Origin of the sequence: Aeromonas sp. MdU4 (genome assembly GCF_041929505.1) — a bacterium.
Lineage (GTDB): Bacteria > Pseudomonadota > Gammaproteobacteria > Enterobacterales > Aeromonadaceae > Aeromonas.
In genome coordinates this window covers 34,252-147,338 of the sequence record NZ_JBHFMW010000002.1, presented here as the reverse complement: position 1 = coordinate 147,338, position 113,087 = coordinate 34,252, and the positions used below count along the sequence as shown (strand labels likewise).

The window sequence follows — 113,087 nt, the reverse complement described above, 5'->3', positions numbered from 1 at the left end:
CACAGCTTAGCTCTCTCTCTCCCAAACTGATTTGGCATTTCTTCGAACAGATCTGCTCTATTCCCCACCCTTCCAAGCATGAAGCCAAGCTGAGCGCCTGGATCATCCAATGGGCCCAGAGCGAAGGGCTGGCCGTCAAGCAGGATAAAGTCGGCAACATCATTATCAAGAAGCCAGCTACTCCGGGGATGGAAAACCGCCAAGCCGTGGTACTGCAAGCCCACATCGACATGGTGCCGCAGGCCAACGCCGATACCAAACACGACTTCGCGACCGATCCCATCGATGCTTATGTAGATGGTGAATGGGTCACAGCCCGCGGCACGACCCTGGGTGCCGACAACGGCATCGGTATGGCTGGCTGCCTGGCGGTACTGGCTGACAAGACCATCAAACACGGCCCGCTGGAAGTGCTGCTGACCACCGACGAAGAGACCGGCATGACCGGCGCCTTCGGTCTGGAGCCGGGCTGGCTGGAAGGCGAGATCCTGCTCAATACCGACTCCGAAGAGGATGGCGAGGTCTACATGGGCTGCGCTGGCGGTGTGGATGCCAATATCCGCTTCCCGCTTGAGCTGGTTGATGCCAGCGAAGGTGAAGCTGTCGAGTTGACCGTCAAAGGGCTGCGTGGCGGCCACTCCGGTTGCGATATCCATTGCGGCCGTGGCAACGCCAACAAACTGCTGGTCCGCTTGCTCAAAGCAGCCGAGCCGCTGGGTATCCGTCTGGCCGAGATCCATGGCGGCACTCTGCGCAACGCCATCCCGCGCGAAGCCCGTGCTACCCTGCAGGTGCCCGCCGCCAGCCTGAACGAGTTCAAGGCACTGGTTGACCGCTACACCGGTATCTACCAGAGCGAGTTGGCTGCTACCGAGCCAAACCTGACTCTGCTGGTCAATAGCGCAGCCAAACTGGCCAAGCTGATGAGCGTCTCCCTGCAACAGCGCCTGCTGGATGCGCTGGTTGCCTGCCCGAACGGCGTAATGCGCATGAGCGATGCCATGCCCGGCGTGACCGAAACCTCCACTAACCTGGGGGTCATCAAGACTCTGGATGGCGAAGTGTACGTCCAGTGCCTGATCCGCTCGCTGATCGACTCCGGCCGCGAGAACATCGAACAGATGACCCGCGCCCTGTTCACCCTGGCGGGCGCTAGCTGCGAATTCACCGGAGCCTATCCGGGTTGGGCACCAAACGTGGACTCCCCGGTCATGGCACTGGTACGCAACAGCTACCAGGCCCTGTTCGGCACCATGCCCAACGTAATGGTGATCCACGCCGGTCTCGAGTGCGGTCTGTTCAAGAGCGCCTATCCGGAGTGGGACATGGTCTCCTTCGGCCCGACCATCCGCGGTGCCCACTCCCCTGACGAGAAGGTGCATATCCCGGCGGTCGAGCGCTTCTGGCAACTGCTGGTGCACGTGCTGGAAGCCATTCCGGCCAAATAACCCGGCCCGACGCCAAACGGCAAAGCAAAAGCCCCGCACTGCTGCGGGGCTTTTTATTGTCTGCTGTACAAATATGCGCTTAACGAATGCCACGAGCCTCGCGGATCCACTCCCAGGCTTGCTGGATCTCCTGGGTCTTCTCCTTGGCCATCTCCATCATCTCCGGCGGCAGCCCTTTGGCGGCCAGCTTGTCCGGGTGATGCTTGTTCATCTCCTTGCGGTAGGCACGCTTGATATCCTGATCGCTGTCGCTCTCGCTCACCCCCAGCAGCTGGTAGGCATTCTTGAGGCGATCTGCAGAAGGCACCTCCTGGCGGTACTGCTGACCACCGGCATGGCCCCCCTGATACTGGCCATGAGCCTGATTGAAGAAGTTCATCTGCGCCTCGGCCATCGCCAGAATACGGGCCAACTCGATGCGGCTGAAACCCAGCTCGTCGGCAATGGTATTGAGAATGACACGCTCGCCCTCCTCTACCCGGCCATCGGCAAAGGCAGCCTGCAACTGCACCTCGAGGAAGAAGCGCAGAATGTCGCGCTGCCCCAGACTGGCGCGGCGAAACTCGGCCAGGGTCTCGCGCAGCGGGAAGTCGGCCTCTTTACCGAGACGAAACGACTCCTGTGCCCGGGCACGCTGATCACCGACCAACCGCATCCGATCCATCAGGTTGGAGGCAACCCGGATCTCCTGCTCGGTCACCTGACCACTGGACTTGGCGATGTGGCCCATCACCGAGAAGGTGGCATGGAAAAAGACCGCTTGCTGCGCCTGACTCGGGCCACGACGAAACGCCCCCTGCAGCCCCATGCCACGGTCGAAACGGTGGCCGATCCAGAGGCCAATCAAGGCACCAATAATATTGCCGAGCAGAAAACCGAAGAAGGCGCCCAGCACCTTACCCCAAATACGCATGGTTCAAGACCTCTTGAAGTTAATGAGTGCGGGCCTGGAGCTGGTCATCCAGCTCGCGCAGTCGATCGACCGTGCCGATATCGCGCCACTCGCCAGCGAGCAGGCTGCCGCCCACCCGCCCTTGCGCCATCCAGTCACGCAGCAGCGGCGCCAGCTTGCGGGCACCACCGGCGAGACCGGCAAAGGCCGCCGGATCATATAGCCCGACCCCACTGAAGGTAAACGCTGGCGTATCCATGACTCGCCCGGCTTGCAGGGCAAAGTCCCCGGTTGGGTGCTGAGGTGGGTTGGGCACCAGCCATAAGTGGGCCAGATCGTCGCCAAGGGGCTGGCTGACCAGTGTGTGATAATCGAGATCGAGCCAGGTATCGCCGTTGATCACCAGAAAAGGTTCTACGCCCAGTAGTGGCAACGCCTGCACGATGCCGCCCGCGGTCTCCAGCGCACTCTCCTCGGCTGACCAGTGAATGGTCACACCAAACGCACTGCCATCACCCAGGGTATCGACCAGCTTGTGACCAAGCCAGGCGTGGTTTATCACTAGCTCGGTCACGCCAGCTGACTTCAACTTTTCGATATGGTGGACGATAAGGGGTTTGCCCCCCACCGCCAGCAGCGGTTTGGGCAGCAGGTCGGTGAGGGGGCGCATCCGCTCGCCACGGCCAGCGGCCAAGATCATCGCCTTCATGGTTTTACACCGGTATTAGCGATCCCCGGCAACACCACCTGCTCCAGCCACTGGCCAAAACGGGCCAGTACCGGATAGGCGCCACCGTGAGTGCGACAGACATCCACCACGTAGCCGAGGGTGCGAGGAATATCTTTGAGATAACCGGACTTGCCGTCGCGATGATAGAGCCGGGTGAAGATCCCGGCAGCTTTGAGGTGGCGCTGCATGCCGGTCAGGTCGGCATCACGACGGAAACTGGCATAATCGAGTTCACCAAGCAGACCCGCCTGTTGCAGGGTGGCAAAACCGTGGCGCATTCCTTCATCGATCACCTCGTCCGGCCAGCGCACATAGCAATCTTTCAATAGGGAGACCAGGTCATAGCTAAGGGGCCCGATGACCATGTCCTGAAAATCGATGATGGCGAGTGCGCTGGTATCAGGAGTGTCTCCGCCGCACACCATCAGGTTGCGACTGTGAAAATCCCGGTGCATGACTCCTTGTTGCTGGGCCAGATTGCAGGCAGTGAGGCAGGCAAAGGTCTCATCCAGCAACTGTTGCTCATCGTTGCTCAAGGTCAAGTTCAGATGGTGACCAAGCAGCCACTCGGGGAAGATGCTGTTTTCCCGCGCCATAAAGGCTGCATCGAAGGGTTCAAGCGCCAGTTCGACCGACCCCAGTCGGGGCAGCAGATCAATCGCTTTGCCATACCAGGCCAGCACATTCTGCTCATTCAGGCAGCTGATAAGCTGGATATCACCCAAGTCACTGACCGCCAGCAGACCCTGTTCATAATCCACAGCCTTCACCTCTGGCGCCAGCAGCTGACGCGCCAGCAAGGCGGCCGCGTTACGAACAAACTCATGATTTTTTTCGGTTTTAGGATTGGCATCCACCCACACCAGACCACCACCACGATAGTAGCGGCGGAAGCTGGCATCACCGGAAATGAGGGTAAGCGTGAGAGTGGCATCACCGGAAATCCGGCGTGCCCACTGCAATAGCAGGGAATCGCGATCGTGCATAATAAGTAGAAGACCAAGGTGGAAAGCAGCACTTGGCTGTTAGCCCTGGCCGCAATAATGCTTTATCATTGCTGGCTAACATAAAGCAATGACATGCAATGTCAACTCGATGAAACCTGTCGTAAAATGCATGCCTTGGATCAACCGTATCTATCACGGATTGCACGAGTCTTTCACATGACCAAATGGACACTGGGGTACCGCTATCCCATCGCCCTGACTATCAGCCTGGCCCCAGCACTCGCCCCAATGGTAGTGCAGGCAGCCCCGTTCGAAACGCCGCCAGCCACCGGCATTCTCGATAGTCTCTGCTATGACTATGTTCCCAAGATAGAGAAGCCTGCATCGGATCAGGAGGCCAACGCGCAGCCGGTCGAAGTTGATGCCGACCGCCTCGAGGCCAAGCAGGGTGGCACCGCCGTCTACGAAGGTGATGTCAAGGTGCGTCAGGGGGTTCGCAAGTTTGACTCCGACTATGCCCAGCTCGATCAGAAGAGTCGGGATGTCATCGCCATCGGCAACATCTATTACAACGATGGTCAGGTGACCGTCACCAGTGACAAGACCCTCAAATCCAACCTGGATACCAAGAACTCCGAACTGGAAGAGGGCAAGTATCAGGTGCATGGTTCACCGGTACGCGGCTTTGCCAAGCGTGTCGTGATGACCAACAACAACCAGAACATCACCATGGAGGGGGCTCAGTACACCACTTGCCCCCCAGGTCAGGAGGTGTGGACCCTCAAAGCGGGCAGCATCGACATCGACCAGAAAGAGGTGTTCGGTGAAGCGTGGAACGCCAGCCTCTGGCTCTACGACTATCCGGTGTTTTACTTCCCCTACATCAACTTCCCCATCAAGGATGAACGGAAGACCGGTCTGCTCTATCCGGGTTATACCCAAAGCTCCAGCAACGGCATGGATATCACCCAGCCCTTCTACTGGAACATTGCTCCGAACTACGATGCCACCATCACCTCCCGCTTTATGGACAAGCGCGGCCTGATGGAACAGGTGGAGTTCCGCTATATGCCGGACCCCGCCCACGCCGGTATTCTCTACGTTGAAAATCTGGCAGATGACAAGCAGTACAGTCCGAGCAACCCCAGTTTTGTCAACGCATCAACCGGTACCCCATACCTCTCGGATGGCCATCGCTATCTGATGAACGTCCGTCACGGCTCCGCCCTGATGGATGGCGCCTTGCAATTTGGGGTGGACTACACCCAGGTGCGCGACAAGGATTACAACTACTTCAACGACTTCAGCCCGGCGGTGGGCACCCAGGTCGACAGTCAGCTACAGCAATCCTTTACTGCGGGTTATTACCAACAGAGCTGGAACCTCACCTCCGAGGTGCGCCGCTACCAGATCCTGAACCCTTATGCGACCTTGCCACACGAGATGCTGCCGCGTCTCAACTACAACTATTACCAACAGGGCAAATGGTTCGATCTGGCCTGGAACAGCGAACTGACCAAGTTTGGCTATGACAGTGGCAGTGCCAGCAGTCAGCAAGCTGGTGAGCGCTATACCGCTACCAGACTCCATCTGGCGCCAACACTGACCGTACCTTTGGTGGATGCGCCGGGCTACTACCTGACCAGCCAGTACAAGCTGATGTTTACTTCCTATAACCAGGACGTTCCCAACCAACTAACCCAGGCGGATATCAATAACTTCGATCCGACAAGAAAACAGGGTGAAAATGGTAGCCAAAAAAATGTAGTTCTCAAGGACGGTACCATTACCCGAACCCTGCCGTCCTTCCGCCTTAAGGGGGGTGTCAACTTCGATCGTCCGATCGGCTGGTATGATGGCAAGGGCACCCAGACTCTGGAGCCGGAGTTCCAATATCTCTATGTCCCTTACCGGGATCAGGACGATATCGGGATCTACGACTCCACCACCACCCGTCAGGACTACTACAGCCTGTTCAGCGATAGCCGCTATGCTGGCCTCGACCGCATCAGCGATGCCAACCGCGTAACAGCTGGGCTCACCAGCCGGATCTATGACAATGTGGGTGACGAGCGGCTACGTTTGGCAATCGCCCAAGCATTTGAGATCACCTCACCCAAGGTACGCCTCTATCCAAACGAGCCTGAAAGCACCAACTCCCGCTCCCTGCTCTCTTTCGAAGGGGATGCGCGGATCACCGAGCAATGGTTTGCCCACGCAGGGACCCAATACGACACCGAAAAAAGTCAGTTCAGTGCGGCAAATGGCGCGGTGGAATACCGCAACGAGAAGTTTATCAGCCAGGTCAACTACCGCTTCATCAAGGATGGCAACAAGAGCTACTACAACAACGCCGAAGTGGCAGATCTGAGCCAGGCTGGCCTGGTGGTGATGGCGCCGATTGCTGACCAGTGGCAGATGTATGGTGGCTACTACCATGACATCCAGCAAAACGTCAACATTGACCGCAAAGTGGGGGTCAAATATGACTCCTGCTGTTGGAGCATCAACCTGAGTCTGGAGTGGCATAACCAACCAGACAACATTACTCAGAAGCCCACGTCAGAGAAATCGATTGGCCTTCAATTCGAGATGAAGGGACTTGGCAGTGTAGGTACCGGTGGCCGTAGCGTCACGCTGGATACCGAGCTGTTGCCCTATGTTCGCCCGTTTAATCTGAAAGGCCAGCAATGATGCTGGCCCAGCCTTGAGAGATGGATATGAAAAAGACCCTGATTGCCCTGCTGACCGCGGGAATGTTCGGTGCCATGAGCCAGGCAGCGCTGGCGGCTCCCGAGCTGATGGACAAGGTACTAGCCGTGGTCAACAAGGACGTGGTGCTCTCCAGTCAACAGGATGCACTGGTCAACAAGGTAAAACTCTCAGCCCAGGAGAGCGGCCAGTCCCTGCCCGATGACGCAACCCTGCGCAAACAGGCGCTGGATCGCCTGATCCAGGAGAGCCTGCAACTGCAGCTGGCGGAGCGCCAGGGACTGAAGATCAGCGATACCCAGCTGGAACAAGCTATTCAGGGCATCGCCGCCGACAACAAGATGACCCTGGATCAGCTGCGCGCCCAGCTGGCCCGTGAAGGGCTGACCTATGCCCAGTATCGGGAAGAGGTGCGCCGTGAAATCCTGATGAACGAGGTGCGCCGCAATCAGGTGCGCCGTCGCATCAACATCTCCGAGCAGGAGGTGAAGCAGGTGGTGGATATCCTGAAAAAACAGGGCCAGCAGCAGAACGAATACCACGTTGGCCACATCCAGATTGCCCTGCCGGATAACCCCACTGCCGCCCAGCAGGATGCAGCCAAGAGCAAGATTGATCGCATTCTGGCAGCCCTCAAGCAGGGTGCCGATTTCCGCAAGCTGGCCATTGCCGAGAGTAACGGCCCCAAGGCGCTGGAAGGTGGTGACTGGGGCTGGATGAGCCCGCAAGAGATGCCGACCCTGATGGCCGAAGCGGTACAGGGTGCCAAGAAGGGTGACATCATCGGCCCGCTGCGCTCAGGTGCAGGCCTGCACATCGTCAAGGTGTTCGACACCAAGGGGCAGCAGCAGGTGATGCTGACCGAGGTTAAAGCTCGCCACATCCTGATCAAGCCCTCCATCATCCTGAGCGAAGAGAAAGCCAAGGGGATGCTGGACGGCATTCTGCACGACATCAAGAGCGGCAAGGCCAACTTCGCCAGCATGGCGGAGAAGTACTCCGAAGATCCGGGCTCTGCGGTGCAGGGGGGCGAACTGGGCTGGTCTGATCCCAACGTCTATGTGCCGGAGTTCCGCGATATGGTCAACCGCCTGCAACCAGGCCAGATCAGCGCCCCGTTCCGTACCAGCCATGGCTGGCACATCGTGCAGGTGGAAGATCGCCGCAGCCAGGATGCCACCGACAAGGCTCAGGAGCAGCGCGCCTACCAGCTGATCTACAACCGCCGCTTCGTGGAAGAGTCCCAGGCGTGGCTGGATGAGCTGCGTGACGAGGCCTACATCCAGATCGAAGGCGCCAGCAGCTGATGAGCTGCCGTCGCCTTGCCGTTACCACGGGCGAACCGGCCGGGATCGGTCCGGATCTGGTGCTGCAGATTGCCCAGCAGGATTGGCCCCACCAGCTGGTGGTCATCGCCGATCCGGTGCTACTGCGCGAGCGGGCAGCACTGCTGGGGCTCAAGGTCGAGCTTGAGCACTATGATGCCACCGCCCCAGCCCATCCGCAGCGGGCGGGCACTCTGACCGTCTGTCCGATCACCCTCGGTGCCCCCGTGGTGCCGGGTGAGCTGAACGAAGGCAATGGCGCCTATGTGCTGGCGACCCTGCAGCGGGCCTGTGATGGCAACCTCAGCGGCGAATTTGCCGCCGTGGTGACCGGACCGGTGCACAAGGGGATCATCAACCAGGCCGGAGTCTCGTTCAGCGGCCACACCGAGTTCTTTGCCCAGCAATCCAACACCGCCGATGTGGTGATGCTGCTGGCAACCGAGGGGCTGCGGGTCGCACTGGCGACCACTCACATCCCCCTCGCCTACGTGGCGATGGCCATCACCGAGGATCGCCTCGGCAAGGTGATCAGGATCCTCAACGAGGATCTCGCCACCAAATTTGGCATCGCCAAACCCCGTATTTACGTCTGCGGCCTCAACCCCCATGCCGGGGAAGGTGGCCATCTTGGACGTGAAGAGATTGACGTGATCGAACCCGCTCTGGCCACGCTGCGCCAGGAGGGAATCGATCTGGTCGGCCCCTTGCCGGCCGACACCCTGTTCCAGGAGAAATACCTCAAGGATGCGGATGCGGTACTCGCCATGTACCACGACCAGGGGCTGCCTGTGCTCAAATACAAGGGCTTCGGCAGCTCGGTCAATATCACCCTGGGGCTTCCCTTCATCCGCACTTCGGTGGATCACGGCACTGCGCTGGATCTGGCAGGCAAAGGCCTGGCCGATTCGGGCAGCCTTGTCACCGCGATTAACCACGCCATCAAGATGGTAGAGAAAAAAAGATATGAGCAGTAAGGTGCAGAGCAATAAGGTGCACATGGGCCACACGGCCCGTAAGCGTTTCGGTCAGAACTTCTTGCACGACCGCTATGTGATCGACCAGATCGTCGCCGCCATCAACCCGCAGCCAGGTCAGAATCTGGTGGAGATCGGTCCGGGTCTGGCCGCGCTGACCGAACCGGTCGCCTCCCAGATGGACAAGATGACCGTGGTCGAGCTTGACCGGGACCTGGCTGCTCGCCTGCGTGAGCACCCAACCCTCAAGGACAAGCTGACCGTTATCGAAGCGGATGCCATGCGTTTTGACTTCGGCACCCTGATGGGTGAAGGCAAGCCGCCGCTGCGCATCTTCGGCAACCTGCCCTACAACATCTCCACGCCGCTCATCTTCCACCTGTGCGAATTTGCCGACCGGGTTGAAGACATGCACTTCATGCTACAAAAAGAAGTGGTATTGCGGATGTGTGCCGGCCCGGGCAGCAAGGCCTATGGTCGTCTGAGCGTCATGGTGCAGTACTACTGCCAGGTAGTGCCAGTGCTGGAAGTGGGACCGGGCGCCTTCAAACCGGCTCCGAAAGTGGACTCTGCCGTGGTGCGCCTGATCCCCCACAAGAACCCGACTCTGGTCGCGAAAGACATGCGCTGCCTGAGCCGCGTCTGTACCGAGGGCTTTGGCCAGCGTCGCAAGACCATCCGCAACAGCTTCTCCAACTTCATCACCGACGCCCAGCTGACCGAGCTTGGTATCGATGGCAACCTGCGCCCGGAGAACCTCTCCCTCGAGCAGTTCGTCATCATCGCCAACTGGCTGGCGGATCAGCAACAGGCCTGATCCTGTGGCTCACCCGCACATCGAGATCCGCCCATACCCCGTGTATGTGGCGGGCTCCAAAGACCCTTACCAGTTTCACTATCTGATCGAGATTGAGAATCTGGGGCCCGGCCCGGTGCAACTGCTGCACCGGCGCTGGCTCATCACCGATGCTAATGGCAAGATGCTGGAAGTAGCAGGCCCGGGCGTGGTCGGGGAGCAACCCGTCATTGCCGAAGGGGAGACCTACCGCTACCAGAGCGGCGTGCCGCTGGCGACCCCACTCGGGGTGATGGAAGGGAGCTATACCCTGCAAGATGGCTCTGGTCAGCAGTTCGAGGCGCCCATCGCCCCCTTCACGCTGGCCATCCCCAATATTATCAACTGAGGTTTCATGGCGAACTGTTTTGTCGGTGACATCCAGGGCTGTTACGACGACTTGCGCCGTCTGCTGGATCTTGCCGCGTTCGATCCCGACAAAGACGTGCTCTGGCTCTGCGGCGACCTGGTTGCCCGCGGCCCGGACTCGCTCAATACCCTGCGTTTCGTCAAGGAGTTGGGCAACCGTGCCGTTACCGTACTCGGCAACCACGACCTGCACCTGCTGGCGGTCGCCAATGGCGTCGCACCGCTCAAGAAGAAAGACAAGCTGCAGAGCCTGATGGATGCGCCGGATCGGGATGAACTGCTGGAGTGGCTGCGCCACCGCCCGCTGCTGGCCGAGCATCCGGAACTGCCCATCATGATGGTACATGCCGGTATCTCCCCCGCGTGGGATGCCCGCACCGCCCGCAACTGTGCCCGCGAGGTAGAGAGCCTGCTGCGCGGCGATCAGTACCAGTGGCTGCTGCACAACATGTATGGCGACCAGCCCGATGGCTGGCAGGATGATCTGGTCGGGATCGACCGCTACCGCTACATCATCAACACCTTCACCCGGATGCGCTTCTGCTACTTCGATGGCCGGCTCGACTTCAAATGCAAGAAGGGGCCCAAAGAGTCGACCCCGGGGCTGCGCCCCTGGTTCGAGCAGCGCGAGCACCATATGGATGATCCCATTCTGGTGTTCGGCCACTGGGCCGCCCTGATGGGCAACACTGGCAGGAACGACATCAAGGCGCTCGACACCGGCTGCGTCTGGGGCAACAGCCTCACCCTGTGGCGCTACGAGGATGATGCCCTGATCGCCACCCCCTGCCCGGTTCACGCCAGCTAGGGGCTGCGCTGCAATCAGGCGGTAGGTGCAGCGCTGATTGCCAAGACCCGCACCAATAACGCAGCCCGGCAACCTGCCGGGCTTGCTGTTTCTTATATTGATGATGGATAGCTACCACCAATTAAATACAAATTATTATTCGGACAATGAGACATTTTCAACATACCGAATACTAACTTAGGAAATATGACTGAATAGGATGCTTCACAGTTTCAACCTTCAGATATAATCAAGCAGTTTTGATAGGATAGTTAACCACACGAGTTGGCTTGTCGATAGTTAAAATATAAATTCAATGTACGCCCCCAAAGCACACCGCTAATTACGCCATTTAAAACACCAAAAATAATATTGAACCACAATGAAGACATTAACTCAGGCGCTATATTTAAAAAAACATTCAATGTGTACTTTATAATAAAAGTAATTATCACGAAAACGATAAGCCATGGTGTACCGGGCCAGATAATTAAATTAGTGCCCTCTTTACGCTTCAACTGAGGTTCACTGCTCGAGAGACACCAACCAGTCCCACAACCGAGCAGGAACCCCAGCGACATTACAGCCAAACCCCAGAATGAGAAAGCCAGTTCTTCAATAACCGTGATGCCACCCCACAAGAGAAAAAACAGTGGCATGATGAATAATCCGCTAAGATTCATCTCTCTATCACGTAATGCGTTTATCCCTATAATGATGAGAAAAGCAAACAAAATCCAGACCCATAGAGGAGTCTCTGCTACAATATTTAACAGCAGCATATCGCCATCCTTAACAGAATAATGTTATCTAACGACAATGGTTATATATAATTTCGTTTACGGCATGAAGCTCCTGCCAGCCAATACTATCTTGTAGCGCCTCATCTCAAAATAAAATCCCGCCACATTGTTGGAATACCCATATTCAGGGGGATTAGCTATGATGTGGTAATATAAATATGGGTAAAGGTATGATCGTATTGAGATTACAACTTTCGCCCCAGCCGCTTCTCGATCTGGCGCCGCTCCCACTCCGGGCCAAACAGCTTGAAGGGCTCGAATACTCTGATGGCATGAGAGGCCAGTGCCACTCCCCACCCCATGGCCGCCCACCAAGCCCAGATATACTCAGGACTGATTAAATAATTAATAATAAACAACCCGCCGATCACCAGCAGATAGCGGACTATGTGGTAGTAAAAGCCCTTGAGCGCCTCCACATAGCGCATGGCTGTCCGCTCCTCAGCCGATACCTGCACCGCATCCCGTTCCATAGCGTCATACCCTCTCATCTCGCGCACCTCTTGCTGTGTGCCATCCAGCTGCGCCACATCGAGTTCAAAAACGGCGGCCAGGGCCCTGAGAGATTCCAGTCCGGGTTGCTGCCCCTGTTCGATCCGCTGGATAGTGCGGACACTTAAACCAGTCAACGTTGCCAACTGATCCTGAGACCAACCCCGTTGCAATCTCAACTTCCTGACAATCATCTCGAACTCCTTGTGGTCATTGACGGGGCCAGCATAGAGCTTTCGCAGCGAAAGGTGACACGACAGATAGCCGACATTCATCTGACAGCCCTTTAAAATCAGATGGTTAAGTTTTAATCCTTGTCAGTCAGCAGGCCGTTCCCCCAGATATTGCACAAACCGTAGCAGATAACCATCGGGATCCTGCAGCAAAAATTCGCGCTGTCCGGCCAGCATCTCGCCCACCGGATACCAGACTTCGGCGGGCTGCCGATAGAGCTCAATGCAATTACGCTGCAATCGGTCGAGTAGCGGCTGGATATCGGTCAGCTCCATCTGCAGATTGATCCCCCGACCAAACGGTGGCTCCAGCGCCCCGACCTGCCAACCCGCCGGATGAACCTGTTCCAGCATCAGCTGGACCTGTTGCTGCTCCAGATAAGCAAACGGGGGGTCATCGCGCCGATAGCGGACTGAGAAGCCCAATAGGCCGGTATAGAACGCCAGAGAGCGAGCCAGATCGCTGACCGACAGCTCCGGCACCATGGGGTTCCAATCCACCTCATCCACCGTGATAGTGGCATCCGTCATGGCTACAGGCTCTGCATCAGCTCTGCGGCGATTTCGAAAGAGCGCAACCTGGCCTGATGGTCGACGATAGGTCCGTTGAACATCAGCTCATCGGCCCGGGTCTCCGCCAGCAGCGCCTTGAGACCGTGCCGAACCTGCTCCGGGTCGCCTACCAGAGAGCGGGCAAGCGTCTGCTCCATCGCCATCAGCTCACGGGGTGCCCACTCATCGCCAAGCTGGACGACCGGCGCGGGCAGCTTGCCCGCATCACCGCGATGCAGGCGCAAGAACTGTTGCTGCACGGTAGTGAACTGGAAACGGGCCTCTCGCTCAGTGTCGGCGGCGATCATATTGATGCAGACCACGGCATGGGGCTTGGGCCAGCGGGCAGAGGGGCGATACTGGCTACGGTAGATCTCCAGCGCCTGCAGCAACATGGCAGGGGCGAAATGGGAGGCAAAACCGAACGGTAAGCCCATCGCCGCCGCCAGTTGTGCGCTGTAGAGGCTGGAACCCAGCAGCCAGATAGGCAGATGCAGCCCCTGACCGGGCACCGCCTGCACGGCACCGATCTCGTCGCCAAAGTAGCTTATCAGCTCACGCACATCGGCCGGGAAATCGTCCCCCTCACCGCTGCGCATTCGCCGCAGCGCCCGCATGGTACGCTGATCAGTCCCGGGCGCCCGACCAAGGCCCAGATCGATGCGGTCAGGATAGAGGGAAGCTAGCGTGCCAAACTGCTCGGCGATGACCAACGGCGAGTGGTTCGGCAGCATGATACCGCCTGCGCCAATCCGCAAAGTGGTGGTGGCCTCGGCCAAATGACCGATCAGCACCGAGGTGGCGGCACTGGCAATGCCCGGCATGTTGTGATGTTCGGCCAGCCAGTAGCGCTGGTAACCCCAGCCCTCGGCATGGCGGGCAAGATCCCGCGAACGGCGAAACGACTCGGCAGGTACAGAACCTTCGGCAACCGGCACCAGATCGAGCACGGCATAGGGGATGACAGACATGAACACACTCCATTGCATCACAATTTGCTAACAGAAGTGGCACTCTATCATGAGATGTTCGAACGGAACACATTTGAGCTTGCTCACCAGCTATCACAGCTTGTGACTGATGAAACGCAGGCTGTGGCCGGACAACATGGCAGGAACAGATAGGATGATTATTCCATGAATGACAGGTAATACGTTTCCCCCATGCTATTTAACAGGCCGGGATCGCCATAAAAAAGCGGAGCCTATAGAGGCTCCGTTTTTCAGTCACGCGAGTCGGGATCAATCACGAACATAGATGACTTCAACGCCATCATCTTCATCATCGTCCCAATCGTCATCGTCAAGTCCGTCGTCGAAGGCCATAGAGGCAGCCAGAGCTTCCGCTTCAGCCTGTGCCAACTGGTTCTTGTGGTAATCGTCCCACTTGAACTCAACCTTCTCGATCGCCTCTTTGGCATCCTGTTCCAGCTGACGCGGCATGGTATCCAGCAGATCCAGAATGTCGTAGCAGACCTTCTTGGTACCTTCCTTGTTGATGGCGGTGATGGCGTAGACTGGCCCTTCATGATTGAGAGCAGCCTTGACGCGATCCATCACTTCCTGCGCTTCCTCTTCGAGGATCAGGTCCATCTTGTTGAAGACCAGCCAGCGCGGCTTGCCAGCCAACTCGGGGCTGTACTTCTCCAGCTCCCGCACGATGGTGACGGCGTTTTCAGCAGGATCTGAGCCATCAATCGGGCAGATATCAACCAGATGGAGCAGTACGCGGCAACGCTCGAGGTGCTTGAGGAAGCGAATGCCCAGACCTGCACCTTCAGCAGCCCCTTCGATCAGACCCGGAATATCGGCGATCACAAAGGAGCGAGAGTTCTCGCCACGCACCACACCGAGGTTAGGAACCAGGGTGGTGAAGGGGTAATCGGCCACTTTCGGGCGAGCAGCAGAGACGGCACGGATAAAGGTAGATTTGCCTGCGTTGGGCAGACCCAGCATACCGACATCAGCCAGCAACAGCAGTTCAAGCTTCAGAGTGCGAACTTCACCCGGCGTACCGTTGCTCTTCTGGCGTGGAGCCCGGTTGACGGAGCTCTTGAAGCGGGTGTTGCCCAGACCGTGGAAACCACCCTTGGCAACCATCAACTTCTGACCATGAGTGGTCAGGTCACCCAGCCGCTCACCGGTATCCTCATCGCTAGCGCGAGTCCCGACCGGAACGCGCAGGACCTTGTCCTTGCCACGATGGCCGGTGCAGTTGGCGCTGCGACCATTCTCGCCACGCTCAGCGGCATGGAAACGCTCAAAACGGTAATCGATCAGGGTATTCAGGTTCTCGTCGGCCAGCAGATAAACGTCACCGCCATCGCCACCGTCACCGCCATCCGGACCACCGTTGGGAACATACAACTCCCGGCGAAAACTGACACAACCGTTACCACCGTCACCGGCATCGACTCGAATCTGGACTTCATCAACAAACTTCATAGGTAACCGTCACCTTAATTCGAAAAACCGATACGCAATTATAGTGGTACAGACCCCTGCGGGCGATACGCATCTTGGTAATCCACACCCCTGTTGGAGCCCGGGACCTCTGCGTTCCGTTTTTTCGTCAGCTATTCAGAAAAACAAAAGCCCCGCCTGTTGGCGGGGCTTCGGATCCTTGCGGTCCGTAATTACTCAGCAACGATGCTAACGTACTTACGATTCAGCGGACCTTTAACTTCGAACAGGATCTTGCCAGTCGCGGTGGCGAACAGGGTGTGATCCTTGCCCAGACCAACGTTGTTGCCAGCGTGGAACTTGGTACCACGTTGACGAACGATGATGCTACCAGCCAGAACTGTTTCGCCGCCGAAACGCTTAACGCCCAGGCGTTTAGCTTCAGAATCGCGACCGTTACGGGATGAACCGCCAGCTTTTTTGTGTGCCATTTATCGGACTCCTCTAATTAAGCGCTGATGCCAGTGATTTTGACTTCAGTGAACCACTGACGGTGGCCCGCTTGCTTACGATGGTGCTTACGACGACGGAACTTGACGATAGTCACTTTCTCGCCACGGCCGTGAGCCACAACTTCAGCTACAACCTTGCCACCTTCAACGAAAGGAGCACCTACTTTAAAAGTGTCGCCTGCAGCAACCATCAGAACTTCGTTGAAGTCGATAGTAGCGCCAGTCTCAACGTTCAGCTTTTCCAGACGAACGATTTGACCTTCGGCCACACGGTGTTGTTTTCCGCCGCTTTGGAATACCGCGTACATTTGATTAACTCCGTAAAGGCATGTCTTTTGCTCAAGGCCAGACATGCGCAAAAACCTATAACAATGGGCGGGCATTCTACGCAAATCGATCTGCTCAGGCAAGGCCAATTTAGCAAAAAGTTTATTTTGTGCGCATATCTGCCGCCGTGGATAAACGCCTAACTGTAACCCATTGTGAAATCGTGTAGAATCCCCGCCATTACTAAAAATCGCAGTTATTGCTGCTGTCACGTTACGAGACTTATGGACCAACAGACTATCCGTGCGCTCTGTGCCGCCGACATGACGGCGGTCAATGAACTGATCCTGGCCCGACTCCAGTCCGACGTTAGTCTGATCAACCAGCTGGGCTTCTACATTGTCAGCGCTGGCGGAAAACGGATGCGCCCCATGCTGACCGTAATGGCAGCCCGTGCGCTGGGCTATGAGGGTGAGGATCACCTGAAACTGGCCGCCATCATCGAGTTTATCCACACCTCAACCCTGCTGCATGATGACGTGGTTGACGAATCCGACCTGCGCCGCGGTCGGGAAACAGCCAACGCCCTGTTTGGTAATGCCGCCAGCGTGCTGGTCGGTGACTACCTCTACAGCCGCTCCTTCCAGATGATGAGCGAACTTTCCAACCTGCGGGTGATGGAGATCCTCTCGGATGCCACCAACACCATCGCCGAAGGGGAAGTGCTGCAGTTGATGAACTGCAACGACCCGGATACCACCGAACAGAGCTACATGACGGTCATCTACTGCAAGACCGCCAAGCTGTTTGAAGCCGCGACCCGCCTCGCCGCCGTGCTGACCCATCAGCCCGACCCTATCGAGCAGGCGATGACCGACTACGGCAAGTATCTGGGTACCGCCTTCCAGATCATCGATGATGTGATGGACTACTGCTCCCAGAGCGAAGATATGGGCAAGAACGTTGGCGATGATCTGGCAGAAGGCAAGCCGACGCTACCACTGCTGCGCGCCATGGAAGTGGGTTCACCCGAAGAGCGTCAGCTGGTACGCGATGCCATCGAGCACCGCAACGGCATGGAACACCTCGACCAGATCCTGGCCATTCTCGACCGTACCGGTGCGCTGGAGTATTCCCGCATGCGGGCACGGGAAGAGGCTGACAAGGCCATTGCCGCCCTCGCCATCCTGCCGGACTCCCAGCACAAGCAGGCGCTGGAGACGCTGGCCCATATGGCCGTGCAGCGCAGTGCCTGAGTAAACAACGTTGATGAAAAAAGAGGCCTTCGGCCTCTTTTTTATTGTCCGTAGCTTGGTGGAAAGTATCTTTCATTCGCTCGACTCAGCGACTCAACATCCAGAGGATCACGCAGCCTGCGACCACCAGCGAGCCGCCGATACGACGCAACTGCTCCGCGGGCTGATCGCTCAGCAGCCGCAGCATCTGCTGCCACGCTTTGGGTACCAGCAATGGGCCGAGCCCCTCGAACAACAGCAACAACCCCAACCCCATCAGCATGGATGTCAACATCTCGCCCCCTTCAAAGAAAAACGCCCCCAATCGGTAGCAGGTTCAGACACGAAAACAAAAAGGGTCTGACAATGCAGACCCTTTGAATGTGACCTCGTGGCGATTACTGCTTGGAGCCGTGAGGAGACTTGAGGTAACGGAAGAACTCGCTGTCCGGTTTCAGCACCATCAGGTCATTGCCACCAGCGAAGCTCTTGCGATAGGCCTCCATACTACGCACAAAGCTGAAAAACTCGGGGTCTTTCTTGTAGCTTTCGGCGTAGATCTTGGCCGCTTCCGCATCACCTTCACCGCGCAACTGACGCGCATTACTCTCGGCATCAGCCAGCATGACGGTTACCTTGCGGTCGATGTCGGCACGCAGGATCTCGGCCTTCTCGCGACCCTGAGAACGATGCTCACGGGCTACCGCGGTACGTTCAGCACGCATCCGCTGGTAGATGGAGTTGGACACTTCCACCGGCAGGTTGATCTGCTTGATCCGCACATCCACCACCTTGATACCGAGCTCGGAGGAGCGAGCCATCTTTTTCAGGGCATCTTCCATCACGGTACTGCGCTCACCGGAAACAATGTCCTTGATGGTGCGGTTACCGATCTCGGAACGCAGACCGTTGTTGATCTTGCGCTTGAGCAGATCTTCAGCCTGCAGTTTGTTGCCACCACCAGTTGCCAGGTAGTACTTGGAGAAGTCCTCGATCTTCCACTTCACGTAGGAGTCGATGATAAGATCTTTCTTCTCGGAGGTGACAAAACGGTCGGCCTGGCTGTCGATGGTCTGGATGCGGGCATCCATCTTGCGAACCTGGTCGATGAGCGGCACCTTGAAGTGCAGACCCGGCTCATAGAGACGGGGCTCACCGGAGTCAATCCGCTTCACCTTGCCAAACTGCACCACAATCCCCTTCTGACCTTCATCAACGATAAAGACAGAGGAGAAGCAGACCATGGCAGCCACAGCGATTGCACCAATAGCTAGCTTTTTCATCTATCAGTTTCTCCCTGAGCTGAAGCGGTCACCGCTACGCAGCGGCATCGGGGTGGAGTTGGCACCTTCGTTGGAAACAGGGGCTGGCTCTACTGCCGGTTGAGTAACAGAACGCTCTGGTTGGGCCGGTGCAGACTTGCTGGACAGTTTGTCGAGCGGCAGATAGATCATGCTGTTGTTGCCAGCCGGCATGTCGACCACCACCTTGTTGGCCTGCTGATAGAGCTCTTCCATCGTTTCCAGGTAGATACGGTTACGAGTCAGCTCGGGCGCAGCCTGATACTGGGGCAACAGCTCGTTGAAACGAGCAACTTCACCCTTGGCTTTCAGCACGATCTGGGACTTGTAGCCTTCTGCTTCCTGCTCCAGACGCTTGACCGAACCACGCGCCTTCGGCTCCACTTCACGGGCGTAGGCTTCCGCCTCACGGATGAAGCGCTGCTCATCTTCCTGAGCAGAGATGGCATCATCGAAGGCATCTTTCACCTCTTCCGGCGGACGGGCCGGCAGGAAGTTGACGTCGACGATCTGCAGACCCATCTGGTAGGGCTCGATGATGCCATCGATAACCTGCCAGGTCTCCTGACGCACTTTCTCACGACCGGTAGTCAGCACGTCATCCATCCGGGTATGGCCCACAACGTAGCGCAGGGCGCTATCGGTGGCCTGACCCAGACTTTCGTCGGCATTGGTCACGCTGAACAGATACTGCTCGGGATTGACGACACGGTACTGCACGTCCATCTCGACCCGCACCACGTTCTCATCCTGAGTCAGCATGAAACCGGAAGCGGGCAGGGAGCGCACGGACTCGACGTCCACCGGGATCACCTGATCGATAAAAGTTGGTTTCCAGCGCAGGCCCGGCTCGACAATATGGGAAAACTTGCCAAAGCGCAGTACGGCACCACGCTCTGCTTCGCGAATGGTGTAGAAGCCGCTGACGACCCACACCACCACAGCCACAACCAGCGCGATGGAGATACCAAAGCGACCTACATCGCCACCCGATTTGCCACCGCCAAACAAGCCACCAAAACGGCGACTCACTTTGCGCAGCATTTCATCCAGATCAGGGGGTCCCTGATTCTTGCCGTTATTCCCCCAAGGGTCACGGTCTTTGCCGTTGTTACCAGGCTCATTCCAAGCCATCAGCGTCTCCATTAATACATGCGGATGGATATCATCTCTATCTGGCGATCAGTGCCGGATAAAGCGTTGTAAACTCTCACCTTCCTGTTTCACGAGGCGGTTCCAGTCGGCCACTTGCAAGCGGACTTCCAGCACGAAATCACCCTCCTCACTAAAACCTTCCTGCTCAATCCCTTTCAGCTGATAGAGCGCACTGCGCAATCTCGCGGCAGAAGGCGGCAACTGCAGGGTGTGATGCACCATGGAGCCAGCCAGCAATTCGGTCAGCGCCGTAAACAGATGCTCACAACCTTCACCGGTCTGGGCCGACAACCAGACGCGCAACGGGCGCCCCTCGTCATCTCGCTCCAGACCTGCCGGACGATCTGCCAACTTGTCGATCTTGTTGCAGATCATCAGCTGGGGCCGGTCGTCGGCTTCAATCTCGGCCAACACCTGCTGCACGGAGTCGATATTCTCCTGCATCTGCTCATCGGCACAGTCCACCACATGCAGCAAAAGATCCGCTTCACGGGTCTCCTGCAGGGTCGCCTTGAAGGCCGCGACCAGATCATGGGGCAAGTGTCGAATAAATCCAACTGTATCCGCCAAAATCACATCACCCACATCCCGGATCACCAATTTACGCAGGGTGGGATCCAGAGTTGCGAACAATTGGTCGGCAGCATACACGCTGGCAGCTGTAAGTTGGTTGAACAAAGTGGACTTTCCGGCGTTTGTGTAACCAACCAGCGACACCGTCGGCACTTCGTTGCGATTGCGGGCCCGACGTCCCTGCTCCCGCTGTTTGGCCACCTTGTCGAGCCTGCGCAAAATCGCCTTGATGCGCTCGCGCAACAGACGTCGGTCGGTTTCCAGCTGGGTTTCACCCGGACCACGCAAACCGATCCCGCCCTTTTGACGCTCAAGGTGGGTCCAGCCTCGCACTAGGCGAGTGGAAAGATGGCGCAACTGGGCCAGTTCGACCTGCAGTTTACCTTCGTGAGTACGGGCGCGCTGAGCGAAGATATCGAGGATCAGGCCGGTTCTATCAACCACCCGGCACTGGAACAGACGCTCCAGGTTGCGTTCCTGGGCTGGGGTCAGGGCATGGTTGAAGATAACGACGTCGGCATCCAGCATCTGGACTTGGGACGCGATCTCTTCAGCCTTGCCACTGCCGACAAAAAATTTGGCACTGGGAGCGCTGCGGCTGGTAGTAACGACCCCCAGCGCATTGACGCCTGCAGAGCTCACCAACATCTTGAGCTCTTCCAGATCCTCCCGCTCACCCTCATCACTGAAGTTGACATGCACCAGAACGGCCTGTTCGCCAGCTTCATAACGGTCAAACAAGCGCTTGCTCCTTAACAGGAATCATGATGAATCTGAGTTGGCGAGACGACTCGCCCCGGGATATCACGCCTCGGCATCACCCTGTTCATCAGCCGCACCACCCGGGGTGGGCTGGTGATGGTTGACGGCTCGGGCCGGTACGACGGTAGAGATGGCATGCTTGTAAACCATCTGGCTCACGGTGTTTTTCAACAGGATCACAAACTGGTCAAAAGACTCGATCTGACCTTGCAGTTTGATGCCGTTCACCAAATAGATAGAAACAGGAATCCGCTCACGGCGCAGCGCATTCAAAAACGGGTCTTGGAGAGATTGCCCCTTAGCCATTTTTCTTTTCCTTATAGTTTGTTGTTTTTAAAACACCGGATATCAATATAACAACCTGATTATACAGGGAGTGTCAAGCCGCACCAGCGCGAGCAAGCACGCGGGCGAGGTTGTCAGACTCACCGGATTCCAGCCAGGTCACATCAGCCCAACCGCGCAACCAGGTCATCTGTCGTTTTGCCAATTGGCGGGTGGCAACAATGCCACGATAACGCATCTCATCATACTCCACTTCACCGCACAGGTAGTCCCACATTTGGCGATAACCTACACAGCGAATGGAGGGGAGATCCGGGTGCAGATCGCCGCGCGCCATCAACGCGCGGACCTCCTGTTCAAAACCACCTTGCAGCATCTTGTCAAAGCGCAATTCGATGCGCCGGTGTAGCACGGCGCGATCGCTCGGGGCAATGGCAAACTGCTGCACCCGATAGGGCAGCCCCTCCCCCTGCACTTGGGTCAGCTCGGTGAGGGTCTTACCGCTGATGCGATAGACCTCCAGCGCCCGAGAGAGCCGCTGCGGGTCATTGGGGTGGATCCGCGCCCCGGCCACCGGGTCGATGCGCACCAACTCGTCGTGCAACGCCTGCCAGCCAAGACGAGCAGCTTCCTCTTCTATTCCGGCCCTAATTGCAGGGTCGGCGGAGGGCAGCGGAGACAATCCCTCCAGCAGCGCCTTGAAATAGAGCATGGTGCCGCCCACCAGCAGCGGAATGCGGCCGCGGTCGGCAATCTCTTTCATCTCCCGCAGGGCATCCTTGCAAAAATCGGCCGCCGAATAGCTCATGGCGGGATCGAGGATGTCGATCAGGCGATGGGGCGCCAGCGCCAACTCGTCAGCGGTTGGCTTGGCCGTTCCAATATCCATGCCGCGATAGATGAGCGCCGAATCGACGCTGATGATGTCGCAGGGCAGCGCCTGGCACAGTTCAATGGCGAGATCCGTCTTGCCGGAGGCCGTCGGCCCCATCAAAAAAATTGCAGTCGGCAAGTCAGCCACGTTTACACTCCTTCAGCACAGTCACTCTGTGCAAACTCTTCCAACACGGTCGCCAGCGAGAGCGGGCGCACCATGCGAATGTCTGCCAGTTGGTCATTGAAATCGGCTACAAGTTCCGTCAGCAGACGACTGGCAGTTGAAAAATCGTATATTTTTTCGCGGCTTATCCCCTGATCTACCAACCATTGGCATAATACTTCAGCCTGCTGGCCAGCATCACTGTCAGATCCGCCCTCGATAATTTGCAGTAATTCGGGTAACAGACGTACCAGATCGGTCTGACGCAGCAGAGCAGGCACCCGCGTCAGGATCATGGTGTCGCGCCCCCCGCTTTTCAACTCCAGCCCGATCCGTTTCAGCAAACGCTCCTGCTCGGTCACCAGCGCGATCAAATTCTTCGGCAATTTGAAGGAGACCGGCAGCAACAGTGGTTGAGCTGCCAGCCCCTGGCCCCAGGCATCCAGCAGCCAGCTGCGCAGCAGCACTCGCTCAGCCCGCACCAGCGAAAGCAGCGCCAGCTGATTATCCCGCTCGATCAACAGATAGGCCTGTTCCACCAGCGTCAGAGCGCGGCATCCCCCCTGTTTGGGCTGCGGCACGGTGGCGGCAGGATGCGCGGGCGCAATCGCAGCTGCCGTTGCGATGGGCAACGTAGTGAGCAACGCCCCCATGCCGCGCATCGCCTCGCGGCTTGGCTGCTCGGGCGGCTGGTAGTTGCTGGTACGAGCAGCTCCCCCTTCCCGCACCTGCGCGGGCGCCCGATAGCTGTGCTCAGCGCCATACCACTCGGTACGCGGTGCCTGACCGGGATATTCAATTTGCGGGCTGACCGGCAATTCGACCAGGGTGTCGGCCAACGGCTCTTCCTGATGAGCGGCGTTGACTCCTTCACGGCGCAGTGCGGTAAACAGCGCCTGAAAGATGAAATCGTGGATCAACCGCGCCTGATGGAAGCGCACCTCGTGCTTGGCCGGGTGGACGTTGACATCCACCTGACGGGGATCCAGCTCGATATAGAGCACATAGGCGGCGAAGCGATCAGGAGGCAGCAGCTCGTCATAGGCTTGGCGGATGGCGTGGTTGATCAGCTTGTCGCGCATCATCCGGCCGTTGACATAGGTATATTGCAGGTCGTTTTGCGGTCTGGCGCCCTCGGGCATTGCCAGCCAGCCCCACAGCCGAACATCGCTGTGCTCGCTTTCCACCGCCAGCGCATGGTGCATGAAGGGGGTGCCGCAGACGGCGGCGAGGCGGCGCTCCTGTTCCGGCACCGTATTGGCAGCCTTGTACTGGCGCACCACCTTGCCGTTGTGGCGCAAGATCAGGGTGGCGTCGAAGCGAGAGAGCGCGATGCGGCGCACCAGCTCGTCGATATGGGCAAACTCGGTCTTTTCGCTGCGCATGAACTTGCGCCGCGCCGGTGTATTGAAGAAGAGATCCACCACCTCCACTGTAGTGCCCACCGGATGGGCCGCTGGCTTGATGGTGACGCTCATCTCGCGTCCTTCAGCCTGGGCTTGCCAGGCTTCCGACTGCTCTGCGGTGCGGGAGGTGAAGGTGAGACGGGATACCGAGCTGATGGAGGCGAGCGCCTCACCACGAAAACCGAGGCTGTTGATCCCTTCCAGATCGTCCAGTGTGGCAACCTTGGAGGTGGCGTGACGCGACAGCGCCAACACCAGCTCGTCTTTGGCAACACCACAACCGTTGTCGCGGATGCGGATCAGCTTGGCGCCCCCCTTGTCAATGTCGATCTCGACCCGGTCGGCCCCCGCATCCAGGCTGTTTTCCACCAGCTCTTTCACCACAGAAGAGGGCCGCTCCACCACCTCTCCGGCGGCAATCTGGTTGGCCAGAATGGGTGGCAAAATACGGATCGGCATCATTTACTCCTGAATTTCTATCTTGTGGATAGAGAGCCGCTCCACCACCTCTCCACCAACCGGAATCTGGTTGGCCAAGATCGGAGGTAAAATACGGATCGGCATCACTTGCTCCTGAATTTCAATCTTGCAGACGGTATTCGCTAACACAGGGAGCGGCATCGCCAGCTCCCGTGCGTTAGTTTTGGGGAATATAGAGCACCTGCCCTATCTGAATTTCCCGCGATTTAAGCTTGTTGATCTCCGCTAATCGCGCCTGACTCACCCCATATTTTTCTGCCAGGCGAGAGAGACTCTCACCCCGCTGGACTACATGGCGGCTCATCTGTGATTTGTCATCACTGCGTGCCGGGGCGGCACTGCTTTGCCCCTGCTGAGGAATGTAGATGGTCTGGCCAATCTGAATATCACGGCTGCGCAACTGGTTGATCTCGACCAACGTGGCCTGAGTCACGCCATGTTTCTCGGCCAGGCGGGAGAGGCTTTCACCCCGTTGGACCACATGGCGGAGCATCCGCGATTTGTCATAGTCGCCTACGCTACTGACCGGTGCACCAGACTCCTGCGCCGCTGCCGAGTAGGGCTTGATCACGCCAGCGCCGGAGGCGCTGCCAATACTGCTGACTGGCGCCCCACTGTCACGCACGGTGGCAGGCATCTTGTTGGTCACTACGGGCTGCGACTGCACCGGCTTGGGTTGAGTCACCGGCTGCTGCGCCACCTGAGCGGGTCTGCTGACGGCGGCAGGCTTGCTCGCCTGCCCCTTGCCGGTCAACATGGCCCCCTTGGTCGGGTGGGCACGGTAGTAGTTGCGGATCCCCTCGAAAATGGCGCGCGCCAGCTGATCCTGATAGCTGGCGGTGGCCAGCAGCTTCTCTTCCGCATGGTTGGAGATAAAACCGGTCTCCACCAGCACGGAGGGAATATCCGGCGCTTTCAACACCGCCAGACTGGCGTGCTCCGGCGCCTTCTTGTGCAGTCGGGCAACCTTGCCCATGGAGCGCAGGATCTGGCGGCTGACGTCGTAGCCCTCAGCACGGGACTTGTCCATCGAGAGGTCGAGGAAGGTCTGCGCCAGATAGGGGTTGGGATCGGATTCGGCCAATACCTTGCCGACCCCACCCAGCAACTCGCCCTGCTTCTCTTGTTTCTCCAGCCAGCTACCCATCTCGCGGTTGGCACGGTTGGTCGACAAGACCCAGACCGAGGCACCACGGGGGGTAGAGTTGTGGAAACTGTCCGCATGCACCGATACCAGCAGATCCGCCTTGGCCTTGCGGGCAATCTCGGAGCGCTTGTTGAGATCGACAAAGTAATCGCCACGACGGGTCAGTACGGCGCGCATCCCCGGCTCGCGATCGATCAGCGCCGCCAGTTTCTGGGAAACCGCCATGGTCACCCGTTTCTCATAGGTGCGGCGCGGTCCGATGGAGCCCGGATCTTCACCGCCATGGCCCGGGTCGATGGCAATCACCACCCCATTGCCCTTGCCACCCACCGGCGTAGCCTGCACGGCAGCGGCTGAACGTTTCTCTTCATAGGGAAGGTCGATGACCAGACGGTGACCATATGGCCCGGCTGGCGCCAGCGGAAAGACCACCGGCTTGATGGCAGAGCTGAGATCGAGCACCAGGCGCAAACCGCCGTTCTCCAGCGGAGTGCTCTGGCGGATCTTGCGCACCAGTTCGCTGTTGTTCTCAACCCGAGCCAAATTGGCACTGTTACTCGCCCCTTTCAGGTCGATCACCAGCCGATCCGGGCCACTCAGGGTGAAATAGTTGAAGTTGGGAGCACTGCTCATGTCGAGCACTACCCGGGTATTATCCGGTGATGGCCAGATTCGTACACTCTTGAGCTGATTGGCCCAAGAGGGTAATGCCATCAAAGAGAGAGCAATAACAAGGATCAAGCGCACGTAGATGACAACCGTTCCAGAATGGCTTCGCCAATAGCAGTGCGGGCCTCTATCAGAACCTCGCGCTGCTCGCCTACATAACTGAGGGTAATTTCAAGGTCGGGAGCCGGTAACCAGCCCTCTCCTTTCTCCGACCACTCCACCAGACAGAGCGTATTGGCGGCAAAATAGTCGCGAATTCCCATGAACTCCAGCTCTTCAGGATCAGCCAGGCGATAGAGATCGAAATGGTAGACCTGCCAGTCAGCCAGCTCATAAGGTTCTACCAGAGTGTAGGTCGGGCTTTTTACCTTGCCCTGATGGCCAAGGCCCTGTACCCAGCCACGGGTCAGGGTGGTTTTACCGGCGCCAAGGGTGCCATGCAAAAACACCGTGGTCGCCTGCTGGCAAGCCTGTGCCAGACGGCCACCCAGTGCCACTGTTGCTGCCTCGTCCGGCAGTGTCATCATCAACTGTTTTGCCATGTTCTTCTTGTTAACTTGTTATGGTGTCGGGATTAACCAGTCTGCGGATCAGGGGCAGCAAGTCTGACGCCAGCATGCCCCGCTCTCCGTCAGCAGCAGCCAGATCGGCCGCCTCGCCGTGGATCACGGCGCCCAGCCAGGTTGCCATGGTAGCAGACAAGCCCTGGGCCAAAAGGGCGGCGATTATACCAGATAACAGATCGCCCATGCCGCCACTTGCCATGCCGGGATTGCCTTCACAACAGAGAGCAACTCGCTCACCGTCATAAATCAGCGTCCCCGCCCCTTTTAATAGCACAACGCCGCCATAACGCTGCTGCAACGCCTGCACAGCGGCAAACCGGTCAGCCTCAATATCGGCAATGGTACATCCCAGCAGCCGCGCCGCTTCGCCGGGATGGGGAGTGAGCACCCAATTATCCTGATGGCGGGGAGATTGCGCCAGCCAATTCAATCCATCGGCGTCCAAAACCAGCGGCAACCGATCGGTGAGATAACGGGCGATTTGCCCTCTCCCCCACTCATCCTGACCGAGCCCGGGGCCAATCACTCGCACCGAGGCCCATCCCTCATCATCTGCGGTGGTGAGGCTCATCAATTCGGGTTGATAGAGACTGGCGGGCGGGAGCTCCGGATGCTGGCACACCCGCACCAGTCCGGCTCCGGCTCGCAGGCTGGCGCGAGCCGCCAGCACGATGGCTCCCTGCATGCCGCGATTGCCCCCTACCAGCAGCACCTTGCCATGCCCACCTTTATTTGAAGAGCGCTGACGCGGGCTCAACCACTCGCACAAAAGCGGATAATCGATGCGCCAGGCAGCAGGCAGAATCGCTCTATCTGGCATCACGCCAAGGGGATCACAATCGAGCTGACCGATACAGTCGACCCCGTCACCGGTGAGCATCCCCTGTTTGATACCGATAAAGGTGAGAGTGCGGGTGGCTCGCACCACCGCCCCCATCGCACGGCCCGTATCGCCGTTAAGGCCAGAGGGGAGATCCACGGCGAGTACGGGAGCCGCCAAGCCATTGATTGTTGCGACGATCTTTGTCAGTAACAGCGATAGATGCGTACTGACGCCGGTACCAAGCAGGGCATCAACGACCAGATCGGGCGCAGGCTGTTGCGCCCCATCGAACTGCTCTGCCAGCCAGACCCGGCCACCGGCCGACAGCCACTCATCGGCGGCCAGCCTGGCGTCACCCTTCAGCTGTTCTGGCGCCCTGGCGGCGATCACCACCACATCAATACCGATCTGACGAGCAAGACGAGCGAGCACATAGCCATCGCCGCCGTTATTGCCGGGACCAACGAAGATCCACCAACAGCGACTCTCGGGCCAATGCAGGGTGGCATAAGTGCGTAGCGCTGCACCCGCTCGCGCCATCAAGGCATAGAGGGGTTGTCCCTCGCGCTCGGCCCAGCTACGCTCCAATGCGCGGATCTGTTCAGTCTGCCACAGCCCCTGTGGTAAACTGCCCCCCTCTTTTGTGCCCAACACGCCCCTGATGACCTCAACCATGACGGCTCCCGCCTCTTATCAACCGACCCATACTCGCGAATCCCGGACAGGCCAGGACGCATGAGCACACCTGACCTCCACCAGCTGGTCCACGATATCAAGCTCTGGGCAAGCGAGCTAGGATTTGACCAGATTGGCATCACCGATCCGGATCTTGCGGCCGAGGAGCCGAGATTGCAGGCCTGGCTGGATGCGGGCTATCACGGCAGCATGGATTACATGGCACGCCACGGCATGATGCGCGCCAGAGCCCACGAACTGTTGCCGGGCACCCTGCGGGTCATATCGGTGCGGATGAACTACCTCCCCTTTGAAGCGGGCTTCGCCGCCACCCTGCGCGATCCGACCCTTGGCTATATCAGCCGCTACGCCCTCGGCCGCGACTACCACAAGGTACTGCGCAATCGCCTCAAACAGCTGGGGGAACGGATCGAAGCGCGCTGCACCACCCTGTTGCAAGACTCCGCCGACACAACGGGGGAGTGGCGCCCCTTTGTCGATTCAGCTCCGGTGCTGGAGCGGCCATTGGCTGCCAAAGCGGGGCTCGGCTGGGTCGGCAAACACTCCCTGCTGCTCAATGAATCGGCGGGATCCTTCTTCTTTTTGGGAGAGCTACTGGTGAGCCTGCCGCTCCCCATCGATGTGCCGGTGGAAAAAGAGCAGTGCGGCAAGTGTGTCGCCTGCATCAACATCTGCCCGACTGGCGCCATTGTCGCCCCCTATGTAGTGGATGGCCGTCGCTGCATCTCCTATCTCACCATCGAGAACGACGGCCCCATCCCCGAAGAGTTCAGAGCGCTAATGGGCAATAGGATCTACGGCTGCGACGACTGCCAGCTTATCTGCCCCTGGAATCGCTATGCCGATGCCAGCCCGGAGCCTGACTTCAGTCCCCGCCCCGGCCTGCACCGCCCGCCGCTCCTTGAGCTGTGGCGTTGGAGCGAGGCCGAGTTTCTCAAACAGACCGAGGGGAGCCCCATTCGCCGCATCGGCTATCAACGCTGGCGCCGCAATCTGGCGGTCGCCCTTGGTAATGGCCCGGCAACGCCCGAAGTCATCGAAGCCCTGCAACTGGGGATGGCCATGGCTGAGCCCATGGTGGCCGAACATATCGAATGGGCGCTGGCAAGCCTTGCCCGGCGTCAGGATGAAACGAACAAGAAAACCCGTCTGCTGATCCGTTGCATCGAAAAAGGTCTGCCGGATCACGCCTAAGTGATCTGCCCCTTGCCGGATTGCAGCAGTTTTTTCATGCTCTGCCGACCCACAAAGATCAGCACACCATGTTGATAAACAATGGTCGGCATACAAAAGGACATCACAGATGCAAATGTTGGGAGTGGATATTGGAGGCTCAGGGATCAAGGGCTGCCTGATCGATACCGAAACAGGTGAGCTGATTGGCGAGCGCCATCGCATTGCCACACCACAACCGGCCACCCCGGCTGCCATCGCCCATACCCTCAAGGCACTGGTGGAACACTTCGACTGGAAAGGGCCGGTAGGTTGCGGCTTCCCGGCCACTATTCACAACGGCATTGCCAAGAGTGCCGCCAATATCGACAAGAGCTGGATTGAGACCGATGCCGAGCACCTGTTTGCCGATGTCACCGGCAAACCCTGCTATGTGCTGAACGATGCCGACGCGGCAGGCTTGGCCGAGATGCGCTTTGGTGCTGGCAAGGATCGCAAAGGGGTCGTCATCCTCATTACGGTCGGCACCGGCATCGGCACCGCCATTTTCGTCAACGGCCACCTGCTGCCCAACACCGAGCTGGGGCACCTGATGCTGGAAGGGATGGTGGCCGAACACTACTGTTCCGATGCGGTGCGCAAGCGCGAGGATCTCTCCTGGAACCGTTGGGGAAAACGCTTCAACAAATATCTGGCTCGCCTCGAGTTTCTCTTCTCTCCCGACCTCTTTATTCTGGGGGGCGGCAGCGCAGCCAAACTGGAGAAGTTTGTCGATCGTATCGAGACCCGGGCGCCACTTATTCCGGCAGCCAGCCTCAATCAGGCCGGTATTATCGGGGCAGCCCTCTATGCCGCCGAACGGCATCAGGACTAATTGTCCATCGATGCCTTAGTTTCCCAATACCAAGAGGGCCCGACAGCCATGTCGGGCCCTCTCTCTATCTGCTCTTTGGCTCTATGAGTTCCCTACAAATCATCGAGCCGGTGGGCCCCATGTACCAGCTGGGTCAGGCGGGTTTGTTCCAGCCGGGCCAGATTGTCGAGCAAGGCTGCGGTGGCGGGTGTCGGGCACTCACGGGCCAGATGTCCCAGCTCGCCAATCAGCTGCTCTTCCCAACGGCAGACCAGAGCTACTATCTCTTCGGTTCGAGCCGAAGCAGACAACTCGCAGCGGGCAATATCCGGCAACATATCTTCGCTAAAACACTGATCCAGCCAGGTCTCCCGCACCGATTCGCCAAGCTGGCTGGCATACTCCTGCAGATGGGCGCTGGCGGCATCCTCCCGCCCTTGCAGATAGACCAGCAGCATCCTGCAGCGCTCGCTATCCACCTGATCGCCCAAACGTCGGTAACAGAGACCAAGCTGGTGATGCACCAGCTCGAGGTAGTGCAGCAACTCTTTGATCTGTTGGAATCTCATCGCTCTGCTCTCCATGCTGAATCAGTCATTCAAGTATAAAAAACGACCAGCGATCCCCCAATCCCGATCCCGCTTCTCCTTGCGCTGCATCAAAGTTGGGACAGGTATAAAGAAGCTGGCAGACAAGATGCTCAACTTTATGCAATTCTGAGGCTGGTGATAGGCTGGTGCTGCGGCCAGAGAGCCGCAACAGGGATACCTAATAGAACGGAGCCTCATCGGCGATTAGCCAACTTTAATTCGGCCCTTCCGCTTCACCACAAAATTCAATATGGCATGAGCTCAAAACCTCTTGCTCCTTATCTGCCAGCTGAGAATCCTTATCACTTTTTTAGACGTCTAGACGTAAAAACATGCGTTGACACAGCCATCCGGACATCTTAGCATCATCCCCCATGATGGCAGCGTAACCCAGTGAAACCTCTGCCCAATTTTCCCGCCTGTAGCGCCCTGTGCTGTAAGGCTGTTAGCACGGAAGAATCCATGATTAAGTTGATCGGTCTCAACAAAGTCTACGGTACAGGCAGTGACGCCGTGCACGCCCTGCGTGACGTGAGTCTGCATGTACCCCAAGGCAAAATCTTCGGGGTGATCGGTGCCTCCGGTGCCGGCAAGAGTACCCTTATTCGTTGTGTCAACCTGCTGGAGCGCCCGACAGAGGGGCAAGTCATCGTCGGTGGTCAGGATCTGGTCGCCCTGAGCGAACGGGATCTGACCCAGGCCCGCCGCCAGATCGGGATGATCTTCCAGCACTTTAACCTGCTCGCCTCCCGCACCGTGTTTGCCAATATCGCCTTTCCGCTGGAGCTGGCAGGCTGGAGCAAAGAGCGGATCAAGAGCCGGGTCGAAGAGCTGCTGGCGCTGGTCGGGCTGGAAGCCCGCGCCCAGGCCTATCCCTCCGAGCTCTCCGGCGGCCAGAAGCAGCGTGTCGCCATTGCCCGGGCACTGGCCCCGGCGCCCAAGGTACTGCTCTGTGACGAGGCCACTTCGGCCCTCGATCCGCAGACTACCCGCTCGATCCTGACCCTGCTCAAGGAGATCAACGTCAAGCTGGGGCTCACAATCCTGCTTATCACCCACGAGATGGATGTGGTGAAAGGGATCTGTGACGAAGTGGCCATCATCAGCGATGGTCGCCTGATCGAACAGGGCGAAGTGGCCTGGTTCTTCAGCAATGCCAAGACCCAGCTGGCCCGTGACTTTATCCACTCCACCATCCATCTGGAGGTACCGCAGGAGTATCAGGATCGGATGAGCGCAGAGCGGGTTGCTGGCAGTTACCCGCTGCTGAAACTCGGCTTTACCGGCAGCACGGTCGATACACCGCTGATTTCCGAGGCAAGCCGCCGTTTCAACATCGACATCAGCATTCTGAGTGCGGACATTGAATACGCCGGTGGCGTCAAGTTCGGCTTCCTGCTGGCAGAACTGTTCGGGGATGAAGCCCAGTGCGAGGCGACCCAGCAGTTCCTCATCGACAACCATATTCAGCTGGAGGTAATGGGTTATGTCCGAAGCCATGATTAATCTGCTCATCACGGCCCTGGGCGATACCCTGATCATGGTGTTCGCCTCCGCCCTGTTCGGCTGCCTGCTTGGCCTGCCGCTCGGCGTGGCGCTGCATGTGACCAAGGCGGGCCAGATCCTGGCCAATCCCCTGCTCAACCGTACCCTGGGCATGGTGGTCAACGTGGGCCGCTCGGTGCCCTTCATCATTCTGCTGGTCGCCATCATCCCGCTGACCCGACTGATTGTCGGCACCAGTATCGGCACCATCGCCGCCATCGTGCCGCTGACCGTCGGTTGCATCCCCTTCATCGCCCGACTGGTGGAAGGGGCCCTGATGGAGGTACCGGACGGCCTGCTGGAAGCGGCCAAGGCGATGGGCGCCAAGCCGCTGCAAATTATCACCAAGGTGCTGCTACCAGAGGCCCTGCCCGGCATCCTCAACAGCGTCACCATTACCCTGGTGACCCTGGTCAACTACTCAGCCATGGCTGGAGCCATCGGTGGCGGCGGTCTGGGGGATGTGGGTATTCGTTACGGCTATCAGCGCTTCGACCCAACCGTCATGCTGGTGACCGTGGTTATCCTGGTGGTACTGGTTCAACTTATCCAGAGCGCGGGTGAGCGCCTGGTCAACAAATGTGATCATCGTTAATCGTCGATTTCTGACAGGAGGTTTTATGAAATTTGGCATCAAATCCGTTGCGGCAGCCCTGCTGGCTGGCCTGGTTCTGGCCGGTTGCGGACAAAAAGAAGAGAACAAGATCCTGAAAGTGGGGGCGATTGCCGGTCCGGAGACCGAGCTGGTGGAAGTAGCCGCCAAAGTGGCAAAAGAGAAATACGGCCTGGATGTACAGATCGTCAACTTCTCCGACTATGTCACCCCAAACGTGGCACTGAACGATGGCAGCATCGACGTCAACGCCTTCCAGCACAAGCCCTATCTTGATGCGCAGGTACGTGATCGCGGCTTCAAACTGGTTCCCGTCGGCAACACCTTTGTCTACCCGATCGCTGGCTACTCCAAGAAGCTCAAATCACTGAGCGAGCTGAAGGATGGCGCCCAGATCGCGGTGCCGAACGATCCAACCAATCTGGGTCGCTCCCTGATCCTGCTGGCCAAACAAGGGCTGATCACCCTGAAAGAGGGGGCTACTCTGGAAGCCACCGTACTGGATATCGCCAGCAACCCGCGCAACTTCAAGATTGTCGAGCTGGAAGCAGCGCAACTGCCCCGCTCGCTGGAAGATGTGGATCTGGCCGTCATCAACAACACCTTCGCTGGCCAGATTGGCCTGACCCCGACCGAAAATGGTCTGTTCGTTGAAGACAAAGAGTCCCCCTACGTCAACCTGATCGTTGCTCGTGACAACAACAAGGATGACGAGAAGGTCAAACAGTTCGTCCAGTCCTATCAGACCGAAGAGGTCTACAAAAAAGGCATTGAACTGTTCAAAGGCGGCCTGGTGAAAGGCTGGTAATTGTTCAATTGATAAAAAAGGCCACGCAATGCGTGGCCTTTTTTGTTGGTCTGGTTATGATGTCCACGAGCACGGCAACACGAACATACTCATAACATGAAAAAATGGTATCTGGCCTACTGCAAGCCAAAAGAAGAGGCCCGCGCCCGCGCCCACCTCGATGCTCAGGGTATCGAATCGTATTACCCCATGGTGGAGATCGAGAAGCTGCGCCGGGGCAAGCGGGTTCCAGTGCGGGAACCCATGTTTCCAAACTACCTGTTTATCTTCGTCGATCTGGAAGAGGTCACTCCGGTCACCCTGAAATCGACCCGAGGCATCAGCCGGATCATCCACTTTGGCAATGAATGGACACCGATCAACAGCAAGCTGGTCTATCAGCTGATGAGTCGCGATGACAGTGACGAAGCCCGTGCCAGCTACGCCAGCCTGCCCACCACCGGGGACAAGGTGCTGATTGAAGAGGGGCCTTTGGCTGGCTTTGAAGCCATCTACATGGAACCGGATGGGGAGAAACGGGCCATTTTGCTGGTCAGCCTGCTCAACCGGGAGACCACCAGCAGCTTCGATAACCACGCTTTCAGACGACTCGATTAAAACAAGAGGCGGGCTCATCCCGCCCTTTTCATCCCTCGAGCTCAAAACGGGCGATCACCGCCGTCAACTTGCCAGTATCACCGGCCAGCCTGGCGACAATCTCTTCACCCTGCTGACTCCGCAGACAAGATTGACGACTAAGCCCGGCAATGTCATCCACCGTCCCGGCAACCTCGGCTGCAACCCGCGATTGCTGCTCGGTCGCCACGGAAATCGCTCCCAACTGGCCCGATAGCGCCTGCACCAGCTGGTTCATGGCATTCAGGGTATCCGTCACCAGCCCCACAGCATCTCGCCCCTGTTCCACCAGCTGGGTTCCCCCACTGACAGTGCTCACCGTCTGACGCATCTGTTGGGAAATAGCCACAATAGTCTGGCTGATCTCGGCCGTAGATTGATGAGTGCGGATCGCCAACTGACGCACCTCGTCAGCAACTACCGCAAAACCGCGCCCCTGTTCACCGGCACGTGCCGCTTCGATAGCCGCATTAAGGGCCAGCAGATTGGTCTGCTCCGCGATCGTGGCAATCACTTCGGTGATCCGTCCCACCTGCTCGCTCTGATGTTCCAGCAGCCGCATGGCTTCATTGGCCTGGCCAATCATGGTCGCAATCTGCTGCATGGTCTCCGTCATGCGAGCCAATGCTTCCTGCCCCATCAGGGTCTGCTGCTGCACTTGATGCGCCCCATCTGCCGCACCGGCAATGTTGCCCGCAACATCCCTCGCGCTAACCGACATCTGATCGATAGCCGCAGCAACTGCATCGACCCGCTGATCCTGCATCGTCAGATCGGCCACGATCGCCCGCGTGGTGCTGCCCACATCGAGGCAAGCCACCTCAACCTGCCCCACCGCCCCTTGCAATTCACTTACCAGGTGACGTAGCTGGGCAGACATCCGATTGATGGAGCCCGTCAGCCCTCCCAGTTCATCCTGCCGCATGATGGGCAGGGGTTGAGCCACCAGCTTGCCATCAGCGACCTGACCTGCCCGCGTTACCAGACTGGCAATGTCACGGGTCAGACGACGGCTGAAGAGCCATGCGACCACCATGCCAAGCACGATGGCACAGCCGGTTGCCAGTAACAGGGTGCGATTGATGGCAAGCCCGGCCTGTGTCATTTGGGTAGAGATCCCGTCTACAGCAGCCCGGGTCTCTTTCACCTGTTTCACCAACTGCGCATACAAGGTGGCCTGCATGGGTTCGATCTCGGTGGCCATCAGATAGTTGGCCTGATCCCAATCCGGCGCCTGCCGCTTGCTGATCACCTGGCCCACCAGCTCAGAGAAGGGGGTCGCCATCTCTTCAAATAGTTGCCAGAGACTACGCTGGGTCTCGGTAAAAAGTGCAGATTGCAGCTTTAATTCGGCAACCCGCTGCTGGTGGAACTGGTAGTAATCCTGATATTTGTTGCGATATTCCGGATCGCCTGAGATCAGAAAATCCCGCAGAGCCGAGAGCGCATTGGCAAGACTGTTATAGGCATCCCCCACCTGCTTGAGCAGCAGGCGACGATCGCCAGAGAGCTGAGCCTGAGGGGTCGCCACCTCTTCATTGGCAAAAGATTGCAGCTGATCGAGCGCAGCCTCGGCCAGCGGCCCCGCCTCCTGCAACATCAGGGTATGAGCAGGCAAGTTCTCTTCACTCTGGGCGATGGCCCAGATTTTCTCCTGGCGACTCTTGAAGGTATTAAGTGACTGGGCCAGTGAAGGGGTGAACTGCTGATGGGCAATCGCCTGCCACGCCGACTCCCACTCCTGTTTGAGCCGGGTTGCCTGAGCAGGATCCTTGCCAAGGATCAGATAGCCACGCAGGGCTGATACCGTCGCAACCAAGGCCTTCTGGCTATCCTCATCCCGCTGCAAAGCAGGCAACGCCTGTTCTAGCAGGGTATGCTGAGCCTGATTGATTTGAGTCAGCCGGTAATAGACCAGCGTTGAAGAGAGCACGATCAGCAGGTTGATAAAACCGAAGCTGAGCAGCAACTTGCTTGAGATTTTCATGAACATCCTTGTTCAGCGTGACTGGTTTGACCCAAAAATTCATATAGATATCAGTGTAGGCAATCTCTTCAGCCAAATCCGGAACCAATTCATCATGCCGTCATAGTGGCGACTCGTCGGCCCGCCCGCGCAAGCGTGCCGCAAAAAACGGATTGGAACTTACTTGAACGCCATGCTCAGCATCGTCAAATAAAAATGGCAGACCATGGTCTGCCATCAGAGCGAAATGGGGCCATACAAGCCCCTTTTATCAGGTTATTCGATTCCCAAGCCGGAAGCCGGTTTGATACTCGCTTTCACGGATATGGGAGACCAGCCCCTCATACCCTTCCAGACCGATATCTTTCAGCAAGGCGGGCGAGAGGTTGACCACAGTGAGACGACGCTCGACTTTGGCAATCCGTTTCTGTACCAGGGACTCGACGCTACGCAGTAAAACCAGTTCGATAGACATGACATTCTCCAGTTGAACATGCGGTTCTCCCGGAGAAAGTGGATATCACCCTGCGGGACGAACCGCGGGTGATAAAAAGACAGGGGTTACCTGTTTACGCCACGCGGTAAAAGAGCACGAGATTTCACGCCGCACGCAGTGCCGCGAGAGAATGCAAGATTGAGCATCAGATGTTGCATTTTCGTCTCCTTACCGGATGAAAGTTAAACAAGTTGCAGCAGTTTAAAAAATATCCGAATTTAAAACAAGCCTCTTCCGACTCCTTTTAAATCGTTTTTCCGACATTTTATGCTGCCTGAATAGAGTGAACGATCGATATCAGATACCGGACAGCAGTCGATACTCCTCCAGCACATAGGTATCCGTCATGCCGCTAACATAGTCGAGCAGCAGGCGTACCCGGTAGTACCACTCCTGCTCCTGCTCACAGACAAAGCGCTCATCCCGCGTAGCCACCGCCAACTGATAGGCCTTGATATGGCGCGCCGAGAGACGGTGATAGAGCCGCCGGGCGAAGAAAAGTTCGCGGCTCTCCTCACCAGCCAGCAGGCGAGTAAATTGTCCGGCAGGCATTGTCAGCAGACAGGAATAGGTGGATAGCACCCCGCGCAGAGCGGCGTAGCCCTCCAGCTCGAGCGCCTCCACCTCTGGCCGCATGAAAACCTGTGCCCGCGCCACCCGCTTGAGAATATCGAGCACCCGCGCCGCAGGCGCCTGACCGTGAAGCAGCGCCTGCGGATAATGTCCCTGCAGGATCGCCCCATGCTCGCTGAGATAGGTGCTGGCCGCCAGCGCCACCAGATCTCTGGTCAACTGATGACGAAAATGGGGGAAGAAGCCCCAGCTGGAGCGCTGAGCATCGCCCAGCAACGTCGTCATATAATCACTGCCATCGGCACTGCAGAGGGCTGCCAACAGTTCGTTCAGGGTGAGAATGCGCCGGTCTACCGCATCCTCCAGATCGGCGATGCAGTAGGAGATGTCATCCGCCGCCTCCATGATGTAAGCGAGCGGGTGACGGCAACCGGGAGCCAGCCCCAGACTCTGGCTGAGGGCGCGATAGAGGGGTTGTTCGCTGAAGAAGATGCCACGCTTGCTGCTCCAGCCGTGATGCTGGCCGTAGCTGACCCCCGGCTGGGGTTGCTGCGGGTATTTGCATAGCGCCCCCAGCTGGCCAAGCGTCAAGTTGAGCTCGTGCAGGCTGTGTACCAGCCGCAGGCTCTGGGCATTGCCGTCAAACAGCAACAGATCCTGGCGCAACTCTGGCCACTGTGAACTGGGTGCTTTATCCAGCGCGGTGGCAAACAGTCCATCCAGCGCTTGTGCCAACCACTGACTCATTACCTGCTCGCCGAAGTGGCCGAACGGCGGGTTGCCCACATCGTGCAAGAGACAGGACATCTCCACCAGATTGATGAAGGCCCCCTCGCAGACCACTCCGGCAGGCAATGCGGCCAAAATACGGCGGCTGATCTGGCGGCCGGTCTCCTGCACCTCCAGCGAATGGGTCAGACGGCTGCGTACCGACGCTTTCACATCAAGCGGGAAGACCTGGGTCTTCTGCTGCAAACGGCGCACCGGAGCCGCCTGCACAATACGGGCACGATCCTGCTCGGTCGCCTCCAGCAGATCCTCATCCCCCCAGGGGTGAATGCGCTCGGGGGTTATCAAACGGCTATACATCGTGCGGCTCCTTGCCAGCGGCCTCCATCAGATTCAAGACAACAACCAGCGCCGCAGACGGGCGATATCGCCCGGATACTCCCGGCGCAGCGTCTCAATCCAGTCTTCAACATTCTCCCACCAGGCGGGATGATCCGGGCTCTGGATCAGCTGTGCTGTCTGCTGCAGGCGGCGCAAGCCGATGGAGCCTGCGGCCCCTTTTATCTTATGCGCCTCCTCCACCACCCCCGCCTGATCCCGCGCGATCAGGTTGGAGTCGAGCACCGCCATGTAGTCAGGCATCATCTTCTCGAACAGCTCGACACTGGAGAGCAGCACCGGTTTGCCCACGGTATCGGCATAGTCGGTGAGGAAAGGTAGATCCAGCAGGGCATCCTGAACCGCCACATCGGTAAGCTCATCAGCCTCGTCATCCGCCAGATCGGCAAACAGGTGGCCAATCACCTCGCGCACCGCCTTCGAACCGAGCGGCTTGTTGATCACATCCCGCATGCCGCGCTCCAGATAGTACTGGCGATCACCGGTGACGTTGGCGGTCAGGGCGACCATGGGCGGCAGACTGTCGCCATAGCGATCGAGCAGGGTTGCCGCCACATCAAATCCCGTCATATCAGGCAGCTGGATATCAAGCAGAATGAGGTCGAAATCATCCGGATTAGCCATTGCCAGTGCCTGAGCGCCATCGCGCGCCACCTTGACCTGATGGCCGAGTTTGTTGAGCAGGGCACAAGCCACGGTCACGTTGAGCTCGACATCCTCCACCAGCAATATATCGAGGGAAGGCATTTCGGCTTCAGTTTCGATTTGCACTGGATCCGCGCAGGCGACCTCCAGCTCGGCAGTAAAGCAGGAGCCCTCTCCCGGTTCGCTATCGACGTAGAGCTGGCCACCCATTGCCTGCACCAGCTGGCGCGAGACAGCGAGGCCAATGCCGGTACCGGTGGCGTGCTTTTTGCCTTGCACCTGATAGTACATGGCAAAGATTTTATCCTGCTGGGCACGCGGAATACCGACGCCGGTATCCTCCACCTCGAAGTGCAGGGCAAGCTTGCCCGGCTCATCGGCGGGGTGAGAGAGACAACGTACGGTCACCCCCCCCTCATCAGTAAACTTGACCGCATTGCCCACCAGATTCCACAGCACCTGACGCAGGCGGGTGCCATCTGCCATCACGAATTGCGGCATGTCACCATCCCGATCGAAGTGCAGATAGAGCCCCTTCTGCTCTGCCTGGATGCGCGACAGCGTCTCCAGTTCATCGAGGAAGGCAGGCAAGTCGATGCGGGTCGGCGCAATTTCGAGGCGACGCCGGTCGAGTTTGTCCAAGTCGATAATGTCGTTAAAGATATTGCCTAGAGTTACCGCACTTAAGTGAATGGTCTTGAGCTGCTGGTGCTGCTTGGGATCGAGGGGGGTATCCATCAACATCCGGCTCAAGCCGACGATGCCGTTGAGCGGGGTGCGCAGCTCATGGCTGATGGTGGAGATAAAGGTGGTCTTGTCGCGGCTCGCCTTCTCCAGCTTGTCCTGATACTGCTTGCGCTCGGTGATATCACGGCCAAAGCCGAGCAGACCGAGCCGCTTGCCGAAACGGTCGAAGAAGGGCACCTTGCGCAGCTCGAAGTAGGCCTTGCGACCATCCGGATACTCCAGCCACTGCTCATAGGTGAGCGGCTCGTTGCTGGCAAAGACCTGCTTGTCGGTCTCCACCACCTTGTTGGCGATCTCCTGCTTGTAGACATCGAACGGGGTGAGGCCAATCAGCTCGGCTTCCACCTTGCCGGTCAGCTCCTCCATGGCACGGTTGCAGCCGGAGAACTGCTCATCCTCGTTGCGGTAGTAGACCAAATCCGGGGAGCAGTCGATGAAGGAACGCAGCAGCGCGGTGCGCTCCCCCAGATGCAGCTGGGCTTTTTCCCGCTGGAATACCTCGTTCTCCAGATCCTCGATGGCCTGCAGACGCAGACTCTCGGCCCGGTTGGTTTCGGCAATCTGGGCATTGAGGCGACTGATGTTCTCCTGCAGCTGACTGTTGAGCTCCAGATCCCGCTCGCGCATATCTTGCAGCTTGCGCACCATGCGGGTCAGCCGCTGGCGAGAATCTTCGAGCTGATCCACCACGATGGAGAGAAAATAGACGGCCCAGGGCGTCACCAGCAGGCCAAAGAAAACCGAGCGGACAAAATCGATCACATCGATATTGCCGCGCAGAAAGAGCGTCACTCCCATCTGGATGGCGACCGCCAGCACGATAATGCCCGCCGCCAGAAACATGCTGAAGCGCACCAGTCCGAGCTTGGTCATCAGGTCGACATAATATTGCGCCCAGGATTTAATCTGTTTCATCTTATTGTTTTCCCCCGATATTCGCGGTACAGAATACCAGCACAACTGAGTGAACTCTTCTTAATCTCATACAATTGCGTCACTATTCTGTGAACTAATTGGCGAATGTCAGTGGCGTCGCCCCACAGCCCACACCTCGATACAGATTGTTCAGGAGCTCACACCCGATGCGTTACATCTCTCTGCTTGGCCTTGGCCTGCTGGTTGCCAACAGTGCTCATGCCGATTTGGGGTCTATCCCCAGAGAATCCGGCTGGTCCGGTTTTCTGCTTGGCGGCATCAACATCGTCAACTACCAATCCAACTTCTACAGCGGTGATGATGACCACAGCACCATCACGGGTCTGGGCAACCCGCAGAGCAGTTCTGCAGTCACCCCGCTGATCAATGCCGATATTCGCTACACCTTTGCCGATACCCGTACCCAGCTGTTTCTCGGCAACCTGATCCAGGATGCCATTCGCATTGACTTCACCCAGCAGCTTGGTCTGCGTCAGGAGTTGGGGGACAAGGGGATAGTCGCGGGTTCGCTGGTGTTCAGCGCCATGCCAACCGAGCAGTGGAGCGATCCGTTTGCGGTAGGAGTGACCCGCAACTCGACCGATATCAACTCTAGCGGCATGCGGGCAAGCTGGGACAATATCTGGGGCAGCAACTTCAACGGGAGTCTGACCACCCGCAACATCGACGTGGATGACGAGCGCAGTGGCCAGCAGTACGATGCCATCCACCACACCAGCTACGCCTCCATGCTCGATCGCAATGGCCAGATCCACGCCATCGAGCTCTCCTATCAGTGGCGCCTGGCCCCTGACCAACAACTGGAACCTGCACTGATCTATCGCATTGCGGATCTGGATGGCAGCGCCCAGAGTTACAAACAGAACGGCATGCAGCTCACCTATTCCAAACGGGGCCTCCAGTGGTCGTTTGTCAGCAACCTCTACCTTGGCCAGAGCAACTATGACGAGGCCAACCCCCTCTTCGGCCAGTACGCTGATGCCGACGAGTTTGCCGCAAACGCCATCTTCTTCTGGCACAACCTGTTTGGCGTCAGCGCACTCTCTGCCACCGCCAGCGTGGCGTATGCCAAGTCCAGCTCGGATATCGGCTTTTATGATTCACAAGCCACCCGTTTCAGCACCGGCCTGCTCTACAACTTCTAGCCCCTTGCCAACCGGAAAAGAACAAGGCCACTCGAAAGTGGCCTTGTTGCTATCTGGCTTGCTGCCAGTCAGATCCCGAGGGAGTCGAGCAGATCATCGTGAGCACTGCTGGCGGGCGGTGCCGCGACGGGAGCCGGTTTGGCGGCATCCTGTTTGGCCTGGGCGATCAGGGCATCGGGATCCAGCTCCTCTTCGTCCATCCCTTCACTGTGGATGCGGATGAACTCGGTTTTGTCCATCGCCAGTTCCAGATAGAAGATGTTGTTGCGGGCGGTGAAAAAGGTCACCCGGCGCGATTCCGGACTGTCGAGGTTGGTATCGACGCTCAGCATCACCTGCTTGTTGAGAGCCAGCATCTTGGGCTGGTTCTGGGTAATGTGAGTCTGCAGGTCGCGACCCACCTTGACGGTGAAGCTGCCGACGATCTGGTTCATCAGCTCGCCCATCACGTTGCTCACCTCGTCAGAGGTGTGAGAGATGGCGAGATCCTCCTTGGATAGACCCATGCTCAGCATGTAGCTCTCATAGAGCTCCATGGCGGCAGCGGCAGAGAAGTTGATCACCACCAGCCCGGAAAAGCCGCCATCGAACAACACGAAGCAGCCAATATCCGGCTTGAGGCAGGTTTTGCTGATCCGCTGCACCATACCGGAAAAGCGTACCTGACTCATGGTCGCGGCACTCAACACGTCGGTTACCGAGTTGCACAGGCTGAGCAGTACATCTTCAGTCGTCAACACGCCATCGTCATCGGATCTTGTCACTATCATGGGTCCTTCCTGAACATCGAAACTGGGCTTATCTATACCATAACTCTAACAGATGGCGCGGCCAGAACACTGAAATAGCGACACGCCTCTCAGTTGGCCAGGCTATCAGCGGTGGCCAGAGTAAATCCGCTCAGATGGCCGAGTCGCTCACACCAGTGTTCGGCCTCCTGCTGCAAGGTTTCTGCCTGGTAGGGAACGGCGGGACAAGCCCCCCAGATGGGGCCCGGCCAGGCGGAGTCCGTGGCGAAACGGGCAACATGGTGAATGTGCAGCTGCGGCACCAAATTACCCAGCGCACCGATGTTGATCTTGTCCGGACTGAGGGCGTGCTCCATCAGAGCGGCGACAGCGCAGGACTCCTGCATCAGCTGTTGCTGCTGCTCCGGCGCCAGATGGTGGATTTCCCGCAAATTGGCCACACGCGGCACCAGAATGAGCCAGGGGTACTGGCTATCTTTGGCCAGCAGGACGCGACAAAGCGGCAAATCGCCGAGCCAGCAGGTATCCGCCTGCAGGCGTGAATGCAATTCAAACATGAACACCTCGTTGAGTACGATGAAGAGGGCATCCAAAAGGGAGTGCCCACGTTACTGCAACGGGCGGCAAACTTAAAGCTGCGGCACCGCCCAACCGATAAAGCGCTTGCGCAGGGCCGGATCCGCCTTGAGGAAAAGACGCTGCAACTCTCCCTCCTGCTCACTGGCAACCACAACGGGTTGCGCCCCGCTGGCGAGCGTAGCAGTTGGCTGTGCGGATATTGCTCCCGCCGTCAGCGCAGCTTTGCCACCGCTGCGGTTATATTCAGCCAGTTTGCCGTTCCAATCCACCCCAAGCAGCATGCCGCTGGTCACCAGCACATCCTGCTGGATGGCTAGCGCCCGACCACTCTCCTGCAATGTCACCACGGGCGCTCTGGCATAGGCCTGCATTCCCTGCTCGTCTCCCGGTACGCTCGCCACCAGTTGCAATCGCAGGTTATTCCCCTGATAACGCACCACCTGCGGCTCGGAGCGAACCTGCCGATCATTCTCGCTGCTGCTGCGACTGGGGATGACCCCCTCGAAGCGCACCAACAGTTGCTGCTCGCCATCCGCCAGAGTGGCATGCTGCTCATCCTGCAAGGTGCCGCTGCTCACCGCGAGGATGCGGAAGTTATCCGGCACCTTCACCTCTACCGCCGCCTGCGCACTGCCCACCGCCAACGCTGCACAGAGCAGCACAAACCCGGTCAACTCTCTATTGCTCTTCATTCCCGCTGATCTTCCTGATGCCGATGATGGGCACAGGGTAACTACCGAAGATGACAGAAAAATAACACCGCTCAGAGCAGGTAGCGGGGCCGCTCGGCAAACCACTGGGCCAGCACCTGCTTGAACAGCCGGATCTTGCGCGGCACCCGTCGCTGCTGGGCATGCAGCACATGAAGCTGATGCAAGCCGCTCTGCCACTCATCGAGCACGGTCACCAGCGCCCCTGCCGTCAGCAGCGATTCCACCAGCATAAGCGGACACTTGGCATAGCCCATACCGGCGCGCGCCAGTTGCAGCACAGTGCTGTAGTGGTTGGCCCGCACCTTGCCCTGCACCAGAATGTGGGCCTCTTCCCCCTCACGGATAAAGTGCCACTGCTCCCAGGCCGGATTGTGCCCCTGCAACAGGCAACTGCGCCCGCTCAACTCATAGGGGGTGGCCGGACGACCCTCGCGTGCCACCAGTGCGGGGCTGGCGACCACCACATCCTTGAGCCGCCCCAGCGGCAGGGCCACCAGATTGGCCGGCACCTCGTTCATGGCGCGCAAGGCGATGTCGTTCTCACCCTGACTCATGTCGACCATCTGGTTGGTGAAGTTGAGTTCCACCTCAACCCCCGGGCAAAGCGCAGCAAAGCTGGTCAGCAACTCGCTCACCATGCGATCGCCGGTGCTGACCGGGCAAGTGAAACGCAGGCGGCCGCCATCCTCTTCGGTCAGCGCCTGAATATCCTGCTCCGCCTGGCGGGCCAGCGCGAAGATCTCTCCCGCCTGCTGATAGAGGGTCTTGCCCGCCTCGGTCAGACTGAGGCGGCGGGTGGTGCGCTGCAACAGTTGCGCATTGAGGGAGGACTCCAGCGCACTGACATGGCGGCTCAGCATCCCCTTGCTCACTCCCAACGTATCGGCGGCAGCCGAGAAACTGCCGCGCAGCACCACTTCGTAAAAGCTGGCCAGATGGGCGATATCCATCATTAGCTCCAATATGGAAACAATGGGTTTATTTTACGTGCTTTTTCGAATTTTCTGTTGCGCTAGAATCAACACATCCCAACCAGGAGTGATGCAGATGAAAATTGTGATTGTGGGTGCCTCCGGCACCGTCGGCTCCGCGGTCAGTGAACTGCTTGCCAAAGATCATCAGGTGATCCGGGTCGGCCACAGCCGTGGCGATGCCACGGTCGACATGCGCGATCCCGCCTCCATCAAGACGCTGTTTGCCCAGGTGGGCCAGTTCGATGCGCTGGTGGTGGCCAGCGGCAGCGTGGCCTTCAACGGTCTGACCGAGATGAGCGACGAGCAGTGGCAAGTGGGACTGGAGAGCAAGCTGATGGGCCAGATCAACCTGACCCGCGCCGCCATTCCCTATCTGACTGACAAGGGCTCCATCACCCTGATCAGCGGCATCCTTAGCGAAGAGCCGATCAACTGGGGGGTGAGTGCCAGCACCGTCAACGGCGCCATCGATCACTTTGTGAAAGCCGCTGCCTGCGAGCTGCCCCGCGGCCTTCGCATCAACGTGGTGAGCCCCACCGTGCTGGAGGAGTCGATGGACAAATACGCCGATTTCTTCCCGGGCTTCGTGCCGGTGCCCGCCGCCAAGGTGGCGCAGGCTTACAAAAAATCGGTGCTGGGTATCCAGACCGGTCAGGTGTTCAGGGTCAACGGCTGATCGCCGCCCGCTTGCCGCCAGACCCGCAATAAAAACGGGCCCCGTTGCGGGGCCCGTCTGTTTCTCTACCTATCTCCTTCGCCACCAGCAAACGTTTGTTTACTGGCGACAAAAAAAGAGAGCAACCCTTAGTCGATCAGCCCGTACTGCTCGCGCAGCACCTCGATGATCTCCTGCTTGGGATTGGCAGAGCGCACCAGCTTGTGGCCGATGATCTTCTCGGCGATCCCGACGTAGGTGTTGGAGATATCCATCATCACTTCGGTGGGCAGCTTGTTGTCGCGGGCCAGGGCGAAACGTTCCGGCATGCGGTTCTTGTTGAGCAGGATGTCCGGATCCGGGAAGTGATTGAGCAGCCACTGACGGAAACCCTCTTTGGACTTCTCGACAATCTGACCGTCGCGCAGCGCGGCGCCATCCCAGATACGGGAGCTGTCGGGGGTGCCCACTTCGTCCATGTAGATCAGCTTCTCGTTGCCCGCCGCATCGTGGACATAGCCAAACTCGAACTTGGTATCGACGAAGATCTGATCCAGCTCGGCCAGCGCGTCGCTGATGACGTTGAAGCCCTCTTTGAGCAGCACTTCGTAGCGGTCGATGTCAGCCGGTTTACTGAAGTTGAAGCCCTGATAGTGGCGCTCGATATCGGCACGGGAGACGTTGACATCATCGGCTTCCGGCACGCCATCCAGCCCTTTCAGCACGCCCTTGGTGGAGGGTGTGATGAGGATCTGTGGCAGCTTCTGATCCTTTTTGAGCCCTTCCGGCAGGGTGATGCCGCAAAACTCGCGCTCACCATCCTTGTAGGCACGCCACATGGAGCCGGTGATGTACTGGCGGGCAATCGCCTCGATCATCACGGGACGGGCTTTTTGCACGATCCAGACAAAGGGGTGCGGAATATCCAGAATGTGGCTGTCAGCCAGCCCCTTCTCCTTGAACAACTTGAACCAGTGGCTGGAGATGGCGTTGAGCGCCGCCCCTTTGCCCGGTACGCCGTTCAGGCCATCCACGCCTTGCCAGATGCAATCGAAGGCAGAGATGCGATCGCTGATCACCATCAGGGCGAGCGGCGCATCGGCAGGCACATCATAGCCTTTCTCTTTTATGAGCCGGGCACTGTCTGCGGGGGTCAACCAGTAGACGCTGCGCACTTTGCCGGAATGGACAGGTTTATCGGTACGGATCGGCAAATCGTCATTCACCGCCAATACTTGATCTGCAAGACTCATGGCTAATAACACTTCCTGTTTGTGGGGGGTAAACATCGCGAGTCCCTCGCCTGCCCGCTGTGTTTGCAACGTGCTGGCAAGGAGGCTCGCATCATCGAAAACCGATCACAATCCCTCTCGTTTTCAGGGGAATTCTGATAACAAAACAGGGGCACAAGGCCCCTGTTTTTATTCTGCTTTTGCTGCTGCCTGATCGGCCAGCCCCTTGGCGAACGCCTCGGACAGGCTGATATACATCTGGGAGATGACCCCGGACGACACCGGCTTTTTATCCTTGTCGAACAGGGTGATGGAGGTCTTGCCTCCCGCCATTTCACCCAGCTGGAAGCGGAATTTCTCCTCCTCCAGTTTGAACGGCTCGGTTCCTTTGGCTTTCCAGAACTCGGCACCCGGCTCTTCGTACTCGACATCGATCCAGCCCAGTGACTGCTGGGTATCCTTGATGACGAAACCGTAAGCAGGCAATACCTGATTGAGACGACGCCACACCTGTTCAAATGAGCCATCGGCAATCCAGGCGCTCAGCTCGTTGTTATCCAGGCCCAGCTGCAAACCCATACCATCGTTGGATTTATGCTGTTCACGCGCCTTTAGCTGGCTGTCGTAGTAGAGAGAGAACTGGTTCAACACCCGCGCGGCATAACGCTGGGCATCGGCAGGGGTCAGCTGGGTCGAGGTCTCGCCATCGAAGCTCTCTTCGTGATCCAGCACCCGTACCGACATGTTGACGGCATGGCGTGCCTCGTCGTTACGCACGGTGAACTGGTAACGCTGACGAATTTTGAAATCGTCGTCATCTTCACCCCAGCCATCGAGGGCAACCGTGTTGTCAAACCAACCGGTCTGCAGAACACCGGCCTGCTGATCCAGCTTCTCGGTGGTGACCTTGTATTTGGCCAGGAAGTTCATCAGGAACGACCAGGTATCGTGTTCCACGCTCTGGCTGGTGCTCAGGGCGTAGAAAGCGACGGTGGGTTCGCTGGCATTCTGGACGACCTGGCTGCCCGGTACTACGGTCAGCAGCTGGGCGGGCGGGCGAACATCGATCTTGGCACCGAGAGCCCCTTCACGGCTGCTCTCGGGCAACGGCGGAATATCATACTGGCTGTTGAATGCGGGGGCGCTTAATCCTGACGGGATCAGGAATGCACGGCCCTCGAGGCGGGCATCTTCATAACCGAAGTCGCGGTTGGCCATTTTGCGATCCTGGGGCGTGCTGCACGCGGCCAGCACGGCGGCGGTCGCAACAGTCAGCACCAGACGGGCACTATTTCCCTTTCCATTTGATTTAAACACTCGCCATCAACTCCGCAGTGGTCAGTGCTCGCGCCATCAACTGTTCGCCCTCGGGGGTGAGGTCTACCAGCGGCAAGCGCAAGGTCGCTGTTGCAATCAATCCCAGCTGGGCACAGGCCCATTTCACCGGGGTGGGGCTCGGTTCGCAGAACAGAGTCTTGTGCAACGGCATCAAGAGATTGTTGATGTCGTGGGCCAGACCGGCATCACCGGCCAGCGCAGCACGACACATGTCGGCCATCTGGGCCGCTGCAATATTGGTGGTGACCGAAATGACGCCATCGCCACCTTGCAGCATAAAATCACATCCAGTGGCATCGTCGCCACTGTAGAGAGCAAACTCCGGTCCACACAACTCGCGCAACAGCGGAGTGCGGCTCAAATCGCCGGTTGCCTCTTTCAAACCGATAATACCGGGAACCTTGGCCAGACGCGCGACCGTCTCCGGTTTGAGATCGCAACAGGTGCGACCGGGGACATTATAAAGAATTTGGGGCAGACCACTAGCCTCGGCGATCGCACAATAGTGGCGATAGAGGCCCTCTTGGGTAGGTTTGTTGTAATAGGGAGTCACCGAAAGACCCGCTATCACGCCGGTTTGCGCCAGTCGTCTGGTCAATTCAATGGCGTGGGCGGTATTGTTGGAACCGCAACCGGCAATGACGGGGATCCGTCCGGCAGCATACTCAACGGTCTTTTCAACGACGGCGATGTGCTCCTGCTCGCTCAGGGTCACTGACTCCCCTGTGGTTCCCACCGCAACAATGGCGCTGGTTCCGGCGCTGACATGATACTCGACCAGTTTGGCCAGACTGACCCAATCAACTTCACCTGAAGCCAGCATGGGGGTAACGAGCGCAACAATACTACCGCGTAACATGGACATTTCTCCCGATTTTCAGGGGCGTAATGGTAAAGCTGCCCCCTTTGAAAAACAAGGGAGAGAGGGGGCAAGCCGTGATACCATCCGACACAAAAAGCAATAAATGAAAGCACAGGCTGCGCCCCAGGGATTGGTCATCAGGGCCAGCGGCTTGGCAAACCACTGCGGCTTTCACCACAAAAATAAGGACGAGAGAAGATTTATGACTCACTACCTGGTCGTAACGGCCATCGGCACGGACAGGCCTGGCATCGTCAATGAAGTGACCCGTCACGTCAGTGGCTGTGGTTGCAACATTGTAGATAGCCGCCTTGGCATCTTCGGCAATGAATTTACCTTTATCATGCTGCTTTCGGGCGACTGGAACAGCATGATGCAACTCGAGATCAGCCTCCCCCTGCGTAGCCAGGAGTGGGATCTCATCACCATGATGAAACGCACCGAGCGCCACCAGTCCCTGCAATATGACGTCCGCGCCAGCGCCGAGCTGCTGATCCGCGACGAGCCCGGCATCGTAAGCCAGTGCACCCAGTTCTTCAGCGAACATGGCTGGAACATCCAGGCGATGCAATCCATGACCCTGGAGCAGCAGCCATTCAACCTGCTCAAGATGAGCTTCCAGCTCAATCTGGCCAGAGAGGGGGAAGTCGCCGACTCACAAGCCGCCTTCGCCGAATTCTGTCGTGAACTGGGTGCGGAATCGTTCGAATTTATCGTCAATCGCAAACACGCCTGAGCGCGTTTCACCCGAGGAGACCCCATGCAACCACTACAAGCTGGCAGCGCTGCCCCCGATTTCTCCCTGCCCGACCAGAATGGCAATCAGGTCAGCCTCGCTGGCCTGCGCGGCAAAAAGGTGCTGGTCTACTTCTACCCCAAGGCGATGACCCCCGGCTGCACCACTCAAGCCTGCAGCCTGCGCGATGTGAACGCCGAGCTGGCCGCCCTCAATGTGGTGGTGCTCGGCATCAGCCCGGATCCGGCCAAACGGCTGAAAAAGTTCGAAGAGCGGGATCAACTCAACTTCACCCTGCTGGCTGATGAAGATCATGCCGTGGCCGATGCCTTTGGTGTCTGGGGCCCGAAAAAGTTCATGGGCAAAGAGTATGACGGTATCCACCGCCAGAGCTTCCTGATCGATGAAGAGGGCAAGATCGCCCACCACTTCGACAAGTTTAAAACCAGCGACCACCATCAGGTGGTACTGGATTTCCTCAAGGGCTAACCCTCCCTTCGCATCATCGAAAGGCCTGCCACGCAGGCCTTTGTTGTCTGGCAAACATCCCCTCGTCAGCGCTTTTTTCTCACTAACTCCCCGCCCAGATCAAAAAATTCATTTTATATATGAGTTAACGTGACCCCAGTGTCATCTTCCAGTGAGATATCCCATGAACATGAGCAACACAGAGCGTTTGATCCTGAGCAACCAGTACGAAATTCTGGCAAAACTCAATCCGGAGAAAGCGGCTTTCTACCAGCGCGCCAGTACCATCATCGAGCGCGGCTACTGCCTGCAGATCCTCGAGCTGGAGAAGAGCTTCGGCCATCTGGATCTGGCGACCTGCCAGGAGGTGATCGACACCCTGGAGCTGCACCACGCACTGGCCATCTCATGGGGCAATCTGGATACCGCCGATCAGGGCGAGATCAACGCCAGCCGACTGGAATTCAACGGCTACAGCCGCAGTCAGGAGCGTGAGCTGGCCGACTATGTCTGCTTCCTGCTGGAAGTGGACAAGCGCTTCCCCGAACTCAAGTGCCCGTGCGACGAGCTCTCCAGCGACATCGCCATGCGCGACAAATACCAGCGGATGCTGCAGGTATGGCGCCAGTGCCCACGCCAGTACAAACTCTCCATTCAGGAGATCCGCAAGGTACTGGCGGCCTGACCCGCCAACCAACCGCAACAACAAAGGCGCCACTGGCGCCTTTTTTATATCTCCCGACAACCCGGTAAGGTGGTTTAGATAGCAGCGATCCGGGCGGCCTCCGCGCTGTTTACCCCACGGCGCAGAGAAGAGGGCTTAATACGCCTTCTGTGAGATGACGCTATGTGTTAGCTCGCCGTTGCGGATACTTCCACCTGCTGCTCTTTGCCCAGCAACCGCTTGGTGATCATCGCAGCCATGATGGAGCCGTTGACGTTGAGGGCGGTACGGCCCATGTCCACCAGCGGCTCGATAGCGATCATCACCCCTACCAGCGCGATGGGGAAGTTGAGGGTGGAGAGCACGATCAGCGCAGCGAAGGTGCCACCACCGCCAACACCAGCCACCCCGATAGAGCCGAGCGCAATCACCGGCAACAAGGTAATCAGGAACAGGGGATCAAACGGATTGATGCCGAGCATGGGGGCAATCATCGCCACCATCATGGCCGGGTAGATACCGGCACAGCCATTTTGACCCAGATTGGCACCAAAGGAGGCGGCAAAGTTGGCGATGCTGGAGGGTACCCCAAGGCGCTGCTGGGTCTCGATGCTGAGCGGGATGGAGGCCGCGCTGCTGCGGGAGATAAAGGCGAAAGTGAGCACGCCCCACACTTCCCGCAAATAGTGCAGCGGGTTCTGGCCGAGCAGCAACAGGATCACCATGTGTACTGCAAACATCGCCAGAATGGCGACATAGCAGACCAGAATAAAGCCGAGCAGATTGAGGATCTCGCTCAGAGGATAGTGCGCCACCACCCGGGCAATCAGCGCCATCACGCCATAGGGGGTGAGTGCGATCACCACCCGCACCATCTTCATCACCCACAGTTGCAGGGTGTCGATGGCCACAGCGGCGCGAGCACCGGCCTGCGGATTCTCCGCTTTCAACTGCAGCAGGGCAACCCCGGCCAGCACGGTGAAGATCACCACCCCGATCACCGACAAAGAGCGACTACCCGCCATATCGGCAGCAAAGTTGGTGGGCACCAGCGAGAGCAGCAAGGCTGGCAGAGTCTGGGCACTGTCGATGGTGCTCATGCTCTGCTGCAGAGTGGCGCTGTCGCTGCCGTGGCTCAGCAGCCCTTCGGCAGTGAGGCCGCTCAGATGGGTGATGGTCATCCCCACCACACCGGCGATCATCACCAGGGTCAGCATGGAGCCGATCAGCACGGCGCTGATCTTGCCAAGGGACTGGGCCTGCTCCAGCTTGTTGATGGCGGAGAGGATGGAGGTGAACACCAGCGGCATCATCACCACCTTGAGCAGGCTGACATAGCCACCGCCAACGATATTGACCCACTCAAGGGTCTTCTGGACACCAGCATCATCGGCACCCCAGCCCAGCTGCAGACCGAGACCAAACAGCCCCCCCAGTACCAGACCAGTGAGTACCTTGCGTGATAGCGGCACCGTGGCGGGTAAGCGGGTCAAAACGAAACAAAGCAGACAGAAAAGTAACGAGGCAAATAAGGTAAACATAAAAAACACCTGTAGCGGCCATCAGGGCCAGTTGTGGACAGAGAAAACAGAGGGGGCGAGCAGAGTCGCAGGGGAAAACGCCGAATTGCAGGCGTGCAAAAGCAGCGGACGCCCCAGGGGGCGCCCGCTGACAATCGGGGGAATTACTTCTTTACGGGGGCGTCGTAGTAAGCAGGCTCGTCGCTATAGACGCAGACGTTCCACTTGGCGGCCAAACCATCTTCCGCCAGGCAGTAGCGTTCGAAGAACGTGGTGATCTCGGTGCGCTGGCAGTGCGCCTCGAAAGAGGCCATATCTTGCCAAATCTCGTTGAAGACGATGGGGAAGCTCTCCCCCTCGGCAAACGGGCTGGCAATCTGGCGGGTCACCCGATATTGCAGGCAGCCATCTTCACGCAGAGTGTTGGGCTCGAGCGCCTGCAACACCTGAAACAGGGCCTGCTCCTGACCGGCTTTCGGCAGGAACTGGGCGATGCAATAAACCTTCTTGGACATGAGATTTTCCTATGGGCGACTGGCTCAGGCTCGCTGCAGCGTAACCACCCGGTTGTCGATAAGGCGGGCCTTGCCCAGATAGGCGGCCATCAGGATCACCAACTGCTCGCTCTCGTCAGTGGCAGATTCGAGGGTGGTGGCATCGACGATATCGATGGCATCGGTACGAAAACCGGCATTGTCGAGACGCTGGCTGGCCTGCGCCACCAAGGAGGGCAGGTGGTGGTCACCCGCTTCAATCTGCTCGGCAATCCAGTTCATGGTACGTGCCAGCTCGGGAGCCAACGCCCGCTCGGCGGCAGTCAGATAACCGTTGCGCGAGGAGAGCGCCAGACCGTCCTCGGCCCGCACGGTCGGCACACCGACGATCTCGATGGGCATCGCCATGTCGGCAACCATCTTGCGAATGAGCGCCAACTGCTGGTAATCCTTCTGGCCAAAGCAGGCCACATCCGGCTGAACCAGATTGAACAGCTTGGTGACCACCGTGCTGACCCCGCGGAAATGGCCGGGACGCAGCGCCCCCTCCAGCAAGCCGGAGAGGCCAGGCACCTCGACGAAGGTCTGGCTGGCCAGCCCCTGCGGATACATGATCTCCGGGGTCGGGGTGAACACCATATCGACACCGGCCGTTTCCAGCACGGCACAATCCTGCTCCAGAGTACGCGGGTAGTTGGCGAGATCCTCGGCCTTGTCGAACTGCATCGGGTTGACAAAGATGCTGACCACCACCTTCTCGGCGTGACTGTGCGCCTCTTTCACCAGCGTCAGGTGGCCCTGATGCAGGTTGCCCATGGTAGGCACGAATGCGATGGCACGCCCTTCACGGCGCCATTGGCTTATCTGCTCACGCAGAACGACGGGATTATTTACGACCAACATCAGCAGTTCACCTTTAGATGAATCAATAAGATACGGGTTACATCAGCCTGACAGGATGAGGAAATAGGGGCGCATGCCCCCGCTCTCATCGATAGGGCATCACATCAGTTGAAGCAGTGCTCCGGGCCGGGGAAGCTTCCCTCGCTCACCTGCTGGACATAGAGGCGGATGGCGGCACGCACATCACCGGTCTCGGCCAGGAAGTTCTTGGTGAACTTGGGCACATAGCCGGAGGTGACGCCAAAGGCGTCGTGCATCACCAGAATTTGACCGTCGGTCGCAGGACCGGCACCGATGCCGATCACCGGGATGCGCAACGCCTTGGTGATACGCTCGGCCAGCGCAGTAGGTACGCACTCAAGCACCAGCAGCTGGATACCGGCCGCCTGCAGTTCGAGGGCCTGACGGTAGATCTCCTGCGCCTGAAACTCGTCGCGCCCCTGCACCTTGAAGCCGCCAAAGACGTGGACGGATTGCGGGGTGAGGCCGAGGTGACCGCACACCGGCACCCCGTTGCGGGTGAGGTGGCGGATGGAGTCGCACAGCCAGTCGCCCCCTTCCATCTTGACCATGCGGGCACCGGCTGCCATCAGGCGGGCGGCGTTCTGGTAAGTCTGCTCGGGGGTGGCGTAACTCATGAAGGGCATGTCGGCGATGATCAGCGCATTGCTGGCACCGCGAGCCACACAGCGGGTGTGATAGACCATCTCATCCATGTTGACCGCCAGGGTATCCTGACCCCCTTGCAGCACCATGCCCAGCGAATCGCCGATGAGCAGCACGTGGGCCCCCTCGTCGTCGAACAGCTTGGCAAAGGTGGCATCATAGGCGGTGATGGCGGTGAACTTTTGACCATCCTGCTTCATCTTCAGCAGGCTGGCGGTGGTGATCTTGCTCATAAAGGCTCCTGTACGTCTGCACTCGGGGCAATGATGGCGAGATCATTGCTCGGGCAGCGGGCAACCAGTTGTGCGAGCGGGGTGCCGCAGGGCAGCACCAGAGCAGGCGCAATTTCGGCAAGGGGCAGCAGCACGAACTCCCGCACCTTCATGCCGTAGTGGGGTACGATCAGGCGCTCATGGTTGATCACCTGATCCCCATAGAGCAGCAGATCGAGATCCAGCGTTCTGGGTCCCCACCGCTCATCTTTGCGCACACGTCCCTGTTCCAGCTCGATTTTTTGCAATTGATCCAGCAGCGCAAGGGGCGCGAGCCGGGTGTTGAGCCGGGCCACGGCATTGACGTAGTCCGGTTGGTCAGCAGGCCCCATGGGGCGGCTGCTGTAAAACGACGAGGCCTGCACCAGCACAGATCCCGGCAACCGGCCCAAGGCGGCGACGGCGCGACGAGCCTGACCCAAGGGGTCAGACAGGTTGGAACCAATGGCGATGAAGACCTCGGTCATCACGTCTGTTATCACTCGGCCGCTTTCGGTTTGCGGCGACGGGGGCGACGACGGTTGCGACTGTTGCTGCTGCGCTTCTCGCCATCGTTGCTACGGGCCTCACCAGCCTGGCTGCGCTCACCGCTCGCCGGGCGGCGAGTCGCTTCGCGCTGCAGCTGCGGGCGAATATCCGGATTGGAGGCCACATAGCGCTCCCACCAGCTGGCCAGCTCACCGAGACCACGCTCGACCCGGTTACGCAGCAACAGAAAGTCGAACGCCGCGCGGAACTTGGGATGCTCCATGGCACGCTCGGGGTGCTTGCCCTGACGACGGGTCAGCCGCTGTTGCAGTGCCCAGATGTCGCGGACATCGGTAGTGAAACGGCGGGGTACGGCGATGATCCGCACCTGAGCGTCCAGCACCTCGTTGATCGCCAGCATAAAGGCGTCATACCAGGGCAAGCCGCTCTCGTTCTCCAGCACCCGACCACGGGCTTCGACGCAGCCCCACAGCAGGGTGGCGTAGAGGAAGGCGGGGGTGACGCGCTTGTCTTCACGAACGCGAGTGTCGGTATCGATCAACGCCAACTCGATAAACTGCTCGTAGGGCGAGTTGCCGTGCGGAGTAAACAGTGCCGCCACCTGCGGGAACAGCTGCTGGAACAGGCCATACTCGCGCAGCAATTTGTAGGTCGCCAGACCGTCGCCAGCCAGGAACAGCTTGAGGGTCTCCTCAAACAGGCGGGCCGCCGGAATATCCTGCAGCAGCGGCGCCAGCTCCCTGATGGGGGCAGCGGTGCGCGGACTGATGTTCATGTCCAGCTTGGCGGCGAAACGCACGGCGCGCAGCATCCGCACCGGATCTTCGCGGTAGCGGGTCTCGGGATCGCCGATCAGCTCCAGCTTGCGCTCGGCCAAGTCTTCCAGCCCGCCCTCAAAATCGTGCAGGGTGAAATCCTTGGCGCTGTAGTAGAGGGCGTTGACGGTAAAGTCGCGGCGCTCGGCATCCTCTTCGATGGTGCCGTAGACGTTGTCACGCAGCAGCATCCCTTCATCGGACTGGGCCGACACATGTTTGCTGGTATTGACCTGATGGTGGTGACCGCGGAAGGTGGCCACTTCGATCACGTCACGACCAAACACAATGTGGGCCAGGCGGAAGCGGCGGCCAATCAGGCGGCAGTTGCTGAACAGCGCCTTGATCTGCTCCGGCGTCGCATCGGTAGCGATGTCGAAATCCTTGGGCGTCTTCCCGAGCAGAATATCCCGGACTCCGCCGCCGACCAGGTAGGCTTCATAGCCGCCCTTGTTCAGGCGATAGAGCACCTTGAGTGCATTCTCGCTGATCTCTTTGCGCGAAATCGGGTGCTGGTCACGACTCAGGGTTCGACGTTGTCCGGCAACACGGGCCGGAATGGGGGACTCCGCCGACTGCTCGCCCTCATCCTTGCCGAGCACTTTGCGGCAAAAGTTTGCGATCTGGGAAAAAATGGTACACCTCGTTATGACTTCAAATTGACGGGAGGCCAAAAAAATAGCGGCCTATCATAGCTCACGCCTAACCAAATGAAAAACCGTGCTGACAATTGATCCCGCATGAAACCGTCTGCCAGCGAAAATAGCGGTCTATCTGTGCATAGCCCACGCCTGACCAAATGAAAAACCGTGACAGCAATTGATCCCGCTTGAATCGACTTGGCCGTAAAAAATCGCGGCCATTCACTGCAATCAAACCGGCCATTGCCCTTTTAGCGCCTGTCGGCACAACAACAAGGCGGCTAGGGTGCCAACCCCGCCACTATAAATTTAATTTATGACTTTTCGGGAAATGACCCAATTACACCTTATACCGAACTGGATCCGCTGCGCAGCGACCATTGTGATCTCTTTTTGCTCTCAAAGAGCCTTCGCCCGATCCGCTCAAGCCGACGCGCGCAGCACTTCACCTTGCTTTGGCTGCCAGATTTAGCTGGCAACCAACGGGATCTTCTCGCTGGCGGGCACCCGGGCCAGCTGCCAGTTGGCGATGCCCCAGCCGATGATCTCGTCGATCCGGCTTGCCAGCAGCTCGGGCGGCGGGCACTGGCCGAGAAAGTGCAGCGCCTGCCACAGGGCCGGACGCACCTCATCGAGTGCCAGCGCTGGCGCATGATTCTGCTTGGAGAGCTTGTTGCCATCAGCCTGCACCGCCAGCGGCAGATGCACCCAGTCGGGCACCGCAGCCCCCAGCGTCTGGTAGAGGGCAATCTGGCGCACCGTGGGTTCGAGCAGATCGGCGCCGCGCACTATCTCGGTGATGCCGCTGTCCATATCATCCACCACCACCGCCAGGTTGTAGGCGTAGAGCCCGTCGCGACGGCGGATGATGAAATCCTCCTCGGCGAGCGCCGCCGGTACCGCGATATGGCCCTGCAGCTGGTCATCGAAGTGGTAGACCGGATGGTGCTGGCGCAAGCGAGCGGCACAACCTTCAGCCGCGAGCCCCAGCGTGCGGCAGTGGCCGTTGTAAAAGCCGCCGCTCGCCATGATTTCGCGCCGGGTGCAGCGGCACCAGTAGAGATCGCCCGCCCGATAGAGCTGCTCGATGATCTCGTCATAGCGGCCGTGGCGCGCACTCTGGAACATCACCTCGCCATCCCACTCAAGACCGTATACCTCAAGGGTTTTGAGGATAAGGTCAGCCGCCCCCGCCATCTCCCGCGGCGGATCGATATCCTCGATGCGCACCAGCCAGCGCCCCTGCTGCGCTCTGGCCTGCAAAAAGCTGCCAAGGGCCGCAATCAGCGAGCCAAAGTGCAGCGGGCCGGAAGGGGACGGCGCAAAGCGGCCCACATAGGGGCGAATTTGGGGGGAGGAAGGGGTATTCACAGCCATGACGGTTCGGATAAGCAGTTCAGTGAGGCGCATTTTGGGACGACCCGCCCAAAAGCTCAATAAAAAAGGGAGCCTGCAAGCTCCCTTTTTTATCTGTCAGAGGGTCGGAATCAACCGGCCATCTGTTTTTCCTTGATCTCGGCCAGCGTCTTGCAGTCGACACAGAGGTCGGCGGTCGGACGGGCTTCCAGACGACGGATACCAATTTCGATACCGCAGTGCTCGCAGTAACCGAAATCATCCTCTTCCAGCAGCTGCAAAGTCTTCTCGATCTTCTTGATCAGCTTGCGTTCACGGTCGCGGGTACGCAATTCAAGAGCAAACTCTTCTTCTTGCGCGGCACGATCCACGGGATCCGGGAAGTTGGCAGCCTCGTCTTTCATGTGATCAACGGTACGATCAACTTCCTGCATCAGTTGGTTGCGCCAGGCACCCAGGATCTTGCGAAAATGCACCTTCTGTTGGTCATTCATGTACTCCTCACCCGGCTTTTCCTGGTAAGGCGCAACACCCGCAATGGCCAGGGGGCCCAGAGATTTCCTGTTTTCGCCTGTTGGCATGCCCTGTCTCCTAATTCAGCACGCTACCCGTGCCATCCATAAATTGAGGGCGACATCTATAGCAGAAGGGTAACGGGTAAGCAAACAAGCCGTACCAATAATGTTACCCACTCCAATATTTATGAACTCCCCTCGGGTAACAGGTGACCAGATTCAAACGGGATAAATCCTTGGGCCACCATGCCTTGTACCCCAACATGGGGCCGATAGCATAAAATTTCAACCCCCGCCGCAATTGACTGCTCAATTAGCAGACTATAGTGCGGATCTATATGGGTTGCAGGGCGCATCCGGCTGATTCCGGAGTGCAACACCATAAATAGCAACACGGCTCGGTGACCCGCCGCTTTCATGGCCATCAATTCCCGTAAATGCTTGGCACCACGGGCAGTTACGGCATCAGGAAAGTAGCCCATGCCCGGTTGCTCACGTTCGTCGAGCAGGGTCACCGATTTTACTTCGATGTAACAACTACCCTTTTCGTCATCTTCCAGCAGCAGATCGATGCGGCTGTTCTCTTCGCCATATTTCACCTCGGTCCGCAAACGGCGGTAACCCGCCAGCGGGGCGATGGCCTCCTGCTCGATCAACTCGCGGGCGATCTGGTTGGCACGCGCCGTGTTGACGCAGATAAAGTGGCCCGCCGGACTTTCGGCAATCTCCCAGCTATTGGGCAGCTTGCGCTTGGGGTTGTCGGAGGTGGAGTACCAGACCCGGGTGCCCGGATCGGCGCAGCCGGTCATGGCACCGGTATTGGCACAGTGGATGGTGATCACCTCGCCGTTATCAAGCTGTACATCGGTCAAAAAACGCTTGTAGCGGGATACCAGCTGCCCGGATTGCAGGGGGGGATCGAATATCACGGGTTCACCCTCCGTTGCTCTTCATTATCCAATCCCTCTTTGCTTCTTGCCCGCAGCGGCCAGCAGGCAAGCGGCTCATAGCGTACCCCGTCCGGGGTCGAGATGGATTGATAGAGGCAGAACTGATCGGCCTGCAGCAGGAAATCGGGAGCTGGCAGGAGCGTCGGTGCCTCGCCCGCCTTGCGTGACAAGGTAACGTGGGGGCGATAACCCTGCTCGCCATTGCCAAGGCGCAGCTTCTCACCGTGGCGGCGCAACGCCCGAGCCAATACGTTCAGCTCGTTGGGCCACTCCTTCGGGCCAATCCAGGCAGCCTTGGCCCGGCTGAACCAGCCGGTCTCATCCAGCCTGATGGCAAGCGGCGGGCAGTGCTGGCGCTCTACGGCGGCGATCAGGCGGCGGGTGGTCAGCTCGTCCGCTTCACCGAGGAAGGCGAGGGTCAGGTGAAGGTTGGCTTGCGGTACCGGCTGACCGGGCCAGGGGCGCTGATCGCGCCAGCTGATGAGCTCGGGGGCGAGCTCCTTGACGGGCAGGGCAAAGAAGAGTTTGGCCATGTGGTGATAATGCCTTTTTCACGCTCATTGGATGAGCCCATTCTATGGCAGCCATCGGGCCATGTCTCGCCGCCCTCCCGCGCGAGTGGTCATCACGTCACATCCACTCACGGTGGCGCGGGTGGCTGTGGCAGAATGGGCGCCGTTTTACCGGTTGCTACAGAAGGTGCTCATCGCTTTGTCCCAGCTCCCCATCGTTTCGGTACTGCCCGAACTCTTTGCCGCCATCGACCGCCACCCCAGCGTGATCCTGCAGGCGCCCCCCGGCGCGGGCAAATCGACCCTGCTGCCGCTGGAGCTGGTGCGCCAAAACCGGCTGCCCGGCCGCATCATCATGCTGGAGCCAAGACGACTGGCAGCACGCAATATCGCCAGCTTTCTGGCGCGCCAGCTGGGGGAGAAAGTGGGTGAGCGGATTGGCTTGCGAGTACGCGGCGAAAGCCGCATCAGCTCCGCGACCCGGCTCGAAATCGTCACCGAAGGGGTGCTGACCCGGATGTTGCAGCAGGATCCCGAGCTAACCGGCGTCTCGCTGGTGATCTTCGATGAGTTCCATGAACGCAGTCTGCACGCCGATACCGCGCAGGCCTTCGCCATCGAGAGTCAGCAAGGGCTGCGCGATGACCTCAAGCTGCTGGTGATGTCAGCCACCCTGGATGGCATGGCGCTTGAGACCTTGCTGCCAGATGCGCCGGTGATCCGCTCTGAAGGACGCGGTTTTCCCATCGACTATCACTACCGCCCCGCCAATCGCCAGCAGTGGCTGGAGCCGCAGGTCGGCGCTGTGGTGCTGGAGGCGCTGGCCGCCCACGCTGGCAGTCTGCTGGTCTTTCTGCCGGGACAGGGAGAGATCGAGCGGCTGGCACAGTGGCTGGAAGGACGGTTGCCGGATGATGTGACCCTCGCCCCACTCTACGGGCGCCTCGACATGGCTGCCCAGCAGGCAGCCATCGAACCGGCGCCTGCGGGCCGCCGTAAGCTGGTGCTCACCACCAATGTGGCGGAGACCTCCCTCACCATCGAGGGGATCTCGGTGGTGATCGACAGCGGGCTGGAGCGGCGCGCCTCGTTCGATCTGAAAAGCGGCGTCACCCGGCTGGAGACCCGCCAGATAGCCAAATCCTCCGCTACCCAGCGGGCGGGCCGTGCCGGTCGCCTCGGCCCCGGCGTCTGCTACCGGCTCTGGAGCAGTGAAGTGCAGGAGCGGCTCGCCGAGCAGAGTCCGCCCGACATCCTCACTCAGGAGCTGACCGGCCTGCTGCTGGACGCCGCCCAGTGGGGGGCAAAGGTGGAAGATCTGCCGCTGCTGGACATGCCCCCCGCCGCAGCGGTGGCGAGCGCCCAGCGGCTGCTGGTGGCCCTTGGCGCCATGAAACCGGAGGGTGAGCAACAACTCACTCCCGCTGGCCGCGCCATGGCCGCCTTCGGTACCCACCCTCGCCTCGCCCGCATGCTGCTGCGCGCCCGCGAGCTGGAAGCTGAAGGTCTGACAGGGATTGTCGCCGATGCCGCATATCTGGTGGCGCTGCAGGAAGAAGATCTGCGAGGATCGGAGCGCCTCGCCGTGCTGTTCCATCGCCGTCAAAGCGCCCTGCGTCAGGGGGCTGCACGCTGGTTCGAACGACTCGGCCTGCGCCCTGCCAATGCTCAGGGTCAGTGGTTGGGGCTACTCTGCGCCCTCGCCTGGCCGGATCGCATCGGCAAACTGCGCAGCGGCAGCCGTTACCAGCTCAGCGGTGGGGTGAGCTGCGATCTGGTAGAGGGTCATCCCTGTCAGGGACAAGGGGCGCTCATTGCCATCGAGATGGGCCAGAACGATCGCGGCAGCCGCATCTTTATCGCCGAACCGATCGATCTGGATGAGCTGGTACGCCTGCTGCCGGAGCTGGTGAGCGAACGGCAGTGGTTCGACTGGGATGAGCGGGAAGAGCGGGTACGGGCCGAACGCCAGCAGGTTATCGGCGAGCTGGTGCTAAGCCAGCGCCCGCTGACTGAACTCTCGGATGAGCAGAAAGGACGCTGCCTGCTGCAAGGCATCCGCCGCAAGGGGCTGCATGTGCTGCCGTGGGACGAGAGCAGCGAAGGGCTGCTGGCCCGTCTGCGCTGCGCCGGCGACTGGCTGCCCGATGAGGGGTGGCCCGCCATGGACGAGGAAAACCTGCTGGCCACGCTCGAACAGTGGTTGCTACCCGCAGTGAGCGGTATGACTCGACTGGAGCAGTTAAAAAAGCTCAATATAAGCGACATCCTGCGTCAATCCCTGCCCTGGCCGCTACCCAAGCGGCTGGACGAGGCGCTGCCGAGTCACTTTGCGGCACCGACTGGCAGCCGGGTACGGATCCGCTATCAGCCGGGGCAGGCGCCAGTAATCCCGGTGCGCATTCAGGAGATGTTCGGGCAAGGCTCGACCCCCTGCGTGGCCGATGGCCGGGTAGCGCTGGTGGTAGAGCTGCTCTCCCCCGCTCAGCGGCCACTGCAGATCACCGCCGATCTGGCCGCTTTCTGGGCTGGCTCCTACGAGCAGGTGAAAAAAGAGATGAAGGGGCGCTATCCCCGCCACTACTGGCCGGACAACCCGCTGGAGGCGATGCCGACCAGGGTCACCAAGAAGAAGATGGGGCTGTAGGTTCGATGAACGAAATCTCACCGACCATTTGATGAATAATCGGCCGAGATCGTTCGATTACGCCGCTGCGCAGCTAATCGAACCTACCGCTCTGGCGGACCCGATAATGATTACGCCACGATGGCAACACAACGAATAATGACGAACAGGTAAAGAGGATCCATGGCAACCCAACGACGCAAGCGCGCCCCCAAGAAAGCGCCACCCAAGCGCACCATCTGGCGCAAGCTGTTCTGGCTTGGCTTCAAGCTCTCGCTGGTGGTGGCGGCCTTTATGGTGGTGTTTGGCATCTATCTGGATACCAAGGTGCGCGAACGCTTCGATGGCGAGAAGTGGCAACTGCCGGTGATGGTCTATAGCCGCCCGCTGGAACTCTACCCCAGCCAGCGCCTGTCGCGGGATCAGATGCTGCGCGAGCTCAACATGCTGAGCTACAAGCAGGTACGCCAACCCCATACGCCGGGTGAATACACCATCAACGGCAACCGTATCGAGCTGATCCGCCGCCCGTTCGAATTCTACGACGGGGCCGATGGCGCCCGCGGCCTGCGCCTCACCTTCAACGGCCCGCGCCTCGAGGGGATCCAGTCGCTGGAGAACCAGCGCCAGCTCGGTTACGCCCAGATGGACCCGGTGCTGCTCGATCGCCTCAATACCGAGGATCGGGAAGATCGCCTGCTGGTGCGCATCGCCGAGGTGCCCGACAGTCTGCTGGTGACCCTGCTCACTACCGAAGATCGCGACTTCTACCAGCATGGTGGGGTCTCGCCAGTCGCCATCATGCGGGCCATGTTCGCCAACCTGATCGCGGGTCGCACCGTGCAGGGGGGCAGTACCCTCACCCAGCAGCTGGCCAAAAACTTCTTCCTGACCCGTGAGCGCAGCCTGTGGCGCAAACTGCAGGAAGCTTACATGGCAGTGCTGATCGACTATCGCTACAGCAAGGACGAGATCCTCGAGTCCTATATCAACGAAGTCTATCTGGGGCAGAACTTCTCCCAGGGGGTCTACGGCTTCGGGCTCGCCTCCTACTTCTACTTCGGTATTCCGGTCAACGAGCTGGATATCGATCAAGTCGCCCTGCTGGTAGGGCTGGTGAAGGGCCCCTCCTATTACGACCCCTGGCGCTTCCCCGATCGGGCCAAGGTGCGCCGTGATCTGGTGCTGAAACTGCTGATGGATCACGGCAGCCTGACCCAGGCCGAGTATGAGCTGGCCAGCCGTCAGCCCCTTGGCATCATCGCTCGCGGCCAGATGAGCTATGGTCGCACCCCTGCCTTTATGGGGCTGCTCAAACGGGAGATCCAGAACCGTTTCGGCGCCGATCTGCTCAAGCAGTCCGGCCTCAAGATCTTCACCAGCCTGGATCCCATCGCCCAGCATGCCGCCGAGCGGGCGGTCGAATCTGGCCTCGCCGATATCGAAAAACTGCGCGGCAAGAAAAAGCTGGAGGCGGCCATGGTGGTCTCCGACTGGCATAAGGGCGAAGTAGTCGCACTGGTGGGTGGTCGCGATCCCCGCTACGCCGGTTTCAACCGGGCGCTGGATGCCCGCCGCCAGATCGGTTCACTGGTGAAACCAGCGGTCTACCTCACCGGTCTCTCCAATGGTCTGACCCTGGCGACCCCGCTCAAAGATCAGCCGATCCGCATTCGCGGTCAGGATGGTCAGGTCTGGACGCCGCAAAACTACGATCGCAAGTTCCGCCAGAGCGTACCGCTGATGGATGCGCTGGCCAGCTCGCTCAACGTGCCGACCGTCAATCTGGGTCTGCAAGTGGGGCTGGAGAAGGTGGTCGATACCCTGCACAAGCTGGGTGTCCAACAGGAGATCCAGCCCTATCCGTCGCTGGTGCTGGGGGCGGTGGCGCTCTCGCCGATGGAGGTCAACCAGATGTACCTGCCCATCGCCAATCAGGGGCTGACCCAACCGCTGTCGGCAATCCGCGCCGTGGTCAAAGGGGATGGCACTCTGCTCTTTCAGCATGATCAGACTGCCACACGGGTCACCGACAGTCAGGCAAGCTGGCTCACCCTGTTCGCCATGACCAAGACGGTAAGCCAGGGAACGGCGCGCTCGCTGGGCGCCAAGTTCCCCGGTGCCACCATGGCGGCCAAGACCGGCACCACCAACGAGCTGCGCGACTCCTGGTTTACCGGGCTCGACAACAACGAGCTGGTCAGCATCTGGGTGGGACGCGATGACAACACGCCAGCGGGTCTCACCGGTGCCAGCGGCGCCCTGCAGCTCTTTACCGGCTATATGAGCCAGCGTGGCGTCAACAGCCTGAATCTGAAGATCCCGGAAGGGGTCAGCTGGGCCAACTTCTCCCGCGCCAGCGGCACCCGAGTGGCCAGCGACTGCCCGGGCAGTCTGCAGGTGCCGGCCAAGGTGTCGACCATGGGCTCCCCGACCAGTTGCGGTGGCAGCAGCTCGCCGCGCAGCGCGCTGGACGACTGGTTCGGCGGATTCTTCAACTAACCGTGTGAGACGGGCAGCGCAGGCAGCCCATCTCCCCTTCCCGCTTACGAGGAGTCATCATGAACCAGCCGTTGTTTGAGGCGATTCACCATGTGGCAATCATCGCCAGCAATTACTCGCGCTCGCGTCATTTCTATCACGAGGTGCTGGGGCTCCCCATCATTGCGGAAACCCTGCGCGAAGCGCGCCAGTCGTGGAAACTGGATCTGGCCCTGCCGGATGGCAGCCAGCTGGAGCTGTTCAGCTTCCCCATCACCCCCAGCCGACCCTCTACGCCAGAGGGATGCGGCCTGCGTCATTTGGCCTTTCGGGTGCGCGATCTCGATCGCGTCATCGCCCATCTGCATGCCCATCGAGTCGATGTGGAGCCGGTACGGGTGGATGAGCTGACCGGCAAGCGCTTTACCTTCTTCGCTGACCCCGACGGCCTGCCGCTGGAGCTCTACGAAGCGCCGCGCTGAGTCTGCGTCAACCAAACAAAAAGCCGCCCGGCGAACCGGGCGGCTTTTTTATTTATTGCTGGCGTTTTATCAGGCGGTGGTCAGCATGGCGACAGCCAGTGCCATCACCATCATGCCAGCCCAGCCAATCGGCTTGAGGCGCTCGCGGAAGATGAGCAAGCCACCCAGCGCAGTACCGAGAATACCGATGGCACCCCAGATCGCGTAGGCCACGGCCAGGTCGATCTTGCCACCGCTGACCGCCTCGGAGAGCAGGGTAAAGGCCATTAGCACCAGCAGGATGCCGAGGAAACCCCACATCTTGTAGCGAAAGCCGGCCGAGCGGTTGATCGCCATGTTGGCGCCGATATCCAGCAGAGCTGCGCCAAAAACGATGATTAACGGGTGCATACAACCTCCTCGCCATTGCGGGTGTCATCGTGAGCACTTGTCAGGTCATCGTGACACTCCCCCATGGTCACCATAACAATACCCACTATCGCCAGCGCCAAGCCGATCAACTCCTGAGCACTCAGGTTGTAGTCGAGGAACAGCACGGAGACGACAGTGATCAGTGCGATCCCCAGCCCCTCCCACAACGCAAAGGCAATACCAATGGAGATTGTTTTGGCGGCTTTGGCCAGTAGCAGATATGAGAGCGAAATCAGCACCCACATCGGCAGGTAGTTGAGCCATCCGGCATCGTTCTCGGGGATCATCGCCATACTCGAGGTGCCAACTACCTCGCTCACGATGGCCCCCGTCAAAAATATTCGAGCTAAAAGCATGCGGCTGAATAACATAAAACTTCCTTCTGTTGCTGCGACGAGAGAGATGGTAGCTCGGCCCATCTCTCTGGCGGGAGTCGCTGAGCGTCGATAACTTCGACGCTACCTGTTTGCCTTGTCAGTCAGCGGCAAGGTAAGGTGAAGGTGGGATTTCTGTGTCATATGCCGTAAACCATGAAGCTTTATCAGATAGAACTGTTTGTCGAATCGGCAAATAACGGCTCCATCGCCAGCACGGCCCGCCGTCTTGGCAAAAGTCGCAGTGCAGTCAGTACCGCCATTGCGGCACTGGAAGTCGAGCTTGGCGTCGAACTTTTTGAACGCGGTGCCAACCAGAGTCGACTGACCGAGATCGGCGAGCTGGTGCTGGATGACTGTACCCGCCTGCTGCAGGCCGCCAACAGCCTGCAACTCAAGTGCGAGCATTACGCCTCGGGCGCCGAGGTGGCACTGCGGATCGCCCGCGATGACGCCATACCCGAGCAGGTGTGGCGCGAGATGCTGGCGGGGCTGCACAGCCAGTTTCCCGGCACCAGCATCTCGTTGGTGCTCACCTCCCCTCCCGAGCTGCCCGCGCTGGTTGAGGAGGGGTTTGTCGATGCAGCTTTCGGCCTTATCACCGAGGATCAGGAACGTAGCGGTCTCAACATCGATCTGCTCAACCCGATCCGCACCCTGATGGTGGTCGCCCCCAGCCATCCCCTCGCGGCGCTGAAACGGGTTGTACAGCAAGACCTGACCGACCATACCCAGATCACGCTTTCTTATGTGGATGAATATTCAGTAAAAAGTCTACTGCCCGTCGGCGACAAGCACATCGGACTCTCCAGTTTCGAACTGATGCGCAACGCGGTGCTGGATGGGCTGGGCTGGGCGGTGCTCCCCTCACCACTGATCCAGAGCCAGCTAAGGCAGGGTTCGCTGCTGACCCTGAAGCACAAGTTCAGCCTGCAGTGGCGGGACTATGGCGTCTATCTCGCTGAAAACGCCTATCACGGCAAGGTGTTGGCCTGGCTGAAGAAGTCGATCCAGGGGTATCTGGAACCTTTCGAGTAGAGATAAAGAGGCGGTGCCAGCTCACGATCTGCATTTATCCTGATGCGCCTATCTGGCATCATCGTGCATACTGTTTACATACTCATTGAACGCCGGAGGCGTAACCGATATGAGCGGTGCCCAAGAGAAGGACGATATTTGGCTGGATGACGACATCATCGAACTCGATGACGAGGAAATCGTTGTCCCCAAGGCACTCAACCCATGGCAGGTACTGATCGTGGATGATGAACCCGACATTCATCATGCCACCCGATTAGCCCTCTCCAATATTCAGTACAAATCCCGCCCTCTCGAGCTGCTCAACGCTTATAGCGGCACCGAAGCCGCCATCATGCTGGAAGCCAATCCAAAGATTGCCCTGATCCTGCTGGATGTGGTGATGGAGACGGAAGATGCCGGTTTGCGGCTGGTTCACAAGATCCGCAACGACATGCACAACACACTGGTGCGCATTGTGCTGCGTACCGGCCAACCCGGTCAGGCCCCCGAGCAGCGGGTGATCCTCGATTACGACATCAACGACTACAAGACCAAAACCGAGCTGACGGTTCAAAAACTCTTTACTACCGTTATCGCCTCCCTGCGCTCTTACGAAACCCTCAGTGCCATCGACAAGAGTCGTCAAGGCCTGGGCAAGATCCTGGAAGGCGCGGGAGATCTCTACCATCTCCATTCGCTCAGGGAGTTTGCCTCCGGCGTACTCAAGCAGATCAGTGCGATCCTGGACGTTGGCACCGAAGGTGCCATCTGCGCCGAACGCCGCCCCGGTGAAAACAGACTGGAGATCCTGGCGGCCACCGGCGACTACGAGACGCTACTGGAAGAGGGAAAAATCAGTGACTTCCCCTCTCTCAACGACTCGGTGATGAAAGCACTGGCGGCTCGCAGCAACCGCTTTGAACACCCACAGGACTCCCTCTATATCGCCGCCCAGAATGGCCGTGAATTTGTCCTTAGCTTCAGTCCGACCCAACCATTAGACCCCCTTGAGTGCGATCTGCTGGATGTCTTCTGTCAACGGATCTCTGCCGCCTACGACAACCTCTACCTTTACAACCAACTGCTACGGGCCCAGGAGGCCACCGTCGTAGCGCTGGCAGCGCTGGCCGAGTTCCGCGATTCCGACACCGGTGAGCACGTCTTGCGAGTGCAGAAACTCTCAGATGCCTTGGTGGAAGAGCTGAAGCAGATGACGGTCTACCCCGAGCAGCTGACCCCGGAGTTTGTCGAGATGATCGGTATGGCCTCCATCCTGCACGATGTGGGCAAGGTGGGCACTCCCGACCATATCCTGCACAAACCGGGGCGCTTCGATCCGGAAGAGCGGGTCATCATGGAGCAACACGCCGGTATTGGTGCCAATATCCTGCACAAGGCGGGCGAGATGGTAGAGGGGACCAGTTACCTGTCGCTGGGAGCGGAAATAGCCCGCGGTCACCACGAACACTTCGATGGCAAGGGCTACCCGGAACAGCTGGCAGGCCAGCAAATCCCGTTGTCGGCACGTATCGTGGCGGTGGTCGATGTATTCGATGCCCTGCTGAGCAAACGCCCCTACAAGGAGCCCTGGACGCTGGAACAGACCATGGAGTATATCCAGTCCCGTTCAGGTACCCAGTTTGACCCCCACGTAGTAGCAGCCCTCTCCCGGCTGGTCAACGAGTCGAGGCTCCCCTACTCACTTTGAGTCGCACAGAGATGCCATATCGGCGACCAAAGCCGCTGATGTGGCATCTGATCCTGCAGAATGTTGCATCTGCCGCACATCAAACCACCCCAAACCATCAACATCGCCCCTTCTTTGGCTGCGATGCCCGCTGAAATATGGTCATTTAACATCACATCGCTATAATATCGGCCTGCAAACCCGATACTAACAACGAAGGAAATATCATGAGCCTGAACCTGGTACCGGCTGGCAAAAGCCTGCCCGACGATATCTACGTCATCATCGAAATCCCGCAAAATGCCGACCCGATCAAATACGAAGTCGACAAGGATAGCGGCGCAATTTTCGTCGATCGCTTCATGTCTACCCCGATGTTCTACCCGTGCAACTACGGCTACGTGAACGCGACCCTCTCTCTGGATGGTGACCCCGTCGACGTACTGGTTCCGACCCCTTACCCGCTGCTGGCGGGCTCCGTCATCCGCTGCCGCCCGGTAGGCGTGCTGAAGATGACCGACGAATCTGGTGAAGATGCCAAGATTGTGGCCGTGCCGCACTCCAAGCTGACCAAGCAGTACGACCACATCCAGGATGTGAACGATCTGCCGGAACTGCTGAAAGCACAAATCCAGCACTTCTTCGAGCGCTACAAAGAGCTGGAAGCAGGCAAATGGGTCAAGGTTGAAGGTTGGGGCGACAAGGCCGCTGCCGAAGCCGAGATCAAAACTTCTGCCGAGCGTTACGCTGCCAAGTAAGCGCAACCTGCAGATAAAAAAGGCGCCTTATGGCGCCTTTTCAGTGGGTTGTCGCGGCAAATTTTGGGGCGTTTCGCCAGCAGGATCGCCCTGAATATATATTTCACGACCATCTTGTTGCTGGTAAGGGCGATAGTAGTCGCTCCCGCAGCGATATCCCCCTTCCTTCTGGCTCACCAGTTCGCAATTGACCGGCAGCACCTCCAGCCACTTGATGGCCTGCTGGAAACGCAACCACTCCTGCCACTCATGCTCCCGAGCCAGCTGATCCCGCAGGGCAAAGGCATCAATCCCTGACCCACCCTTGCTGACAATCACTTGCCCTGCGCTGACTGGCAGACTCAGCAGCCCCCATAGCAATAGGATCCAACACCTCATATCACCTCCCTTGTGACTTAATTTCACAATTAAATTTAAAGTCACATCAATCTGTTATCCGCATCACAAAACGAAACTTCACCAAACCGGCACAAGCTCACCTAGTTGTTAATTATTGTCCCCGGCAGGAAGCATCACCATGAAGTTGATAACAGGTCTGTTGCTCAGCCTGAGCCTCTGTGTCAGCACTCACGCCAGCGAAATCACTATGAGCTGGCAGTGGCAATCGCCTGACGGCCAGCACCAGCACTTTCAGCTGGCCACCAACGATCAGGTGATGGCCGCCAGCCGCCACGAAATGAGCCTGCTCGATGCCTCCCTCAGCAATCCGCTGGAAACGCTCTACGCCTATATCAGCCCGCGCCTCTACAACAGCATCACCCTCATCAACCAGAACAGCCCGGAGACTGCCACCAAGTTTCGCAATCTGGAGCAGGCCTTCACCCTGCATGACAACAGCATGGAGTCGCTGCTGTTCTGGCAAGCCTATCAGCAGTATCAGGATGACGCCTTCTACCAGATGAGAGTGGTGCCCTGCATTCATCCGGCCAATCGCAAGCTGCCTTGTGTCCGCCCCGATTACTCCCAGCTCTTCTATCACAACAAGGAGGCCCTCAAACCACTGGCCCGCCAGTTTGCAGCCAAGGATCTGGCGACCAGCGTCAGCCTGCTGCAACAGTGGCTAAATGCCATTCCAACCCGACCGGAACAACTGGATCATTTCGCCCTGCCGCTGCAGGTTCTGCAAGATAACAAGGCCGATAGCGACGAGAAGGCGCTGCTGATGGCCAGCCTGCTGGCCGAACTAGCCCCGCAGTATGTGCTCAGCATCATCTATCCGAACATCAGCATCGGCAGCGTCTCCCCTGCCTGGCTCGCCATCACCGCCGATAGCGGCCTTCAGGGCGATACCGTGGTGATCAACAATCAGCGCCATGTGCTGCTAACCGGCTCTCCTTTGCTGGTGCAGCAAATGACCATGGCTAAAATTCCCCTCATCAGCGAGTCTCTCTACTGATCGCCACACCTCAGACCAGCCGCCAATTCATTGATTTTTATCGATCTCATGCCATTCTAACCGCCCCTGCCAGCCAGCTTCCTGGCTAGCGGGGCGCCAATACTTGTGAGTTGTGATCTTATTTAACACTTCTTAAACAGATCCGATCAGTTTAGGATGAAGCTCACCCATTCCCTCAATCCAAAACTCGTTATAACATAACAAATGGAGTGTCATCAGGATGAAACATCTCGTACTTACTTTGGCGCTGTTGCCATGTCTGGCTTTTGCTCACAACATCAAGGACGCAAACCCGGTTCCACTGGTCAATATCAGTGACAAAGGCGAGCTGGTCTTGAATGGCAAGGATATCGGCTACCAGCCATGGCAGACCCAGTCGCTCACCGGCAAGGTGTTCATGATCCAGCATATTGCGGGCCGCTCCAGTGCCAAGGAGCTGAACGCCCCGATGATCGAGGCGATCAAGGCAGCCAAGCTGCCCCATGACAAGTACCAGACTGTCACCATCATCAACAGCAATGACGCCATCTGGGGCACCTCCGGTTTTGTGAAGAGCAGTGCCGAGGACAGCAAGAAAGAGTTCCCCTGGTCCGCCATCGTGCTGGATGCCAAGGGAATGGCACGCAATGCCTGGGATCTGGCGCCGGAAAGCTCGGCCATCATCCTGGTGGACAAAGAGGGCAAGGTGCTGTTTGCCAAAGATGGCCAGCTCGATGCCAACAACATCGCAACCGTGATGGGGCTCATCAAGTCCCATCTCTGAATCAGAGAGCAAGGGCGCTGATGGCGCCCTTTCCATAAGGGTCTATGAGTCGTATCAAGCTGAAAATCTGGATCGTGCTGCTGGGCTGGTTGTGGTTGCAACCCCTGCTCGCCCAGCATCAGCTTGAATCCGCCCTGCCTGGGCATGACGACCATCACTGCCAGGTCTGCGCCCTCCATCTGGATGGCAAGCAAGCGCTCTCCCCTGCGCCCTATTGTTACGCTGATAAAACAGTCGATACGCCACTTGTTGCAACCATGCAACTATCGGCCAACTCGGCGGCCCTCCACAGTTATGCCATCCGTGCACCACCGAGCCCCGCTTTCCTCTATCCCTTTGTTTAAATTCTCAATTTTTTGTCAACAAGGATTAAAGATGAAAGCAGTTACTCTGTTGCTGGCCGCGGCCACCTTTGCTGCGCACGCAAATCACGATGAACACGAAAGCCACAGTCACGGCGCCCACGAGCATGGTCATGGTCACCTCAATCTGGTGGTCGATGGCAACCAGCTGATGATGGAGTTGCAGGCGCCAGCCGCCGATCTGGTGGGCTTTGAGCACGCCGCCAAGAGCGATGAGGAGAAGGCGCAATATGCCAAGGCGGTTGCCCGCCTCAAACAGCCAGAGGCCTTGTTCCAACTTGATCCGGCTGCTGGCTGCAAGCTGACTCAGCAAGAGCTGCAAATCGCCAAAGAAGAGCACGACCATGACCATGACCATGACCATGACCATGACCATGACCATGACAAGGCTGACAGCGCTCACGAGGAGCACCACCATGCAGATATGGGGGCCATGTATACCTACACCTGCGAGACCCCCGCAAAACTCACCGGGCTGGAGGTCACTCTGTTCAGCCTCTATCCAACCCTCGAGAAGCTGAGCGTGCAGGGGATCCTGCCCACCGGCCAGACTGCGGCTGAACTGACCCCCTCTGCCAACAAACTGAGCTGGTAACACCATGAAAAAAGCCGTGGTTGAAATCCGCGATCTGGCCTTTGCCTGGCCGGGTCATGAGGCTGTACTCGATCTGCCCGCCCTCACTATCACCGAGGGTGAGCGAGTCTTTATCAAGGGCCCGTCGGGCTCCGGCAAATCGACCCTGCTCGGGTTGCTGGCCGGGATCCAGACCGCCAACCACGGCACCCTGGAGGTGCTGGGCCAACCATTGGCCCAGCTCTCTGGCCGTGCCCGTGACCACTTCCGGGCGGCCAATCTGGGTTATATCTTCCAGCAGTTCAATCTGCTGCCATTTTTATCTGTGCAGGACAATGTCACCGCCGCCCTCACCTTCTCTCCCGAGAAACGGGCTCGCCTACAGGGCAACCCCGAGCAGGAGGCGCACCGCCTGCTCACCGAGTTGCAACTGCCGGACGAGGCACTGCACCGGCCGGTTCACGCCCTCAGCATCGGCCAGCAGCAACGGGTCGCAGCAGCACGTGCCCTGATCGGCTCGCCGCCACTGGTCATCGCGGATGAACCCACCTCGGCTCTCGATACCGATAACCGGGCCGCTTTTATCAAGCTGCTATTCGAAGAGTGTGACAAGCAAGGCTCGACCCTGATCTTCGTCAGCCACGACCCCTACCTCGAACCCCTGTTCCCGCGGGTCGAAAATCTGCATCTGCTCAACCGGAGGGCCTCATGCTAAAACTTGCCCTGCAAAGTCTTTGGGCCCGCCGCCTTACCGCCGGGCTCACCCTGCTGGCTGTTGCCATCAGCGTTACCCTGCTGCTCGGGGTTGAACGGGTACGCACCCAGGCGCGTGAAAGCTTCTCCAATACCGTCTCCGGCACCGATCTCATCGTCGGAGCCCGCTCCGGTCAGGTGAATCTGCTGCTCTACTCGGTATTTCGCATCGGTAACCCCACCAACAACGTGGGGTGGGACTCCTATCAAGCCATCAAACAGAAACCCGGCATTGCCTGGACCATCCCCCTCTCGCTCGGGGACTCCCACAAGGGGTTTCGGGTACTCGGCACCAATGGCGACTACTTCACCCATCTGAAGTACGGCCAGCAGCAGCCACTACAACTGCGCGAGGGACGCCCGTTCGAAACGCCGTTTGAGGCGGTACTCGGGGCTCAGGTGGCCGAGAAGCTCGGCTATCACCTTGGCCAGTCCATCGTCATCGCCCACGGAGCCGGCAACACCTCCTTCAGTCAGCACGACAACCTGCCGTTCAAGGTGGTGGGGATCCTGGCGCCAACCGCTACCCCTATCGATCGCACCATCCATGTGCCGCTGGCCGGGATCGAGGCAATCCATCTGGGCTGGGATACCGGTCGCCACAGCAAGAACGTCACCCCGGAACAGGCGCTGGAACAGGATCTCACCCCGAAAACCATCACCGCCTTTATGGTGGGCTTGAGTAACCGGATCCTGGCGTTCCAGTTGCAGCGTAGCGTCAATACCTATCCCAAAGAGCCGCTGATGGCGATCCTGCCCGGCGCCGCGCTGCAGGAACTGTGGAGCCTGATGAGCGTGGCGGAAACCGCCCTCTCGGTCATCGCCGGCTTCGTGGTGGTGGCAGGCCTTATCGGCATGCTGACCACTCTGCTGGCAGGGCTTAACGAACGGCGCCGCGAACTTGCCATCCTGCGCTCTCTCGGCGCTGGCCCCTCCCATCTTTTCCTGCTGCTGGCACTGGAAGCGATGGCGCTCACCACCATCGGCATTGCCCTTGGGATCGCCGTGCTCTACCTGGGACAAGGGCTTGCCACTCCCTGGCTGCTCAGCCACTATGGCCTGCAATTAAGTCTGGGACTGCCGAGCAGCTACGAGTGGCAGTTGCTGGGCGTGGTGTGGCTGGCGGGCATGGTCATCGGCCTGCTTCCTGCTGCCCGCGCTTACCGCTACAGCCTGAGCGATGGCATGAGCATTCGCGTCTAACGAAACACCTCCTATTACAAACATAAGGACAGATAATGAAGTGGAAAATAGTAGCGCTGCTAGCCAGCCTGCTGGTGTTGCCTGCCATGGCCGCCGATTACAAGACTATCGACTGGGATGTACTTATCCCGCAGGGAGAAAAACTGCTGCCCCCTCCGCAGGTGAGCCACGAAGGGAATCTCGCCTCCGTGCCACAACCTGTGGGGGGCGTTAACAAGAAGCTGGATCAGCAAGATGTGCGGCTGCCTGGCTTTGTGGTACCACTGGAGGGGGATGCCAAGAAGATCACCGCCTTCCTGCTGGTGCCCTACTTTGGCGCCTGCATTCACGTCCCGCCTCCCCCTACCAATCAGGTGGTCTATGTAAGCTATCCCAAAGGGGCGCCAGTGGATGACCTGTGGGATGCCATCTGGGTCAAGGGCAAGATGCACACCGTCAGCTCCAGCCACGAGATGGCGACGGCCTCCTACTCCATGGATGCAGCCGAGATAACGGTCTACGAAGAGTAACGCACACTTCGCAAAAAAAGCGGCCTCCACGGAGGCCGCTTTGTTATCTTGAATTCAGGGTTGGAGTAACATTCACCTCCTGAACCTGTGCTAATGGAGTCAGCATGGCCGATCTGCCCCCCCCCAAGAAAGAGAGTTCGATCTTAAGCAGCCAGGAGCAGACCCTGCGTCTGGCCCGCAGTCGCGGCATCGACGGCATGCTCATCCGCAATACCGACAGCACTTTCGAACAGCGCGCTACTTTTCGCCATCTGGCTGATCAAGCCGCACGCCAGCGCAATCTGGAAGCCATCATGGTGATGGCCTCCCGCCACTGCGAAGAGACCGCGGCAGGCGGCGAAATGGATAGCGACTGGCTGACCCGCTTCCTGCAACTGGCAGAAGATATCAGCATGGTGCCGATGCAGCAGTTGTGGGGACGGATCTTCGCCCTGGAGGTTGCCACTCCGGGCCGTTTCTCCATCCGGGCGCTCTCCACTCTCAAGGAGATGACCCAGCGCGAAGCCCAGCTGTTTCAGCGCATCTGCTCCCTCACCTGCCACTATGCGGGCAACGACGACCAACGGCTGTTACTGGGGCAGCACAAGGGCGCCACGCTGCTGAGCCGAGCCAAAGCCACTCGGCTTGGCCTTGGCAAATATCGCCTGCCCTACAACGCCCTGCTCCAGTTATTCGAACTGGGGCTGCTGCACAGAGGAGAGCTGGAATCCGGCCCCCTGCCTGCCGACGGGGTCGAGCTGGAATTTGGCAACCAACGCTGGCGCCTGCAGTGCAAACAGAACAACATCACTCTGCTCTATTACCGCCTCACGCCGGTAGGCAACGAACTCGCGCAATTGCTGCAAGAGCCGCCACTGGAGGAGTATCTGCAAGATTTGAAAACCGTACTGATCCAGGGCATCCAGATCGAAATACAGCAGCCAACTCCAGAGACATCCCCGGCGCCGACAGACCCCCTCCCCTGATCCCGTAGCGGGGCAATCGCAGCCCCGCGCAACCATCATGGTCCATAAGAAACCCAAAATGAGTCGCAAACTGCACAGATTGTATGGGAGCTCATCTCAAGATCCATTGCAGATTGCAAATGCAAAGGCCTCATATAGAACAACTCCGCCACTAGTGACACACAAATCAATAACAAAAAACTCCTGGCCTATCCTTTGCAATGAGTTTTGAGGTAGATCAAACTTTAGCCACCATAGTTAGGGAGCAACGCCATGAGAGTCAATCAACCGGTTACCCAGCGCGAGCGCCTCTATCCGGATCACCAGAGCCTCATCTCCACCACTGATCTGGAAAGTCGCATCACTTACGCCAACGACGAGTTCTGCGAGATTGCAGGATTCACACTGGATGAATTGGTTGGGGAACATCACAATCTGGTCCGCCATCCAGATATGCCAAAACAAGCTTTCGCCGATCTCTGGAGCCATATCAAGGAGGGTAAAAGCTGGATGGGGCCAGTGAAAAATCGCTGCAAAAACGGCGACCACTACTGGGTCAGTGCCTTCGTCACTCCCATCAAGGATGGCAATGGCCGGGTCGTCGAGTACCAGTCGGTGCGCACCGCACCGAGTGAAGAGATCAAACAGCGGGCCGAGAAGGTTTATGCTGACCTTCGCAACAACAAGCTGCCGCTGGCGCTCAAGTTGCCCACCTTCTCCCATACCCTGACCATCAACCTCTGCCTGCTGTTGAGTCTGGCCGCGATGTTTGCGCTGGGTTACAACCACGATATGAACTGGCAACTGGGGCTGGCCGCTATTCCTCTCGCGCTTGCCGCCATCACCCTCAATGCCCTCTCCCGTCGCCTTGGCAAACTTCACAAAATGGCCCGCAGCCGCTTTGACAACCCGCTGATGCAACTGCTCTACACCAACAAGGTGGACAACATCGCCGCCATCGAGCTCTCGATGGTGATGAACCAGGCCGAGTTCAATGCCGTGCTGGCTCGCACCCAGCAGACCTGCAGCCGGATCCTGCAGGCCGCCGAGGGTGATCTGCGCAATGCCGAGTCCATCACCGACAACCTGCAGCAGCAACAGGCCGAGACCAATCAGGTAGCGACCGCCGTGACCGAGATGTCCGAGTCAATCCGCGAGGTATCGCAAAGCTCCAGCGACTCCTCCAGCCTGCTGGACGAGACCGCCGGCCTGTTCAAAAACGGCAACAGCAGCGTCACAGAGACAATTGCCGCAGTGGCTGGCATGAACAGTGAACTGACTACCTCAAGAAGCGTCATTAGCGCGCTGGTGGGCCACTGCCGCGATATCGACGGCATCCTCGATGTCATCAACAACATTGCCAACCAGACCAACCTGCTGGCCCTCAATGCCGCCATCGAAGCCGCCCGTGCTGGCGAAGCGGGCCGCGGCTTCTCGGTGGTTGCCGACGAAATTCGCTCCCTCGCCATCAAGACCCAATCCTCTACCAGCGAGATCCAGAAGATGATCACCGAACTGCAAAACAGCTCGGGCGAGGCAGAGCAGGCGATGGAGAAAGGCTGTCAGCTGGCTGAGAGCTGCCAACAGAAGGCATCGGTCACTGGTACCATCCTGCAGCAAATCAACAATATGCTGCAACAGGTCGCCTCCGGCAGCAGCCAGATTGCCCAAGCGGTGCAAGAGCAGTCCCACGTCACCGCCGAGATCAACCGCAACGTGCTCAGCATCAAGACTCTGGCCGATGACTCCAGCGTCGGCAGCCAGCACGCCGTACACGGCATCACCCAGCTGGTCACCCAGTTGAGCGACCTCAACCGTCTGGTACGCCAGTTCCAGAAAGGGGCCCCGGCCACCCAAAGCCGCTACGAAGTCGCGTCTGCCCGCGCCGTCCCGGTACGCCAAGCCAGATAACCACCACACAAACAATCGCCGCAGAAAAACCAAATGGGCCAGCAGGCCCATTTGGTTTTTTAAGGCCCGCCAACAAGCTGGCGACACTCCCGCTTTCGCCGTCCGATTTCCCCCTTCGCTGATTACCAGCGCTGTTAAACGCTTATATCGCCGCCCGTTACTAATTAGTTTGTTGATCTTGCTCAGGAAATGGCCCGCTTGCGCTTTTCACCCAAGCCCCGTTCGGTAACATAGCCGCTTGGCAACCTCTCGCAGGAGTCAGCCATGAGTCAGACCAGCACCATATCGCAGGTAAGAAGCAGCAGACTGTAGGCTGAAATTCAGGGGCGGTAGCGTGGTTTTTGCAGGTTGGCGCAGAGCGTAGCGAAACCCAACAGACAAGCACGATTAGCTCAACCAGAGAGGGATAAACATGGATTGAGTCGATCGGTAAAACACATTTCCCCATACATTTCGCGGTAAACCTTCGACTTCACTTCATTCAGCACCGACCTACGATGTTTAGCCCAACATACGAAATAAATTTTCTTATATGGAGTACGTTATTAACTACTTAGTACACCCTCCATATGATGACTTAAATAGAAAAAATTATTTTTCATTACATCATACATTTATATTTATCTGAATTTTATCCTTAGCAACCCTTGGGGTACCATGGAAACAACTAGCTTTATTTCTACAAAAGTGGCGACTAAACTATTAAAGGCTTTAACTAGCGTATTAAAAAACAACATTGACGCCAGAAATAGCGAATTAATTAGAATTAATGATGTTTTTGGCGATTGTAAAGAACTTGCTAAGTTTTATATTCAACCTGACTGTCAACAGGTTAACCCTGCAGATGAGCTTGAGGATGAAACCATATCATCAATAAGAGCTGGTGTTTTTGAAACTATAAACAAATTTTTTAATCGAGATATATTAACTAGAGATGGCGCTAGTCAGATGTTTATCCTCGCTGATGCTGGTATGGGGAAAACGTCCTTGTTGATGATGATTAAGCTTAGCCATTTAATGGCTTTCTGGCCAAAAACTTACCAATGTAAACTGCTTAAATTAGGACGCACAACCTTAAATGATATTAGTCAAATAGAAAACAAAACTCAAACTGTTCTCTTATTGGATTCGTTGGATGAAGATACTCAGTGCAAGCAAGGTGGTACAATTAATCGATTAACTAGGATACTTGAAGCAACTAGTTGTTTTTACCGTGTTATAATTACTTGCCGCACACAGTTTTTTCCTGAAACGGCAGAGTCTGCATTCAATACTATGGGTAAGATATCTTTCAATAATTATGATTGTCCGTTAGTTTATCTTTCTTTATTTACAGATGAACAGGTTGATGCATATTTGGAAAAGCGTTACCCCAGAAATTTTAAATTCATATTTAATGAATTTAAAAACCCAAAATTACATGACGCTAAACAATCGATAAAAAACATAGGCTCACTTCAATTCAGACCTTTTTTATTGTCACATATAGAAACCTTGTTGGAAAGTCATCGACAGGGAGCAACCGAGTATGAATTATATAAAGGTTTAGTAGACACATGGTTAAATCGTGAAGTCATCAAGTTAAGAACACATCACAATAAGCGCCTTAATAAGGAGGACTTGCTTAAAGCCTGTGTCTGGTTAGCTGAAACGATGCAGCGACAAGGCACTCATACTGTAGCTTTAAAGCATATCCAGCAATTATGTCATCGTGAATCTCATATTATTTTATTAAATGATCCCGCTGAGCGAGTCATTGAGGGGATCGACCATATAGATATTGGTACAAACTCACTACTAAATAGAAACTCATACGGTGAATTTAGATTCTCGCATTTAAGCATTAGAGAGTTTCTGATCGTTTATGGCGTTGAACTTGGTATTCTTACCGATAAAGGAGACCCATTTAATAAGACTGACAATATTCTTAAATTCATTAAAACTGTAAATCAATACAAAGTAGGATTATTCTTCAATGAAAAAAATGGATATTTATTAACAGGATTCAAGCTTTTAGATAAAAATCAACTAACAAACTTCAATTTAAAATATGCATCTTTAGAACTCAGTGATTTACAGAAAGCATCATTTAATCATTTAAATTTGGAAGGAGCTAACCTTCAAGGGGCAAACTTGGATGAAGCCAACTTAAAAGGAGCAAATCTAAAAAGAGCTAATCTTCAAGGGGCAAGTTTGCGAGGAGCCAACTTGCAAGGAGCAAACTTAGATAAGGCAAATTTACAAGGTGCTTGTTTTAATGGCGCAATTCTTGATGATGCAAGCTTGAATAACGCCATCCTCATTGATGCACAATTAACAACATTAACTCCAGCTATACATAACCAGAATAATACCAGCCTAAGGAATGTGAACTTCCAAATGGCAGACTTAAGTAAAGCAAACTTAGAGGGCTCCGATTTAACTGAAGCACATTTAACAGATGCCAAGCTTCATAATTCACTACTTTCTCGAGCAAATTTAAGAAATGCTCGCCTTAATGGCGCTGACTTTAAGGGCTCATTTTTCATTGAAGCTAATCTTGAGAATGCAGACCTTACCCACTCAGATCTTGGGGGAGTTGATTTTACAAATGCAAATTTACAAGATGCTAAACTGACTGGTAGCGATCTAACTCAAGCGCGTTTGACTGGCTCTAATATAACTGATGGTCAACGAAATTCGGCAATTTTTAGAAAATATGAAAATGAAAAGAAACATGAAACAACGCTATAACAACTTTTGCATTTAATTATTCAGCCCGTAGGTTAGAATAGCGCAGCGTATTCGGACAATCGCGAATAACCCCGCCGCGATATAAGCAAGGATCGGAAGATCCCCTTGCGGGGGTTATATCGGCTGCCTTGGCGTGACTCAAGGCTCGTCGGTGCCACTATAAGCTGGATTTATGGGTTTTCCGATAATGACCCAACTTTTACTTATAGTGGCTGCCGCCTGCCCATCAGCGCCTGTGGTGGCCAACTTAATGACCTCCGGGCGTTTGTTATAGGTTCTTCCGATCCAATGACAGGCAGGCGGGGCGAGTAAAGAGGGCTCTTTGCCCTTGCGACCCGCGCCTGCACTCTATTTGCTGCTTTCGGGTTGCAGCCCGGGTGATGACCCGGTTGTCGGGATAACAATCCGGCTCCCTGTGTAAGATGGCGCCACTCAACGACTACAGGTAGCTCCCCTGCCGCAGGGCGGTTAGCAGTTCATCCACCAGCACCTCGACCGGCTTGCCAGCGTTGAGCAGATGGATTTCCGGCTGCTCGGGGGCCTCGTAGGCGGAATCGATACCGGTAAAGTTGCGGATCTCCCCTGCCCGCGCCTTTTTATAGAGCCCCTTGGGGTCGCGCTCTTCACAGACGGCGAGCGGTGCATCGACAAAGACTTCGACAAACTCACCTTCGCCCAGGAGACTGCGCACCAGCTCGCGCTCGGCACGAAACGGCGAGATAAAGGCGGTGAGCACGATCAGGCCCGCATCCACCATCAGTTTTGCCACCTCGCCGACCCGGCGGATATTCTCCTGCCGCGCGGCATCATCGAAACCAAGATCGCCGCACAGGCCGTGGCGCACATTGTCGCCATCGAGCAGATAGGTGTGCTTGCCCTCGGCGGCCAGCGCCTGCTCCAGCGCCCCCGCCAGAGTCGATTTGCCCGCCCCCGACAACCCGGTAAACCAGATCACCAGCGGTCGCTGCCCCTTGGCCTCGGCCCGGCTGGCCTTGTTCACCGCATGCGGGTGCCACACAACATTATTCATCCAGACTCCTTCTTCTCGGCACAATCCTGCCCCTCACCCTGACCCTCTCCCAAAGGGAGAGGGAACACTCCCTCCCCCTCTTTTCCTCGGCGGCAAGAGGGATGGGGATAACGGGGGACGCTCATCATCCTGCCCTCTCCCAAAGGGAGAGGAAACATTCCCTGCCCCCTCTTTGTCCTCAGCGGCAGGAGGGGTAGGAATAACGGGGACGCTCATCATCCTGCTCTCTCCCGCAGGGAGGGAGAACGACGCTCTATTGCTTGTCGCTGTCGTTGCCGATGGCCAGCGCCTGCCAGTGGGGGAAGTGCTTGCGCACCAGCGCATTGAGCTCGATTTCGAACTCGCTGTAGTGACCTTTGGCTACTTTGGCAGCCAAGCCTTCCACTATCATGCCGGCGCCGACGGTGACGTTGCTCAGCCGGTCGATCAGGATAAAGCTGCCGGTATCGCGGATCTCCTGATACGGGTCGAACGCCACCGGGTCGGTGAGGCTCAGTTCGCACAGGCCGATCTCGTTGAGCTTGAGCTCGCTTGCGGGCAACTCGTCGAGCTTGTTGATCTCGATGCGGTGGCGGATGGCCTCCACCTGACCGCGACTCTTCTTGGTGGCCAGCTTGATGTCGTAGACCCGGCCCGGTTGCAGGGACTCCTCCCCCATCCAGACGATGTGGGCCAGCAGGTTCTGGGTCACTTGCGGACGGTTGGCGGCATCCACCAGCAGGTCGCCGCGGCTGATGTCGATCTCGTCGGCGAAGGTGACCGTGATGGCCTGACCCGGCAGGGCGTACTCCAGATCCCCGTCGAAGGTGACGATGCGAGTCACCGTGCTCTCCTTGCCGGACGGCAACACCGCCAGCTTGTCGCCGACCCGCAGGATGCCGGAGGCGAGCGTCCCCGCGAAGCCGCGAAAATCGAGGTTGGGACGGTTCACATACTGCACCGGCAGGCGCACCGGGTGACGCTCCAGCTCGCGCTCCACCTCAGCGGTTTCAAGCAGGGCGAGCAGGGTTTCACCCTGATACCAGGCCAGCTTGTCGCTCTGGTTGACCACGTTGTCACCGTCCAGCGCCGAGACCGGCACGATATGGATGGTGTCGACGCTGAGCTTCTTGGCGAACTCGCGGTAGTCGGCACTGATGCGCTCGAACACCTCCTGACTGAACTCCACCAGATCCATCTTGTTGACCGCCACCACGAACTGCTTGATGCCAAGCAGGCTCGCGATGAAGCTGTGGCGGCGGGTCTGATCCAGCACGCCTTTGCGGGCGTCGATCAATATGATGGCCAGATCGCAGGTGGAGGCGCCGGTGGCCATGTTGCGGGTGTACTGCTCGTGGCCCGGGGTATCCGAGATGATAAATTTGCGCTTGGCGGTAGAGAAATAGCGGTAGGCCACGTCGATGGTGATGCCCTGCTCCCGCTCCGCTTGCAGGCCGTCCACCAGCAGCGCCAAGTCCAGCTTCTCGCCGGTGGTGCCAAGCTTCTGGCTGTCGGACTCCAGCGCTTTGAGCTGATCTTCATAAATCTGCTGGGAGTCGTGCAACAACCGGCCTATGAGCGTGCTCTTGCCGTCATCCACGCTGCCGCAGGTGAGAAAACGCAGCAGACTCTTGTGCTGCTGGGCGTGCAGGTAGGCTTCGATGCCCTGTTCGGTGATGGCGGTCTGAATATGGCTGTTCATGCTGACGACTCCTTAGAAATATCCCTGACGCTTCTTTTGCTCCATGGAGCCGGCCTGATCGTGGTCAATCAGCCGCCCTTGCCGCTCGCTCGAGGTGGTGAGCAGCATCTCTTCAATAATTTCCGGCAAGGTGGTGGCATCAGACTCGATGGCCCCGGTCAGCGGGTAGCAGCCGAGGGTGCGGAAGCGCACCAGCTCCTGCTTTACCTCATCCTCGGCGGTCAGCGGCATGCGATCGTCATCCACCATGATCTTGATGCCGTTGCGCTCCACCACCGGGCGATGGGCCGCGAAGTAGAGCGGCACTATGTCGATGTTTTCCAGATAGATGTATTGCCAGATATCCAGCTCGGTCCAGTTGGAGAGCGGGAACACCCGGATGCTCTCACCCTTGTTGACCTGGCTGTTGTAGACGCGCCACAGCTCTGGGCGCTGGTTTTTTGGGTCCCAGCGGTGAGACTTGTCACGGAAGGAGTAGACCCGCTCCTTGGCACGGGACTTCTCCTCGTCGCGGCGGGCGCCCCCGAAGGCGGCGTCGAAGCCGTATTTGTTGAGCGCCTGCTTGAGCCCCTCGGTCTTCATGATGTCGGTATGCTTGCCACTACCGTGCACGAAGGGGTTGATGCCCATGGCGAGGCCATCCGGGTTCTTGTGGACAATCAGATCCAGCCCGTACTTTTTGGCGGTCTCGTCGCGGAAGGTGATCATCTCCTTGAACTTCCAGTCGGTGTCGACATGGAGCAAGGGGAAGGGGATCTTGCCCGGATAGAAGGCCTTGCGGGCCAGGTGCAGCATGACGGAGGAGTCCTTGCCGATGGAGTACATCATCACCGGGTTTTCAAATTCGGCAGCTACCTCGCGGATGATGTGGATGCTCTCGGCTTCCAGCTGCTGCAAGTGGGTCAATCTTTCACGGTCCATGTTGGTCCTCTGGTCATTACTAACGCGCATGGTCAGGGCGCGGGGTGGTTCAGTGTGCGGCCGCACCGGCAGCCGCATCAAATAGCTCTTTGCGCTCAGGCCAGCTGCACCAGCTTGAGGTCGCAGCCATCGAGGTCCGGGTTAGCGCGAAGCCGCTCGCCGCTTGTTTCCCCGCTCTTTTCCCCAAACCAGGCGAGCCGCTCGCGCAGGGCGACCACTTCGCCGATGACGATGAGCGACGGGCTCACCGCCTGTTTGGCCAGCTCGGCCAGATCGGCCAAGGTGCCGGTCAGCACCCGCTGGCGGGCTGTGGTGCCGCGCTCGATGATGGCAATGGGGGTGGCTTGGCTTCGACCGTGATCCACCAACTGCTGCTGGATATGCTCGGATCGCATCAGCCCCATGTAGATGACCAGGGTCTGACTGGTAGCGGCGAGCTGCTGCCAGTCGGGCTCCTTGCCCTCTTTTTGGCAGTGGCCTGTGATAAAGACGGCGCTCTGGGCGTAATCACGGTGGGTGAGTGGAATACCGGCATAGGCGGTGGCACCGGCAGCAGCCGTGATGCCGGGCACCACCGAGAAGGGGATACCTTCATCGGCCAACACTTCCAGCTCCTCGCCACCCCGGCCAAACATAAAGGGATCGCCCCCCTTGAGCCGCACCACCCGGTTGCCCGCTTTGGCGTATTCCACCAGCAGGCGATTGGTCTCCTCCTGCGGCACGCTATGGGCGCCCGCCTTCTTGCCGACCGACACCAGGGTGGCATCGCGGCGCACCAGATCGAGGATCTCGGGCGAGACCAGCTGGTCGTAGAGCACCACTTCAGCCTGTTGAATCTGTTGCAGCGCCTTGAGGGTCAGCAGGCCCGGATCACCGGGGCCCGCGCCGACCAGCACCACTTCCCCCACTTCGCTTTTCGCCTGGTCGAGACCATCGCTCAGCCACTGCTCGGCACCTTGCCAATCGGCTTTCTCAATCAGGCTGGCGAGGGTGTTGGAGGCAAAGGCGCGCTCCCAGAAGCGGCGACGATCGGAAATCGAGGAGAGCACCCGCTTCGCCTTGTCACGGACCCGGCCGGATAGCTCGGTCAGCCCGCCGAGATGGCGCGGCAGCAGACTCTCGAGCCGCTCGCGCAGCAGGCGCACCAGCACCGGCGCCTTGCCGCCACTGGAGACCGCCACCATCAGCGGCGAGCGATCGATGATCGAGGGGAAGATAAAGCTGGAGCGCTTGGGGTCATCCACCACGTTGACGAACAGACCCAGCTGATTGGCACTTTGATAAACCAGTGCGTTGACTTCGAGGTTGTCGGTCGCCGCCACCACCAAAATCTGGTCGGCCAGATGGGCCGGGGTGAAGCGCTCCGCCAGATGGGTGAAACGACCGGCAAATTCAGTGAATTCCGGTTCAAGCTCCGGGGAGACGATGGTCAGTCGGGCACCGGCCGCCAGCAGCAGGCGCGCCTTGCGCAGGGCCACCTCGCCCCCGCCCACCAACAGCACCGGGCGACCGTCCAACTTGGCAAACATCGGCAAATAATCCATTTCGACCCATCCCGCGGAATACGACTAATATGGGGCGACTATAGGCAGGGCTACTTATCCCTCAAAATAATAAAAAATGCTTTTTAATGCGTTTAAGTAATTAGTAAAGCCAATTCATGACAAAGGCGTACGAAGTCACTTGTGGTACCTGACGCCAGACCATAGGCTAGAGATTGTGTTTCATAAGGAGCTATATGATGAATGAATCATTGATTGTGCTAGGGATTTTCGTGTTCCTGGTGCTTGCCACCCTAAGCGCGGGCATCAAGATAGTGCCACAGGGCTTCAACTGGACCGTGGAGCGCTTCGGCCGCTACACCCGTACCCTGACCCCGGGCCTCAACCTGCTGATCCCCTACGTGGATCGGGTCGGCCACAAAATCATCATGATGGAGCAGGTACTGGATATACCGGCACAAGAGGTGATCTCCCGCGACAACGCCAACGTCACCATCGACGCCATCAGCTTCGTGCAGGTGGTGGATGCCCGCAAAGCGGGTTATGAAGTCAACGACCTCACCAGCGCCATCCGCAATCTCACCATGACCAATATGCGGACCGTGCTCGGCGCCATGGAGCTGGACGAGATGCTCTCCCAGCGTGACACCATTAACGAGAAGCTGCTGCGCACCATGGATGCCGCCACCGCCCCCTGGGGCATCAAGGTGACCCGTATCGAGATTAAAGATGTGCGCCCGCCGCTGGCACTGGTCGAAGCGATGAACGCCCAGATGAAGGCCGAGCGCCAAAAACGGGCCGAGGTGCTGGAAGCCGAAGGGGTACGTCAGTCCAAGATCCTGAAAGCCGAGGGGGAGAAGCAGTCCCAGATCCTCAAAGCAGAAGGTGAGCGTCAGGCCGCCTTCCTCGCCGCCGAAGCGCGGGAGCGGGCCGCCGAGGCAGAAGCCAAGGCAACCCACATGGTCTCCCAGGCCATCGCCGCCGGAGATCTGCAGGCCATCAACTACTTCGTAGCCCAGAAATACACCGAAGCGCTGGCCCGCATCGGTGAAGGGCCCAACAGCAAGATCATCATGATGCCGCTGGAAGCGGGCAGCCTGATCGGCTCGGTGGCTGGCATGGCAGAGCTGTTCAACAAAGATGGCAAGGGCAACAAATCATGACAGCCCTGTTTGAGGGGCTGACCCACTGGCACTGGCTGGGGCTTGGCTTCATCCTGCTGGCCATCGAGGTGCTCGGCTCGGTTGGCTTCCTGCTCTGGACCGGCATCGCCGCGCTGGAAGTAGGGCTACTGCTGCTGATCTGGCCCTTTGGCTGGCAAGCACAGTTGCTGCTGTTTGCGGTGCAATCCCTGCTCACCACTTGGGCCTGGTGGCGCTGGCAGCACCAGCGCGACAACTCGGGCCAAGATGCAGCCAGCACCATCAACGAACGGATGCAGAGCTATATGGGCCGCGAGCTGACTCTGCTGGATGATGTCGTGCAAGGCACCAGCCGGGTGCATCTGGACGACACGGTCTGGACGGTGCGCTGCGCCGAATCGCTACCGGCAGGCAGCAAGGTCAGGGTGGTGGGGGCCGACTCCCACATCCTGCTGGTTGAGTCCCGCAACTGACACAACTCTGCTATCGAACCATAAAAAAGCCCGCGATCTCTCGCGGGCTTTTGTCTCTCAGACTGCCACTCAGGTACGCAGTCGGTCGAGCTGGCTGGACAGCGCCGTGGCCGCTTGCTCCAGCGCCTCGCTCAACTGATGGCTGGAGCTGGCCTCCTGCCCGATCACATTGGCGGTATCGCCGATCCGCATCAGGTTCTGGTTGATGGTGTCGCTGACGGCGCTCTGCTGCTCGGCGGCGGTGGCCACCTGGCTGATGTGGTCGTGGATCTGCTGGATCTGTGCCACCACCCGATTGAGCGCCTCGAACGCCTGCTCGGTGCCCTGCACCGTGGTGGTGGAGCGCTCGATGCCGGTATTCATCAGACGCTGGCTGCTGCTCACTTCAGTCTGCAGGCTACCGATCAGCTGACCAATCTCGTCGGTCGATTCACGAGTCTTGGTCGCCAACGCCCGCACCTCGTCTGCCACCACCGCAAAGCCGCGTCCCATATCACCCGCCCGCGCAGCCTCGATGGCGGCGTTGAGGGCTAGCAGATTGGTCTGTTCGGCAATGGCGCGGATCACATCGAGGATCCGGCTGATATTGGTGCTGCGCTGGGCCACCAGCGCCACCGCTTTATCCGCCTCATGCATATCCCCAACCAGGGTATGGATCTCGTTACGCGCATTGCTCAAGGTCTGCTGGGCGTTGTTGATGTGGTGGGTTGCCGCTTCCGACTCCTGCGCCGCCTGTTCGGCATAACCCGCCACGCTGACCGCAGTGGTACTCATCTGATGCATGGCACTCACCACGCTCTCCAGCTCCAGATTCTGTTCATCCAGGCTGCTGCGCATGGTGTCTGCAGTATGTTTCATCTCCCGTGCCTGCTGGTAGACCTGCTGACCAATCCCCTTGCTCATCTGCACCATGCCCCGCAGCTTGCCGAGGAAGGCGTTGAGATGCCTTCCCAGCTCTATCAGTTCTGCATGCGTATCTATCTCTATCTTCTGGGTCAGGTCCCCCTCATTGCTGGAGAGGTGAGAAACGTGACGGCTGATGAGGGCAAGCGGTGCAGTAATGGTCTGGATAAACCAGATCAGCAGGCCAAGCACCAGCAGGGTGATGACTCCCATGGCCATCACCTGCTGCTGCTGGGCATCCTGCAGCAGGGCGCCCAGATCGCTACTGATGCTGCGCGCCTTGCTCAGCGCCAGCGCTTTGGGCACCTTGATCATCAGCCACCACTGGGCATTGGCGACATCGACCCGGATCGGCTGCTCGAGGACAAAGTCGCTGTCACTGCTGACCGGCTGGCCGGTCGGCAGGGCAAGGCCCACCTCTTTGAGCGGGCGACCCAGCTTGTTGGCGTAGCGGTTGCTGCCAACAATCAGCCCCATCTTGCTGACGATGGTGACATCCGCCTTGTTGTCATAAAGGCTCTTGCCCAGCGTTTCGGCCAACTGCTGGAAAATCGGCAGATTCATGTCCACGCCAGCCAGCCCGACAAACTTGCCATCGTGAAGGATAGGCACGGTCAGACTGGTCATCAGCATCTTGTTGCCCGGGCTGATTTCGTAGAGATAGGGCTCCATCAGGCAGGGTTGGCGGGTATCGCGGCCACAGAGATACCACTCGCTGTTGCGGATGCCGAACTCGTTGAGGGAGGTATCGAATTTTGCCTCACTGGCAGCAGCATCAATCGGCTGCTGGGTAACTGCGCCTCCCTGAGCCTTGGTGAAATAAACCTCCAGGCTTCCCTTGCCCGCTACCGAGTGGCTGGCCCCGGCTACCCAGTTGGCATCCTCACCATCGTAGCCATTGGGTTCAAACTGGGCATAGATGGAGCTGATCCCACTCGCCTGCAGCAAGCTGCTGCCGAGCAGAGACTCGACTTGGGGCCGCGACAAGCGTTGTTCTGGCTTGGTCATTGCGGCGTCAATCTGGGCGGTCACGGTAAGGGGGATTTGGTAGGAGTTCTGCATCAGCGAGGCAATCTGGATGGCATAGCGCTCAGCCTGATATTGCAGGCTGTGGGAGACCTCCTGCTCCAGCGCATCGCTGGTCTGGGTCATCACCATGCTACGAAGAGTGCTGAAAGAAGCCGATTGCAACAGGGTCATGGCAAGCCCGGTCAGCAGAAACAGTCCCATGGTCAGACACAAGAGCTTGAACTTGAGGGAACGTTGCTTCATGCGACAACTCCTTATGGCAGAATAACAACGAATTACTTGAGTATATTCGCCCACTTGTGCTTCACCGGATTTGTGATGGGTTTGTGGCATGCTTCTGGTTATAATTTTCGCCTTCCCGAGCGTTGATGGAACAGTCGCAATGAGCAATGCACTGAACAGTGTCCCGCCGGTAGTCGCGATGGACTACCCCTTTCCGGCCAAACCTCTCCCCCTGAGTGCCGAGCAGAGAACAGCCTTGACCACCGAGATCAAGGCGCTGCTCAACGAGCGCAAGGCGGTACTGGTGGCCCACTACTACACGGATCCGGAGATCCAGGCGCTGGCTGAAGCCACTGGTGGCTTTGTCGGTGACTCACTGGAGATGGCCCGCTTTGGCCGCGATCACGAGGCGCAGACCCTGATCGTCGCCGGGGTGCGCTTCATGGGAGAGACCTCCAAGATCCTGAGCCCCCACAAGCGGGTACTGATGCCGACCCTGGAGGCCGAATGCTCGCTGGATCTGGGCTGCCCCATCGAACAGTTCTCCGCGTTCTGTGATGCCAACCCGGATCATACCGTGGTGGTCTACGCCAACACCTCGGCAGCAGTCAAAGCCCGGGCTGACTGGGTGGTGACTTCCAGCATCGCGCTGGAGATCGTCGAACACCTCGACAGCCAGGGTCACAAGATCATCTGGGGCCCGGATCGCCATCTGGGTGCCTACATCGAGAAGAAGACCGGCGCCCAGATGCTGCGCTGGCAGGGCCACTGCATCGTCCACGACGAGTTCAAGGCCCGCGCCCTGCGCGAGCTGAAAGAGCAGAATCCTGACGCCGCCGTGCTGGTCCATCCGGAATCCCCCGCCTCGGTGATCGAGCTGGCCGATGCGGTGGGTTCCACCAGCCAGCTGATCAAGGCCGCCAAAGAGCTGCCCCAGCAGAAACTCATCGTGGCGACCGATCGGGGCATCTTCTACAAGATGCAGCAAGCCTGCCCGGATAAAGAGATGGTGGAAGCCCCGACCGGTGGCGATGGCGCAACCTGCCGCAGCTGCGCCCACTGCCCCTGGATGGCGATGAACGGTCTGGTAGCGATCAAAGAAGCGCTCACCGATGGTGCCGAGTGCCACGAGATCCATGTCGATGAAGCGCTGCGGGTCAAGGCCCTCATCCCGCTCGATCGCATGCTCAACTTCGCCGCCGAACTCAAATTGAAAACCCAGGGCAACGCCTGATTGCCGGGATAACGAGATGCAAAGAGGGCTCCCGCGGGAGCCCTCTTTATTTATCTGAACATCATCCTGCTCAGATGATCACGGTAGAGAGGCTGTGCTCTTCATCCGGCGCGACGATCACGCCCGCCTCGCCTGCAATGGCGGCCTCGACACACAGCATGGTGCGATAACCGTCGTCGCTCATGTCGGCCATGGCAGTCGCCCCTTCTAACCAGGGGGTCCAGACCACTACGCTGTCGTGGTTACCGCTCACCACCCGGGTCTCACGCTCACCATCCTGCACGCTTACCAGCGCCTCTGGCTGCCAGTAGACTCGATCCAGCGGCCCGTTCAGGGTCAATGACCCCTGCTGCTTGGCATCCTGTCCGGTCAGCTTGTCAGCATAGGGCTCGCCCAAACCGGTCACGCTCACCGCCTCCGGTGCACTTATCTGCAAATAGGTGTGCAACGCACCGCTATAAGTCAGCGGCTGACTACCGGTATTGCGAGTGGTCAGCACCAACGAGAGCTCTTTGCCAACCAGCACATCCAGCTCCAGTTCGAAGGCGTGATCCCACAGGGCGCGAGTGGCATCGCTATCGCGCAGAGAGAGATGGACCAGGGTGCCATCGGCGTGATCGGAGACCCCGTCCAGCATCCAGAGGGTGGTACGGGCAAAACCGTGGGAAGGCTTGCCGCTACCGACACGGCTCGGCGCCGGGCCAAACCAGGGCCAGCAGAGCGGAATACCGCCACGGATCGGCTTGCTGCCATCCAGCACCGCCTTGTCGCTCAGCCAGATGGAAGCCAGCTCGCCATGACGCTGATAGCTCAGCACATGGGCGCCAAACAGGCTGATCTCGGCCTTGGCATAGTCGTTATTGATGGTGAGAACCGGCAGACCGGCCGCATTGTTGGCAAGCTTGCAATTGGCTGTCAGGGGACGAATGGATTGCATGTGGACTCCTGTCATCAGGGAAAGCGAAAAACAAAAAGGCGGCCAATGGCCGCCTTTTTCAAGCTACGCGATTGCGCATCCCAAATTACTTGGAGATGTGAGCGATCAGGTCCAGAACTTTGCTGGAGTAGCCCATTTCGTTGTCGTACCAGGATACAACTTTAACGAATTTGTCGTTCAGCTGGATACCAGCCTTGGCGTCGAATACGGAGGTCTGACGCTCACCCAGGAAGTCGGTAGATACAACTTCGTCTTCGGTGTAGCCCAGAACGCCTTTCATTGCGCCTTCGGAAGCAGCTTTCATCGCTTCGCAGATTTCTGCGTAGGTGGCAGCTTTCTTCAGGTTAACGGTCAGGTCAACAACAGACACGTCCGGAGTCGGAACACGGAAAGCCATACCGGTCAGCAGGCCTTTCAGTTCCGGGATAACTACGCCAACAGCTTTGGCTGCACCGGTAGAGGACGGGATGATGTTCTGAGCCGCACCGCGGCCACCGCGCCAGTCTTTAGCAGACGGACCATCAACGGTCTTCTGGGTAGCAGTGGTAGCGTGAACGGTGGTCATCAGGCCAGACTCGATACCGAAGGTATCGTTCAGAACCTTGGCGATCGGTGCCAGGCAGTTGGTGGTGCAGGAAGCGTTGGAAACGATGTCCTGGCCAGCGTAGGTAGAGTCGTTAACACCCATTACGAACATCGGGGTAGCGTCTTTGGACGGGCCAGTCAGAACAACTTTCTTGGCGCCAGCAGCGATGTGCTTACGAGCAGTCTCGTCGGTCAGGAACAGACCGGTAGCTTCAGCAACAACGTCAACACCGATTTCGCCCCACTTCAGGTTGGCCGGGTCACGCTCAGCGGTAACACGTACGGTTTTGCCGTTTACAACCAGGTTGCCGTCTTTAACTTCAACGGTGCCCTTGAAACGACCGTGAGTTGAATCGTACTTCAGCATGTAAGCCATGTAGTCAACATCGATCAGGTCGTTGATACCAACAACTTCGATGTCAGCACGCTCAGCGGCCAGACGGAATACGAAACGACCGATACGGCCAAAACCGTTAATACCTACTTTGATAGTCATATTTAGTTACCTAACTGTTCAGTAGTCAAAGAAAATTCCGCTTGTAAATTTACTAGAACTCTCCGGTGAGTCAACCAACATTCTGTCTGAAATTGCGCTATATCATGAAAAACTGTGAAATTAATTTTCTGTTTATGTAACTGATTACCACGTTTTGACGAAAAAAGTGCCAGTTTGTGGCATCACTCGGATATCCACAATAGTGCCTACTCGGTCACACAACCATCCACAGAGATATGTAAAAATGTGCGCGGTTTAGCATGGCCCATAAAGCCACTGTTCAAGTACCAACCATAAAAACTAATCAAAATAGTATAGATAGAATCCACAGCGGGAATTCTCAAACTATGACCACCCTGATTGAACAGCTGGCAGCCGCAAAAGGTATCGCCAGCGAATATACCGATGCCTGGGGCCACCCGGCCCAGGTATCCGAAGAGAGCAAGGCTGCCATGCTGGGCGCCATGGGCTACCGCGTCGATGACGAAGCGGCCCTGGTACAACAGCTGGAAGAGGAGCATCGCCAGCACTGGCTGCGAGCGCTGGATCCTGTGATGGTGGTTCGCACCGGTGACGCCGTTACCCTTGAGGTTCGCCTCCCCATCGAATTCGTCAACGACAGCCTCACCTGGCAGCTCCAGCAGGAGCAGGGCTCCGTGCTGGCTGGCCAATTCACCCCCATCGAGGGCGAGCTGGTTGGCGTGGCCGAATTTGAAGAGATGGAGTGTCAGGCCTATCGCATCACTCTGGAGATGACCCCTGAACTGGGTTATCACCAGCTGGTGTTGCTGGAAGAGGGCAACGACGAGCCGCTGGCCACCATGCGCCTTATCGTTGCACCCAAGGCGTGCTACAAGCAGCCGCCGATCGCCGATGGCCGCAAGGTATGGGGCCCAAGCGTACAGCTCTACTGCCTGCGCAGCCGCCACAACTGGGGTATCGGTGATTTCAGCGATCTCGGCCAGCTGGTCGAGAAAGCCGCCGCCTGGGGTGCCCACTTCGTTGGCCTCAACCCTATCCACGCCCTCTATCCGGCCAATCCGGAGAGCGCCAGTCCTTACAGTCCCTCTTCCCGTCGCTGGCTCAACGTGGCCTACATCAATGTGGAAGCGGTGCCCGAATTCCAGCAGAGCGATCGCCTGAAAGCGGAAGTCGCCAGCCCCACCTTCCAGCAACGTCTGACCGAGCTGCGCGCGAAAGAGAACGTCGATTACACCGGCGTCATCGAGACCAAGCTCGGCATGTTGCGCCAGGTATTCGACCAGGCGGCCCTCAGCGCCGAACGCCAAGCCGCCTTCGATGGGTTCGTGGCCGCTGGCGGCGATAGCCTGCAACAGCAAGCGGCATTTGATGCCCTGCAAGCCCACTTCTACGCCAAGGGCGAAAATGCCTGGGGCTGGCCGGTATGGCCGCAGGAACTGCGCGATTACCACAACCCTGCCGTTGCCGCCTGGATGGCCGAGCACCCGCAGGATGTGAACTTCTACCTCTATCTGCAATTCCTGGCTGACGAACAGCTGGCACAGGCTGATGCCCGCGCCAAGGCTTCCGGCATGGTGATGGGGATCTACCGGGATCTGGCAGTGGGCGTCTCCGAAGGCTCCACCGAGATCTGGGCAAACCAGGATCTCTACTGCCCGAAAGCCTCGGTCGGTGCACCGCCCGATATTCTCGGCCCGCTCGGTCAGAACTGGGGCCTGCCCCCGATGAACCCGAACAAGCTGTTTGAAGCGGCCTACCAGCCGATGGTGGACCTGTTCCGGGCTAACATGCGCTCCTGCGGCGCACTGCGCATCGACCACGTGATGGCGTTGCTGCGCCTGTGGTGGGTCCCGCCCGGAGAGTCAGCCGCCAAAGGCGCCTACATCTACTATCCGGTCAACGACCTGCTGGGCATTCTGGCGCTCGAATCCCATCGCAATCAGTGTCTGCTGATCGGTGAAGATCTCGGTACCGTGCCGGAGGGGATCGACGTGACCCTGAAAGAGAACGGCGTCCACTCCTACAAGGTGTTCTTCTTCGAACGCTCCAAAGCGGATGGCGGCTTTATCTCCCCGGCTCACTACACCGAGCAGGCGATGTCGGCACTGACCACCCACGACATGCCAACCCTCAAGGGCTTCTGGCACTGCGATGATCTGGCGCTGGGCCGTCAACTTGGATTGTATCCAGATGAAGATGTTCTGAAGACCCTGTATGCTGATCGCCACCAGGCCAAACAGCGGATCCTCGACAGCCTGCATGCCCACAAGGTCATCTCTGACAACATCAGCCATGACGTGAACTGGGTCGGCATGAACACCGAACTCAATCACGGTCTGCAGATCCATATGTCCCGCGGCAGTTGTGCCCTGTTCAGTACCCAGCTGGAAGATTGGCTGGAGATGGACAAGCCGGTCAACGTACCGGGCACCAGCTACGAATACCCGAACTGGCGCCGTAAGCTCTCCGCTGACCTGGAAGATATTTTTGCCAATGAGGCACTCAAGGCACTGGCTGGCAAGATGAGCCAAGCCCGTGATGAGGCCAGTCGTTGAGACGCTGTTTCCTACAGCGCCCTCACCTAAATCCACTCCGGCTTCGGCCGGAGTGGATGCTCTGTCATGAAAGGAAATCTCGATGCTCGTTGAACGTTTGGTTGCTGCCCGTTGTTCCGATCCCTTCTCTCATTTAGGCCTGCAGGCCAATCCGGATGGGCCCGGCCTCAAACTGACCGCCTGGTTGCCTGATGCCCAAGAAGTCCGCGTCAAGGATCTCAAGTCGGGTAAAGTTGTTGCCACCCTGGCGCCCACCGATGAATCGGGTCTTTTTGAAACTGTTTTCACCCGCCGCAAAAACTCCTTTCCCTACCAGTTGCTCGTCAGTTACGCAAACGCGACTGCCGAGGTCATCGACCCCTACCAGTTTCAGGATGCCGCCTGGGTGGGTCTGGCCGAACTGACCGCCCAGCCGGAAAACCTCTACCACACCCTTGGCGCCCAGTTGCGTACCGTGGAGCATCTCGGCCAGCAGGTCTCCGGGGTCCGTTTTGCGGTCTATGCGCCGAGCGCCACCTCGGTGAGCCTGATTGGCGATTTCAACTTCTGGGATGGCCGTCGCCACCCGATGCAGCGCAGTCAGTGCGGCCACTGGGTGGTGTTTGTGCCGGGCCTCAAGGCCGGGGATCGCTACAAGTTCGAACTGAAAGATCCCATGGGCAACCGCCTGCCCCACAAGAGCGACCCGGTCGGCTTCTACTGCGAGCAGTACCCGTCGTTTGCTTCCGTGGTCTATGACCAGGATCAGTACCAGTGGCAGGATGCAGACTGGATCGCCAGCCAGCACAATGACAAGCACGAGCAGCCGCTCTCCATCTACGAGCTGCACGTCGGCTCCTGGAAACGTCACCCGAACGGCGACAGCCTGAGCTGGCGCGAACTGGCGGTGGAGCTGGTCGCCTACGTCAAGGAGATGGAGTACACCCATATCGAACTGCTGCCGGTCTCCGAGCACCCGTTCAGCGGATCCTGGGGCTACCAGCCGGTGGGCATGTTCTCCCCCACCAGCCGCTACGGCACGGCTGATGATTTCAAATACTTCGTCGACCAGTGCCACCAGGCAGGCATCGGCATCATTCTGGACTGGGTTCCGGCCCACTTCCCGTCCGACGCTCACGGCCTGGCCCGTTTCGACGGCACCCCGCTCTATGAGTACGAAGATCCGCGCCGCGGCTGGCACCCGGACTGGAACTCCTACATCTATGACTTCGGTCGCAATACCGTACGCCAGTTCCTGGTGGCGAGCGCCCTGTTCTGGCTCGACAAGTTCCACATCGACGGCCTGCGGGTCGATGCGGTCGCCTCCATGCTCTATCTGGACTATTCGCGCAACGAGGGCGAGTGGGTACCGAACGTCGATGGCGGCAACCACAACTACGAAGCGATCAGCCTGCTCAAGTGGACCAACGAAGAGGTCTACGGCAAATATCCCCATGCCGTGACCATCGCCGAGGAGTCCACCGCCTTTGCCGGGGTCTCCCGTCCCACCTTCCTCGGCGGCCTTGGCTTTGGCTTCAAATGGAACATGGGCTGGATGCACGACACCCTCACCTATATGCAGAAAGAGCCTGTTCACCGCCGCTACCACCACAACGACATGACTTTCTCCATGGTTTACCACTATGACGAGAACTTCATCCTGTCGCTCTCCCACGACGAGGTAGTACACGGCAAGCACTCCATGCTCTACAAGATGCCCGGCGACGAGTGGCAGCAGGCCGCCAACCTGCGCGCCTACATGGGCTTCATGTATGCCCACCCGGGCAAGAAGCTCAACTTCATGGGCACCGAAATCGCCCAGAGCAACGAGTGGAACCACGATGCCCAACTGCCCTGGCACCTGCTGCAATACCCCAAACATGCCGGTCAGCAGCGGCTGATCCACGATCTCAACCACCTCTATCGTCATGAACCAGCCTTGTATCAGGCCGATTATGAGCAAGTGGGCTTCCGCTGGCTGGATCACAACGATGCCGACAACAGCATCTTTGCCTGGTTGCGGGCCGATAAAGAGGGCAAACAGGCTATCGTGGTCGCGGCCAACTTTACCCCGGTGCCGCGTCTCGAATACCGCGTTGGCGTCCCTGCGGCGGGCCACTATCGGGTCGTGCTCAACACCGACAGCGAGTATTACTGGGGCAGCAACTATGATGTGGGTCTGGTGTTCGCTGCCGAGCCGACCCCCTGGCAGGGAATGGCGCACAGCATAGTGCTGGATCTGCCACCACTGGCGACCTTGTTCATCAAACAGGAGTCTTGATGCTTGTAATGGAAAAAGGGGTGGGCTACCCGCTGGGGGCCCGCCTTGATGAGAACGGTTGCCACTTCTGCGTCTGGGCCCCCCAGTCAGACAAGGTGGAGCTCTGCCTGTTCGACGAACAGGAGCAAGAGCTGGCGCAGCTGGAGCTGCCCGGTCGCCGTGGCCAATATCGTTTTGGCTATGTGCGCGGCGTACAGGCCGGTCAGCGCTACGGCTATCGGGTCTATGGTGCCCCGCAGGAGGGGATGCTGTTCGACCCGCAAAAATTGCTGATCGACCCCTACGCCAAGGCGCTCAGTCGCCCGACCTACTGGGATGATGCCCTCTATCAGGGCGACAGCGTCGCCATGGTGGCCAAGTCAGTGGTGGTCGCTGACAGCTTTGACTGGCAGGGGGTTGGCAAACCCGAGATCAGCCATGCCCGCACCATCCTCTACGAAGCCCACGTCAAGGGCTTTACCCGCCAGCATCCGGGGATCCCCCAAGAGCTGCAGGGGACCTACCTTGGCATCAGCCACCCGCTGATGATCGAACACCTGAAGAGCCTCGGTATCACCTCGCTGCAGTTGATGCCGGTGGCCGCCTTCATGTCGGAGCCGCGGCTGGAGCAGCTGGGGCTGACCAACTACTGGGGCTACAACCCCATCGCCTTCTTCGCTCCGGAGCCGCGCTACAGCGCCAAACCGGACGAGGCGGTCATCGAGTTCAAGACCATGGTGCGCGAGCTGCACCGGGCCGGGCTCGAAGTGATACTCGACGTGGTCTACAACCACACCGCGGAGTCTGGCTTCGATGGCCCCATGCTCTCCTTCAAGGGCTTTGACAACGCCGGTTACTACGCCTTCGAGGCGGGTTCCCATGGCCCCGACTATACCCGCCATGCCAACGTCACCGGCTGTGGCAACAGCGTCAATCTGGATCACCCCAACACCCTGCGGCTGGTACTCGATGCCCTGCGCTACTGGGTGACCGAGATGCAGGTGGATGGTTTCCGCTTCGATCTGGCGGTGACGCTGGCCCGTGAAGCGGGCGAGTTCGACCCCATGGGCGCCTTCTTCAAGGCGGTGATGGCTGACCCAGTGCTGTCACAGGTCAAGCTCATCGCCGAGCCCTGGGATATCGGCCCCTTCGGCTATCGCCTCGGCCAGTTCCCGAGCCAGTGGCTGGAGATCAACGACCGCTATCGCGATACGGTGCGCTCCTTCTGGCGCGGCGATGCGGGCAAGATGGGCGACTTTGCCACCCGGCTGGTCGGCTCGCGGGACCTGTTCCCGAAGAACTGGCGCTCGCCCCACACCAGCGTCAACTACCTCTGCTATCACGATGGCTTCACCCTGGAGGATCTGGTCTCCTACAACCAGCGCCACAATCAGGCCAACGGCGAGGATAATCGCGACGGCCACGGCAACAACCTCTCCAGCAACCACGGGGTAGAAGGGCCGACTCTGGATCCGCGGGTCAACAACCTGCGCCAGCAGCAGAAGCGCAATCTGATTGCCACCCTGCTGCTCTCTCAGGGCACCCCCCACTTCCTTGCGGGCGACGAGATGGGCCGCAGCCAGCTGGGCAACAACAACGCCTACTGTCAGGACAACCAGATCAGCTGGGTCAACTGGCAGTGGCGACCGGAGGATGAGCGGCTGTTCGCCTTCACCCAGCAGATGATGGCGCTGCGGGCAGAGTCTTGCGTCTTCTCCAACCTGCAGTTAAGCGACGATAGCTGGAATGGCGCCTCGTCCAACTGTCATCAGGTCAACTGGTATCACCCGGACGGTCACCAGCTCACCGATCAGGATTGGCACGCTCCCATGGGGCAGGCGTTCGCCATGGACATCGGCATGATCAACTGTGTCGGCGAGCGCTGGTATGTGCTGTTCAACGCCAGCGACTACGACATCCAGTTCCGCCTGCCGCCGCCGGGCGAAGGGCTGGAGTGGATCCAGACCATCGACACCGCCACCAACGACGGGCTGCCGTTCCTGCCCGACGATATCAAGCGGCAGGTGGCGGTCGGGCGCGCCCACTCCCTCAAGCTGCTGGAGCGGGTGGCACTGACCAGTACGGCGGAGGATGCCCTGCCGCCGGAGCAGGCACTGCTGCCGGTATCCAGTGCGGACATGGCTGAAACCCCGATCACAGATCCGGGCAAACCATAACAAGCATGCTGGAGTCAGCTTTACGGAGCCGCTATGCTGGGCTCCGTTATTGATGGCAAGGAGTCGGTATGAGCAGTAACAACCCGGAACAGTGGCGCAGCAAGCTGAGTGCCGAGCAGTTTCATGTCTGCTGGGAGAAGGGCACCGAACGCCCCTACAGCGGCGCCCTGCTCCACAATCGCAAGAGCGGTGACTACCTCTGCGTCTGCTGCAACAGCGTGCTGTTCCACTCGGATGCGAAGTTTGACTCCGGCTGCGGCTGGCCCTCGTTCGACCGCGCCATCGAGGGGACGGTGAACTACACCGAGGACAGCAGCCACGGCATGAAGCGGGTGGAGATCACCTGCAGCCAGTGCGGCTCCCACCTCGGCCACGTCTTCCCCAACGGGCCGACCGAGACCGGCCAGCGCTACTGCGTCAACAGCCTGAGTCTGGATTTCACGCCAGACCCCTGAGTGACCAAGCCATTGCAATAAAAAACGGCGCCTCCATCACGGAGGCGCCGTTTTTTATCTGGATGGCGGGATCGGAGGGGGTTCTCTTTAAGCGGCAATCCCCGCACTCAACGCCTGCCGCACCGCCAAACCGACACTATAAATTTGATTTATGGATTTTGACTGAATGGCCAAATTTTTACTTATACCCAGTCAGCCACGGCTTCTTTCGCCTTTTGCGGCATGGCGGCGGCCGCCACGGGCCAGCGCCCGATCCGCTATGGGCGATTAACCGCAAAACGGCAGGCGGCATCCCCTGACAACGCAGCAGGGAAAAACCCCGTCACGCCTGCAACAGGGCCGCCAGCACCAGCAACCCTGCGATGGCCAGCACCGGCAGCTTCACCACCCGCAGCAGATAAAAGCCGATGGCAGCCAGCGCCAGATCGGTGGGAGCCAGCACGGCGCTCTGCCACACCGGCTGGTAGAGCGCCGCCAGCAAAAGTCCCACCACCGCTGCATTGATGCCAGCAACAGCTCCCGCCAGACGAGGCTCTGCCAGCCATTGCTGCCAGCAAGGCCCCACCGCCCACAGCAGCAGGAAGCCGGGCGCAAAGAGTGCCAGGGTCGCCGACAAGGCCCCGAGCAGCGGCGTCCCGGGCAACAGCTGGGCGCCAAGGTAGGTGGCAAGGGTAAACATGGGACCCGGCACCAGTTGCGCCAGACTATAACCGGTCAAAAACTGCTGCTCGCTGAGGGTGTGGCCCACACTCTCTTGCAGCAGAGGCAGCACCACGTGACCGCCGCCAAACACCAGACTCCCCGCCCGATAGAAGTCGGCCACCAGCTGACCAATGGGGCCACCAAGCAGCGGCAGGCCAACAAACAGCGCGGCAAACAGCAGCAGGGTTGGCCAGTGGGGTTGGCGGGCCCGACTCTCACGCTGCGGCTCGGCGGCCACGGCCGCAGCCCCCTCCCCACGCTGGAAGCGGGCACAGATCAGCGCCGCTCCCGCCAGCATCAGCAACTGGGTCAGCAGGCCGGGCTGCCACCAGAGCGCGGCTGCGGTCGCCACCATGATCCCCTGCGTCAAGCGGCCGAGGCAGAACTGGCGACTCATGGTGAGCACCGCATCGGCCACCACAATCAGCGCCAGCAGTTTCAGGCCGTGCAGGGCGGCATCGAGCCACAGATTACTCCCCAGCTGACCAATACCCATGGCAGCCGCCAATAACAGCAGGAAGGAGGGAAGGGTAAAACCGATAAAAGCCGCCAGCGCCCCGCCAAAACCGGCGCGATGACGGCCGATGGCAAAGCCGAGCTGGCTGGAAGCGGGCCCCGGCAACAGCTGGCACAACGCCAGCAGCCGGGCAAACTCAGCCTGACTCAGCCAGGCGAGTCGCTGGACAAAAGTGCGCTGAAAGTAGCCGATATGGGCGGCCGGGCCGCCAAAGCTGACGCATCCCAGCCACAAAAACTGGAGAAACACCTGTCCCACTACCTTCCTCCTCATCCCTCTCACGCAGCTGGAGAGGAGATAATATGACAGCTCGATGATCGTTTTATGACAATCCGGCTGATTCGGCCGACACCATTGGCACATCACTCGGCAAATAACAGCGACCCGCCAACCAGCAGGCGATCGACTGACGGCTGGCATCGAAGTGGGGCTCAGGCAGCGCGCGTGGGTCACACCAGACCCACCCTTCGCACTTTTCCGGCTCCAGCAGCTGCGGCTCGCCGTCGGTCCGGGCATGCAGCGTCACCGAGATATAGTGCAGCCCGCTCTCGCGCCAGGTCTCCAGATTGTTGGTCACCGCTACCACGTCGGGCGCGCAGATCGTCAGCCCCGTCTCCTCGGCCACCTCGCGGATCGCCGCCGTCTCGAAGCTTTCCCCCAACTCCAGATGACCGCCCGGAATGGACCAGTAGGGGGCGTGACTCCCTTTGCGTTTGCCAAGCAACACCTGGCCCTGCCCGTTGGTCAGGATGACGCCGACACCGACGCGGGGGTAGAGAGTGGACATGAGGAAGACTCCTGAATGATGCGCTGAAAGCCGCCTACCTTAGGCCGGAACGCCGGGCACAACAAGCAACCGGTGCTCACCAGTCATTTCTCCGGCACAAGTCAGCGGAGTGGCGATAGCTGAATACCCCATAGGTGACAGCAACGGCGGAGAAAGCTGCCAAAAAGTGTGATCTCTGCGCCATAAAATGACACAACCAGCCAACTGGCTGGTTTTTTTAGCGATCTCGCCTGCACTTTGTCATCTTGTTCATGGTGTGCTCAGTTTTCTGTTCCCATACTGACCCTACAGTTCCAAAAAGAGGAGAGACAACATGCAGACATCACTCGTCGGGCTCTCCATTCTGTGGGGGCTAGCCAGTTTTGGTGTTCAGGGGGATTTCATCGAGAGCCGTGATTCCGTTGCGCCATCCTGGCAGACCGAGTCCAGAGTGGAGATGGAAGGTTATCTGATTGAATCGCTGGGCGAAGATCGCTGGCTGTTCGACAATGGCAGCGAAAGCTTGCAGGTCTCCCTGCCCCGTGGGCAGTGGGTGCCGACTGGCGAACGACTGCGGGTGAGCGGTGAACCGCAACAAGAGCAGAGCGGCTGGCTGCTGCAGGTGGAAGACATCAGCCAGGTCAGCGTCTGACGACGGCAGTCGTCATCATCCGCCATGGCACAAACAACAGCGGATAACCCGTACCGAATAATCAAAGAGGAGGCCACAGGCCTCCTCTTTGTATTGGTGCCATCTCAACCCAGATGGTTGAGCGGCAGCGCCGTCTTGTGCTTGATGCGGCGCAGCACGAAGCTGGAGCGCACCCCGGTCACTCCCGGAATATGGGTCAGCTTGTCCAGCAGGAAGTGCTGGTAGTGCTCCATGTCGCGCACCACCACCTTGAGCTGGTAATCGGCATCGTTGCCGGTGATGAGATCGCACTCCAGCACCTCGGGCAGTTCGCTGATGGCACGATCGAAATTCTCGAACCGCTCCGGCGTGTGTCTGTCCATGGAGATGTGAATGTAGGCGGTGAGGGTAAGACCAAGTTGACGAGCATTGAGCAGGGTGACGTGGGTGTCGATGAGACCGGCATCCTCCAGCGCCTTGACCCGGCGGGAGCAGGGAGAGGGCGAGAGTCCCACCAACTCGGCCAGCTCCAGATTGCTGATGCGGCCATTCTCCTGCATCAGCTCAAGAATATGTCTGTCTATGCGATCAAGTTTCAGCATTTACCCTTCCTCGTTGCAATGACTAATCCACTTTTCCTAGATTAAGGGTGAACTATTGCAAAAACAACCGAAATAAGTGGTTACTTTGCAACCACTCACCGGCACGGGAGGGATACTATGGTTACATCTTCCGGTGGCAAAGCAGATACCTGACCGGGTCTCTGTGGTGAAGGACCTTACCGGGTCACCAACCCCATCAGCCGTCCTACCTTATCGGGAAACGACGGGCTGGCACGAGAGCATCCACTCCCCCGAAGGCAACAAAGCAGGCATCCCGGCGCCTGCTTTGTTGTTTTTGGGCATCGCCACAGATGCTATCAGAGCACGGTCGGCGTGATGCGATAGAGGCAACGGTGCGCCCCCTCCAGCAGATACTGCTCCCGCTCCACCGTCGCCGGTGCCAGCAGTTGGCGAAACAGCGCCAGCTCGCTGCGACAGAAACCGCGGCAAGTACGCGCCGCCGCGCAGATGGGGCAGTGACTCTCCCACAGCAACCAGCTGCCATCCTCCTCACGGCGGATCTCCGCCATATAGCCTTCGCGGCTGCGCAACTCCTTGAGTGCGGCCACTCGACCAGAGAGCCCGTGCCGCCCCAGCGACTGCTGATAGCGCGCCAGCATCTGCTGCTCGCGCTGGCTGATCAATCGCTCCATCCCCTCCTCGCCGAACAGCTCGCGCACATTGTCGATCAGCTGCACGGTCAACTCGCTATGGGTATCGGGGAAACGCTGCCAGGCCTGCTCGGTGAGCTGCCACAGCCGGACGGGACGACCGCGTCCGCGCGCTTCGTCGCTGAATGTGACCCACCCCTCTTGCTCCAGCGCGAGCAGGTGCTGGCGGGCCCCCATGGAGGTCATCTGCAACTGCTCCCCAAGCGCGGCGGCGCTCTGCGGGCCATGGCTCTTGAGCAGAAACAGGATCTTGTCGGTGCTTGCGTTCATGGCCTCATTATGAGGATCCCCGCTTATTAAATCAACAATTCACTTTACTTAATACCAACAATCAACCAGCATAAATAAACCAATTACTTTACTTAATGGGTGCAACATGGAGAAAAAAGGGTACAAAAATCCCCTCTGGGTGCTGGTGATGACGGTGACATTGGCGGTTGCCGGTTTCGGTCTCCCCTCCCCGGTATTGGCGCCTTTGCTGCTGGATCCGGCGCAGGGGATGCTGACCCCGGAAGCCTCCGACTGGAGCCGCAAGGTGTGGCTGGGGGTCATCATGGGGCTCTTTCCGCTGTTCCAGCTGATGGGTTCCCCCTGGCTGGGGAGACTCTCGGACCGTCATGGCCGCAAACCGATCCTGATGATCTGTCTGCTCGGTGTGTTGGCCGGGTATGCCCTGATGGCGCTGGGAATAGCCTTGCGCTCCTTACCACTGCTGTTGCTGAGCCGGGTGGTGGAGGGCTTCTTCAATGGCGACATCGCCATCGTGCAAGCAATGGCGGCAGATCTGAGCACGACCCAAACCAAGGCGCGCAACTTCGCCAAAATCAGCATGGGGATCAATTTGGGTTGGGTGGTGGGGCCAATGCTCGGTGGCTACGCCGCGGTGATCTCGGGGGATTACAGTCTGGCCGCCTGGCTGGCGGTCGCGATGACCCTGCTCAACCTGCTGCTGGTGTACTGGCTGGTCCCCCATCGCCCGCCGGTGGCGGTCACCCGGCAGGCACCGACCCTCTCCAGCCGCCAGCTATTGCTGCAACCGGCCCTGCTGCCCTACTTCGCCCTCACTCTGGTCAGCTATGGCGCGATACAGCTCTACTTCACCTACTTCAACCTCTGGCTGGTGGAGCAGCGAGCCTGGGATCCGGCCCAGCTGGCGCAGGCGACGGTGCTGGTGAGCTTATCCATGATGCTGGGTTCCTGGCTGGGCGGCCGACTTGCCCGCCACTGGCGCGGCAGCTCCCTCGGCATCGTCGGCCATCTGGCAATGGCCAGCGGCATGCTGCTCTTTATCCTGCCGAGCCACTGGTGGGGACTGGCGCTCACCTTTATTCCGGCCGGCATCGGCATGAGTCTGGGAGGGCTGGCCATTTCAGTGGCGATCTCCAACCGCAGCCATGCCGAGCAACAGGGGCAGGCGATGGGGCTCTACCGTGGGCTGACGGTGGGCAGCTCAATCCTGGCGGTCGTGGTGGGTAGTCTGGTGCTGCAGGCAGGGAGCGAGTGGCCCTTCTATCTCGCCACCCTGTGCGCCCTTGCCAGTGCCGCCGGTTTCTACCTGCTGCGGCGCCGGGCCGACCAGCGCCAACAGCTGGCACCCTGCGCCTGAGCCAGTAAGGGATCACAGTTCGGCGCTCCGACTGCGGGCAAGACTTGCATCGGGGCGCCGGGTCTGGGACGGTAAAGCTCTTTGCGGATTTGTTCGATGCTGGAGGAGCTATGAGTGAATACAAGGCCATCGCGCTCGATATGGATGGCACCCTGCTGACCCGGGATCACCAGATCTCGGCGGCAACCCGGTCGGCACTGGCACAGGCCCGCGCTCAGGGCATCAAGGTACTGCTGGTCACCGGGCGCCATTTCATGACGGCACGCCCCTTCCATCACGATCTGGCTCTCGACACCCCCATTATCTGCAGCAACGGGGCCTGTCTTTACGATCCGGGGTCGGATCGCATCCTCGCTGGCGATCCATTGGCCCGCGCTCCTCTCGGCAACCTGCTGCCGCGGGTCGAGGCGCGCCAGATGGGGGCCCTGTTCCACCTGAGCGAGGGGATCGGCTACATCGGCGGCGAGGAGCATGTCACCCGGATCCGCAGCTGGTCGGCCAACCAGCCCGCGCACCTCAAGATCGCCATCCACCCGGTCGAGGAGCTGGCGGGCTGGCTTGAGAAGCCGGTCTGGAAGCTGGAGCTGTTCAATCAGGATCCTGCGCACCTGCACCGCTTTATGGACGAAGAGCACGACCTCATCCCCTTCACCCGCGACTGGGCAGCCCCTTATGCCGTTGAGCTGGTGCAGCCCGGCTGCAGCAAGGGCAACCGACTGGCCCAGTGGGCAGCCAGTGAGGGAATTGCCATGGAGCAGGTGGTTGCCTTTGGCGATAACAACAACGACCTGAGCATGTTCGAGCAGGCCGGGCTGGCGGTGGCGATGGGCAATGCGGCCCCGCAGATCCAGAGCCATGCCGACAAGGTCACCGCCGATCACAACGAAGATGGCATCGCGCTGGCGCTGCAGCGCTGGGTACTCTCCTGAGCGGAGCAGATGCAAGGTGGCCAGCCGCGATGGCTGGCCACCAAGAGATGGCTTAGTTGCCGAAGGAGAACTGGATCACCCGATCCGGATAGCGCAGCCGGTCATATTCGCGGCGCAGGGATTCGTAGTTGCGGACGGCGCGGTTGCGCTTGGCACGGTAGTAGTCGCGCTGTTCGCTGTTGGTCTCGTTGCGGATGCTGCGCTCCAGCTCGTCGATCTCCCGCTCGGTGCGATCCAGCTCGTCGCGGATCTCCCGCAGCCGGGTCGCCAGCTTGTACTCTTCATAACCACGCTGGTACTGCTTGAGGAAGCTGGCATCGTTGGGACAGACCCCCAGATACTCCTGCCCCGCCTTGCCTTTGCCGTAAGCCAGCTCGGGGATGCAATAGAGCTCCAGCCCCTTGTCGTAACCCCGCTTCCACTCCGCCTCGTCCACCCTGAGGCCATACTCGCCGCAGGTAGAGACGTAATCCCGCGCCTGATCGCGGGTCTTGCCCTGTTCGCCATCCTGATAACCCAGGTTGTACCAGCTCATGGTACGGCACTCATCTTCCGACAGGGAGCTGCATCCGGCCAGCAGTAGCGGCAGGGTCAGCAACAGGATCTTCGAGGACATGGACAGACTCCGGAAAAGACAGTGGCTGGCATTCTAGTGAGGATGAGCAGGCAGGACAAGGGAGCCACTCTCGCCCCTCCCCGGCGCTTTATATCTGACTTTTTTGTCATTATCCGGGCTGCGGCGCTGAGCACTGGTCACCCTGCTTTCATTGTTAAGCCCGGCAAGGTAAACTGCGCCACCTTTTAACTGGCGCGTAACAAAAACAATGAAAGTTCTGACTGTCGATTACCGTTCGCCCGATGCGGCCCAACGCTTCACCGAATCGCTGCGCACCACCGGCTTTGGCGTATTGACCAACCACCCCATCCCGAAAGAGCTGGTGCAGGCCATCTACGACAACTGGTATCGCTTCTTCATGAGCGAGCAGAAGCAGGATTTTCTGTTCAACCGCGAGACTCAGGATGGCTACTTCCCGCCTTCGGTGTCCGAAGTGGCCAAGGGCCATAGCCAGAAAGATATCAAGGAGTACTTCCACATCTACCCCTGGGGCCAGATGCCGGAGGAGCTGAAGGAGCAGGCGATGGAGTACTACCGCCTCGCCAACGATCTGGCCGCCGAGCTGCTGGGCTGGGTCGAGCAGTACACCCCGAGCGATATTGCCGCCCACTACAGCGCCCCCCTCTCCTCGATGATCGACGAGAGCCAGAAGACCCTGCTGCGGGTGCTGCACTACCCGCCGTTCGATGGCACCGAAGAGGCGGGCGCCATCCGTGCAGCCGCTCACGAGGATATCAACCTGCTCACCATCCTGCCCGCCGCCAACGAGCCGGGACTGCAGGTGAAGGGGTCTGACGGCGAGTGGATGGATGTGCCGTGCGACTTCGGCACCCTGATCATCAACATCGGCGACATGTTGCAGGAGGCCTCTCACGGCTACTACCCCTCCACCACCCACCGCGTCATCAATCCAACAGGCGGCAGTGCCAGCAAGTCGCGCATCTCGCTGCCGCTGTTCCTCCATCCGCGCCCGGATGTGGTGCTCTCCGAGCGCCATACCGCCCACAGCTATCTGATGGAGCGACTGCGTGAGCTGGGAGTGATCTGACCCGCTTCACCAGTCCGACACCAGCCCAAAACCGGAGCAGAAATGCTCCGGTTTTTATTTATTGGCACAACAGGTCAACAAACAGAATATTATTAGTCAATCATGCCAATAAATCGTATTTAAGACTGAGATCTTGCGTAGTGATTGCGGGTGCCTTTCCGTAACATGAGCCCCATTCTGGCCCTACTATGGGGCCGTCGATTGGAGTTCCTATGAAGCAGTCCCAATGGTCATCTCGCCTTGGTTATATTTTGGCCGCCGCCGGCTCTGCCGTCGGCATCGGCGCAATCTGGAAATTTCCCTACGTCACTGCCGCCAACGGCGGTGGCGCCTTCCTGCTGGTGTTTCTGCTGTTCAGCTTCACCCTCGGGGTCGCGGTACTGATGGGCGAGACCCTGCTCGGCAGCATGAGCCGCCGCGGCGTGGCTGGCGCGTTTAGCGAACTGCTCGGCAAACGCTGGCGCTGGGTCGGCTATATGGGCCTGCTCAGTACGTTGCTGATCTTCTGTTTCTATAGCGTGGTCGGCGGCTGGACCCTGGGTTATACCGGCATGGCCGTCGCGGGTCAGCTCAACCATGGCGATGCGGCTGCTCTGACCGCTCGCTTCAATAACTATGTCAGCGATGATTTCTGGCCCATCCTCACCCATCTGCTGTTTGCCGCGCTGACCTGGATAGTGGTCCAGGGCGGGATCCAGAAAGGGGTGGAACGCACCTTGCGCTGGATGATGCCTGCGCTGTTCGTGATGATGCTGATGCTGGTGATCTTTGGCCTCACCCTGCCCAACGCCATGGAGGGGGTTCGTCACTTCCTGATGCCAGACTTCAGCAAGCTGGGGATGTCCGGTGTGCTGGATGCCATGGGGCTAGCCTTCTTCTCCCTCTCCATCGGTCTGGGCATTCATACCACTTATGGTGCTTACCTGCCTTCCAGCGAAGGGGTTGGTCGCTCCAGCGTGTGGGTAGTACTGCTGGCCAGCGTGGTCGCGGTGTTGGCGGGTTTGATGATCTTCCCGGTACTCGCCGCCACCGGCATCGATCCTGCCGCGGGCCCGGGCCTCACCTTTATGACCATGCCAGCCGTGTTCCAGTTGCTGCCATTCGGTCAGGGTCTGGAGGTGATCTTCTTCGCGCTGCTGGTCTTCGCCGCACTCTCCTCCGCCATTTCGCTGCTGGAACATCTGCAGTGCTTCCTGTGCGAGACCTGGGGCTGGTCACGTCGCACCGCCTGCAGCGCCATCACGGCATTCGTCATGGTTAGCGGTATTCCGGTCAGCCTGTCGTTTGGCTCACTGCAACACCTCACCCTGTTTGGCAAAACCATCTTCGAGTTCCTGGATTTCATCACCTCCAACCTGATGATGCCGGTATTTGGCCTGATGGTGACCCTGTTGCTGGGCTGGAAGCTGGGACGCAAAGCGCTGCCGCAGGGGTTATCGTCCCACTGGCATCACCTGCTGATGAACTGCTGGCGCTGGATTGCTCCGCTGTTGATCGGCGGGATCCTGGTACGCGGTCTGATCTGATAACTAATGCTACTGAGTGGGCCGCCTGGCCCACTCTTGCTTTGCGCCAACCTTGTCTACCGCCCCCTGCCAGCGAGCAACCTCGGCATCGGGCGTCCCTTTGGAAAAGGCAATGTAGAGTCCGGACTCGTGCAGCAGCACGCCGGAGTTAACCACGCTGCGACGGGAGAATCCCATCTTGTCGATGGTGGCATCCAGCACCATTTCACCCATTGGCAATGCATCGATCTTGCCAAGTACCAACCGCTCGATCGCCTCCTCCACCGTCTTGTAACGCACCAGATTGGTATACCCTTCGTGGGTCAGCCGCACATCGTCCGCATTGCCCAGCACGACCCCCACTCTGGGGAGATGGCGCAATTGCGACAATTCAGTCAGCTTGTTACCGCTCCCCTGCGCTTGATAGATCAGCACCCTGTTAACGAACAACGGGCCCACCCACTTGAAGTAAGGCTCCCGCTCCGGGATGCGCTGGACCACGAACAGGGCACAATTCGGCTCGACCCTGGTCAACGCCAAAGCCCGTTTGAGTGGATAGAGCCGGATCGGATAACTCACACCCAGCTCTTGCTGTACCTCTTGCACAAATCGCACAGCCAAGCCGCCCAGGTGACCATCACGAGATTCGGTGTAGGGGGGCAGATCATGACTAAGCAACGTTAATCCCGGCTGGGCCGACACGCACAGGCTGAACAGCAACCAGGGCAGAACAATCCATCTCATACGGCATCCTGTCTCATGTATGGCGCTTGCTACGTCATCGCCTGACCACAAGCTCCAGAAGAAGCTATGAGGATTATCGTCCAGTAACACGTAAGAGGGGAGGAAAGATAAGAGACTCCTGCCTCACTCTTAAAAAATTCTATTTTATGTGTCAATTATTCTTTCCATGGTTTAGGCTGTTCACTCACTCATTTTCAGGCTGTCACCCCATGTCTGCCATCCTCGTGCTGTTTGGTCGATTTTTTAGCTCGCAAGAGAGGTGACCCTGCACGCACAGTTTTCTGAATGTTCATTGCAAAGGTCGCCTCGGGCGGCCTTTTTGTTGTCTGTCGTTTATTGCTACTCAGGAGTATTGCTTCGATGTCGTGTTACCCGGAGGTTGTATGAGCCAGGTTCAGTGGTCTTCCCGTCTTGGTCATGTGTTGGCCGCAGCAGGCACCGCGATTGGCCTTGGTGCCATCTGGAAGTTTCCCTATGTGACCGCCACCAATGGCGGTGGCGCCTTCCTGCTGGTGTTTCTGCTGTTCAGCTTCACTCTCGGGGTGGCGGTACAGGTCGGGGAGACCCTGCTCGGCAGCCATAGCCAGCGCGGGGTGCTCGGTGCGTTCCGCAAACTGGTGGGGCCGAACTGGCGCTGGATGGGGTATATGGGGATCCTCTGCGGCTTCTTTATCTACAGCTTCTACAGCGTGGTTGGTGGCTGGACCGTGGGCTACGCCGCGCTGGCGATAGCTGGCAAGCTCAACCTGAGCGAGGGAAGTGCCCTCACCGCCCTGTTCAACGGCTATGTCAGCAACCCCTGGTGGCCGGTGCTGACCCATCTGATCTTCGCCGGACTTACCTGGTGGTTCGTGCAGGGGGGGATTCAGAAAGGGGTGGAGCGGGCACTGCGCTGGATGATGCCAGCACTGTTCATCATGATGTTGCTGCTGGTGGGGGTTGGCCTCTCCATGCCGGGCTCCATGGCGGGCGTGCGCCAGCTGCTGCTGCCGGACTTCTCCATGCTAACCGGCCAGAGCGTACTGGATGCGCTGGGGCTGGCCTTCTTCTCCCTCTCTATCGGGTTAGGGGTACACACCACCTATGGCGCCTACCTGCCCAATAGCAACGGTGTGGTGCGCTCCGGCGTCTGGGTGGTCACCCTGGCGAGCATAATCTCGGTGCTGGCGGGGCTGATGATCTTCCCGGCGCTGGCCTCCACCGGCATAGACCCCACCGCTGGTCCTGGTCTCACCTTTATGACCATGCCAGCCGTATTCAACCATCTGCCATTTGGCCAGGGGCTCGGCGTCGTCTTCTTCCTGTTGCTGCTGGTCGCCGCCCTCTCCTCTTCCATCTCCATGCTGGAGCATCTGGTGCGCTTCACCACCGAGGAGTGGGGCTGGTCGCGCCGTGGCGCCTGCCGGGTACTGACCCTGCTCATCATGGCCTCCGGCATTCCGGTGAGCCTGTCGTTCGGTCCATGGAGCGAGCTGACCCTGTTTGGCAAGACCATCTTCGAGCTGCTCGACTACCTCACCTCCAACCTGATGATGCCGCTGTTTGGCTTGGTACTGACCCTGTTGCTGGGCTGGCGCCTGGGTGACGCCATCCTGCCAGCAGGCCTGTCACCCGCCCTGCGTCTCGCGCTGCTCTGGTGCTGGCGCGTGGTGGCGCCGCTGCTGATCAGCGGGATCCTGATCCGCGGGATCATGTAACGTCGATTATCGCGATGAGGGCAGGCGCTGGCCTGCCCTTTTTATTGCTGGCATCAGCATGGGAGACATAACGATGGACAGGAGTGCAATAAGCGGCCGTCGGCAATCTCGGAAGAGCAGAGGATGTGCGGTGTGGCGGTGTGGCGG

The 113,087-nt window shown here is 58.6% G+C and carries 108 protein-coding genes (1 of these 108 running past the window's edge); 48 read left to right on the top strand and 60 right to left on the bottom strand.

Annotation, left to right across the window (positions count from 1 at the left end; all coding sequences use genetic code 11):
• Positions 1–1,448: the 3' portion of an aminoacyl-histidine dipeptidase gene (locus ACE1BR_RS02155; RefSeq protein ID WP_374867217.1), read on the top strand. It extends 4 nt beyond the left edge of the window; only the last 1,448 of its 1,452 coding nucleotides appear in the window; its start codon lies beyond the left edge, outside the window; the stop codon is at positions 1,446–1,448.
• 79 nt (positions 1,449–1,527) lie between these two features.
• Here the strand turns inward: ACE1BR_RS02155 and djlA are convergent, their stop codons facing one another.
• The 3 genes from djlA to ACE1BR_RS02140 are packed head-to-tail and all read right to left on the bottom strand — an operon-like array spanning position 1,528 to position 4,056.
• Complete coding sequence (djlA, locus tag ACE1BR_RS02150; RefSeq protein WP_374867215.1) at positions 1,528–2,361, bottom strand: co-chaperone DjlA; 834 nt, start codon at positions 2,359–2,361, stop codon at positions 1,528–1,530.
• A gap of 19 nt (positions 2,362–2,380) precedes the next feature.
• Positions 2,381–3,049, bottom strand: a complete 669-nt coding sequence (gene murU / locus ACE1BR_RS02145) for an N-acetylmuramate alpha-1-phosphate uridylyltransferase MurU (RefSeq protein WP_374867213.1) — start codon at positions 3,047–3,049, stop codon at positions 2,381–2,383.
• On the bottom strand, positions 3,046–4,056 hold the full coding sequence (locus ACE1BR_RS02140) for an aminoglycoside phosphotransferase family protein (protein WP_374867211.1): 1,011 nt from the start codon (positions 4,054–4,056) through the stop codon (positions 3,046–3,048). The genes murU and ACE1BR_RS02140 overlap by 4 nt, the downstream gene beginning before the upstream one ends.
• 177 nt (positions 4,057–4,233) lie before the next feature.
• Between ACE1BR_RS02140 and lptD the strand changes: the two genes are divergently transcribed.
• The 6 genes from lptD to ACE1BR_RS02110 are packed head-to-tail and all read left to right on the top strand — an operon-like array spanning position 4,234 to position 11,043.
• Complete coding sequence (lptD, locus tag ACE1BR_RS02135) at positions 4,234–6,711, top strand: LPS assembly protein LptD (protein ID WP_374867209.1); 2,478 nt, start codon at positions 4,234–4,236, stop codon at positions 6,709–6,711.
• Positions 6,712–6,737: 26 nt separating this feature from the next.
• Positions 6,738–8,036 (top strand): peptidylprolyl isomerase SurA, encoded by a 1,299-nt coding sequence (gene surA / locus ACE1BR_RS02130; protein ID WP_374867207.1) that lies wholly within the window; start codon positions 6,738–6,740, stop codon positions 8,034–8,036.
• Complete coding sequence (pdxA, locus tag ACE1BR_RS02125) at positions 8,036–9,031, top strand: 4-hydroxythreonine-4-phosphate dehydrogenase PdxA (protein WP_374867205.1); 996 nt, start codon at positions 8,036–8,038, stop codon at positions 9,029–9,031. Before surA ends, pdxA begins: the two co-directional genes overlap by 1 nt.
• The gene (gene rsmA / locus ACE1BR_RS02120; protein ID WP_162518047.1) at positions 9,021–9,848 is read left to right on the top strand and encodes a 16S rRNA (adenine(1518)-N(6)/adenine(1519)-N(6))-dimethyltransferase RsmA; all 828 of its coding nucleotides are present in this window, start codon (positions 9,021–9,023) and stop codon (positions 9,846–9,848) included. The genes pdxA and rsmA overlap by 11 nt, the downstream gene beginning before the upstream one ends.
• 4 nt (positions 9,849–9,852) lie before the next feature.
• Entirely contained in the window at positions 9,853–10,215 is a 363-nt protein-coding gene (gene apaG, locus ACE1BR_RS02115; protein ID WP_111808578.1) for a Co2+/Mg2+ efflux protein ApaG, read from the top strand.
• Between the two features lie 6 nt (positions 10,216–10,221).
• A complete protein-coding gene (locus ACE1BR_RS02110) occupies positions 10,222–11,043 on the top strand; it encodes a symmetrical bis(5'-nucleosyl)-tetraphosphatase (RefSeq protein WP_374867202.1) in 822 nt (273 codons plus the stop codon).
• 251 nt (positions 11,044–11,294) lie between these two features.
• On the opposite strand, the gene ACE1BR_RS02105 is transcribed toward ACE1BR_RS02110, so the two are convergent.
• From ACE1BR_RS02105 to rplU, 7 genes are all read right to left on the bottom strand, one after another.
• Positions 11,295–11,804: a DUF6622 family protein gene (locus ACE1BR_RS02105; RefSeq protein WP_374867200.1), complete on the bottom strand. Its 510-nt coding sequence runs from the start codon at positions 11,802–11,804 to the stop codon at positions 11,295–11,297.
• A gap of 206 nt (positions 11,805–12,010) precedes the next feature.
• On the bottom strand, positions 12,011–12,511 hold the full coding sequence (locus ACE1BR_RS02100) for a 2TM domain-containing protein (protein WP_374867198.1): 501 nt from the start codon (positions 12,509–12,511) through the stop codon (positions 12,011–12,013).
• 123 nt (positions 12,512–12,634) lie between these two features.
• Positions 12,635–13,081 carry a bleomycin resistance protein gene (locus tag ACE1BR_RS02095; RefSeq protein WP_374867196.1) on the bottom strand — a complete coding sequence of 149 codons (447 nt, stop codon included), beginning with the start codon at positions 13,079–13,081 and terminating at the stop codon, positions 12,635–12,637.
• Positions 13,082–13,083: 2 nt separating this feature from the next.
• Positions 13,084–14,073, bottom strand: coding sequence for an MsnO8 family LLM class oxidoreductase (locus ACE1BR_RS02090; RefSeq protein ID WP_374867194.1), 990 nt, complete (start codon positions 14,071–14,073; stop codon positions 13,084–13,086).
• A 270-nt stretch (positions 14,074–14,343) separates the two neighbouring features.
• Positions 14,344–15,546 carry an Obg family GTPase CgtA gene (cgtA, locus tag ACE1BR_RS02085; protein ID WP_374867191.1) on the bottom strand — a complete coding sequence of 401 codons (1,203 nt, stop codon included), beginning with the start codon at positions 15,544–15,546 and terminating at the stop codon, positions 14,344–14,346.
• A gap of 191 nt (positions 15,547–15,737) precedes the next feature.
• Positions 15,738–15,995, bottom strand: a complete 258-nt coding sequence (gene rpmA, locus ACE1BR_RS02080) for a 50S ribosomal protein L27 (protein ID WP_374867188.1) — start codon at positions 15,993–15,995, stop codon at positions 15,738–15,740.
• A 17-nt stretch (positions 15,996–16,012) separates the two neighbouring features.
• Positions 16,013–16,324, bottom strand: coding sequence for a 50S ribosomal protein L21 (gene rplU / locus ACE1BR_RS02075; protein WP_005304210.1), 312 nt, complete (start codon positions 16,322–16,324; stop codon positions 16,013–16,015).
• Positions 16,325–16,567: 243 nt separating this feature from the next.
• Here rplU and ispB point away from each other — a divergent pair, with 243 nt between their 5' ends.
• Positions 16,568–17,539: an octaprenyl diphosphate synthase gene (gene ispB / locus ACE1BR_RS02070; RefSeq protein WP_374867186.1), complete on the top strand. Its 972-nt coding sequence runs from the start codon at positions 16,568–16,570 to the stop codon at positions 17,537–17,539.
• 85 nt (positions 17,540–17,624) lie between these two features.
• Here the strand turns inward: ispB and ACE1BR_RS02065 are convergent, their stop codons facing one another.
• The 11 genes from ACE1BR_RS02065 to ACE1BR_RS02015 form a co-directional block, all read right to left on the bottom strand.
• Complete coding sequence (locus tag ACE1BR_RS02065) at positions 17,625–17,813, bottom strand: DUF2065 domain-containing protein (RefSeq protein WP_374867183.1); 189 nt, start codon at positions 17,811–17,813, stop codon at positions 17,625–17,627.
• Between the two features lie 103 nt (positions 17,814–17,916).
• Positions 17,917–18,801, bottom strand: a complete 885-nt coding sequence (gene hflC / locus ACE1BR_RS02060; protein ID WP_374867181.1) for a protease modulator HflC — start codon at positions 18,799–18,801, stop codon at positions 17,917–17,919.
• 3 nt (positions 18,802–18,804) lie between these two features.
• Positions 18,805–19,953, bottom strand: coding sequence for an FtsH protease activity modulator HflK (hflK, locus tag ACE1BR_RS02055; RefSeq protein WP_374867179.1), 1,149 nt, complete (start codon positions 19,951–19,953; stop codon positions 18,805–18,807).
• A gap of 48 nt (positions 19,954–20,001) precedes the next feature.
• Entirely contained in the window at positions 20,002–21,288 is a 1,287-nt protein-coding gene (gene hflX, locus ACE1BR_RS02050) for a ribosome rescue GTPase HflX (RefSeq protein ID WP_346213016.1), read from the bottom strand.
• 63 nt (positions 21,289–21,351) lie between these two features.
• Complete coding sequence (gene hfq / locus ACE1BR_RS02045) at positions 21,352–21,615, bottom strand: RNA chaperone Hfq (protein ID WP_005339045.1); 264 nt, start codon at positions 21,613–21,615, stop codon at positions 21,352–21,354.
• 73 nt (positions 21,616–21,688) lie between these two features.
• Positions 21,689–22,606 carry a tRNA (adenosine(37)-N6)-dimethylallyltransferase MiaA gene (gene miaA / locus ACE1BR_RS02040; protein WP_374867240.1) on the bottom strand — a complete coding sequence of 306 codons (918 nt, stop codon included), beginning with the start codon at positions 22,604–22,606 and terminating at the stop codon, positions 21,689–21,691.
• 11 nt (positions 22,607–22,617) lie between these two features.
• Positions 22,618–24,498: a DNA mismatch repair endonuclease MutL gene (gene mutL / locus ACE1BR_RS02035; RefSeq protein ID WP_374867177.1), complete on the bottom strand. Its 1,881-nt coding sequence runs from the start codon at positions 24,496–24,498 to the stop codon at positions 22,618–22,620.
• A 3-nt stretch (positions 24,499–24,501) separates the two neighbouring features.
• Complete coding sequence (locus ACE1BR_RS02030; protein ID WP_374867174.1) at positions 24,502–24,660, bottom strand: hypothetical protein; 159 nt, start codon at positions 24,658–24,660, stop codon at positions 24,502–24,504.
• 16 nt (positions 24,661–24,676) lie between these two features.
• Entirely contained in the window at positions 24,677–26,380 is a 1,704-nt protein-coding gene (locus ACE1BR_RS02025) for an N-acetylmuramoyl-L-alanine amidase (protein WP_374867171.1), read from the bottom strand.
• 23 nt (positions 26,381–26,403) lie between these two features.
• The gene (gene tsaE, locus ACE1BR_RS02020; RefSeq protein ID WP_374867169.1) at positions 26,404–26,877 is read right to left on the bottom strand and encodes a tRNA (adenosine(37)-N6)-threonylcarbamoyltransferase complex ATPase subunit type 1 TsaE; all 474 of its coding nucleotides are present in this window, start codon (positions 26,875–26,877) and stop codon (positions 26,404–26,406) included.
• Positions 26,878–26,887: 10 nt separating this feature from the next.
• A complete protein-coding gene (locus tag ACE1BR_RS02015) occupies positions 26,888–28,399 on the bottom strand; it encodes an NAD(P)H-hydrate dehydratase (protein WP_374867166.1) in 1,512 nt (503 codons plus the stop codon).
• A 60-nt stretch (positions 28,400–28,459) separates the two neighbouring features.
• Here ACE1BR_RS02015 and queG point away from each other — a divergent pair, with 60 nt between their 5' ends.
• Both queG and ppgK read left to right on the top strand, forming a co-directional pair.
• Positions 28,460–29,614 (top strand): tRNA epoxyqueuosine(34) reductase QueG, encoded by a 1,155-nt coding sequence (gene queG / locus ACE1BR_RS02010; RefSeq protein WP_374867164.1) that lies wholly within the window; start codon positions 28,460–28,462, stop codon positions 29,612–29,614.
• Between the two features lie 109 nt (positions 29,615–29,723).
• The gene (gene ppgK / locus ACE1BR_RS02005; RefSeq protein WP_374867161.1) at positions 29,724–30,467 is read left to right on the top strand and encodes a polyphosphate--glucose phosphotransferase; all 744 of its coding nucleotides are present in this window, start codon (positions 29,724–29,726) and stop codon (positions 30,465–30,467) included.
• Positions 30,468–30,559: 92 nt separating this feature from the next.
• On the opposite strand, the gene ACE1BR_RS02000 is transcribed toward ppgK, so the two are convergent.
• Positions 30,560–31,015, bottom strand: coding sequence for a hypothetical protein (locus ACE1BR_RS02000; RefSeq protein ID WP_374867159.1), 456 nt, complete (start codon positions 31,013–31,015; stop codon positions 30,560–30,562).
• Positions 31,016–31,498: 483 nt separating this feature from the next.
• Between ACE1BR_RS02000 and metN the strand changes: the two genes are divergently transcribed.
• The 4 genes from metN (at position 31,499) to rfaH (ending at position 34,599) form a co-directional block, all read left to right on the top strand.
• A complete protein-coding gene (gene metN, locus ACE1BR_RS01995; RefSeq protein ID WP_374867156.1) occupies positions 31,499–32,542 on the top strand; it encodes a methionine ABC transporter ATP-binding protein MetN in 1,044 nt (347 codons plus the stop codon).
• Complete coding sequence (locus ACE1BR_RS01990) at positions 32,523–33,176, top strand: methionine ABC transporter permease (protein ID WP_005339070.1); 654 nt, start codon at positions 32,523–32,525, stop codon at positions 33,174–33,176. Before metN ends, ACE1BR_RS01990 begins: the two co-directional genes overlap by 20 nt.
• A 25-nt stretch (positions 33,177–33,201) precedes the next feature.
• Positions 33,202–34,002, top strand: coding sequence for a methionine ABC transporter substrate-binding lipoprotein MetQ (gene metQ / locus ACE1BR_RS01985; protein ID WP_374867153.1), 801 nt, complete (start codon positions 33,202–33,204; stop codon positions 34,000–34,002).
• Between the two features lie 96 nt (positions 34,003–34,098).
• Positions 34,099–34,599, top strand: coding sequence for a transcription/translation regulatory transformer protein RfaH (rfaH, locus tag ACE1BR_RS01980; RefSeq protein WP_374867151.1), 501 nt, complete (start codon positions 34,099–34,101; stop codon positions 34,597–34,599).
• A 28-nt stretch (positions 34,600–34,627) separates the two neighbouring features.
• Here rfaH and ACE1BR_RS01975 read toward each other — a convergent pair whose 3' ends face one another.
• The 4 genes from ACE1BR_RS01975 to arcB all read right to left on the bottom strand — a co-directional run bounded on the left by ACE1BR_RS01975 (position 34,628) and on the right by arcB (position 41,087).
• Complete coding sequence (locus tag ACE1BR_RS01975) at positions 34,628–36,604, bottom strand: methyl-accepting chemotaxis protein (RefSeq protein WP_374867149.1); 1,977 nt, start codon at positions 36,602–36,604, stop codon at positions 34,628–34,630.
• Positions 36,605–36,854: 250 nt separating this feature from the next.
• Complete coding sequence (locus ACE1BR_RS01970; RefSeq protein ID WP_374867147.1) at positions 36,855–37,058, bottom strand: hypothetical protein; 204 nt, start codon at positions 37,056–37,058, stop codon at positions 36,855–36,857.
• A 318-nt stretch (positions 37,059–37,376) separates the two neighbouring features.
• A complete protein-coding gene (gene dgt, locus ACE1BR_RS01965; protein ID WP_374867144.1) occupies positions 37,377–38,741 on the bottom strand; it encodes a dGTPase in 1,365 nt (454 codons plus the stop codon).
• 33 nt (positions 38,742–38,774) lie between these two features.
• Positions 38,775–41,087: an aerobic respiration two-component sensor histidine kinase ArcB gene (gene arcB, locus ACE1BR_RS01960; RefSeq protein ID WP_374867142.1), complete on the bottom strand. Its 2,313-nt coding sequence runs from the start codon at positions 41,085–41,087 to the stop codon at positions 38,775–38,777.
• Positions 41,088–41,254: 167 nt separating this feature from the next.
• Between arcB and ACE1BR_RS01955 the strand changes: the two genes are divergently transcribed.
• The gene (locus tag ACE1BR_RS01955; RefSeq protein ID WP_374867140.1) at positions 41,255–42,253 is read left to right on the top strand and encodes a DUF2860 family protein; all 999 of its coding nucleotides are present in this window, start codon (positions 41,255–41,257) and stop codon (positions 42,251–42,253) included.
• Between the two features lie 68 nt (positions 42,254–42,321).
• On the opposite strand, the gene ACE1BR_RS01950 is transcribed toward ACE1BR_RS01955, so the two are convergent.
• The 4 genes from ACE1BR_RS01950 to ACE1BR_RS01935 all read right to left on the bottom strand — a co-directional run bounded on the left by ACE1BR_RS01950 (position 42,322) and on the right by ACE1BR_RS01935 (position 45,244).
• Positions 42,322–43,023: a DUF3334 family protein gene (locus tag ACE1BR_RS01950; protein ID WP_374867138.1), complete on the bottom strand. Its 702-nt coding sequence runs from the start codon at positions 43,021–43,023 to the stop codon at positions 42,322–42,324.
• Between the two features lie 89 nt (positions 43,024–43,112).
• Positions 43,113–43,559 (bottom strand): HIT domain-containing protein, encoded by a 447-nt coding sequence (locus tag ACE1BR_RS01945; RefSeq protein ID WP_374867136.1) that lies wholly within the window; start codon positions 43,557–43,559, stop codon positions 43,113–43,115.
• A gap of 72 nt (positions 43,560–43,631) precedes the next feature.
• Entirely contained in the window at positions 43,632–44,273 is a 642-nt protein-coding gene (locus tag ACE1BR_RS01940; protein ID WP_374867133.1) for a DUF2057 domain-containing protein, read from the bottom strand.
• A gap of 71 nt (positions 44,274–44,344) precedes the next feature.
• The gene (locus ACE1BR_RS01935) at positions 44,345–45,244 is read right to left on the bottom strand and encodes a LysR family transcriptional regulator (RefSeq protein WP_374867130.1); all 900 of its coding nucleotides are present in this window, start codon (positions 45,242–45,244) and stop codon (positions 44,345–44,347) included.
• 97 nt (positions 45,245–45,341) lie between these two features.
• On the opposite strand from ACE1BR_RS01935, the gene ACE1BR_RS01930 reads away from it, so the two are divergent.
• Positions 45,342–45,944 carry a short chain dehydrogenase gene (locus tag ACE1BR_RS01930; protein WP_374867128.1) on the top strand — a complete coding sequence of 201 codons (603 nt, stop codon included), beginning with the start codon at positions 45,342–45,344 and terminating at the stop codon, positions 45,942–45,944.
• Positions 45,945–46,072: 128 nt separating this feature from the next.
• Here the strand turns inward: ACE1BR_RS01930 and ACE1BR_RS01925 are convergent, their stop codons facing one another.
• The 3 genes from ACE1BR_RS01925 to dapA all read right to left on the bottom strand — a co-directional run bounded on the left by ACE1BR_RS01925 (position 46,073) and on the right by dapA (position 49,352).
• Entirely contained in the window at positions 46,073–47,176 is a 1,104-nt protein-coding gene (locus tag ACE1BR_RS01925; protein WP_374867126.1) for a phosphoribosylaminoimidazolesuccinocarboxamide synthase, read from the bottom strand.
• A 168-nt stretch (positions 47,177–47,344) separates the two neighbouring features.
• A complete protein-coding gene (bamC, locus tag ACE1BR_RS01920; protein WP_374867124.1) occupies positions 47,345–48,472 on the bottom strand; it encodes an outer membrane protein assembly factor BamC in 1,128 nt (375 codons plus the stop codon).
• Entirely contained in the window at positions 48,465–49,352 is an 888-nt protein-coding gene (gene dapA / locus ACE1BR_RS01915) for a 4-hydroxy-tetrahydrodipicolinate synthase (protein WP_374867122.1), read from the bottom strand. The genes bamC and dapA overlap by 8 nt, the downstream gene beginning before the upstream one ends.
• A 205-nt stretch (positions 49,353–49,557) precedes the next feature.
• Between dapA and ACE1BR_RS01910 the strand changes: the two genes are divergently transcribed.
• From ACE1BR_RS01910 to ACE1BR_RS01900, 3 genes are all read left to right on the top strand, one after another.
• Complete coding sequence (locus tag ACE1BR_RS01910; RefSeq protein ID WP_374867119.1) at positions 49,558–50,091, top strand: glycine cleavage system protein R; 534 nt, start codon at positions 49,558–49,560, stop codon at positions 50,089–50,091.
• A gap of 24 nt (positions 50,092–50,115) precedes the next feature.
• Complete coding sequence (gene bcp / locus ACE1BR_RS01905) at positions 50,116–50,580, top strand: thioredoxin-dependent thiol peroxidase (RefSeq protein WP_374867116.1); 465 nt, start codon at positions 50,116–50,118, stop codon at positions 50,578–50,580.
• A gap of 163 nt (positions 50,581–50,743) precedes the next feature.
• On the top strand, positions 50,744–51,244 hold the full coding sequence (locus ACE1BR_RS01900) for a YfbU family protein (protein ID WP_374867114.1): 501 nt from the start codon (positions 50,744–50,746) through the stop codon (positions 51,242–51,244).
• Between the two features lie 167 nt (positions 51,245–51,411).
• Here ACE1BR_RS01900 and ACE1BR_RS01895 read toward each other — a convergent pair whose 3' ends face one another.
• From ACE1BR_RS01895 to thpR, 10 genes are all read right to left on the bottom strand, one after another.
• A complete protein-coding gene (locus ACE1BR_RS01895; protein WP_374867112.1) occupies positions 51,412–52,764 on the bottom strand; it encodes a cation:dicarboxylate symporter family transporter in 1,353 nt (450 codons plus the stop codon).
• Positions 52,765–52,907: 143 nt separating this feature from the next.
• Entirely contained in the window at positions 52,908–53,258 is a 351-nt protein-coding gene (locus ACE1BR_RS01890; RefSeq protein WP_374867110.1) for a putative quinol monooxygenase, read from the bottom strand.
• 24 nt (positions 53,259–53,282) lie between these two features.
• On the bottom strand, positions 53,283–54,140 hold the full coding sequence (panC, locus tag ACE1BR_RS01885; RefSeq protein WP_323893658.1) for a pantoate--beta-alanine ligase: 858 nt from the start codon (positions 54,138–54,140) through the stop codon (positions 53,283–53,285).
• A gap of 104 nt (positions 54,141–54,244) precedes the next feature.
• Positions 54,245–55,039, bottom strand: coding sequence for a 3-methyl-2-oxobutanoate hydroxymethyltransferase (panB, locus tag ACE1BR_RS01880; protein WP_144714091.1), 795 nt, complete (start codon positions 55,037–55,039; stop codon positions 54,245–54,247).
• The gene (gene folK, locus ACE1BR_RS01875; RefSeq protein ID WP_374867238.1) at positions 55,036–55,545 is read right to left on the bottom strand and encodes a 2-amino-4-hydroxy-6-hydroxymethyldihydropteridine diphosphokinase; all 510 of its coding nucleotides are present in this window, start codon (positions 55,543–55,545) and stop codon (positions 55,036–55,038) included. Before folK ends, panB begins: the two co-directional genes overlap by 4 nt.
• A gap of 11 nt (positions 55,546–55,556) precedes the next feature.
• Entirely contained in the window at positions 55,557–57,056 is a 1,500-nt protein-coding gene (gene pcnB, locus ACE1BR_RS01870) for a polynucleotide adenylyltransferase PcnB (RefSeq protein ID WP_374867107.1), read from the bottom strand.
• 435 nt (positions 57,057–57,491) lie between these two features.
• Positions 57,492–58,400, bottom strand: a complete 909-nt coding sequence (gene gluQRS, locus ACE1BR_RS01865) for a tRNA glutamyl-Q(34) synthetase GluQRS (RefSeq protein WP_374867236.1) — start codon at positions 58,398–58,400, stop codon at positions 57,492–57,494.
• A gap of 110 nt (positions 58,401–58,510) precedes the next feature.
• Entirely contained in the window at positions 58,511–58,960 is a 450-nt protein-coding gene (dksA, locus tag ACE1BR_RS01860) for an RNA polymerase-binding protein DksA (protein ID WP_374867104.1), read from the bottom strand.
• A gap of 119 nt (positions 58,961–59,079) precedes the next feature.
• Positions 59,080–59,823, bottom strand: a complete 744-nt coding sequence (gene sfsA, locus ACE1BR_RS01855; RefSeq protein WP_374867101.1) for a DNA/RNA nuclease SfsA — start codon at positions 59,821–59,823, stop codon at positions 59,080–59,082.
• Entirely contained in the window at positions 59,820–60,377 is a 558-nt protein-coding gene (thpR, locus tag ACE1BR_RS01850; RefSeq protein ID WP_374867098.1) for an RNA 2',3'-cyclic phosphodiesterase, read from the bottom strand. The genes sfsA and thpR overlap by 4 nt, the downstream gene beginning before the upstream one ends.
• Before the next feature lie 178 nt (positions 60,378–60,555).
• Between thpR and hrpB the strand changes: the two genes are divergently transcribed.
• The 3 genes from hrpB to ACE1BR_RS01835 all read left to right on the top strand — a co-directional run bounded on the left by hrpB (position 60,556) and on the right by ACE1BR_RS01835 (position 65,945).
• Positions 60,556–63,003 (top strand): ATP-dependent helicase HrpB, encoded by a 2,448-nt coding sequence (gene hrpB / locus ACE1BR_RS01845; RefSeq protein WP_374867234.1) that lies wholly within the window; start codon positions 60,556–60,558, stop codon positions 63,001–63,003.
• Positions 63,004–63,165: 162 nt separating this feature from the next.
• Complete coding sequence (gene mrcB, locus ACE1BR_RS01840) at positions 63,166–65,484, top strand: penicillin-binding protein 1B (RefSeq protein WP_374867095.1); 2,319 nt, start codon at positions 63,166–63,168, stop codon at positions 65,482–65,484.
• 59 nt (positions 65,485–65,543) lie between these two features.
• The gene (locus ACE1BR_RS01835) at positions 65,544–65,945 is read left to right on the top strand and encodes a VOC family protein (RefSeq protein ID WP_374867092.1); all 402 of its coding nucleotides are present in this window, start codon (positions 65,544–65,546) and stop codon (positions 65,943–65,945) included.
• A gap of 69 nt (positions 65,946–66,014) precedes the next feature.
• Here the strand turns inward: ACE1BR_RS01835 and ACE1BR_RS01830 are convergent, their stop codons facing one another.
• Positions 66,015–66,335 carry an SMR family transporter gene (locus tag ACE1BR_RS01830; protein WP_374867089.1) on the bottom strand — a complete coding sequence of 107 codons (321 nt, stop codon included), beginning with the start codon at positions 66,333–66,335 and terminating at the stop codon, positions 66,015–66,017.
• Positions 66,323–66,727, bottom strand: a complete 405-nt coding sequence (locus tag ACE1BR_RS01825; RefSeq protein ID WP_374867086.1) for an SMR family transporter — start codon at positions 66,725–66,727, stop codon at positions 66,323–66,325. Before ACE1BR_RS01825 ends, ACE1BR_RS01830 begins: the two co-directional genes overlap by 13 nt.
• 159 nt (positions 66,728–66,886) lie before the next feature.
• Here ACE1BR_RS01825 and ACE1BR_RS01820 point away from each other — a divergent pair, with 159 nt between their 5' ends.
• From ACE1BR_RS01820 to ppa, 3 genes are all read left to right on the top strand, one after another.
• The gene (locus tag ACE1BR_RS01820; RefSeq protein ID WP_374867084.1) at positions 66,887–67,768 is read left to right on the top strand and encodes a LysR family transcriptional regulator; all 882 of its coding nucleotides are present in this window, start codon (positions 66,887–66,889) and stop codon (positions 67,766–67,768) included.
• Positions 67,769–67,877: 109 nt separating this feature from the next.
• Positions 67,878–69,458 (top strand): DUF3369 domain-containing protein, encoded by a 1,581-nt coding sequence (locus ACE1BR_RS01815; RefSeq protein ID WP_374867082.1) that lies wholly within the window; start codon positions 67,878–67,880, stop codon positions 69,456–69,458.
• A 206-nt stretch (positions 69,459–69,664) separates the two neighbouring features.
• Entirely contained in the window at positions 69,665–70,195 is a 531-nt protein-coding gene (ppa, locus tag ACE1BR_RS01810; RefSeq protein WP_005335667.1) for an inorganic diphosphatase, read from the top strand.
• A gap of 27 nt (positions 70,196–70,222) precedes the next feature.
• Here the strand turns inward: ppa and ACE1BR_RS01805 are convergent, their stop codons facing one another.
• The gene (locus ACE1BR_RS01805; protein ID WP_374867080.1) at positions 70,223–70,573 is read right to left on the bottom strand and encodes a hypothetical protein; all 351 of its coding nucleotides are present in this window, start codon (positions 70,571–70,573) and stop codon (positions 70,223–70,225) included.
• 139 nt (positions 70,574–70,712) lie between these two features.
• Between ACE1BR_RS01805 and ACE1BR_RS01800 the strand changes: the two genes are divergently transcribed.
• The 10 genes from ACE1BR_RS01800 (at position 70,713) to ACE1BR_RS01755 (ending at position 81,343) form a co-directional block, all read left to right on the top strand.
• Positions 70,713–71,591, top strand: coding sequence for a hypothetical protein (locus ACE1BR_RS01800; protein WP_374867078.1), 879 nt, complete (start codon positions 70,713–70,715; stop codon positions 71,589–71,591).
• Positions 71,592–71,811: 220 nt separating this feature from the next.
• On the top strand, positions 71,812–72,354 hold the full coding sequence (locus ACE1BR_RS01795) for a YtfJ family protein (protein ID WP_374867076.1): 543 nt from the start codon (positions 71,812–71,814) through the stop codon (positions 72,352–72,354).
• Between the two features lie 44 nt (positions 72,355–72,398).
• Positions 72,399–72,698, top strand: coding sequence for a hypothetical protein (locus tag ACE1BR_RS01790; RefSeq protein ID WP_374867074.1), 300 nt, complete (start codon positions 72,399–72,401; stop codon positions 72,696–72,698).
• A 31-nt stretch (positions 72,699–72,729) separates the two neighbouring features.
• Positions 72,730–73,311, top strand: a complete 582-nt coding sequence (locus ACE1BR_RS01785; RefSeq protein ID WP_374867072.1) for a DUF2796 domain-containing protein — start codon at positions 72,730–72,732, stop codon at positions 73,309–73,311.
• A gap of 4 nt (positions 73,312–73,315) precedes the next feature.
• On the top strand, positions 73,316–74,005 hold the full coding sequence (locus ACE1BR_RS01780; RefSeq protein WP_374867070.1) for an ABC transporter ATP-binding protein: 690 nt from the start codon (positions 73,316–73,318) through the stop codon (positions 74,003–74,005).
• Positions 73,999–75,246 (top strand): ABC transporter permease, encoded by a 1,248-nt coding sequence (locus ACE1BR_RS01775; RefSeq protein WP_374867068.1) that lies wholly within the window; start codon positions 73,999–74,001, stop codon positions 75,244–75,246. Before ACE1BR_RS01780 ends, ACE1BR_RS01775 begins: the two co-directional genes overlap by 7 nt.
• Before the next feature lie 35 nt (positions 75,247–75,281).
• A complete protein-coding gene (locus ACE1BR_RS01770) occupies positions 75,282–75,755 on the top strand; it encodes a DUF3299 domain-containing protein (RefSeq protein WP_374867066.1) in 474 nt (157 codons plus the stop codon).
• Positions 75,756–75,859: 104 nt separating this feature from the next.
• Positions 75,860–76,720: a TIGR03899 family protein gene (locus tag ACE1BR_RS01765; protein ID WP_374867064.1), complete on the top strand. Its 861-nt coding sequence runs from the start codon at positions 75,860–75,862 to the stop codon at positions 76,718–76,720.
• A 252-nt stretch (positions 76,721–76,972) separates the two neighbouring features.
• A complete protein-coding gene (locus ACE1BR_RS01760) occupies positions 76,973–78,610 on the top strand; it encodes a PAS domain-containing methyl-accepting chemotaxis protein (RefSeq protein WP_374867062.1) in 1,638 nt (545 codons plus the stop codon).
• Positions 78,611–79,267: 657 nt separating this feature from the next.
• Entirely contained in the window at positions 79,268–81,343 is a 2,076-nt protein-coding gene (locus tag ACE1BR_RS01755; RefSeq protein ID WP_374867060.1) for a pentapeptide repeat-containing protein, read from the top strand.
• A 439-nt stretch (positions 81,344–81,782) separates the two neighbouring features.
• Here the strand turns inward: ACE1BR_RS01755 and cysC are convergent, their stop codons facing one another.
• The 5 genes from cysC to cysG form a co-directional block, all read right to left on the bottom strand.
• Positions 81,783–82,373, bottom strand: a complete 591-nt coding sequence (cysC, locus tag ACE1BR_RS01750; protein WP_374867058.1) for an adenylyl-sulfate kinase — start codon at positions 82,371–82,373, stop codon at positions 81,783–81,785.
• Complete coding sequence (locus ACE1BR_RS01745) at positions 82,370–82,501, bottom strand: hypothetical protein (RefSeq protein WP_374867055.1); 132 nt, start codon at positions 82,499–82,501, stop codon at positions 82,370–82,372. The genes cysC and ACE1BR_RS01745 overlap by 4 nt, the downstream gene beginning before the upstream one ends.
• Before the next feature lie 125 nt (positions 82,502–82,626).
• On the bottom strand, positions 82,627–84,054 hold the full coding sequence (gene cysN / locus ACE1BR_RS01740) for a sulfate adenylyltransferase subunit CysN (protein ID WP_374867052.1): 1,428 nt from the start codon (positions 84,052–84,054) through the stop codon (positions 82,627–82,629).
• Positions 84,055–84,066: 12 nt separating this feature from the next.
• Positions 84,067–85,005, bottom strand: a complete 939-nt coding sequence (gene cysD, locus ACE1BR_RS01735; RefSeq protein ID WP_374867232.1) for a sulfate adenylyltransferase subunit CysD — start codon at positions 85,003–85,005, stop codon at positions 84,067–84,069.
• A 65-nt stretch (positions 85,006–85,070) separates the two neighbouring features.
• Complete coding sequence (gene cysG, locus ACE1BR_RS01730; protein ID WP_374867049.1) at positions 85,071–86,519, bottom strand: siroheme synthase CysG; 1,449 nt, start codon at positions 86,517–86,519, stop codon at positions 85,071–85,073.
• A 197-nt stretch (positions 86,520–86,716) separates the two neighbouring features.
• On the opposite strand from cysG, the gene ACE1BR_RS01725 reads away from it, so the two are divergent.
• Both ACE1BR_RS01725 and ACE1BR_RS01720 read left to right on the top strand, forming a co-directional pair.
• Positions 86,717–87,640: an SPFH domain-containing protein gene (locus ACE1BR_RS01725; RefSeq protein ID WP_374867047.1), complete on the top strand. Its 924-nt coding sequence runs from the start codon at positions 86,717–86,719 to the stop codon at positions 87,638–87,640.
• Positions 87,637–88,092, top strand: a complete 456-nt coding sequence (locus ACE1BR_RS01720; protein WP_374867045.1) for an NfeD family protein — start codon at positions 87,637–87,639, stop codon at positions 88,090–88,092. Before ACE1BR_RS01725 ends, ACE1BR_RS01720 begins: the two co-directional genes overlap by 4 nt.
• Before the next feature lie 69 nt (positions 88,093–88,161).
• On the opposite strand, the gene ACE1BR_RS01715 is transcribed toward ACE1BR_RS01720, so the two are convergent.
• The gene (locus ACE1BR_RS01715) at positions 88,162–90,267 is read right to left on the bottom strand and encodes a methyl-accepting chemotaxis protein (RefSeq protein WP_374867043.1); all 2,106 of its coding nucleotides are present in this window, start codon (positions 90,265–90,267) and stop codon (positions 88,162–88,164) included.
• A gap of 139 nt (positions 90,268–90,406) precedes the next feature.
• On the opposite strand from ACE1BR_RS01715, the gene nadA reads away from it, so the two are divergent.
• Positions 90,407–91,480: a quinolinate synthase NadA gene (nadA, locus tag ACE1BR_RS01710; RefSeq protein ID WP_374867041.1), complete on the top strand. Its 1,074-nt coding sequence runs from the start codon at positions 90,407–90,409 to the stop codon at positions 91,478–91,480.
• A 70-nt stretch (positions 91,481–91,550) separates the two neighbouring features.
• Here the strand turns inward: nadA and ACE1BR_RS01705 are convergent, their stop codons facing one another.
• Together ACE1BR_RS01705 and gap are read right to left on the bottom strand one after the other, a co-directional pair.
• Complete coding sequence (locus tag ACE1BR_RS01705) at positions 91,551–92,417, bottom strand: D-hexose-6-phosphate mutarotase (protein WP_374867039.1); 867 nt, start codon at positions 92,415–92,417, stop codon at positions 91,551–91,553.
• 85 nt (positions 92,418–92,502) lie between these two features.
• Positions 92,503–93,498, bottom strand: a complete 996-nt coding sequence (gap, locus tag ACE1BR_RS01700) for a type I glyceraldehyde-3-phosphate dehydrogenase (protein WP_374867037.1) — start codon at positions 93,496–93,498, stop codon at positions 92,503–92,505.
• A gap of 347 nt (positions 93,499–93,845) precedes the next feature.
• Here gap and malQ point away from each other — a divergent pair, with 347 nt between their 5' ends.
• From malQ to msrB, 4 genes are all read left to right on the top strand, one after another.
• A complete protein-coding gene (malQ, locus tag ACE1BR_RS01695) occupies positions 93,846–96,035 on the top strand; it encodes a 4-alpha-glucanotransferase (RefSeq protein WP_374867035.1) in 2,190 nt (729 codons plus the stop codon).
• Between the two features lie 82 nt (positions 96,036–96,117).
• Positions 96,118–98,295, top strand: coding sequence for a 1,4-alpha-glucan branching protein GlgB (gene glgB / locus ACE1BR_RS01690; protein WP_374867033.1), 2,178 nt, complete (start codon positions 96,118–96,120; stop codon positions 98,293–98,295).
• Complete coding sequence (glgX, locus tag ACE1BR_RS01685) at positions 98,295–100,451, top strand: glycogen debranching protein GlgX (RefSeq protein ID WP_374867031.1); 2,157 nt, start codon at positions 98,295–98,297, stop codon at positions 100,449–100,451. Before glgB ends, glgX begins: the two co-directional genes overlap by 1 nt.
• Before the next feature lie 68 nt (positions 100,452–100,519).
• Complete coding sequence (msrB, locus tag ACE1BR_RS01680; RefSeq protein ID WP_374867029.1) at positions 100,520–100,906, top strand: peptide-methionine (R)-S-oxide reductase MsrB; 387 nt, start codon at positions 100,520–100,522, stop codon at positions 100,904–100,906.
• Between the two features lie 322 nt (positions 100,907–101,228).
• Here msrB and chrA read toward each other — a convergent pair whose 3' ends face one another.
• Together chrA and ACE1BR_RS01670 are read right to left on the bottom strand one after the other, a co-directional pair.
• Positions 101,229–102,383 (bottom strand): chromate efflux transporter, encoded by a 1,155-nt coding sequence (gene chrA, locus ACE1BR_RS01675; RefSeq protein WP_374867027.1) that lies wholly within the window; start codon positions 102,381–102,383, stop codon positions 101,229–101,231.
• A gap of 64 nt (positions 102,384–102,447) precedes the next feature.
• Complete coding sequence (locus ACE1BR_RS01670) at positions 102,448–102,912, bottom strand: NUDIX hydrolase (RefSeq protein ID WP_374867025.1); 465 nt, start codon at positions 102,910–102,912, stop codon at positions 102,448–102,450.
• Between the two features lie 313 nt (positions 102,913–103,225).
• Between ACE1BR_RS01670 and ACE1BR_RS01665 the strand changes: the two genes are divergently transcribed.
• Positions 103,226–103,543: a hypothetical protein gene (locus tag ACE1BR_RS01665; protein ID WP_374867023.1), complete on the top strand. Its 318-nt coding sequence runs from the start codon at positions 103,226–103,228 to the stop codon at positions 103,541–103,543.
• Between the two features lie 104 nt (positions 103,544–103,647).
• Here the strand turns inward: ACE1BR_RS01665 and ACE1BR_RS01660 are convergent, their stop codons facing one another.
• Positions 103,648–104,124 (bottom strand): Lrp/AsnC family transcriptional regulator, encoded by a 477-nt coding sequence (locus tag ACE1BR_RS01660; protein ID WP_005304871.1) that lies wholly within the window; start codon positions 104,122–104,124, stop codon positions 103,648–103,650.
• A 317-nt stretch (positions 104,125–104,441) separates the two neighbouring features.
• Positions 104,442–105,065 carry a helix-turn-helix transcriptional regulator gene (locus ACE1BR_RS01655; RefSeq protein ID WP_374867021.1) on the bottom strand — a complete coding sequence of 208 codons (624 nt, stop codon included), beginning with the start codon at positions 105,063–105,065 and terminating at the stop codon, positions 104,442–104,444.
• Positions 105,066–105,171: 106 nt separating this feature from the next.
• On the opposite strand from ACE1BR_RS01655, the gene ACE1BR_RS01650 reads away from it, so the two are divergent.
• A complete protein-coding gene (locus ACE1BR_RS01650) occupies positions 105,172–106,401 on the top strand; it encodes an MFS transporter (protein WP_374867019.1) in 1,230 nt (409 codons plus the stop codon).
• A 110-nt stretch (positions 106,402–106,511) separates the two neighbouring features.
• Entirely contained in the window at positions 106,512–107,330 is an 819-nt protein-coding gene (locus ACE1BR_RS01645; RefSeq protein ID WP_374867017.1) for a Cof-type HAD-IIB family hydrolase, read from the top strand.
• 52 nt (positions 107,331–107,382) lie between these two features.
• Here ACE1BR_RS01645 and ACE1BR_RS01640 read toward each other — a convergent pair whose 3' ends face one another.
• On the bottom strand, positions 107,383–107,946 hold the full coding sequence (locus tag ACE1BR_RS01640; RefSeq protein WP_374867015.1) for a DUF2799 domain-containing protein: 564 nt from the start codon (positions 107,944–107,946) through the stop codon (positions 107,383–107,385).
• 208 nt (positions 107,947–108,154) lie between these two features.
• Between ACE1BR_RS01640 and ACE1BR_RS01635 the strand changes: the two genes are divergently transcribed.
• Both ACE1BR_RS01635 and ACE1BR_RS01630 read left to right on the top strand, forming a co-directional pair.
• Positions 108,155–108,994: an isopenicillin N synthase family dioxygenase gene (locus tag ACE1BR_RS01635; protein WP_374867013.1), complete on the top strand. Its 840-nt coding sequence runs from the start codon at positions 108,155–108,157 to the stop codon at positions 108,992–108,994.
• A 212-nt stretch (positions 108,995–109,206) separates the two neighbouring features.
• Positions 109,207–110,520: a sodium-dependent transporter gene (locus tag ACE1BR_RS01630; RefSeq protein WP_374867011.1), complete on the top strand. Its 1,314-nt coding sequence runs from the start codon at positions 109,207–109,209 to the stop codon at positions 110,518–110,520.
• A 9-nt stretch (positions 110,521–110,529) separates the two neighbouring features.
• Here the strand turns inward: ACE1BR_RS01630 and ACE1BR_RS01625 are convergent, their stop codons facing one another.
• Entirely contained in the window at positions 110,530–111,243 is a 714-nt protein-coding gene (locus tag ACE1BR_RS01625; RefSeq protein ID WP_374867009.1) for a substrate-binding periplasmic protein, read from the bottom strand.
• 383 nt (positions 111,244–111,626) lie between these two features.
• Here ACE1BR_RS01625 and ACE1BR_RS01620 point away from each other — a divergent pair, with 383 nt between their 5' ends.
• Positions 111,627–112,940, top strand: coding sequence for a sodium-dependent transporter (locus tag ACE1BR_RS01620; RefSeq protein ID WP_374867007.1), 1,314 nt, complete (start codon positions 111,627–111,629; stop codon positions 112,938–112,940).
• Positions 112,941–113,087: the final 147 nt, after the last annotated feature.

What these genes read in the sequence shown, in the direction of transcription:
- djlA (WP_374867215.1), bottom strand. Translation starts at nt 2,361, where the DNA reads ATGCGTATTTGGGGTAAGGTGCTGGGCGCCTTCTTCGGTTTTCTGCTC.
- murU (WP_374867213.1), bottom strand. Translation starts at nt 3,049, where the DNA reads ATGAAGGCGATGATCTTGGCCGCTGGCCGTGGCGAGCGGATGCGCCCC.
- ACE1BR_RS02140 (WP_374867211.1), bottom strand. Translation starts at nt 4,056, where the DNA reads ATGCACGATCGCGATTCCCTGCTATTGCAGTGGGCACGCCGGATTTCC.
- lptD (WP_374867209.1), top strand. Translation starts at nt 4,234, where the DNA reads ATGACCAAATGGACACTGGGGTACCGCTATCCCATCGCCCTGACTATC.
- surA (WP_374867207.1), top strand. Translation starts at nt 6,738, where the DNA reads ATGAAAAAGACCCTGATTGCCCTGCTGACCGCGGGAATGTTCGGTGCC.
- pdxA (WP_374867205.1), top strand. Translation starts at nt 8,036, where the DNA reads ATGAGCTGCCGTCGCCTTGCCGTTACCACGGGCGAACCGGCCGGGATC.
- rsmA (WP_162518047.1), top strand. Translation starts at nt 9,021, where the DNA reads ATGAGCAGTAAGGTGCAGAGCAATAAGGTGCACATGGGCCACACGGCC.
- ACE1BR_RS02110 (WP_374867202.1), top strand. Translation starts at nt 10,222, where the DNA reads ATGGCGAACTGTTTTGTCGGTGACATCCAGGGCTGTTACGACGACTTG.
- ACE1BR_RS02105 (WP_374867200.1), bottom strand. Translation starts at nt 11,804, where the DNA reads ATGCTGCTGTTAAATATTGTAGCAGAGACTCCTCTATGGGTCTGGATT.
- ACE1BR_RS02100 (WP_374867198.1), bottom strand. Translation starts at nt 12,511, where the DNA reads ATGATTGTCAGGAAGTTGAGATTGCAACGGGGTTGGTCTCAGGATCAG.
- ACE1BR_RS02095 (WP_374867196.1), bottom strand. Translation starts at nt 13,081, where the DNA reads ATGACGGATGCCACTATCACGGTGGATGAGGTGGATTGGAACCCCATG.
- ACE1BR_RS02090 (WP_374867194.1), bottom strand. Translation starts at nt 14,073, where the DNA reads ATGTCTGTCATCCCCTATGCCGTGCTCGATCTGGTGCCGGTTGCCGAA.
- cgtA (WP_374867191.1), bottom strand. Translation starts at nt 15,546, where the DNA reads ATGAAGTTTGTTGATGAAGTCCAGATTCGAGTCGATGCCGGTGACGGT.
- rpmA (WP_374867188.1), bottom strand. Translation starts at nt 15,995, where the DNA reads ATGGCACACAAAAAAGCTGGCGGTTCATCCCGTAACGGTCGCGATTCT.
- rplU (WP_005304210.1), bottom strand. Translation starts at nt 16,324, where the DNA reads ATGTACGCGGTATTCCAAAGCGGCGGAAAACAACACCGTGTGGCCGAA.
- ispB (WP_374867186.1), top strand. Translation starts at nt 16,568, where the DNA reads ATGGACCAACAGACTATCCGTGCGCTCTGTGCCGCCGACATGACGGCG.
- ACE1BR_RS02065 (WP_374867183.1), bottom strand. Translation starts at nt 17,813, where the DNA reads ATGTTGACATCCATGCTGATGGGGTTGGGGTTGTTGCTGTTGTTCGAG.
- hflC (WP_374867181.1), bottom strand. Translation starts at nt 18,801, where the DNA reads ATGAAAAAGCTAGCTATTGGTGCAATCGCTGTGGCTGCCATGGTCTGC.
- hflK (WP_374867179.1), bottom strand. Translation starts at nt 19,953, where the DNA reads ATGGCTTGGAATGAGCCTGGTAACAACGGCAAAGACCGTGACCCTTGG.
- hfq (WP_005339045.1), bottom strand. Translation starts at nt 21,615, where the DNA reads ATGGCTAAGGGGCAATCTCTCCAAGACCCGTTTTTGAATGCGCTGCGC.
- mutL (WP_374867177.1), bottom strand. Translation starts at nt 24,498, where the DNA reads ATGCCGATCCGTATTTTGCCACCCATTCTGGCCAACCAGATTGCCGCC.
- ACE1BR_RS02030 (WP_374867174.1), bottom strand. Translation starts at nt 24,660, where the DNA reads ATGCCGCTCCCTGTGTTAGCGAATACCGTCTGCAAGATTGAAATTCAG.
- ACE1BR_RS02025 (WP_374867171.1), bottom strand. Translation starts at nt 26,380, where the DNA reads ATGGCATTACCCTCTTGGGCCAATCAGCTCAAGAGTGTACGAATCTGG.
- tsaE (WP_374867169.1), bottom strand. Translation starts at nt 26,877, where the DNA reads ATGGCAAAACAGTTGATGATGACACTGCCGGACGAGGCAGCAACAGTG.
- ACE1BR_RS02015 (WP_374867166.1), bottom strand. Translation starts at nt 28,399, where the DNA reads ATGGTTGAGGTCATCAGGGGCGTGTTGGGCACAAAAGAGGGGGGCAGT.
- queG (WP_374867164.1), top strand. Translation starts at nt 28,460, where the DNA reads ATGAGCACACCTGACCTCCACCAGCTGGTCCACGATATCAAGCTCTGG.
- ppgK (WP_374867161.1), top strand. Translation starts at nt 29,724, where the DNA reads ATGCAAATGTTGGGAGTGGATATTGGAGGCTCAGGGATCAAGGGCTGC.
- ACE1BR_RS02000 (WP_374867159.1), bottom strand. Translation starts at nt 31,015, where the DNA reads ATGAGATTCCAACAGATCAAAGAGTTGCTGCACTACCTCGAGCTGGTG.
- metN (WP_374867156.1), top strand. Translation starts at nt 31,499, where the DNA reads ATGATTAAGTTGATCGGTCTCAACAAAGTCTACGGTACAGGCAGTGAC.
- ACE1BR_RS01990 (WP_005339070.1), top strand. Translation starts at nt 32,523, where the DNA reads ATGTCCGAAGCCATGATTAATCTGCTCATCACGGCCCTGGGCGATACC.
- metQ (WP_374867153.1), top strand. Translation starts at nt 33,202, where the DNA reads ATGAAATTTGGCATCAAATCCGTTGCGGCAGCCCTGCTGGCTGGCCTG.
- rfaH (WP_374867151.1), top strand. Translation starts at nt 34,099, where the DNA reads ATGAAAAAATGGTATCTGGCCTACTGCAAGCCAAAAGAAGAGGCCCGC.
- ACE1BR_RS01975 (WP_374867149.1), bottom strand. Translation starts at nt 36,604, where the DNA reads ATGAAAATCTCAAGCAAGTTGCTGCTCAGCTTCGGTTTTATCAACCTG.
- ACE1BR_RS01970 (WP_374867147.1), bottom strand. Translation starts at nt 37,058, where the DNA reads ATGTCTATCGAACTGGTTTTACTGCGTAGCGTCGAGTCCCTGGTACAG.
- dgt (WP_374867144.1), bottom strand. Translation starts at nt 38,741, where the DNA reads ATGTATAGCCGTTTGATAACCCCCGAGCGCATTCACCCCTGGGGGGAT.
- arcB (WP_374867142.1), bottom strand. Translation starts at nt 41,087, where the DNA reads ATGAAACAGATTAAATCCTGGGCGCAATATTATGTCGACCTGATGACC.
- ACE1BR_RS01955 (WP_374867140.1), top strand. Translation starts at nt 41,255, where the DNA reads ATGCGTTACATCTCTCTGCTTGGCCTTGGCCTGCTGGTTGCCAACAGT.
- ACE1BR_RS01950 (WP_374867138.1), bottom strand. Translation starts at nt 43,023, where the DNA reads ATGATAGTGACAAGATCCGATGACGATGGCGTGTTGACGACTGAAGAT.
- ACE1BR_RS01945 (WP_374867136.1), bottom strand. Translation starts at nt 43,559, where the DNA reads ATGTTTGAATTGCATTCACGCCTGCAGGCGGATACCTGCTGGCTCGGC.
- ACE1BR_RS01940 (WP_374867133.1), bottom strand. Translation starts at nt 44,273, where the DNA reads ATGAAGAGCAATAGAGAGTTGACCGGGTTTGTGCTGCTCTGTGCAGCG.
- ACE1BR_RS01935 (WP_374867130.1), bottom strand. Translation starts at nt 45,244, where the DNA reads ATGGATATCGCCCATCTGGCCAGCTTTTACGAAGTGGTGCTGCGCGGC.
- ACE1BR_RS01930 (WP_374867128.1), top strand. Translation starts at nt 45,342, where the DNA reads ATGAAAATTGTGATTGTGGGTGCCTCCGGCACCGTCGGCTCCGCGGTC.
- ACE1BR_RS01925 (WP_374867126.1), bottom strand. Translation starts at nt 47,176, where the DNA reads ATGAGTCTTGCAGATCAAGTATTGGCGGTGAATGACGATTTGCCGATC.
- dapA (WP_374867122.1), bottom strand. Translation starts at nt 49,352, where the DNA reads ATGTTACGCGGTAGTATTGTTGCGCTCGTTACCCCCATGCTGGCTTCA.
- ACE1BR_RS01910 (WP_374867119.1), top strand. Translation starts at nt 49,558, where the DNA reads ATGACTCACTACCTGGTCGTAACGGCCATCGGCACGGACAGGCCTGGC.
- bcp (WP_374867116.1), top strand. Translation starts at nt 50,116, where the DNA reads ATGCAACCACTACAAGCTGGCAGCGCTGCCCCCGATTTCTCCCTGCCC.
- ACE1BR_RS01900 (WP_374867114.1), top strand. Translation starts at nt 50,744, where the DNA reads ATGAACATGAGCAACACAGAGCGTTTGATCCTGAGCAACCAGTACGAA.
- ACE1BR_RS01895 (WP_374867112.1), bottom strand. Translation starts at nt 52,764, where the DNA reads ATGTTTACCTTATTTGCCTCGTTACTTTTCTGTCTGCTTTGTTTCGTT.
- ACE1BR_RS01890 (WP_374867110.1), bottom strand. Translation starts at nt 53,258, where the DNA reads ATGTCCAAGAAGGTTTATTGCATCGCCCAGTTCCTGCCGAAAGCCGGT.
- panC (WP_323893658.1), bottom strand. Translation starts at nt 54,140, where the DNA reads ATGTTGGTCGTAAATAATCCCGTCGTTCTGCGTGAGCAGATAAGCCAA.
- panB (WP_144714091.1), bottom strand. Translation starts at nt 55,039, where the DNA reads ATGAGCAAGATCACCACCGCCAGCCTGCTGAAGATGAAGCAGGATGGT.
- folK (WP_374867238.1), bottom strand. Translation starts at nt 55,545, where the DNA reads ATGACCGAGGTCTTCATCGCCATTGGTTCCAACCTGTCTGACCCCTTG.
- gluQRS (WP_374867236.1), bottom strand. Translation starts at nt 58,400, where the DNA reads ATGGCTGTGAATACCCCTTCCTCCCCCCAAATTCGCCCCTATGTGGGC.
- dksA (WP_374867104.1), bottom strand. Translation starts at nt 58,960, where the DNA reads ATGCCAACAGGCGAAAACAGGAAATCTCTGGGCCCCCTGGCCATTGCG.
- thpR (WP_374867098.1), bottom strand. Translation starts at nt 60,377, where the DNA reads ATGGCCAAACTCTTCTTTGCCCTGCCCGTCAAGGAGCTCGCCCCCGAG.
- mrcB (WP_374867095.1), top strand. Translation starts at nt 63,166, where the DNA reads ATGGCAACCCAACGACGCAAGCGCGCCCCCAAGAAAGCGCCACCCAAG.
- ACE1BR_RS01835 (WP_374867092.1), top strand. Translation starts at nt 65,544, where the DNA reads ATGAACCAGCCGTTGTTTGAGGCGATTCACCATGTGGCAATCATCGCC.
- ACE1BR_RS01830 (WP_374867089.1), bottom strand. Translation starts at nt 66,335, where the DNA reads ATGCACCCGTTAATCATCGTTTTTGGCGCAGCTCTGCTGGATATCGGC.
- ACE1BR_RS01825 (WP_374867086.1), bottom strand. Translation starts at nt 66,727, where the DNA reads ATGTTATTCAGCCGCATGCTTTTAGCTCGAATATTTTTGACGGGGGCC.
- ACE1BR_RS01820 (WP_374867084.1), top strand. Translation starts at nt 66,887, where the DNA reads ATGAAGCTTTATCAGATAGAACTGTTTGTCGAATCGGCAAATAACGGC.
- ACE1BR_RS01815 (WP_374867082.1), top strand. Translation starts at nt 67,878, where the DNA reads ATGAGCGGTGCCCAAGAGAAGGACGATATTTGGCTGGATGACGACATC.
- ppa (WP_005335667.1), top strand. Translation starts at nt 69,665, where the DNA reads ATGAGCCTGAACCTGGTACCGGCTGGCAAAAGCCTGCCCGACGATATC.
- ACE1BR_RS01805 (WP_374867080.1), bottom strand. Translation starts at nt 70,573, where the DNA reads ATGAGGTGTTGGATCCTATTGCTATGGGGGCTGCTGAGTCTGCCAGTC.
- ACE1BR_RS01800 (WP_374867078.1), top strand. Translation starts at nt 70,713, where the DNA reads ATGAAGTTGATAACAGGTCTGTTGCTCAGCCTGAGCCTCTGTGTCAGC.
- ACE1BR_RS01795 (WP_374867076.1), top strand. Translation starts at nt 71,812, where the DNA reads ATGAAACATCTCGTACTTACTTTGGCGCTGTTGCCATGTCTGGCTTTT.
- ACE1BR_RS01790 (WP_374867074.1), top strand. Translation starts at nt 72,399, where the DNA reads ATGAGTCGTATCAAGCTGAAAATCTGGATCGTGCTGCTGGGCTGGTTG.
- ACE1BR_RS01785 (WP_374867072.1), top strand. Translation starts at nt 72,730, where the DNA reads ATGAAAGCAGTTACTCTGTTGCTGGCCGCGGCCACCTTTGCTGCGCAC.
- ACE1BR_RS01780 (WP_374867070.1), top strand. Translation starts at nt 73,316, where the DNA reads ATGAAAAAAGCCGTGGTTGAAATCCGCGATCTGGCCTTTGCCTGGCCG.
- ACE1BR_RS01775 (WP_374867068.1), top strand. Translation starts at nt 73,999, where the DNA reads ATGCTAAAACTTGCCCTGCAAAGTCTTTGGGCCCGCCGCCTTACCGCC.
- ACE1BR_RS01770 (WP_374867066.1), top strand. Translation starts at nt 75,282, where the DNA reads ATGAAGTGGAAAATAGTAGCGCTGCTAGCCAGCCTGCTGGTGTTGCCT.
- ACE1BR_RS01765 (WP_374867064.1), top strand. Translation starts at nt 75,860, where the DNA reads ATGGCCGATCTGCCCCCCCCCAAGAAAGAGAGTTCGATCTTAAGCAGC.
- ACE1BR_RS01760 (WP_374867062.1), top strand. Translation starts at nt 76,973, where the DNA reads ATGAGAGTCAATCAACCGGTTACCCAGCGCGAGCGCCTCTATCCGGAT.
- ACE1BR_RS01755 (WP_374867060.1), top strand. Translation starts at nt 79,268, where the DNA reads ATGGAAACAACTAGCTTTATTTCTACAAAAGTGGCGACTAAACTATTA.
- cysC (WP_374867058.1), bottom strand. Translation starts at nt 82,373, where the DNA reads ATGAATAATGTTGTGTGGCACCCGCATGCGGTGAACAAGGCCAGCCGG.
- ACE1BR_RS01745 (WP_374867055.1), bottom strand. Translation starts at nt 82,501, where the DNA reads ATGATGAGCGTCCCCCGTTATCCCCATCCCTCTTGCCGCCGAGGAAAA.
- cysN (WP_374867052.1), bottom strand. Translation starts at nt 84,054, where the DNA reads ATGAACAGCCATATTCAGACCGCCATCACCGAACAGGGCATCGAAGCC.
- cysD (WP_374867232.1), bottom strand. Translation starts at nt 85,005, where the DNA reads ATGCGCGTTAGTAATGACCAGAGGACCAACATGGACCGTGAAAGATTG.
- cysG (WP_374867049.1), bottom strand. Translation starts at nt 86,519, where the DNA reads ATGGATTATTTGCCGATGTTTGCCAAGTTGGACGGTCGCCCGGTGCTG.
- ACE1BR_RS01725 (WP_374867047.1), top strand. Translation starts at nt 86,717, where the DNA reads ATGAATGAATCATTGATTGTGCTAGGGATTTTCGTGTTCCTGGTGCTT.
- ACE1BR_RS01720 (WP_374867045.1), top strand. Translation starts at nt 87,637, where the DNA reads ATGACAGCCCTGTTTGAGGGGCTGACCCACTGGCACTGGCTGGGGCTT.
- ACE1BR_RS01715 (WP_374867043.1), bottom strand. Translation starts at nt 90,267, where the DNA reads ATGAAGCAACGTTCCCTCAAGTTCAAGCTCTTGTGTCTGACCATGGGA.
- nadA (WP_374867041.1), top strand. Translation starts at nt 90,407, where the DNA reads ATGAGCAATGCACTGAACAGTGTCCCGCCGGTAGTCGCGATGGACTAC.
- ACE1BR_RS01705 (WP_374867039.1), bottom strand. Translation starts at nt 92,417, where the DNA reads ATGCAATCCATTCGTCCCCTGACAGCCAATTGCAAGCTTGCCAACAAT.
- gap (WP_374867037.1), bottom strand. Translation starts at nt 93,498, where the DNA reads ATGACTATCAAAGTAGGTATTAACGGTTTTGGCCGTATCGGTCGTTTC.
- malQ (WP_374867035.1), top strand. Translation starts at nt 93,846, where the DNA reads ATGACCACCCTGATTGAACAGCTGGCAGCCGCAAAAGGTATCGCCAGC.
- glgB (WP_374867033.1), top strand. Translation starts at nt 96,118, where the DNA reads ATGCTCGTTGAACGTTTGGTTGCTGCCCGTTGTTCCGATCCCTTCTCT.
- glgX (WP_374867031.1), top strand. Translation starts at nt 98,295, where the DNA reads ATGCTTGTAATGGAAAAAGGGGTGGGCTACCCGCTGGGGGCCCGCCTT.
- msrB (WP_374867029.1), top strand. Translation starts at nt 100,520, where the DNA reads ATGAGCAGTAACAACCCGGAACAGTGGCGCAGCAAGCTGAGTGCCGAG.
- ACE1BR_RS01670 (WP_374867025.1), bottom strand. Translation starts at nt 102,912, where the DNA reads ATGTCCACTCTCTACCCCCGCGTCGGTGTCGGCGTCATCCTGACCAAC.
- ACE1BR_RS01665 (WP_374867023.1), top strand. Translation starts at nt 103,226, where the DNA reads ATGCAGACATCACTCGTCGGGCTCTCCATTCTGTGGGGGCTAGCCAGT.
- ACE1BR_RS01660 (WP_005304871.1), bottom strand. Translation starts at nt 104,124, where the DNA reads ATGCTGAAACTTGATCGCATAGACAGACATATTCTTGAGCTGATGCAG.
- ACE1BR_RS01655 (WP_374867021.1), bottom strand. Translation starts at nt 105,065, where the DNA reads ATGAACGCAAGCACCGACAAGATCCTGTTTCTGCTCAAGAGCCATGGC.
- ACE1BR_RS01650 (WP_374867019.1), top strand. Translation starts at nt 105,172, where the DNA reads ATGGAGAAAAAAGGGTACAAAAATCCCCTCTGGGTGCTGGTGATGACG.
- ACE1BR_RS01645 (WP_374867017.1), top strand. Translation starts at nt 106,512, where the DNA reads ATGAGTGAATACAAGGCCATCGCGCTCGATATGGATGGCACCCTGCTG.
- ACE1BR_RS01640 (WP_374867015.1), bottom strand. Translation starts at nt 107,946, where the DNA reads ATGTCCTCGAAGATCCTGTTGCTGACCCTGCCGCTACTGCTGGCCGGA.
- ACE1BR_RS01635 (WP_374867013.1), top strand. Translation starts at nt 108,155, where the DNA reads ATGAAAGTTCTGACTGTCGATTACCGTTCGCCCGATGCGGCCCAACGC.
- ACE1BR_RS01630 (WP_374867011.1), top strand. Translation starts at nt 109,207, where the DNA reads ATGAAGCAGTCCCAATGGTCATCTCGCCTTGGTTATATTTTGGCCGCC.
- ACE1BR_RS01625 (WP_374867009.1), bottom strand. Translation starts at nt 111,243, where the DNA reads ATGAGATGGATTGTTCTGCCCTGGTTGCTGTTCAGCCTGTGCGTGTCG.
- ACE1BR_RS01620 (WP_374867007.1), top strand. Translation starts at nt 111,627, where the DNA reads ATGAGCCAGGTTCAGTGGTCTTCCCGTCTTGGTCATGTGTTGGCCGCA.